At 36.7% G+C, this 115,343-nt stretch carries 107 protein-coding genes, 2 riboswitches and 2 other annotated features (2 of these 111 running past the window's edge); of the genes, 15 read left to right on the plus strand and 92 right to left on the minus strand.

Going from position 1 to position 115,343, the window contains the following annotated elements:
• From hutH to accC, 12 genes are all read right to left on the minus strand, one after another.
• On the minus strand, positions 1–1,045 hold the 5' portion of the coding sequence (gene hutH / locus J0N78_RS04940) for a histidine ammonia-lyase (RefSeq protein ID WP_209121920.1). Its footprint begins 473 nt before the window's first position; the window shows 1,045 of its 1,518 coding nt (coding positions 1–1,045); it begins with the start codon at positions 1,043–1,045; its stop codon lies beyond the left edge, outside the window.
• 173 nt (positions 1,046–1,218) lie between these two features.
• Positions 1,219–1,662, minus strand: coding sequence for a histidine utilization transcription antiterminator HutP (gene hutP, locus J0N78_RS04945; protein WP_209121921.1), 444 nt, complete (start codon positions 1,660–1,662; stop codon positions 1,219–1,221).
• Between the two features lie 256 nt (positions 1,663–1,918).
• Positions 1,919–2,170 (minus strand): biotin/lipoyl attachment domain-containing protein, encoded by a 252-nt coding sequence (locus tag J0N78_RS04950; protein WP_209121922.1) that lies wholly within the window; start codon positions 2,168–2,170, stop codon positions 1,919–1,921.
• Positions 2,171–2,194: 24 nt separating this feature from the next.
• Entirely contained in the window at positions 2,195–3,472 is a 1,278-nt protein-coding gene (locus tag J0N78_RS04955; RefSeq protein ID WP_209122128.1) for a Glu/Leu/Phe/Val family dehydrogenase, read from the minus strand.
• A 473-nt stretch (positions 3,473–3,945) separates the two neighbouring features.
• Positions 3,946–5,445 carry a helix-turn-helix domain-containing protein gene (locus J0N78_RS04960; RefSeq protein WP_209121923.1) on the minus strand — a complete coding sequence of 500 codons (1,500 nt, stop codon included), beginning with the start codon at positions 5,443–5,445 and terminating at the stop codon, positions 3,946–3,948.
• A 260-nt stretch (positions 5,446–5,705) separates the two neighbouring features.
• On the minus strand, positions 5,706–6,833 hold the full coding sequence (gene meaB, locus J0N78_RS04965; RefSeq protein WP_209121924.1) for a methylmalonyl Co-A mutase-associated GTPase MeaB: 1,128 nt from the start codon (positions 6,831–6,833) through the stop codon (positions 5,706–5,708).
• A complete protein-coding gene (scpA, locus tag J0N78_RS04970; RefSeq protein ID WP_209121925.1) occupies positions 6,826–9,018 on the minus strand; it encodes a methylmalonyl-CoA mutase in 2,193 nt (730 codons plus the stop codon). Before scpA ends, meaB begins: the two co-directional genes overlap by 8 nt.
• Positions 9,018–11,135, minus strand: coding sequence for a methylmalonyl-CoA mutase family protein (locus tag J0N78_RS04975; RefSeq protein ID WP_209121926.1), 2,118 nt, complete (start codon positions 11,133–11,135; stop codon positions 9,018–9,020). The genes scpA and J0N78_RS04975 overlap by 1 nt, the downstream gene beginning before the upstream one ends.
• A gap of 284 nt (positions 11,136–11,419) precedes the next feature.
• Positions 11,420–12,970 carry an acyl-CoA carboxylase subunit beta gene (locus J0N78_RS04980; RefSeq protein WP_209121927.1) on the minus strand — a complete coding sequence of 517 codons (1,551 nt, stop codon included), beginning with the start codon at positions 12,968–12,970 and terminating at the stop codon, positions 11,420–11,422.
• 41 nt (positions 12,971–13,011) lie between these two features.
• Positions 13,012–13,512 carry an acetyl-CoA carboxylase biotin carboxyl carrier protein gene (accB, locus tag J0N78_RS04985; RefSeq protein ID WP_209121928.1) on the minus strand — a complete coding sequence of 167 codons (501 nt, stop codon included), beginning with the start codon at positions 13,510–13,512 and terminating at the stop codon, positions 13,012–13,014.
• Positions 13,513–13,524: 12 nt separating this feature from the next.
• Positions 13,525–14,160, minus strand: a complete 636-nt coding sequence (locus tag J0N78_RS04990) for a TetR/AcrR family transcriptional regulator (RefSeq protein WP_209121929.1) — start codon at positions 14,158–14,160, stop codon at positions 13,525–13,527.
• Positions 14,161–14,208: 48 nt separating this feature from the next.
• The gene (gene accC, locus J0N78_RS04995) at positions 14,209–15,549 is read right to left on the minus strand and encodes an acetyl-CoA carboxylase biotin carboxylase subunit (protein ID WP_209121930.1); all 1,341 of its coding nucleotides are present in this window, start codon (positions 15,547–15,549) and stop codon (positions 14,209–14,211) included.
• 614 nt (positions 15,550–16,163) lie between these two features.
• Here accC and J0N78_RS05000 point away from each other — a divergent pair.
• A complete protein-coding gene (locus J0N78_RS05000) occupies positions 16,164–16,340 on the plus strand; it encodes a hypothetical protein (RefSeq protein WP_209121931.1) in 177 nt (58 codons plus the stop codon).
• 114 nt (positions 16,341–16,454) lie between these two features.
• Here J0N78_RS05000 and arsC read toward each other — a convergent pair whose 3' ends face one another.
• The 3 genes from arsC to J0N78_RS05015 are packed head-to-tail and all read right to left on the minus strand — an operon-like array spanning position 16,455 to position 18,619.
• The gene (gene arsC, locus J0N78_RS05005) at positions 16,455–16,874 is read right to left on the minus strand and encodes an arsenate reductase (thioredoxin) (RefSeq protein WP_209121932.1); all 420 of its coding nucleotides are present in this window, start codon (positions 16,872–16,874) and stop codon (positions 16,455–16,457) included.
• Positions 16,875–16,918: 44 nt separating this feature from the next.
• Positions 16,919–18,250, minus strand: a complete 1,332-nt coding sequence (locus J0N78_RS05010) for an arsenic transporter (protein WP_307794902.1) — start codon at positions 18,248–18,250, stop codon at positions 16,919–16,921.
• Positions 18,251–18,265: 15 nt separating this feature from the next.
• Positions 18,266–18,619 (minus strand): ArsR/SmtB family transcription factor, encoded by a 354-nt coding sequence (locus J0N78_RS05015; RefSeq protein WP_209121933.1) that lies wholly within the window; start codon positions 18,617–18,619, stop codon positions 18,266–18,268.
• Between the two features lie 163 nt (positions 18,620–18,782).
• On the opposite strand from J0N78_RS05015, the gene arsD reads away from it, so the two are divergent.
• The 3 genes from arsD (at position 18,783) to J0N78_RS05030 (ending at position 22,272) form a co-directional block, all read left to right on the plus strand.
• Positions 18,783–19,145, plus strand: coding sequence for an arsenite efflux transporter metallochaperone ArsD (arsD, locus tag J0N78_RS05020; RefSeq protein WP_209121934.1), 363 nt, complete (start codon positions 18,783–18,785; stop codon positions 19,143–19,145).
• 26 nt (positions 19,146–19,171) lie between these two features.
• On the plus strand, positions 19,172–20,935 hold the full coding sequence (arsA, locus tag J0N78_RS05025; protein ID WP_209121935.1) for an arsenical pump-driving ATPase: 1,764 nt from the start codon (positions 19,172–19,174) through the stop codon (positions 20,933–20,935).
• Between the two features lie 170 nt (positions 20,936–21,105).
• The gene (locus tag J0N78_RS05030; protein ID WP_209121936.1) at positions 21,106–22,272 is read left to right on the plus strand and encodes an FAD-dependent oxidoreductase; all 1,167 of its coding nucleotides are present in this window, start codon (positions 21,106–21,108) and stop codon (positions 22,270–22,272) included.
• Between the two features lie 94 nt (positions 22,273–22,366).
• Here J0N78_RS05030 and J0N78_RS05035 read toward each other — a convergent pair whose 3' ends face one another.
• Both J0N78_RS05035 and pcp read right to left on the minus strand, forming a co-directional pair.
• Positions 22,367–22,663 (minus strand): IDEAL domain-containing protein, encoded by a 297-nt coding sequence (locus tag J0N78_RS05035; RefSeq protein ID WP_209121937.1) that lies wholly within the window; start codon positions 22,661–22,663, stop codon positions 22,367–22,369.
• Positions 22,664–22,928: 265 nt separating this feature from the next.
• The gene (gene pcp, locus J0N78_RS05040; protein WP_209121938.1) at positions 22,929–23,561 is read right to left on the minus strand and encodes a pyroglutamyl-peptidase I; all 633 of its coding nucleotides are present in this window, start codon (positions 23,559–23,561) and stop codon (positions 22,929–22,931) included.
• Positions 23,562–23,732: 171 nt separating this feature from the next.
• Between pcp and J0N78_RS05045 the strand changes: the two genes are divergently transcribed.
• Together J0N78_RS05045 and J0N78_RS05050 are read left to right on the plus strand one after the other, a co-directional pair.
• Positions 23,733–24,089, plus strand: coding sequence for a YhjD family protein (locus J0N78_RS05045; protein WP_209121939.1), 357 nt, complete (start codon positions 23,733–23,735; stop codon positions 24,087–24,089).
• A 149-nt stretch (positions 24,090–24,238) separates the two neighbouring features.
• Complete coding sequence (locus J0N78_RS05050) at positions 24,239–24,940, plus strand: MgtC/SapB family protein (protein WP_209121940.1); 702 nt, start codon at positions 24,239–24,241, stop codon at positions 24,938–24,940.
• A 75-nt stretch (positions 24,941–25,015) separates the two neighbouring features.
• Here the strand turns inward: J0N78_RS05050 and mgtE are convergent, their stop codons facing one another.
• From mgtE to J0N78_RS05120, 15 genes are all read right to left on the minus strand, one after another.
• Positions 25,016–26,374 (minus strand): magnesium transporter, encoded by a 1,359-nt coding sequence (gene mgtE / locus J0N78_RS05055; protein WP_209121941.1) that lies wholly within the window; start codon positions 26,372–26,374, stop codon positions 25,016–25,018.
• A gap of 14 nt (positions 26,375–26,388) precedes the next feature.
• Positions 26,389–26,514, minus strand: coding sequence for a hypothetical protein (locus J0N78_RS26110; RefSeq protein ID WP_280637177.1), 126 nt, complete (start codon positions 26,512–26,514; stop codon positions 26,389–26,391).
• Positions 26,515–26,654: 140 nt separating this feature from the next.
• Positions 26,655–26,819: riboswitch (M-box (ykoK) riboswitch) on the minus strand.
• Positions 26,820–26,870: 51 nt separating this feature from the next.
• On the minus strand, positions 26,871–28,043 hold the full coding sequence (locus J0N78_RS05060; RefSeq protein WP_307794903.1) for a cation:proton antiporter: 1,173 nt from the start codon (positions 28,041–28,043) through the stop codon (positions 26,871–26,873).
• Between the two features lie 3 nt (positions 28,044–28,046).
• On the minus strand, positions 28,047–28,538 hold the full coding sequence (locus tag J0N78_RS05065) for a cation:proton antiporter regulatory subunit (protein ID WP_209121942.1): 492 nt from the start codon (positions 28,536–28,538) through the stop codon (positions 28,047–28,049).
• 104 nt (positions 28,539–28,642) lie between these two features.
• Entirely contained in the window at positions 28,643–28,900 is a 258-nt protein-coding gene (locus tag J0N78_RS05070) for a ComEA family DNA-binding protein (RefSeq protein WP_209121943.1), read from the minus strand.
• A 121-nt stretch (positions 28,901–29,021) separates the two neighbouring features.
• Positions 29,022–29,384 (minus strand): response regulator, encoded by a 363-nt coding sequence (locus J0N78_RS05075; RefSeq protein ID WP_209121944.1) that lies wholly within the window; start codon positions 29,382–29,384, stop codon positions 29,022–29,024.
• A 43-nt stretch (positions 29,385–29,427) separates the two neighbouring features.
• Positions 29,428–29,871 carry a chemotaxis protein CheW gene (locus J0N78_RS05080; protein WP_209121945.1) on the minus strand — a complete coding sequence of 148 codons (444 nt, stop codon included), beginning with the start codon at positions 29,869–29,871 and terminating at the stop codon, positions 29,428–29,430.
• 25 nt (positions 29,872–29,896) lie between these two features.
• Complete coding sequence (locus J0N78_RS05085; protein WP_209121946.1) at positions 29,897–31,972, minus strand: chemotaxis protein CheA; 2,076 nt, start codon at positions 31,970–31,972, stop codon at positions 29,897–29,899.
• Between the two features lie 611 nt (positions 31,973–32,583).
• Positions 32,584–33,105, minus strand: a complete 522-nt coding sequence (locus J0N78_RS05090) for a FixH family protein (RefSeq protein ID WP_209121947.1) — start codon at positions 33,103–33,105, stop codon at positions 32,584–32,586.
• Between the two features lie 167 nt (positions 33,106–33,272).
• The gene (locus J0N78_RS05095) at positions 33,273–34,658 is read right to left on the minus strand and encodes a sensor histidine kinase (protein WP_209121948.1); all 1,386 of its coding nucleotides are present in this window, start codon (positions 34,656–34,658) and stop codon (positions 33,273–33,275) included.
• Positions 34,655–35,341, minus strand: coding sequence for a response regulator transcription factor (locus tag J0N78_RS05100; protein WP_209121949.1), 687 nt, complete (start codon positions 35,339–35,341; stop codon positions 34,655–34,657). The genes J0N78_RS05095 and J0N78_RS05100 overlap by 4 nt, the downstream gene beginning before the upstream one ends.
• Positions 35,334–36,308, minus strand: a complete 975-nt coding sequence (locus J0N78_RS05105) for a YncE family protein (RefSeq protein ID WP_209121950.1) — start codon at positions 36,306–36,308, stop codon at positions 35,334–35,336. Before J0N78_RS05105 ends, J0N78_RS05100 begins: the two co-directional genes overlap by 8 nt.
• Before the next feature lie 186 nt (positions 36,309–36,494).
• Positions 36,495–36,968 (minus strand): thioredoxin family protein, encoded by a 474-nt coding sequence (locus J0N78_RS05110; RefSeq protein WP_209121951.1) that lies wholly within the window; start codon positions 36,966–36,968, stop codon positions 36,495–36,497.
• Between the two features lie 6 nt (positions 36,969–36,974).
• Entirely contained in the window at positions 36,975–37,403 is a 429-nt protein-coding gene (locus tag J0N78_RS05115) for a disulfide oxidoreductase (protein WP_209121952.1), read from the minus strand.
• A 384-nt stretch (positions 37,404–37,787) separates the two neighbouring features.
• On the minus strand, positions 37,788–39,269 hold the full coding sequence (locus tag J0N78_RS05120) for a methyl-accepting chemotaxis protein (RefSeq protein ID WP_209121953.1): 1,482 nt from the start codon (positions 39,267–39,269) through the stop codon (positions 37,788–37,790).
• A 417-nt stretch (positions 39,270–39,686) separates the two neighbouring features.
• Between J0N78_RS05120 and J0N78_RS05125 the strand changes: the two genes are divergently transcribed.
• Together J0N78_RS05125 and J0N78_RS05130 are read left to right on the plus strand one after the other, a co-directional pair.
• Entirely contained in the window at positions 39,687–41,432 is a 1,746-nt protein-coding gene (locus tag J0N78_RS05125) for a methyl-accepting chemotaxis protein (RefSeq protein ID WP_247747142.1), read from the plus strand.
• 381 nt (positions 41,433–41,813) lie between these two features.
• Positions 41,814–42,506 (plus strand): SDR family NAD(P)-dependent oxidoreductase, encoded by a 693-nt coding sequence (locus J0N78_RS05130; protein WP_209121954.1) that lies wholly within the window; start codon positions 41,814–41,816, stop codon positions 42,504–42,506.
• Positions 42,507–42,561: 55 nt separating this feature from the next.
• Here J0N78_RS05130 and J0N78_RS05135 read toward each other — a convergent pair whose 3' ends face one another.
• The 4 genes from J0N78_RS05135 to pstB (J0N78_RS05150) form a co-directional block, all read right to left on the minus strand.
• A complete protein-coding gene (locus J0N78_RS05135; RefSeq protein ID WP_209121955.1) occupies positions 42,562–42,927 on the minus strand; it encodes a YisL family protein in 366 nt (121 codons plus the stop codon).
• Positions 42,928–43,241: 314 nt separating this feature from the next.
• Positions 43,242–44,867 (minus strand): Na/Pi cotransporter family protein, encoded by a 1,626-nt coding sequence (locus J0N78_RS05140; RefSeq protein WP_209121956.1) that lies wholly within the window; start codon positions 44,865–44,867, stop codon positions 43,242–43,244.
• Positions 44,868–45,104: 237 nt separating this feature from the next.
• Positions 45,105–45,764 (minus strand): phosphate signaling complex protein PhoU, encoded by a 660-nt coding sequence (gene phoU, locus J0N78_RS05145; RefSeq protein ID WP_209121957.1) that lies wholly within the window; start codon positions 45,762–45,764, stop codon positions 45,105–45,107.
• Between the two features lie 20 nt (positions 45,765–45,784).
• Positions 45,785–46,603, minus strand: a complete 819-nt coding sequence (pstB, locus tag J0N78_RS05150; RefSeq protein ID WP_209122132.1) for a phosphate ABC transporter ATP-binding protein PstB — start codon at positions 46,601–46,603, stop codon at positions 45,785–45,787.
• A gap of 227 nt (positions 46,604–46,830) precedes the next feature.
• Here pstB (J0N78_RS05150) and J0N78_RS05155 point away from each other — a divergent pair, with 227 nt between their 5' ends.
• Positions 46,831–47,019, plus strand: coding sequence for a hypothetical protein (locus tag J0N78_RS05155; RefSeq protein ID WP_209121958.1), 189 nt, complete (start codon positions 46,831–46,833; stop codon positions 47,017–47,019).
• Between the two features lie 97 nt (positions 47,020–47,116).
• On the opposite strand, the gene pstB (J0N78_RS05160) is transcribed toward J0N78_RS05155, so the two are convergent.
• From pstB (J0N78_RS05160) to J0N78_RS05215, 12 genes are all read right to left on the minus strand, one after another.
• Positions 47,117–47,953 (minus strand): phosphate ABC transporter ATP-binding protein PstB, encoded by an 837-nt coding sequence (gene pstB / locus J0N78_RS05160; RefSeq protein ID WP_209121959.1) that lies wholly within the window; start codon positions 47,951–47,953, stop codon positions 47,117–47,119.
• A gap of 56 nt (positions 47,954–48,009) precedes the next feature.
• A complete protein-coding gene (gene pstA / locus J0N78_RS05165; RefSeq protein WP_209121960.1) occupies positions 48,010–48,894 on the minus strand; it encodes a phosphate ABC transporter permease PstA in 885 nt (294 codons plus the stop codon).
• Between the two features lie 2 nt (positions 48,895–48,896).
• Complete coding sequence (pstC, locus tag J0N78_RS05170; protein WP_209121961.1) at positions 48,897–49,853, minus strand: phosphate ABC transporter permease subunit PstC; 957 nt, start codon at positions 49,851–49,853, stop codon at positions 48,897–48,899.
• Positions 49,854–49,942: 89 nt separating this feature from the next.
• The gene (locus J0N78_RS05175; RefSeq protein ID WP_209121962.1) at positions 49,943–50,947 is read right to left on the minus strand and encodes a PstS family phosphate ABC transporter substrate-binding protein; all 1,005 of its coding nucleotides are present in this window, start codon (positions 50,945–50,947) and stop codon (positions 49,943–49,945) included.
• Positions 50,948–51,380: 433 nt separating this feature from the next.
• Complete coding sequence (gene phoU, locus J0N78_RS05180) at positions 51,381–52,034, minus strand: phosphate signaling complex protein PhoU (RefSeq protein ID WP_209121963.1); 654 nt, start codon at positions 52,032–52,034, stop codon at positions 51,381–51,383.
• Between the two features lie 220 nt (positions 52,035–52,254).
• Entirely contained in the window at positions 52,255–52,989 is a 735-nt protein-coding gene (locus tag J0N78_RS05185; RefSeq protein WP_209121964.1) for an MBL fold metallo-hydrolase, read from the minus strand.
• A 6-nt stretch (positions 52,990–52,995) separates the two neighbouring features.
• A complete protein-coding gene (gene hepT, locus J0N78_RS05190; RefSeq protein WP_209121965.1) occupies positions 52,996–53,409 on the minus strand; it encodes a type VII toxin-antitoxin system HepT family RNase toxin in 414 nt (137 codons plus the stop codon).
• Positions 53,402–53,791: a type VII toxin-antitoxin system MntA family adenylyltransferase antitoxin gene (gene mntA, locus J0N78_RS05195; RefSeq protein WP_209122133.1), complete on the minus strand. Its 390-nt coding sequence runs from the start codon at positions 53,789–53,791 to the stop codon at positions 53,402–53,404. The genes hepT and mntA overlap by 8 nt, the downstream gene beginning before the upstream one ends.
• Positions 53,792–53,976: 185 nt before the next feature.
• A complete protein-coding gene (gene rpmA, locus J0N78_RS05200; protein WP_209121966.1) occupies positions 53,977–54,261 on the minus strand; it encodes a 50S ribosomal protein L27 in 285 nt (94 codons plus the stop codon).
• A gap of 14 nt (positions 54,262–54,275) precedes the next feature.
• Positions 54,276–54,605, minus strand: a complete 330-nt coding sequence (locus tag J0N78_RS05205; RefSeq protein WP_209121967.1) for a ribosomal-processing cysteine protease Prp — start codon at positions 54,603–54,605, stop codon at positions 54,276–54,278.
• A gap of 11 nt (positions 54,606–54,616) precedes the next feature.
• Positions 54,617–54,922: a 50S ribosomal protein L21 gene (gene rplU / locus J0N78_RS05210; protein WP_075385802.1), complete on the minus strand. Its 306-nt coding sequence runs from the start codon at positions 54,920–54,922 to the stop codon at positions 54,617–54,619.
• A gap of 14 nt (positions 54,923–54,936) precedes the next feature.
• Positions 54,937–55,015 (minus strand) — a sequence feature (ribosomal protein L21 leader region).
• A gap of 55 nt (positions 55,016–55,070) precedes the next feature.
• Complete coding sequence (locus tag J0N78_RS05215; protein WP_247747144.1) at positions 55,071–56,570, minus strand: Rne/Rng family ribonuclease; 1,500 nt, start codon at positions 56,568–56,570, stop codon at positions 55,071–55,073.
• Between the two features lie 286 nt (positions 56,571–56,856).
• Here J0N78_RS05215 and J0N78_RS05220 point away from each other — a divergent pair, with 286 nt between their 5' ends.
• The gene (locus J0N78_RS05220; RefSeq protein ID WP_209121968.1) at positions 56,857–57,231 is read left to right on the plus strand and encodes a response regulator; all 375 of its coding nucleotides are present in this window, start codon (positions 56,857–56,859) and stop codon (positions 57,229–57,231) included.
• Positions 57,232–57,396: 165 nt separating this feature from the next.
• Here J0N78_RS05220 and J0N78_RS05225 read toward each other — a convergent pair whose 3' ends face one another.
• The 24 genes from J0N78_RS05225 to J0N78_RS05340 all read right to left on the minus strand — a co-directional run bounded on the left by J0N78_RS05225 (position 57,397) and on the right by J0N78_RS05340 (position 82,457).
• Positions 57,397–58,239, minus strand: a complete 843-nt coding sequence (locus J0N78_RS05225; protein WP_247747145.1) for a M50 family metallopeptidase — start codon at positions 58,237–58,239, stop codon at positions 57,397–57,399.
• Positions 58,232–59,017, minus strand: coding sequence for a M23 family metallopeptidase (locus J0N78_RS05230; protein WP_209121969.1), 786 nt, complete (start codon positions 59,015–59,017; stop codon positions 58,232–58,234). Before J0N78_RS05230 ends, J0N78_RS05225 begins: the two co-directional genes overlap by 8 nt.
• Positions 59,018–59,292: 275 nt before the next feature.
• Complete coding sequence (gene nasC / locus J0N78_RS05235) at positions 59,293–61,458, minus strand: assimilatory nitrate reductase catalytic subunit NasC (RefSeq protein ID WP_209121970.1); 2,166 nt, start codon at positions 61,456–61,458, stop codon at positions 59,293–59,295.
• 350 nt (positions 61,459–61,808) lie between these two features.
• Positions 61,809–62,606 (minus strand): septum site-determining protein MinD, encoded by a 798-nt coding sequence (gene minD / locus J0N78_RS05240; RefSeq protein ID WP_209121971.1) that lies wholly within the window; start codon positions 62,604–62,606, stop codon positions 61,809–61,811.
• 51 nt (positions 62,607–62,657) lie between these two features.
• Positions 62,658–63,347: a septum site-determining protein MinC gene (gene minC, locus J0N78_RS05245; protein WP_209121972.1), complete on the minus strand. Its 690-nt coding sequence runs from the start codon at positions 63,345–63,347 to the stop codon at positions 62,658–62,660.
• 104 nt (positions 63,348–63,451) lie between these two features.
• Positions 63,452–63,976 (minus strand): rod shape-determining protein MreD, encoded by a 525-nt coding sequence (gene mreD / locus J0N78_RS05250; RefSeq protein WP_209121973.1) that lies wholly within the window; start codon positions 63,974–63,976, stop codon positions 63,452–63,454.
• Positions 63,973–64,842, minus strand: coding sequence for a rod shape-determining protein MreC (gene mreC / locus J0N78_RS05255; RefSeq protein ID WP_209121974.1), 870 nt, complete (start codon positions 64,840–64,842; stop codon positions 63,973–63,975). Before mreC ends, mreD begins: the two co-directional genes overlap by 4 nt.
• A 22-nt stretch (positions 64,843–64,864) precedes the next feature.
• The gene (locus J0N78_RS05260; protein WP_209121975.1) at positions 64,865–65,902 is read right to left on the minus strand and encodes a rod shape-determining protein; all 1,038 of its coding nucleotides are present in this window, start codon (positions 65,900–65,902) and stop codon (positions 64,865–64,867) included.
• Between the two features lie 166 nt (positions 65,903–66,068).
• Positions 66,069–66,746, minus strand: a complete 678-nt coding sequence (radC, locus tag J0N78_RS05265) for a RadC family protein (protein ID WP_374193879.1) — start codon at positions 66,744–66,746, stop codon at positions 66,069–66,071.
• 88 nt (positions 66,747–66,834) lie between these two features.
• On the minus strand, positions 66,835–67,407 hold the full coding sequence (locus tag J0N78_RS05270) for a Maf family protein (RefSeq protein ID WP_209121977.1): 573 nt from the start codon (positions 67,405–67,407) through the stop codon (positions 66,835–66,837).
• A gap of 252 nt (positions 67,408–67,659) precedes the next feature.
• On the minus strand, positions 67,660–68,823 hold the full coding sequence (locus tag J0N78_RS05275) for a hypothetical protein (RefSeq protein WP_209121978.1): 1,164 nt from the start codon (positions 68,821–68,823) through the stop codon (positions 67,660–67,662).
• Between the two features lie 183 nt (positions 68,824–69,006).
• Positions 69,007–70,221 (minus strand): type II secretion system F family protein, encoded by a 1,215-nt coding sequence (locus J0N78_RS05280; RefSeq protein ID WP_209121979.1) that lies wholly within the window; start codon positions 70,219–70,221, stop codon positions 69,007–69,009.
• Positions 70,222–70,247: 26 nt separating this feature from the next.
• Complete coding sequence (locus J0N78_RS05285) at positions 70,248–71,282, minus strand: type IV pilus twitching motility protein PilT (protein WP_209122136.1); 1,035 nt, start codon at positions 71,280–71,282, stop codon at positions 70,248–70,250.
• A 16-nt stretch (positions 71,283–71,298) separates the two neighbouring features.
• Positions 71,299–72,972, minus strand: a complete 1,674-nt coding sequence (locus tag J0N78_RS05290; RefSeq protein ID WP_209121980.1) for a GspE/PulE family protein — start codon at positions 72,970–72,972, stop codon at positions 71,299–71,301.
• A 57-nt stretch (positions 72,973–73,029) separates the two neighbouring features.
• Positions 73,030–73,770 (minus strand): hypothetical protein, encoded by a 741-nt coding sequence (locus J0N78_RS05295; RefSeq protein WP_209121981.1) that lies wholly within the window; start codon positions 73,768–73,770, stop codon positions 73,030–73,032.
• Entirely contained in the window at positions 73,767–74,324 is a 558-nt protein-coding gene (locus J0N78_RS05300; RefSeq protein ID WP_209121982.1) for a hypothetical protein, read from the minus strand. Before J0N78_RS05300 ends, J0N78_RS05295 begins: the two co-directional genes overlap by 4 nt.
• A gap of 39 nt (positions 74,325–74,363) precedes the next feature.
• Positions 74,364–75,485, minus strand: coding sequence for a type IV pilus biogenesis protein PilM (gene pilM / locus J0N78_RS05305; protein WP_209121983.1), 1,122 nt, complete (start codon positions 75,483–75,485; stop codon positions 74,364–74,366).
• Between the two features lie 27 nt (positions 75,486–75,512).
• Positions 75,513–76,658: a hypothetical protein gene (locus J0N78_RS05310; protein WP_209121984.1), complete on the minus strand. Its 1,146-nt coding sequence runs from the start codon at positions 76,656–76,658 to the stop codon at positions 75,513–75,515.
• A 10-nt stretch (positions 76,659–76,668) separates the two neighbouring features.
• A complete protein-coding gene (locus J0N78_RS05315) occupies positions 76,669–77,124 on the minus strand; it encodes a PilW family protein (protein WP_209121985.1) in 456 nt (151 codons plus the stop codon).
• Positions 77,124–77,579, minus strand: a complete 456-nt coding sequence (locus J0N78_RS05320; RefSeq protein WP_209121986.1) for a type IV pilus modification PilV family protein — start codon at positions 77,577–77,579, stop codon at positions 77,124–77,126. Before J0N78_RS05320 ends, J0N78_RS05315 begins: the two co-directional genes overlap by 1 nt.
• 11 nt (positions 77,580–77,590) lie before the next feature.
• Positions 77,591–78,343: a prepilin peptidase gene (locus tag J0N78_RS05325; protein ID WP_209121987.1), complete on the minus strand. Its 753-nt coding sequence runs from the start codon at positions 78,341–78,343 to the stop codon at positions 77,591–77,593.
• A 78-nt stretch (positions 78,344–78,421) separates the two neighbouring features.
• Positions 78,422–78,739: a prepilin-type N-terminal cleavage/methylation domain-containing protein gene (locus J0N78_RS25710; RefSeq protein WP_247747146.1), complete on the minus strand. Its 318-nt coding sequence runs from the start codon at positions 78,737–78,739 to the stop codon at positions 78,422–78,424.
• Between the two features lie 201 nt (positions 78,740–78,940).
• Positions 78,941–79,024, minus strand: a riboswitch (cyclic di-GMP riboswitch).
• 248 nt (positions 79,025–79,272) lie between these two features.
• Positions 79,273–81,009, minus strand: coding sequence for a sensor domain-containing diguanylate cyclase (locus tag J0N78_RS05335; RefSeq protein WP_209121988.1), 1,737 nt, complete (start codon positions 81,007–81,009; stop codon positions 79,273–79,275).
• Between the two features lie 149 nt (positions 81,010–81,158).
• A complete protein-coding gene (locus J0N78_RS05340) occupies positions 81,159–82,457 on the minus strand; it encodes a bifunctional folylpolyglutamate synthase/dihydrofolate synthase (RefSeq protein WP_209121989.1) in 1,299 nt (432 codons plus the stop codon).
• Between the two features lie 106 nt (positions 82,458–82,563).
• On the opposite strand from J0N78_RS05340, the gene J0N78_RS05345 reads away from it, so the two are divergent.
• From J0N78_RS05345 to J0N78_RS05360, 4 genes are read left to right on the plus strand one after another with little or no spacing between them, the layout of a single operon-like run.
• Positions 82,564–84,498 (plus strand): hypothetical protein, encoded by a 1,935-nt coding sequence (locus tag J0N78_RS05345; RefSeq protein ID WP_209121990.1) that lies wholly within the window; start codon positions 82,564–82,566, stop codon positions 84,496–84,498.
• Between the two features lie 16 nt (positions 84,499–84,514).
• Positions 84,515–85,177, plus strand: coding sequence for a hypothetical protein (locus J0N78_RS05350; protein WP_209121991.1), 663 nt, complete (start codon positions 84,515–84,517; stop codon positions 85,175–85,177).
• Positions 85,174–86,073 carry an ATP-grasp domain-containing protein gene (locus J0N78_RS05355; RefSeq protein ID WP_209121992.1) on the plus strand — a complete coding sequence of 300 codons (900 nt, stop codon included), beginning with the start codon at positions 85,174–85,176 and terminating at the stop codon, positions 86,071–86,073. Before J0N78_RS05350 ends, J0N78_RS05355 begins: the two co-directional genes overlap by 4 nt.
• Positions 86,074–86,081: 8 nt before the next feature.
• Positions 86,082–86,942, plus strand: a complete 861-nt coding sequence (locus J0N78_RS05360) for an ATP-grasp domain-containing protein (protein ID WP_209121993.1) — start codon at positions 86,082–86,084, stop codon at positions 86,940–86,942.
• An 87-nt stretch (positions 86,943–87,029) separates the two neighbouring features.
• Here the strand turns inward: J0N78_RS05360 and J0N78_RS05365 are convergent, their stop codons facing one another.
• From J0N78_RS05365 to hemA, 10 genes are all read right to left on the minus strand, one after another.
• Complete coding sequence (locus J0N78_RS05365; protein WP_209121994.1) at positions 87,030–89,672, minus strand: valine--tRNA ligase; 2,643 nt, start codon at positions 89,670–89,672, stop codon at positions 87,030–87,032.
• A gap of 155 nt (positions 89,673–89,827) precedes the next feature.
• Positions 89,828–90,136, minus strand: a binding site (T-box leader).
• Positions 90,137–90,676: 540 nt separating this feature from the next.
• On the minus strand, positions 90,677–91,705 hold the full coding sequence (gene ysxE, locus J0N78_RS05370; RefSeq protein WP_209121995.1) for a spore coat protein YsxE: 1,029 nt from the start codon (positions 91,703–91,705) through the stop codon (positions 90,677–90,679).
• Complete coding sequence (locus tag J0N78_RS05375; RefSeq protein ID WP_209121996.1) at positions 91,702–92,625, minus strand: hypothetical protein; 924 nt, start codon at positions 92,623–92,625, stop codon at positions 91,702–91,704. The genes ysxE and J0N78_RS05375 overlap by 4 nt, the downstream gene beginning before the upstream one ends.
• A gap of 157 nt (positions 92,626–92,782) precedes the next feature.
• Complete coding sequence (gene spoVID, locus J0N78_RS05380; protein ID WP_209121997.1) at positions 92,783–94,045, minus strand: stage VI sporulation protein D; 1,263 nt, start codon at positions 94,043–94,045, stop codon at positions 92,783–92,785.
• Positions 94,046–94,513: 468 nt separating this feature from the next.
• Complete coding sequence (gene hemL / locus J0N78_RS05385; RefSeq protein ID WP_209121998.1) at positions 94,514–95,800, minus strand: glutamate-1-semialdehyde 2,1-aminomutase; 1,287 nt, start codon at positions 95,798–95,800, stop codon at positions 94,514–94,516.
• An 18-nt stretch (positions 95,801–95,818) separates the two neighbouring features.
• The gene (gene hemB / locus J0N78_RS05390) at positions 95,819–96,799 is read right to left on the minus strand and encodes a porphobilinogen synthase (RefSeq protein WP_209121999.1); all 981 of its coding nucleotides are present in this window, start codon (positions 96,797–96,799) and stop codon (positions 95,819–95,821) included.
• Positions 96,792–97,583 (minus strand): uroporphyrinogen-III synthase, encoded by a 792-nt coding sequence (locus J0N78_RS05395; protein ID WP_209122000.1) that lies wholly within the window; start codon positions 97,581–97,583, stop codon positions 96,792–96,794. Before J0N78_RS05395 ends, hemB begins: the two co-directional genes overlap by 8 nt.
• Complete coding sequence (gene hemC / locus J0N78_RS05400) at positions 97,583–98,515, minus strand: hydroxymethylbilane synthase (protein WP_209122001.1); 933 nt, start codon at positions 98,513–98,515, stop codon at positions 97,583–97,585. Before hemC ends, J0N78_RS05395 begins: the two co-directional genes overlap by 1 nt.
• A gap of 47 nt (positions 98,516–98,562) precedes the next feature.
• Positions 98,563–99,369: a cytochrome c biogenesis protein CcsA gene (gene ccsA / locus J0N78_RS05405; RefSeq protein ID WP_209122137.1), complete on the minus strand. Its 807-nt coding sequence runs from the start codon at positions 99,367–99,369 to the stop codon at positions 98,563–98,565.
• Positions 99,370–99,401: 32 nt separating this feature from the next.
• Positions 99,402–100,793, minus strand: a complete 1,392-nt coding sequence (gene hemA, locus J0N78_RS05410; protein WP_209122002.1) for a glutamyl-tRNA reductase — start codon at positions 100,791–100,793, stop codon at positions 99,402–99,404.
• Between the two features lie 258 nt (positions 100,794–101,051).
• Here hemA and J0N78_RS05415 point away from each other — a divergent pair, with 258 nt between their 5' ends.
• Entirely contained in the window at positions 101,052–101,528 is a 477-nt protein-coding gene (locus tag J0N78_RS05415; protein ID WP_209122003.1) for a LiaI-LiaF-like domain-containing protein, read from the plus strand.
• A gap of 331 nt (positions 101,529–101,859) precedes the next feature.
• On the opposite strand, the gene yihA is transcribed toward J0N78_RS05415, so the two are convergent.
• From yihA to J0N78_RS05465, 10 genes are all read right to left on the minus strand, one after another.
• On the minus strand, positions 101,860–102,447 hold the full coding sequence (gene yihA, locus J0N78_RS05420; protein ID WP_209122004.1) for a ribosome biogenesis GTP-binding protein YihA/YsxC: 588 nt from the start codon (positions 102,445–102,447) through the stop codon (positions 101,860–101,862).
• Entirely contained in the window at positions 102,444–104,774 is a 2,331-nt protein-coding gene (lon, locus tag J0N78_RS05425; protein WP_209122005.1) for an endopeptidase La, read from the minus strand. Before lon ends, yihA begins: the two co-directional genes overlap by 4 nt.
• A gap of 308 nt (positions 104,775–105,082) precedes the next feature.
• On the minus strand, positions 105,083–106,756 hold the full coding sequence (gene lonB, locus J0N78_RS05430; RefSeq protein WP_209122006.1) for an ATP-dependent protease LonB: 1,674 nt from the start codon (positions 106,754–106,756) through the stop codon (positions 105,083–105,085).
• A gap of 196 nt (positions 106,757–106,952) precedes the next feature.
• The gene (clpX, locus tag J0N78_RS05435) at positions 106,953–108,218 is read right to left on the minus strand and encodes an ATP-dependent protease ATP-binding subunit ClpX (protein WP_209122007.1); all 1,266 of its coding nucleotides are present in this window, start codon (positions 108,216–108,218) and stop codon (positions 106,953–106,955) included.
• Positions 108,219–108,695: 477 nt separating this feature from the next.
• Positions 108,696–109,991: a trigger factor gene (tig, locus tag J0N78_RS05440; RefSeq protein WP_209122008.1), complete on the minus strand. Its 1,296-nt coding sequence runs from the start codon at positions 109,989–109,991 to the stop codon at positions 108,696–108,698.
• A gap of 111 nt (positions 109,992–110,102) precedes the next feature.
• Entirely contained in the window at positions 110,103–111,146 is a 1,044-nt protein-coding gene (locus tag J0N78_RS05445; RefSeq protein ID WP_209122009.1) for a tetratricopeptide repeat protein, read from the minus strand.
• 442 nt (positions 111,147–111,588) lie between these two features.
• Entirely contained in the window at positions 111,589–112,173 is a 585-nt protein-coding gene (gene leuD, locus J0N78_RS05450) for a 3-isopropylmalate dehydratase small subunit (protein ID WP_209122010.1), read from the minus strand.
• Positions 112,174–112,229: 56 nt separating this feature from the next.
• On the minus strand, positions 112,230–113,642 hold the full coding sequence (gene leuC, locus J0N78_RS05455) for a 3-isopropylmalate dehydratase large subunit (protein WP_209122011.1): 1,413 nt from the start codon (positions 113,640–113,642) through the stop codon (positions 112,230–112,232).
• The gene (gene leuB / locus J0N78_RS05460; protein ID WP_209122012.1) at positions 113,639–114,730 is read right to left on the minus strand and encodes a 3-isopropylmalate dehydrogenase; all 1,092 of its coding nucleotides are present in this window, start codon (positions 114,728–114,730) and stop codon (positions 113,639–113,641) included. The genes leuC and leuB overlap by 4 nt, the downstream gene beginning before the upstream one ends.
• Positions 114,731–114,766: 36 nt before the next feature.
• A protein-coding gene (locus tag J0N78_RS05465) for a 2-isopropylmalate synthase (RefSeq protein WP_209122013.1) crosses the window boundary here: on the minus strand, positions 114,767–115,343 show its 3' end. Its footprint extends 962 nt past the window's final position; 577 of the gene's 1,539 nt are visible here — the last part of the coding sequence; its start codon lies off the right edge, out of view — the gene reads right to left on this strand; it ends in the stop codon at positions 114,767–114,769.

Raw genomic sequence — 115,343 nt, forward strand, 5'->3', positions numbered from 1 at the left:
CGATATTTCCTAGCTCTGCCATCGCAATTTTTAAGAAATCCATAGCAAAGGCAATCGGCTGTCCGTGGAAATTCCCCCCTGAAATCACTTTTTCTCCTTGATTAAAAATTAACGGGTTATCTGTCGCAGCGTTCATTTCAATTTCTAATTTTTCCTTAACATAGTTTAGTGTTTGCCATGTCGCTCCATGCACTTGTGGTATACACCGTAATGAATAGGCATCTTGTACTCTAATTTCACCTTGCTTTGTCGTTAATTGACTGTTAGCTAAATACGAACGCATTCTTGCGGCTACTTCAACCTGTTCTTTATATCCTCGAGCTAAATGAATATCTTCATCAAATGCATCAGTAATCCCCCTTAGCCCTTCCATCGTCATCGATGCTATCACTTCGGATTGAAAAGCCAGCTTTTCCGCTTCAAGGTAAGCAACTACCCCCATCGCAGTCATCGCTTGGGTCCCATTTATTAAAGCTAACCCTTCTTTAGCTGTTAATATAATTGGGAATAGTCCTTCTTTTGTCAGTGCTTCAATGGCTGGGACTCTATTTCCTTTATAAAAAACTTCTCCTTCCCCAATTAATACAAGAGCTAAATGCGATAGCGGAGCTAAATCACCACTTGCTCCTAGAGACCCTTGTTGAGGAATAACGGGATGTATCTCTAGGTTAACTAATTCTAATAATCTCTCAATAATTATCGGTCTTACGCCTGAATAACCTTTTAACAAAGCATTTGCTCTTAGTAACGTCATCGCTCTGGAAACAATTTCTGGAAATGGCTCTCCAACTCCGCAGGCATGAGAACGGATTAAATTTAGCTGAAGCTTTTCAACATCTTCTTTATCAATAAACACATCACTAAACTTTCCAAAACCTGTAGTAATTCCGTAAATCACTTTCTCTTTTTTTACAATCTCCTCAACCGCTTTTCTACTGTCAGCGACCTTCTTTAGACTCTCTTTGGAAGCATTTACTTGTTCTTTTTCGTATAATACTCGCATAACTTCAGAAAACGTAAGTGTATGACCTGTCAGTGTAACCATAATCGTATTCCCCTCTCATCTACTTTAATTAAGTAAAGCGGCAATAGAAAAGGGGGTTATACCAAGAAGTCAGACTGACTTCATTGATATAACCCCCTATTAGACTAATAACTATGGGTTATTTAATATAGGATGTTCAAAAAGTCTGGAATTCCTCTTTTTTGAACATACACTTATATATGATTGATTCCTAAACCAATCGCTTCATGTTCAGAACCCTTTACTGGAGCACCAATCGTACCATATAAAGAAACAGCGATCCATTCCCCCTCATGCTCATTTTCATAAGGGTTCCCACGTAAAACGGAAAAGCTTAATCCAACTGTACGTAACACTGAACCTAATTGGACATGCCCTCTCGTTACACCATGAAGTGCTTCCATAATCGCATGATATAATGCATGGGATTCACGATAGACACTCGATTGAATAATCCCATTCTTCTTTGCTGCAGTTTCTATTGCTGCCACTACTTTATGTTCTTCCATTGAACCAACTTTACCAGTACAAAACTTCCAACCTATCGTTTCTAGCTTAGTGATTTGTTCATTCTTATCATCACTAAGTAACAATAGAATTGCACTCCGACCAATCTGGCGGTCTTTACTCAAGGACATAGTAAACAACTCTTTTCCTTTTCTAAGAACTAACAACTAAAATTATAGTATTTATATTAACTATTAACTATTAACTATTAACTATTAACTAGGATTTAGTGTATGCGTTTTCCTTTAAGGTGTCAATACTGTTCTGATTTTTTTTGTTTTTCAATACTCCATTAGTGGACCTATACTCAGTATATGCAGTGTTTTGATGGAGGATTACAGTTATTGACCATTTACAATCAATTTCTCAAGTGCCATTTTATACATTTTAATCACAACCAGTTGGCAAAAAATCCTCTTGCAATATTGCTAATTCACTTTCAATAGTCACATGATCCCCTTTTTTTACTTTCAAAATTTCAATGTCACCACTTGTATTAACTTGAACTATTTTAGTGGAACCATCCAATGTTTTTATTAAAAATAAAGGCTCCCATTCATAAACATATGAACCTCGATGTACGAAAACTTCTTCTACTACACCATTCCATGAACTTGTAACTTTTCTATATATGTTCATATTCACCATCCTATAAAATCAATGTTATATCCATCCGCGAAAACGAGATGCTTCTGCTATTTTTCGAACACCAATCATATAACCAGCCAAACGCATATTAACGTTTTGCTTAATAGCAGTCGAATATACATTCTCGAAAGCTTCTGTCATTACTTTATGAAGTTTTTCAGACACTTCTTTTTCTGACCAATAGTAACCTAAATTATTTTGAACCCATTCAAAATAAGAAACTGTAACACCTCCTGCACTTGCTAATACATCAGGAACTAGTAATATACCTTTTTGTGTTAATATATTGTTAGCTTCTAATGTTGTTGGACCGTTAGCGGCTTCTACAATTATTTTTGCTTTAATTTGATTTGCATTTTCTTTAGTAATTTGATTTGAGATAGCTGCAGGGACAAGAATATCACATGGGAGCACTAGCAATTCTTTATTTGTTATTGTATTTTTAAAGTGCTTTGTTACAACACCAAAGGAGTCTCTTTTATCTAATAAATAAGGAATGTCCAAGCCATTCTCATCATATAAGGCACCATAAGCATCTGAAATACCCACTATTTTCGCGCCAGAGTCGTATAAGAATTTTGCCAAATAGCTACCTGCATTTCCAAACCCTTGTATAGCTATTTTAGCTCCTTGAATAGTAATTCCTCTCTTTTTAGCTGCTTCTTCAATACATATAACTACGCCCTTAGCTGTTGAACTTTCTCTTCCTTGTGAGCCTCCTAATACAATAGGTTTACCCGTTATAAATCCTGGTGAATCAAACTCACGAATACGACTATATTCATCCATCATCCAAGACATGATTTGTGAATTAGTAAAAACATCAGGTGCTGGGATGTCTTTGGTAGGGCCTACAATTTGACTTATGGCGCGAACATAACCTCTACTTAAACGTTCGAGTTCACGAATTGACATTACTCTTGGGTCACATACAATTCCACCTTTTCCACCACCATATGGAAGGTCCACAATTCCTGCTTTTAAACTCATCCAAATGGATAATGCTTTTACTTCATCTTGCGTTATTTCAGGGTGAAATCGTATACCACCTTTCGTAGGTCCAATGGCATCATTATGTTGTGCACGGTAACCTGTAAATACTTTAATCGAATCGTCGTCCATTCGCACAGGAATCCGAACTGTTAACATTCTGATTGGTTCTTTCAATAATTCAAATACTTCTTTTGGATATCCTAGTTTAGTTAATGCTTCATCAATAATAATTTGAGTAGATTTTAATAAATTTGGTGATTCTATTTCTTTATTTGCAGCATTAATTTTATCTATCACCATTTGGTTTATATTACTTATCTGCATGATTTCACCTCAAGTTATTTAAAGTTTCATTCTTATCTACTCTTCTCAATCTACCTCCACTACAACAACAAATACCCAATTAGTGCTGCAATGAGAAGGGTCAAAACTTTAGCTCCAAGCTTTTAAGGTTCTCAACTATTGCTCTATAAGTATATCGAGCTAGTAAATGAGAAAATAGATAAAAAACTTTCGAAATGTTTAAATAATTTAAGGTAAGAGGTTCCCTTTTAAATTACTTTCAATAAAAACGGATAATTATATAAGGTAGATGATAATTTTTTATTACATTTAATTAAGTAAAGCATCAATAGAAAAGAGGTTATACCAAGAAGTCAAACCGACTTCATTGATATAACCCCCTTAAGACTAATAACTATAATCGCTTCATGTTTAGAACCCTTTACTAGCGCACCACTTGTACTTATAAGAAAACAACAATTCATTCTCACTCATTCATGCTCATTATTTTGTTCATATTTTTCATTCAGACGATACTTTCTTGGGGTTACCCCCGTTTGTTCTTTGAAAATTCTGCTAAAATAATTAGCTTGACTAAATCCCGTTTGTTCAGCAATTTCTTGTATCGATAGAGTTGTCTCTAACAATAGTCGTTTCGCCTCGCGAATTCGGATGCTCGTTAACTGCTGACGAAAGGACACGTTTAGTTTTTTAGCCAGTAGATGACTAAAGTATGTGGGGCTTCTTTCAATATACTCAGCAACTGTTTGCAGACTTAACGTTGAATCATAATAGTTCAATTCCATATACGATAGCGCTTGCTCCACAACATCCAACCGAGATTGTTCTTTTTGTAGTTTTACCCCATCTAAAATATCATAAGTAAATAACAATAACTCCTGGACGATCCGGTAAAGAACAGGATTATTTAATATTGTTGAAAATACTTGGTGATACGATGCTTCAAATCGCTTTTCATTAAGATAATACGTCTGCATATATCGCCGTATTTGTGCTAATATGCTAGTTAGTCGAGTTCGTAATAACCCGGGTTGAGGATAAGGTTCTTCTAAGTGAAGAAACTGCTTATACATCCAAGCTTTAATACCACGTTTATCTGCTTGGTTTAACATTTCAATCCATTCTCGCTGTTCTACTGGGGTTAAAAATGGATCGAAAGGTACCCAATGTAAATCTTTTTTAAACAAGATAATTTGTCGGTAACCTTTAAAAAAAGTTAGTTCCAAAGCTTGCTTTGCTTGCGTATATTTTGTGTGAATCGTTTGTTCTTCATCATTGTCCCCTTCATGAATGACGATCGCGAGTGGCTCATTATATACCTCTTCCCACGATTTTAATATACGATAACCCTCTTTTTGTAAATCACTGCCTTTTTCGAAAACGGTTACGATCAGGTCACTTAAAGGAAATAAAACAGGCTGGTTTCGAAACTTAAACTCAGTTAGAAAACCCCTCAATTCCTTAAGCTGATTCCGATTTTCTGTCTGTAACACCATCAGTTGAAAATCTATCCCTTTTGTTTCATTTTCAAGGAAAAGAGAATGATAAGATAGCTTTGAGACAGAAACTCGCTCCCTATGTTGAAATGGTGGTACAGTCTGTATTTCAGCACTCAGACAATGTTGCAATGTTTTTTTTATTTCATTTGGAGATGTAGGTTTGACCCACAAATCTACTGCTTGAATTTCAATGGCTTGCATGGCTCTGTCAAACGTCGCTTCGGCAGTTATTAAAACCGTTTGCTTCACATAATTCTTAACAGTACTTTTAAATATGCCCCACTTTTCTTTTGGGATCATATCTAATTCCATACAAACAATGTCGGGAACGTTATTTTCAATCAACTGAATAGTTTTATCGAAAGTGTCGGTCAAAAAAACTTCCTCAAAAGGTAGGGAATAAGATGATACTAGCCAGTTAATACCTATTCTTTCATTTTCATCCCTTTCAGCAATCAGTAGTTTTGCCATAATTGAACTCCTCGTTATCTACAACAAATTTTTTATTCATTCCCACTCGTAGCTTATTGACATTAGTATACCATTATCAGTCAATCAGCTCTCTATTTATTCTAAGAGCTGCAAATCAACTTTCCTCATAACATAAAGCTAAAGAGAGCTTATCGATAATAAGTATAAAAAAAGTGCTAAGCCCTTTAGATGACAACACCACAATTCGTTAAGTGATGTTGTCATCATCTAAAAAAGCCTAGACACCTTAATTTCATTTATTAATTATCTTCATCATATATCTTCAATAATGTTTGAACTGCTAGTGTTGGTGATGTTTCACCATTTATAAGTAACTTTTCGATTAATGGAAAGTTTTCTTTTACTTTATCATTTTGATAGAAACGTGTTTTTAATTGGTCCTCAATTAACGTTCGTACCCAGTCTAACATTTGCTGCTTTCGGCGCTCATCAAACACACCTGAAGTTTTGGTATCTTGTTCGTATTGTCTAATAACTTTCCAAATGTTAGGAACACCTTCACCTGTTAAAGCAGAGACTGTATATGCTTTCGTTTCCCAGCCTTTTGTAGCTGGCTGGAGAAAATGTAATAACCGATTGTATTCTGCTCTTGCATTTAATGCAGCTTGCTTATTATGGCCATCGGCTTTATTAATGAAAATCGCATCAGCAATTTCCATAACCCCTTTTTTCATGCCTTGCAGTTCATCACCAGCACCTGTCAGCATAATGACAAGAAAGAAGTCCACCATTGAACGAACGGTTATTTCACTTTGTCCGACTCCAACAGTTTCGACGATCATCACATCGTAGCCCGCAGCTTCACAAATTAGTAAAGTCTCACGGCTTTTTCTAGCTACCCCGCCTAATGTTCCCCCAGCTGGAGATGGTCGAACGTAAGCATTTTTATGCCTTGAGAGATTTTCCATTCTCGTTTTATCACCTAAAATACTCCCTTTGGACAAACTGCTTGATGGATCTACTGCAAGTACCGCCACTTTATGCCCTTGGTCACATAGCATCGTACCAAATGCCTCAATAAGTGTACTTTTCCCCGCACCTGGTACACCCGTAAATCCAATTCGAATTGAATTTCCTGTGTAAGGCATTAATTTTTTTAACACTTCTTGACCGAGTTGAATATGCTTTTGCGAATTACTTTCCACTAACGTAATCGCTTGAGCAATAATCGCACGATTGCCTTCTAGAACCCCAGCAACATAATCATCGACTGAAAGCTGACGGCGACGTGGGAACTTGTTCCCCGTCACCGCCTTTTTTTCATTGCTCATCCCGTCATGTCCACCTTCAGTTCCTTTAAGGTAATGACTGGCATAGCCTTCAGCTTGATCCATTGCCCATTCTGGTCTTGATTTTTTCTTACTCATCGTTATCCTCGTAACCAAGTCTACGATTGACTTCTACTAATACTTTTTCAGCTGCAACAGGGATAACTGTACCAGGACCAAAAATAGCTGCTGCTCCTTTTTCTTTTAAGTAATCGTAATCTTGTGCTGGAATAACCCCACCAATAACGACAGCAATATCGCCACGGCCAAGACGTTCTAATTCAGCAACAACTTGAGGAAGAAGTGTTTTATGACCAGCTGCTAGTGAACTTACCCCTAACACATGAACATCATTTTCAACGGCTTGTAATGCGGCTTCTTCTGGAGTTTGGAAAAGAGGACCGATATCAACATCAAACCCTAAATCAGCAAATGCGGTAGAAATCACTTTTGCTCCACGGTCATGACCGTCTTGCCCCATTTTTGCAATCATAATTCGCGGTCTACGTCCTTCACGCTCTTCAAAAACGTCGGTCATGTCACGAACTACCTTCACTTGTTCTGCATCACCAAACTCTGAACTATACACTCCACTAATCGATCTAATCACCGCCTTATGTCTTCCTGCTACTTTTTCAATCGCATCAGAAATTTCACCTAAGCTAGCACGTACTCGAGCGGCTTCAACAGAAAGCTCAAGTAAGTTTCCATTTCCAGTTTCAGCTGCTTTCGTAATCGCATTTAACGCAGCATCAACTTTAGCTTGGTCACGTTCAGCTCTTAATTTTTCAAGCCTGCGAATCTGCGCTTCTCTAACTGCAGTGTTATCAATATCAAGAATCTCAATCGGATCTTCTTTTTCTAAACGATATTTGTTTACACCAATGATTGATTCTTTTCCAGAGTCGATATGCGCTTGGCGTCTTGCTGCTGCTTCTTCAATCCGCATTTTCGGAAGACCTGTTTCAATCGCTTTTGACATACCACCGAGTTCTTCAATTTCTTCAATATGAGCCCATGCTTTTTGCACGAGTTCTGCGGTTAATGACTCAACGTAATACGAACCACCCCAAGGATCTAGCACATTACAAATGCCTGTTTCATCTTGAAGATAAAGCTGCGTGTTGCGAGCAATTCTCGCTGAGAAATCTGTAGGTAAGGCGATCGCTTCATCTAATGCGTTCGTATGCAATGACTGAGTGTGACCGAGTGCCGCTGCCATTGCCTCAATACATGTACGTGTCACGTTATTAAAAGGATCTTGCTCGGTTAAGCTCCAACCAGAGGTTTGAGAATGTGTTCTGAGAGCTAAAGATTTGTCATTTTTCGGGTTAAACTGTTTCATTAGCTTTGCCCAGATGAGACGACCTGCACGCATTTTCGCAACTTCCATGTAATAGTTCATTCCAATTGCCCAGAAGAACGATAAACGTGGGGCGAATTTATCGATATCAATACCTGCTTTTAAACCGGTCTTAACATACTCTAAGCCATCTGCTAAAGTATAGCCTAATTCGATATCCGCCGTTGCACCCGCTTCTTGCATATGATAACCAGAAATACTAATACTATTAAACTTTGGCATATACTTGGACGTGTACTCAAAAATATCTGCGATGATCTTCATTGACATTTCAGGGCCATAAATATACGTATTACGAACCATATATTCTTTTAAAATATCATTTTGGATCGTGCCTGAAAGAAGCTCTTGCGCTACCCCTTGTTCTTCAGCCGCTACGATATAAAAAGCCATGACTGGAAGAACGGCGCCGTTCATCGTCATCGATACAGACATTTGATCAAGCGGAATACCATCAAATAAAATTTTCATATCTAAGATAGAATCTACAGCAACCCCTGCTTTACCAACGTCCCCTACTACTCTTGGGTGATCAGAATCATAACCACGGTGAGTTGCTAAATCAAATGCGATCGATAACCCCTTTTGTCCTGCCGCTAAATTACGTCTGTAAAAAGCATTACTTTCTTCAGCGGTTGAAAATCCAGCATATTGACGAACTGTCCATGGTCGTGCTTTATACATTGCTGGATATGGCCCACGGAAAAACGGCGCAATCCCTGCTACATAATCAAGATGCTTCATTCCTTCCGTATCTGCTTTCGTATAGAGCGGTTTTACATCGATTTTTTCTGTTGTATGAAACATTAATTCTTCTAATGAAGCTCCAGTCGTTTGCTCAGCTTGCTGACGCCAGTTGTCTAAATTAGAGGAAGGTTTTTCTGCTGTATAAGGAATACTCGTGAAATCCGGCTTCGTCATTATTTAACAACTCCTTTCTCGACTTGAAGCTTCCTTAAAACTTCATAACAGTTAGAACGAATATGAACGAAATCATCAACCCCAGCATTACGATAGTTTGCTTCATCTTCCTCAGCTGGTTTTCCAGCAATCATTACGGTAATCTCTTCGTTTGTTTGTTTGATCGTTTTAATAATTTCTGTGGCTTGCTCTTGGTAGCTTTCGTCTTTCCCACAAATCACAACAACATTTGCTTTTGAATCGATTGCTGCCTGAGCCGCTTCAGAACTCGTCATATACCCATTATTTCGTATTACTTCAAATCCACCAATTTCAAAGAAACCTGCGGTAAAATCTGCACGAGCTTTATGACTAGGAATAGGTCCAAGGTTTGCTAAAAACACTTTCACTGTCTCTCCTTGTTCTTTAGCATACGCTTCATTTGCTTGGCGAAGTTCTTCAAATTTTTCTGCCCCTCTACTACGGACGATTGGTTCTATTGTCAATGTACTTTCAGTTCGCCCTAAACCGCTAGCAAGGTCAGCAACCGAAGCACCGTTCATTGCAAACCGAAGTGCTTGTTCCACAATGTTTGCCTTATTTGTAAACTGAATAGTTGTAGCTGTTAATTTCAATTTCTCAGAGACATATTGTTCAATGTAATTAGAATCATCTTCTGAAACAACTTCAATTGGTTTTTCAGTTGTATTCGCATACATATTCGTACCGACAAAGATATCTTTCCGTTGTTCTATATTTCTCAATCGACTTTCTTTCGTAGCAGCCACTTTTTGTTGCGGTATTCCTGCTTTTAGTGCTGCTATAATTCCACCCTTTGCTTCGACCTGTTGGAACAGTGTCCAAGCTTTCTCCGATAGCTCATTCGTTAATACTTCAATATACCAAGAGCCACCAGCTGGATCGACTGTTTTTCCAATATGAGATTCTTCCTGTAAAATGATCGAAATGTTACGGGCAATTCTTCTAGAAAAAGCGGTTGACTTTTGAATCGGCTCATCAAAAGGGCTTACATGGATGCTATTGGCTCCTCCGACTGCTGCTGCAAATGCCTCAGAAGTGCTTCTTAACATATTCACATAAGGATCATACTTTGTTTTTGTCCATGAGGAAGTTCTAGCATGAATATATAACGTTCCATCACTTTCTTCTCCACCGAAAGCGGTAACAATTTTAGACCACAGAACACGTGCCGCACGAATTTTACTCATTTCCATAAAGTAATCTGCCCCAACTGAGAAAACGAAACGAATCGATTTCGCTGCATCTTTAATAGAAATCCCACGAGACGTTAGCGCCTGCAAATACTCTACTCCTGTAGCTAATGAAAACGCTAATTCTTCAACAGCACTACTTCCCCCATTATGGTAAGGTGTTCCTTCAACAAGGACAGTTTGAAGAGAAGGGGCGTTATCCGTTGACCATTTAACGAGATCAGCCATGCAGTTATAACATTCTTCTAATGAATACTCGATTGTCCCCTTTTCAACCAATTGACCGAGGGGATCCATCCCAATTACACCAGAAAGCTGCGAAGCTTTGATATTATTCTTTTGAAGAGCACCTAACACCATTGTGAATATTGGAACGGCATTAGCTCCTGTGTGAATATGAACAGGAATGCTTGCTAAATTAATGTCTTCAATTGCTGCTTGCATATCTTCTACAGTCGTGACATTTAATCCGGTTTGACCAACTAAGCTTTTGCCCTCTTCAATTCCTATCCCTCTTTTAGTCACCTCATCTAAAACGATATTAAGTCCAGTTTGACCACGAGATAAGTCATGTTTTGCGACAAGGTTAAACTGCTTAGGTGTTGCGACTGCAATCTCTTGACTAATTTCCCATGCTTTTTCTTTCGTAGGAACAGCCCCTGCACCTCTTAAGAATGGACGTTGACCAGGAAGCGAATCAATTAATGATAAACCCTCAGTATCTTTTTGCTGGTACATTGGTTGTAAGGAGATACCTTCATACGTTTTCGTAACTAGTTTTTTTTCAAAAGAAGCACCTTTTAATGACTTTTCCGTTACTTCACGCCATTGTTCGTACGACGGAATCGGAAATTCCCAAAATGGTTCTAACGCTTTTTTATCATCCATAATAGTTGCGGTAAGCACTCATATGAATACTTACCGCTCTCTCCCTTCTTTATAAAATCTTATCAATGATTTACTCCGTCCGACCAAAATCGGCTCTCTCCACTCTTTTTATCTATTTATTAACGAACTTTTACAGGATCCCTCTCCTACCCCATCTTTATCTTGTTTAACTACGCTAAGACTCCTACTCCACGGCTTTAGAGAAAACAATGAAGTTTAGGTAGGAAATAAGCGCTAGTACAACCCGAGGTTCAACTAACACTCAGTGGAAAATGAAGGTATCCACTAAGTGAAGTTTCACTTTATAGCGGGATGTTTCCGTGTTTCTTTTTCGGCAGTGATTTCTTTTTATTTTTCAACATATCTAAAGCACTAGCTAAGCTCTTTCTTGTATCACGAGGATCGATAACGTCATCGACGATGCCGTTAGCTGCTGCAACATATGGATTAGCAAAACGTTCACGGTATTCTTGAATTTTTGCAGCTCTTGTTGCCTCTGGGTTATCACTTTCACGAATTTCTTTTGCGAAAATAATGTTCGCTGCCCCTTCTGGCCCCATGACCGCGATTTCCGCATTTGGCCAAGCAAATACTAAATCTGCACCAATGGCTTTACTGTTTAAGGCAACATACGCACCACCAAAGGCTTTACGAAGGATAACAGTAATCTTCGGAACGGTTGCTTCAGAGTAGGCATATAAAATTTTTGCTCCGTGACGAATGATTCCACCATGTTCTTGTTGTACACCTGGGATAAACCCACTAACATCTTCAAATGTAATGATCGGTATATTAAAGCAATCACAGAAACGAATAAAGCGTGCACATTTATCAGAAGAGTCAATATCAAGCCCACCAGCCATCATTTTAGGATTATTCGCTACAATCCCTACGGTTTCACCGTTAATACGACCAAATCCATTCACAATATTCTTAGCAAATTTCGGCTGCACCTCCATGAACTCACCGTCATCTAGAATTAAGTTAATGACTTTTCGTACATCGTATACTTTCGTTCCATCTACAGGAACCACGTCAAGTAATTCATCAATACGCTCGTCTAATGGCTTTTTCTCATTTGGCTCTACAACTGGAGGTTTTTGCTCATTATTAGGCGGTAAGTAACTAATTAATTTACGTACTTCATTTAATACTTCTTCTTCTGAAGAAGCGGTAAAGTGAGCATTACCACTTACTGAAGAATGGACACGTGCACCACCTAAATCTTCAGCATTAATTTTGGCACCTGTTACACTTTCGATCACTTTTGGACCCGTTATAAACATTTGACTTGTTTTTTCTACCATGAACACAAAGTCTGTGATTGCTGGCGAGTATACGGCTCCTCCAGCACATGGTCCCATAATGACTGAAATTTGTGGAATTACCCCTGAGTAAATCGAGTTACGGTAAAAAATATGACCATAACCGTCCAGCGAAAGCACACCTTCTTGAATACGTGCACCACCTGAGTCATTTAAACCAATGAATGGCGCACCGTTTTCGGCAGCTAAGTCCATGACTTTTGCAATTTTCTGAGCATGCATTTCACCTAATGCCCCACCAAATACAGTGAAATCTTGTGCGAAAAGAAAAATCAGGCGCCCATCCACTTTTCCGTAACCAGTCACAACACCCTCACCAGGTGCTTCAACCATTCCAAATTCAAGACTACGAGTTTCAGTGAAAGGATTGATCTCTACAAACGTTCCTTCATCCACAAGGAGGTCGATGCGCTCACGAGCTGTTAACTTACCTTTGGCGTGTTGAGCATCAATACGATCTTCGCCACCACCAAGCTTGACTTTCTCACGACGATCTTCCATAATTTCAATTTTATCAAACATGTCCATCATCTATTCCTCCATTCTGTTCGGTATATATCTTTTGCAAACTAAGCTTGTTTTACGAGGAATAAAGGTTGACCGTACTCTACTAATTGACCGTTTTCTACTAATACTTCAACAATTTCACCAGTAACCTCTGCTTCTAGCTCATTCATTAATTTCATCGCTTCAACGATACAAACAACACTATCTGTAGTTACACTATCACCAGCTTTTACATATGGGTCTGCATCTGGTGATGGAGCAGCATAAAACGTTCCTACCATTGGTGATACAATCTTATGAAGATTCGCATCATCTACAGCTGGTGTCGCTACTTCTGGTTGTTTTTCTTCCTTCACTGGCGTTTCTGCTACAGGAGCTGGTGCTGGTGCAGCAACTGGCGCTGGAGTTGGTGCTGGTGCAGATTCTAGTGCTGTTACATATTCTGTTGCACTTCCACGTTTAATCGTAACTTCTTGTTTATTTTCTCCTTTAATCGTAAGTTCTGTAATAGATGAGCGATCCACTGCACGGATAAGTTCTTTAAGATCAGTAATTTTTAACATGTAAAACACTCCTTAAGTTTTGGTTTGATTTTTTAGGAAAAAGCGTTGATATTCTTGTTTCTCAAGCGCTTCTTTTGTTAAGATCGAATGCATGACAAAGTCTGCATAAATTGTTGCTATTTCTTCTATTGAATATCGTCCATTCGATTTATACCATTTGTACGTCCAGTTAATCATTCCAAAAATCCCCATTGATGTAATCGGTACGGGTAGTTCTGGACGAAACTCGCCTTGATCAATTCCTTCTTGAACGACTTTAAACATCATTTCTTTATAGCGATCGCGTTTATGTTTAATCGATTGGAAATAATCTGCTGATAAATATAAGCTCTCTTGATAAAAAACAGTAACGTGTGGCCGGTACATATCAAACATCATTACAAACGATCTGACTGTTTCATATAAAATTTCTGCTGGCGTATTGTAGGTTTGATAAGCTTCTTCTGCTTTATCAAGTACATACGTTATAAACGAATCATGGATCGTATAAAGGAGTTCATCCTTTGATTTAAAATTGTGATAGAAACCACCTTTTGATGTACCACTTGCTTTTGCAATTTTATCGACCGTTACTGCATGAAATCCATTTTCCTCAAATAAATGAAGAGCTGCTTCAGTAATTCGCTTTTTAGTCGATCGTTGTGTCATTTTAAAATTCACCTTCTTCTTCCGGACGGTCGACGTGATCCCGAGCTGTTATACTTTGTTCTTCTCTAAAAACTTCGTATTAAAGTTTCCAGAAATGAAATCTGGATGCTCTAATAGACGAAGGTGGAACGGGATTGTCGTTTCAACACCGTCAATAACGAATTCATTCAGTGCTCGTTTCATTCTTGAAATGGCTTCCGCGCGGTCTCTACCATGAACAATTAATTTTGCAATCATTGAATCGTAGAATGGTGTAATCGTATATCCTGGGTATACAGCACTATCGACACGAACACCTAATCCACCTGGAGGTAAGTACATTTCAATCGTTCCTGGTGACGGCATAAAGTTTTTGTCTGGATTTTCGGCATTAATACGGCACTCAATCGACCAACCATCGATTTGAATATCCTCTTGTGTAAATGAAAGCTTTTCACCACTCGCAACTAAAATTTGTTCCTTTATTAAGTCTATCCCTGTTACTAATTCAGATACAGGATGTTCAACTTGGATACGAGTGTTCATTTCCATGAAGTAGAATTTTTTATGTTTGTCTAATAGGAACTCAACTGTTCCAGCACCACAATAGTTAACAGCATGTGCTGCTTTTAACGCAGCTTCACCCATCTTTTGACGAAGCTCTTCATCTAGAGCTGGAGATGGAGCCTCCTCTATTAACTTTTGATGTCGACGCTGAATGGAACAATCTCGTTCTCCTAAATGAACAACATTACCAAAGCTATCACCGATAATTTGGATTTCAACGTGGCGTGGTTCTTCCACAAACTTTTCTAAATAAACACCTGGATTACCGAAAGCGGTTTCAGCTTCTTGCTGAGCCATTGATATTGCCTTTTTCAAATCATCTTCTGTCTGAGCGACACGCATTCCTTTACCGCCACCACCGGCCGTTGCTTTAACCATAACAGGAAAGCCAATGTCTCTCGCTGTAACTAGTGCATCTTCAACATTTTTGATAATTCCGTCAGTCCCGGGAACAATCGGAACACCTGCTGCTTGCATCGTGTCACGAGCTACGGCTTTTGCTCCCATTTTATTGATCGCTTCTGGTGAAGGACCGATAAAAGTAATATTATGTTCTGCACATTTTTCTGCAAAGTCAGCGTTTTCTGCTAGAAAACCATACCCTGGATGTATGGCATCAGTGCCAGTACTTACAGCAACACTCAAAAGGTTAATCATATTTAAATAACTTTTACTAGAAAGGTGCGGCCCAATGCAGTAAGCTTCATCTGCCAAATGGACGTGTAACGCTTCTTTATCTGCTTCAGAAAAAACAGCTACTGTCTCAATTCCTAATTCTCGACAAGCACGAATGACACGGACAGCGATCTCTCCACGATTGGCAATTAATACCTTTTTAAACATTCTCTCACCCTTTTTCCGTTTATGTAGATCTCTAATTCGTAATTAAGACCGACTAGTCAGTCTGTATACCTGAATTTTAAGAAAATTACCGAGTTTTGTCAAGTGTTATTAAATACATATTTTTTATTTTACCTTGAAATAGTATAAGCTATTCCTTCATTTTATGAAAAATGGTGATGACAAGTGTAGATAGAAATAGAAAAAAACTTTCCGAATGGTAGATTTTCTCGGAAAGTTTTCTTGGGTTCAATAAATATTGACCTTATATTTGTTCATCTTTTTGTAATATAGCCAATGTTAACTCAGCATCACTTGTCAATTATCTTTAATAATAAATATTTACTTCAATTTTACAAATGTATTTTCCTGTTTTTTTCATAAAGACCGTCAAAATTGAATAAATTTTAACTGTAAACCCTTTCACCATTTCCTTAAACAGCTAATACATATATATTACATACGTTTAACATCTAACTCTTGTGGTAATAAAATATATAGCCACTATTTTATTGATCACATTTATAGACTATTTCGACATATTATAATAATAATAGATAAAAATATTAGTGAAAAGATCATCAACTAATAAGCTATTAAGGGAAAGGTGATGAGAGATGGGTTATAATCCAATGAAAATGAAGAGGTTGTTAGAAGTCGATAAGTTTCTGCACTGCACCTATCAGGATGTCAAAGAAAAAATAGGTTGTGAAGATACTGCCTTAGAAATGGTATTTGAAACTTATGTGATGAAAGAAAAAATTCTCCAAAATGCTTATGTTCATTTAACGTAAAACATGAGATTAGATATAACGAACTTTATCAAGATCAATATTTTATACGGTATAAAAACAGAGTAAAGAAGCACCCTACTTCATTCAGTTAGGATGCTTCTTGTTTTTTTATATTTATTTTCCTGTTTCTGCAAAATTTTGAATTCGTTCCCCAATTTCATCACGAACTCGTTGGAAAAACGCCCACTTTTCTTCATCTGTTCCTTCCGCTTTCGCTGGATCATCAAAACCCCAGTGAACTCTTTCTTTATTAGGAGGTGTAGCTGGACATACGTCATTGGCATGACCACAAAGAGTAACAATCATATCCGCTTTATTTAAAATTTCTGGATCAATTACATCAGACGTTTGCTCTGAAATATCCACGTCGACTTCTTTCATCGCTTTTATCGCATTAGGATTGACACCATGAGCTTCAATACCAGCTGAATACACATCCCATTTGTCCCCTAAATATTTTTTTCCAAAACCTTCAGCCATCTGGCTTCTGCAAGAGTTTCCTGTGCATAGAAAATAGATAATTGGTTTGCTCATTTTTAAAATCTCCTTTTGCCTCTATTTTAAATTTAATTTATAACTTAACCTATAAAAAATAACCATAGGTACAAGCCTAGTAGTGTGATAAATAATGTAGGTATTGTAATGACAATTCCAACTTTAAAATAATATCCCCAGCTAATTTTCACTCCTTTTGTTGCTAGAACGTGAAGCCATAATAAGGTTGCTAGTGAACCAATTGGAGTAATCTTTGGCCCAAGATCTGAACCTATTACATTTGCATAAATAAGTGCTTCTCTTAATACTCCTGTCGCTTGTGTATCAGCAATCGCTAAAGCATTGATCATTACGGTTGGCATATTATTCATAAACGATGAAAGGATAGCAGCAATAAATCCCATCGACATAGTTGCTGCAAACAAACCTTGATCCGCTGTGGCATCTAATACTTGAGCTAATACATCTGTTAAGCCAACATTTCGCAAGCTATAAACGACGACGTACATTCCAATTGAGAACACAACAATCGTCCACGGTGCCCCTTTCATAACTGAAGTGGTATTTACAGCTGGACTCCTTCTAGCCATTAGTAAGAAGAAAATCGCAATAACACCAGCAATAAATGAAACTGGGAAGTGCTCCACTTCTCCTGAAACAGGATTGGTCCATGAAATAAATTCACTTACAAAGTATCCAACAAGAAGCAGGCCTAATACGAACCATGATAACCTAAACATTTTAATATCTTTAATGGCTTCATGGGGTACCTTCAATTGATCCATGTCATACTGCTTAGGAATATCTTTTCTGAAATAAAAGTATAGGACAATAATGCTTGCTACGAGTGAAAAGATATTCGGTACAATCATACGAGACGCATATTCTACAAAACCAATACCAAAAAAGTCAGCTGAAACAATATTCACAAGGTTACTTACAATTAAAGGTAAGCTGGTGGAGTCAGCTATAAATCCACTAGCCATGATAAATGGTAAGATCATCGCTTCTTTAAAATTCAATGCCCGCACCATCGCTAACACAATTGGTGTTAAAATAAGAGCTGCTCCATCATTGGCAAAAAGTGCAGCAACTAGTGAACCTAGTAAAGCTACATAAACAAACATACGGACGCCATTACCACCTGCAAATCTCGCCATGTGTAGCGCAGACCATTCAAAAAAGCCAATTTCATCAAGTATGAGTGAGATAATAATAATGGCGATAAATGTTAATGTCGCATTCCAAACGATCCCCGTTACGGTCAATACGTCTCCAAAATCAACGACACCGACAAGTAATGCTAACACAGCTCCAATCGAAGCCGACCAGCCAATCGATAACCCTTTTGGTTGCCAAATGACAAGTGTTAGCGTAAGTAAAAAAATCACAGTTGCAAAAATAATAGGTGTCACGTTTTCTTCTCTCCTTTAATCACATTGAATAATTCGTAAACCACACGCTTCCAATTGATCTAATTTTTCTCTTTGTGATGGAACGTGTTTCAATAAGCTTTCGATGATTGAATAATAAAGGTTAGTCTTATCTAATGAATAGAAAATCCATTGTCCTTTTCTTCGTTCTTTTACTAACCCTGCATCCCTTAGTTTGCGTATATGTTGACTAATTGATGGTTGACTCATCTCAAAGATTTCTACCATTTCACAAACACAACATTCACTTTCAAACAAAAGTGCAATCATCGTAAGTCTTGTTTTATCCCCTAGAAGCTTTAATACATTAGCTAGCTTATCAACTTCGATACCTTGAGAAATATTACTCATGAACGGTCCCCCCTTTAAATCACCTACATAGCAATAAAAAAAATGTAAAAAATAAAATATAATTTTTTTTACATTACTTATGATTGTAAATATGATCCACAACCATTATTATATAACTATATACTTATATGTCAATTTAATTATTTGTAAAGGAGATGTAAATATGTCATTAAAAATTGAAATCTTTGATCCTGCACTTTGTTGTTCTACAGGTGTTTGTGGACCGAGTGTCGACCCTGAATTAACTCGAATTGCAAAAGATATTCATACATTACAAAAAAATAATATAGATGCTGTTCGCTATAATTTATCTCAAAACGCTGAGCCTTATGTAACTACTGAGGTAATTAGCCAATTATTGGATGATGAAGGAACTGATGCATTACCAGCAACCTTAGTCAATGGAGAGTTAAAGAAAAAAGGTAGTTACCCTACAAAAACAGAATTATCGGAATGGACAGGATTATCTGTAGAAACGTTCACTTCTAAACAAAAACCATTAAAAATTGATTTAGAAATTAAATAATAAGGTTAATAAAAGGAGTTCTTTTTATGGAACAGTTTCAACCAGTTAAAGCTGTTACTACAAGATATTTATTTTTCACAGGAAAAGGTGGAGTTGGTAAAACAACAACAGCAGCTGCAACAGCTGTTCAACTCGCCCATTCTGGTAAAAAAGTTTTAATTATAAGTACTGATCCTGCTTCGAATTTACAAGATGTATTTGAAATGGAATTATCTCAAGATCCGTCAGAACTCCCCACTTGCCCTGGGCTATTTGCTGCCAACCTTGACCCAGAACAAGCAGCTGCAGCCTATCGCGAAAAAGTAATTGGTCCATACCGCGGGAAGCTTCCTGAAGCAGCAATTCGTAATATGGAAGAGCAACTATCTGGAGCTTGTACGGTAGAAATTGCAGCATTTGATGAGTTTACGAATGTGCTAGCCAATAGCGAGTTAACGAGCTCGTTTGATCATATTATTTTCGATACTGCACCTACAGGACATACTTTACGACTGTTACAGTTGCCAACGGCATGGAGCTCATTTTTAAATGAAAGTACTCATGGAGCTTCGTGCTTAGGACCTTTATCTGGCCTTCAAGAAAAAAAAGAACTTTATCAAACAACAGTCAATGTGCTATCAACTGATGAAAAAACGGCTATTTTCCTCGTCGCTCGTCCAGATTTTTCATCTCTTGAAGAAGCTGCACGTGCTTCAAAAGAACTAGCACATATTGGCATTTGCAATCAACGTCTTATTATCAATGGAGTTTTTCAACCAGCAAACGAGACTGATGAAATTGCCAATGCCTTGAAGCTAAAGCAGCAAAAAGCATTGCAATCATTACCTAGTGATATATCAAAGCAAGCTATATTTTTTATGCCGCTCGTTCCGTATTCTTTAACTGGCATCCATTCTTTAAAACAGCTATTCGCTAAGCAGAAAACGATTGTTTCAGAAGAGATCGGAGAAGAACCTCCTACGTTACCACCATTAAAAGCAATAATTGACGAGCTTGCTATGAAAAAAAAGGGTGTTATTATGACAATGGGGAAAGGTGGAGTCGGTAAAACAACAACAGCAACAGCGATCGCACTTGGACTTGCAGAAAGAGGATTTCTCGTTCATTTAACGACGACAGACCCTGCAGCACACTTACAACTTATACTAAATCAAGCAGAATCATTTGAAAATTTAATAGTTAGTAACATCGATCCGAATGAAGAAGTAGAAAAATACAAGCTTGAAGTATTAAATAAAGTCGCTAATGATTTAGATGAAGAAAGTCTCGCTTATATAAAAGAAGACCTTGAGTCTCCTTGCACAGAAGAAATTGCTGTATTTCGTGCATTTGCAGAAGTTGTAGACCAAGGACAAGAAGCTTTTGTTGTAATCGATACGGCACCAACAGGACACACTTTACTATTACTAGATGCCGCCAAATCGTATCATAACGAAGTCACACGTTCAAGTGGAGACATGCCAAAAGCTGTTCGGTCCTTACTACCACGTTTGAAAAACAGCGAAGAAACGACCGTCGTACTCGTGACACTTCCAGAAGCAACACCAGTCTTTGAAGCTTCAAGGCTTCAAGATGATTTAAGAAGAGCAGAGATTGTTCCAAAGTGGTGGATCATAAATCAATGCTTTTATGGTACAAATACCGTAGATCCTCTTTTACAACAACGGGCTCAATCTGAAGCAAAATGGATCAATAAAGTTGATAAAGACTTATCAGAACAAACCGTATTAATTCCTTGGCAAAAAGAGGAGCTTATTGGATTAGAGCATCTGAAACAATTAATTAAATAATACCTGAGGAGGTGTAATGTTGCTTTGCAATACCTACACCTCTTATTTTTCTTCATTATATATACGACTTTCAACAATCTAACGGTGCTCTTAATATTTCCCTTGATAAGTATGGTCTATTTTTGTATATTAAATAGTAATGATTACGATTGTTTTTCGGAGGTTATATTATGTTCGACTGGCTTATTATTGGTGGCGGGATTCAAGGTTGTACAGCTGCGGTTTATTTTCTCAAACAGAAAAAAGTTTCAATCGATAAATTAGCAATTATCGATCCGAATGAGAAACCTTTATCCATGTGGCTACACTGTACATCTACTATTGATATGCCCTATTTACGTTCTCCCTCTATTCATCACCTAGCCCCTGCCCACTTTGATCTTGAAAAGTTTGCTAAGACAACGAAGGGAAAGAGTTATGCTTCATTTTATAAACCATATGACCGACCAGGATTACAACTTTTTAATACTCACTGTGAGCATTTATTTAAAGAGACTAACTTACAAAACAGTTGGATTCAAGGGCGGGTTTTTCAGTTAAAAAAAGAGCGAGAATATTGGAAAGTCTTTTTAAAGGATGGGCAGCAACTAGAAAGTAACAATGTTTTACTTGCCATCGGATTAAGTGAGCATCCCTACTGGCCGGATTGGGCGCTTACTGCAAAAGAAAATGGTGCTTCTATCTCACATATCTTTGAATGTGAACAAAAGGTACCCGATTCTACAAAATCATTAACTATCATTGGCGGAGGTATAACCGCTGCACATGCAGCTATTAAGTGGAGTCGACTTCTCCCTAGTCGTGTTACACAAATTTCAAGGCACTCACTTCGAGTGCATCAATTTGATTCTGATCCGGGATGGCTTGGCCCTAAACTGATGAGGAATTTCCATGCAGCTTCAAGCTATGAGAAAAGGCGTGAAATGATCCGACTTGCAAGACATAGAGGTTCGTTGCCACTAGACATTAAAGCAAAAGTAAGTAAACAAATCAAAAACGGATCTCTCTATTTTTTACAAGATGAGGTTTCGGAAGTGCAAAGCGATAGCACTAGAAATGAAGTTAAGCTTCAATCTGGACAGAAAATAAGTTCCGACCACATTTTATTGGCAACAGGATTTCATCAATCCCCACCTGGTATTGAATGGCTCAAACCAACGATCGAAGAAAGACATCTTCAATGTGCTACTTGTGGGTATCCTATTTTGTCAACTTCTTTACAATGGGATGATGGATTGTATGCGATCGGTGCGCTTTCAGAACTTGAAATTGGTCCAGTAGCTAGAAATATTTCAGGAGCTCGTCGAGGAATTGAAAGAATTTTAAAGTCGATATAGCTCAAGGTAGCTAGCTTCCATCATTCTCATTTTAAAAATCAAACTATCGATATTAAACCAAAAAAAGCAGAGTGCACATGACACTCTGCTATAATTAATCAACAAATTGTATATTTAATTCATACCCTTTTTCAAATAACGTTTTCCCAGGACGATAACGATCTAACAACTCATTGTAATGTGTCGATAGTACGAAAAACCTTTGTTCATCACTTTCCTCTAATGCATCATCAATCTGCTTACAGATTTCATTCTTTTGATACTCGTATATTGAATATTCAAGCATCGCTTGCGCATAGAGGGAATTCAGAATTTCTTCTGAAGGCTTCTTCTTGTTACGAATCGCGGCTAATTGTTTCATGAGCTTTTTATCAATGGCAAATTTGTTCATAGAAGTTACCTCCTTTTTGTTATTTTACATTAAATTTTCGAATAATTCAAACACTTTTAATGTCTAATTTTAACCAATTTTAGCTAATTTTAAATTGTACTTAGATTTATATTCTTTTTTACCCTATTTTATTCATATTTAAACCTTTCAGTTCAAAAGAGTGAGCCATTCGTTCCATCGTAAAAACACCTCTATCTAATTTATGCATTCCAATTTTGGTTGCATCGTCAATTGATAGAGGTGAATTGTTACTTACCGTATACAATTAATTGGACGATCCACAATCCCGGATGGCTTCAAGCATAATAATTAAGCTTTTCACTTGTTCATCTAAAGACATACTTGGTGTGTTTGGATAAGCTATGACCATATCAGGTGTTGCCGGGAAGTGAATAAATCCAGCTTTTGTATTTAATCGATTTTGATGAATATGATATAAAATTCCATACAATGTATTATTGCAAATATATGTACCTGCTGTATTAGAGATTTGTGCAGGAATCCCTTGTGAACGTAAGCGATCTACCATCAGTCGAATCGGTAACGTCGTAAATAATCCATCTGGGCCATCATCAATAATAGGACGATCCACTGGTTTATCACCTTGGTTATCCCCTTTATCTCCCTCACCTGCTGTATCTTGAACATTAATCCCAATTCGTTCTGGTGTAACCGCAGTTCTTCCAAACGCAAGACCACATGATATAACAACATCTGGCTTTATTTCTTCTACTTTCATAAGAAGCTGATCTACACATTGACCATACACTACAGGTAACCCGATTGTGTCAATTTCTAGCCCTGCCACTTCTTGTTTCTTTACCTCGTTTACAATTTCTAACGTTGGATTTATTTTAAAGTCACCAAACGGCTCAAAGCCTGATAATAGAACTTTCATTACGCTGCCTCCTTCAAACGATGTATAGTTTTATTTTAAAGGTCTCCACACTTGATAGCAATTTTCAAAGCCCCCAGTTTTTAATTTCCAAAATATGCAGTTGTAAAAGAACGCTTGTTTGCATATAATATAAATGCAAACAAATGTTCTTAGGATGGAGTTTGATAGCTTATGATGATAACGAAAGATGAACAAAAAGCCATTCATCATTATGTGCTATTAACAATTGCACGAAAAGCGTTAGAAAAAGATTTAGAGCGATTAAAAACTTTACCATTAAAATTACAACCTTCTTACCTTGACCTAACAACAACTGTACTAGATCAACTTAGTAAAGAGCTTGGCGTGTTCAAGCGGTATATGAAACAAAATGAATTAAAAGTTCAACTAGGGAAAAACGATGGAACCTTTTCCCATTACCATTATTTTTGTCGTGGATACGAAGGGCAAAACCACTACTTAAATGTAAATTTAAAAAATCAAGTAACACAGTATATTACCAATTGTTTTGCTAATGGGGTAAAATAAAAAAGCAACATCGTTTATATGACAAGCTGACACCTATATTTTAGAAAACTCTATCACCGGAAACTCTTTTTAGTAGAGAAAAGAGTGCATAAATTCTTTTATATTTTATATTAATAGTATTAATAGTTATTAACAGTAGAATCCAGGGGGTGAAAACAATACTTTTTGAAGTATTTAAAGATGAAATAATATTAAAATTAGGATTCGCTTCAGTAGCTGGTCTAGTCATTGGTTTAGAGCGAGAATTAAAAGGTAAGCCTTTAGGGTTAAAAACATGCTTAATTGTATCTGTTATATCCTGTTTGTTAACTGTCGTATCATTTGAAGCGGCCTTTTTGTATTCTAAGGAATATTCGCGCCCTATGGACCCAGGACGCATACCCTCTTATATCATAAGCGGAATTGGTTTTTTAGGTGCTGGTGTCATATTAAGGAGAAGTAATGAAGCTATATCAGGATTAACGACCGCTGCACTAGTTTTAGGTTCGGCAGCGTTAGGGATTACGATAGGTGCTGGCTTTTATATAGAAGCGTTAGCAGGTGTAATTTTTATTATTTTGGGAATGAAAGTTATCCCTTATTTTTTTAATAAAATTGGCCCGAAAAAGCTAAATGAAAAAGAAATAAAAGTAAAGTTATATATCGAAAAAGCGACCGATTTAACCACATTAATGAAGGAAATGAAAGAAAAAAAGCTAGGAATTAAACGTGTGAAAGTAACTGAAGAATCTAATGCTATAATTATTACTTGTATTGTAACTGTATATAAAAAAGTTTATACAACAGATACGTATTATAATATTAAGTCCTTACCTGGTGTTAAAAAAGTAGAAGTCGAGAGCTTAGAGTAAAATTTCTATTAAATGAGTCTAAAAAATTGGTGTCAAGCATTTTAAAGGTGCTTGACACCGTTACTTTAAATATTACTATAAATAATTAATAAGAGTCGTTGCTATTGTAAAGTAAATAAGTAAGCCTAAAATATCGTTAACTGTCGTAATAAACGGACCTGAGGCAATCGCAGGGTCAAGCTTTAATTTATTAATAGCTAATGGGACGGTTGCTCCAATTACTGTTGCAATACTTAATGTTAAAAATAGTGAAACTCCAACGATAAACGCAATCATATATCCATAAATAAATGGAACAACGATAATGAGTGTCACTGCACAAATTAGTCCTAACATTAATCCTGTACCAAATTCTTGCTTAACCGTATTCCATAAACCTTTTTTCTCTAATGAGCCAGTTGCTAAAGCACGTACAGTAACTGCCAATGATTGTGTACCTGTATTACCTGCTGAGTCCATAATTAATGGAATAAACACGGCTAATAGAACAATTTCTTGAAGAGTTTCTTCGAATTGGCCAATGACTCCAGCCGTAATTAGTCCAAAAAACATTAATAAAATAATCCACGGTGAACGTTTTTTAGCTGCAGTAAATGCTGTGACATTAACATCAGTTGCTCCTCTTACAGCAGAAATTTCACCTAAATCTTCGGTTGCTTCTTCTTCTAAAACGTCTATTACATCATCGACTGTAACAATACCAATTAACTCCCCAGTACTCGTAACGACAGGTGCTGCAAGAAAATCATATTTCTTAATTAACTTTGCTACTTCTTCTTGATCCATATGAGCTTCGACCGAGACAACACGAGAACTCATAATGTCTTCAATTCTTTCCGAAGTTGGTGCAATAATGAGATCACGTAGCGAAATGACTCCAACTAATTTATCTTTTTCATCAACTACATAGAGGTAATAGATTGTTTCTGCATCTGGACCTTGCTCACGAAGAAGCTCGATTACCTCTGAAGCTGTTTGAGTAGCCTTTAATGAGATATATTCTTTTGTCATAATCGCACCAGCTGTTTCTGGTGGATAGGCTAATAGTTCTTTAACATCATCCGCATCTGCTTTATCCATGGCGCTAAGAATAGCTTTTGCCTTTCCGTCTTTAATTTCTGATAAATAATCAGCTACATCGTCTGCATACATATTATTAAACATCTCTGCAGTGAAATGGTCATCAAGTTCAACTGCAATATTTTTTTGTTCATCAATGTCAAGCTCCTGGAATACTTCAGCAAATTCGGCAGCTGAAAGATAAGCGTATACGAGCTGGCGTTGATCCTTCTCTAAATTTGAAAAAATATCCATTTGATCTGTTGGATGCAGTTCAAGAAACGCCTCTCTAAACTGTTCTTTATCGTTCTCTTTTAATACGAGGAGAATATGATTTACATATTCTTCACGAGTTTGTTCGTTAAGTCTAACCACGGTCGCTTCCTCCCTTAAAGGAGAACTAGTTCACACAACATTTGGAAGTGAAGTGGCGTTCTCCCAATCACTTGTATTATTCCTTTTGTCTCACGTACTAATCTATTCATTCCAGACTCTGGTTCGGGACAACTATCCATTCCACATCACCTCCAAATAACTATGGATTTCAAAAAATGATTACAAAATAAAAACACCTTCTACGAAAGAAGGTGTAAATACAACAACAAAATTACCGTATACTTTTCATTATATAAGCATACTAAAAAAGTGTTCATTAGCATTCCTTCAGTCGTAGAGCTTTAGCACTGTACGGCATAGGCCTTAGACCAGCTACATTAAAAACCACCTTATTTCGATGGTTCCTGTTGACCCATTGGCGTCTTTGGACATTTTTGGGCAGCAGCATATCTCCGTACAGGAGCCTCACCTAACGAGGAACATTATTCAATTACATGATTACCATGGTCGATATTACATGAAGCCTTTCAATCTGTCAACCTGGTAATTTAACTTTCGCCGGTTTTGATTTTGTACCATAAATCTTTTTTGATATCTTTGGTGCTAATTGGAATAAGATAATTCCGATCATTGCTGAAGCTAAAATAAACACACTACTAAATACTTTTATAGCTCCTGTTGCAAAACTCGCAATGATGATCGAGAATTCCCCTCTTTGGGTTAGTGAAAAGCCAGCTCGAAGTGCGACACGATTTGATAACCCGTACCATCTGCCACCATATATCCCGACAATGATTTTAGCAAAAATAGACCAGACGAGAAGAATAAGAAGTAACGGAAGCATCGGAACACCTTCACCAAACTGAATGGTTGTTCCAAAGTAAAGAAAAAATAAAGGGAGTGTTAAATCACGAATTGGAATAATCATTGCCTCTAATTGATGGGTACGGCGAACTTCAGCAATAATTATTCCTGCTAAAAACGCCCCAAGCACTTCTGATAACTCTAAATATAAAGCCAAACCTCCATATGCTAATGCAACACCAATAATAAATAATATAAAAACATCTTTATTCATATGGCGATCAAAAAATGGCCCAAGTTTACTAAATAAAAAATATCCTATTAATATAGCGCCAACTGTAAGCACAAGTACTTTTCCTATCAACAAACCCATCGCCTCAAAAGTTAGTGCTCCACCTGCTGTTAAGCCAACTAATATCGCAACTAAAACAGGGGCGACTAAATCTTCAAATATAAGAAGCCCTAGCATAAATTCTGATTCCGGATTTGCCATGCGTTTTGAACTTTCTAGCAATTTTGCTGTAATGGACGAACTCGTTGCATACAAAACTCCTCCAATAAGCAAAGACATTAGCGGATCAACACCCATTAATAAACATATGATAGTCGTTAACCCAAAGCTTAATACAACGTCGAGTGACCCAGCAGGGGTTACTTTTTTGGCAACTGTAGCCAGCTGTTTAATAGGGAACTCCATACCAAGCATAAAAAATAAAAGAACAATTCCAACTTCCCCTATAAAATGGAGTAGATGAGATTCGTAGAGAATACCGCCTAATGAAATACCAAGCAGTATGTAAATAATGACTTCAGGAATTTTTACTTTAGTGGCTATATAACCAGTAACAAATAAGAGCAGGAGAATAAGACCTGCTCCAAGCATTTCTGGGATTTGAAATTCCACTGATTACAATGCCTCCCCTGCACAGAGACGCTCAAAATCAGCTATTTGATCACTTTTTCCAATAGCCATTAGCGTATCACCTGCTTCTAGTATTTGATTTACTTCAGGACTAGCAATTACCTCCTTTTTTCTAAAAATCCCCACGATCGAGACTCCAGTTCGTTTACGAATCTCAGATTCACCAATCGTCTTTCCTGCCAACGGAGAAGCTGATTTTAAATCAACCCACTCCATTACAATTTGACTTTTAAACAATTTCATTTTATCACTGTCTATCGGTTGAAAAACTGCTCCAAGTAACTGGGCACCAAGCTCTCTCGTCTCGTCAGCAGTTAAATTTACTGAAAAATCAGCTTCATCATCATCTGGGTCAGTAAAGAAATAAAGTTCCCGTTTTCCAGTATGATGAATAACTAATACAATCATATTACCTTCTGCTGTTAGAAAGGACATTTTCTTTCCGATACCTGGTAAGTCAGCCATTTTTACATGCATATAAATCTTCCCTTCACGTAACCAACATTTACTGACATCTATTATACATCATAATATGAACATACCGAATCCGTACGCACAATTTTAAATATTTTAGTAACTAATTACTTTCGTTTATAAAGACTTCTCTTTCTTTGACGAAGTTCCTTCATTTTATTTGATATTCCATTAATTTTTGTAAGCTCATCCATTTTTTTATATGGTCGGTGACCGCGAAGTTGAACCACGCGTCCTTCACCAATATGGACAATTTCAACTAATTCTTCACGTTCTGCTACGTTAATATTTACACAACCGTCGATTTGGCTAATATGGTCTGCGTGGGGATGCGTACCCAAAACAACAAAAAAACCGACTCGCAAGTGTAAGTGCCCCTCATTAATACGCAGAAGTAAAAAGCTATAAACTAGCTTCTTTCTTAGGGTTGAGTCGCCTGACACTTTCCAAATGAGTCAGTTCATTATGTTACTTTAAATTAGTCTGTTATGAATTCGCTACTTTTTGTAGAGCTTCAATAACTCGATCCGCTTGAAATGGTTTTACAATAAAGTCCTTAGCTCCCGATTGAATTGCATCAATTACCATTGCTTGTTGCCCCATTGCTGAACACATAATCACTTTTGCATTTGGATCAATATTTTTGATATCACGTAGTGCTTCAATCCCATCTTTTTCTGGCATTGTAATATCCATTGTTACAATATCAGGACTTAGCTCTTTAAACTTTTCAACCGCCTCTTGACCGTTTGCTGCCTCACCTACTATCTCGAAATCATTTTTTGTTAGTATATCTTTTATCATCATTCTCATAAAAGCAGCATCATCAACAATTAAAACAGAAGCCATGTTAACACCTCACACCTATATTTATCCCTTACGAAAGGAGTTTTTAATTAGCTATCACTTTATCAATATTTAACAATGTAAACAATCGGTTATCTAACTTTACGACCCCTCTTAAATAGTTGGCTTCTACTCCACCAACAACTTCTGGGGTTGGCTCAATTTTTTCTGCCGGTATATCAATGACATCATTTGCGCCATCCACAATAAAGCCAATCTCTATGTCATCTTTAGATATCACGAGGATGCGAGTTGCATCATCTGACTTTTTAGCTTCGATACCAAACCGTTTCCTTAAATCCATTATAGGAGTAATTACTCCACGTAAATTCATAACACCCGTAATAAATGAAAATGTTCTTGGTATACGTGTTACGGGTTGCATTCTCTCAATCGATTGAATATAGTCCACTTCGATTGCATATTCTTCATCTTTTAATTGAAAGACGATTACTTTTAATTCGTTTCCTACTGCACCTTCAACAGACATCAGGGTTTGCCTCCCATCCTTGTAATTACTTTATTAGTGCATTCGTATCAACAATTAATGCTACTTGACCATTTCCTAAAATAGTTGCACCTGAAATGGCAAATACATTTGTTAAATAGTTTCCTAGTGACTTAAGCACAATATCATGTTGACCGATTAAAGAATCAACGACAAGCCCTGCTATTTTTTCACCTTTATGAATAATCACTAGTGAATAAAACTCTTCATCTATCTCTTCTTCAACAGGCACTTCGAATATATCTTTAAGGAAGACGAGAGGGACTACTTTCCCGCGGAAGTCAATAACTTTTTGGTTATGTGCACTATATACTTCCTTTTTATTAACAATAGCTGTCTCCACGATTGAAGAAAGCGGAATTGCATATTTCTCGTCACTAACTTCCACTAACATCACATCAATAATTGAAAGTGTAAGCGGTAGCTGAATTGAAAATACAGATCCCTCCCCTAAAGTGGAATCAACAGTAACTACTCCACCTAATGATTCAAATGTCGACCTGACAACATCTAAGCCTACACCTCGCCCTGAGATATCTGTTACCTTGTCAGCTGTACTGAAGCCAGCTCTGAACAATAGGCCATAAATTTGTTGATCTGTCATTTTACTAACTTCTTCTTCTGTCACGACACCGTTGCCAAGTGCTTTATTTAACACTTTATCACGATTAATTCCTGCCCCATCATCTTCTATTTCTATAAACACATTATTTCCACTATGGTAGGCTTTTAGGACAACCGTTCCTTCCTCTGGTTTTCCTAATTCACGTCGTCTTTCTGGCGTTTCAATTCCATGGTCGATTGAGTTACGAATTAAGTGAACAAGCGGATCACCGATTTCATCGATAATCGTTCGATCAAGTTCTGTTTCTGCTCCAATGATCTGTAGATTGACTTTTTTATTTAAATCTTTAGATAAACTGCGAACCATACGCGGAAAACGATTAAACACTTGTTCAACAGGCATCATTCTCATATTTAAAATGATTTCTTGTAAATCACCAGAAATACGCGACATTCTTTCTACCGTTTCATTAAGTTCATTGTTTTTCAAGTCGCTAGCAATTTGCTCGAGACGACCACGGTCAATCACAAGTTCTTCGAATAAGTTCATTAACACATCGAGACGTTCGATGTTTACACGGATCGTTTTATTGGCTTCCGTTGCTGACTTTTTCCCATTAGCCTTTGTGTTATTGTCTTGTGTAACAGATTCTTGCACCTTTTGCACAGACTCTAGTTGATCTTTTTCTACCTCTACTTCTGCTTCACCTGTTTCTCTTTCTGATGAAGCTTTCTTTAATTCTTCAATATTTAATTGATGAACTTGTACATCTGCAATTTCTGAAACTTTATTTACACGTTTAATAATCTCGTCAGCTTCGATTTTTGAAATAAACGTTACGACAAATTCTAAATCAAATTTCTCTTCTTCTAAATCTTCTGCACTTGGGTTCGATTGAATAATCTCACCGACTTGTTCAAGCACTTCAAAAACCATAAAGACACGGGCAGCCTTTAACATAGTGCGCTCATCTAGAGAAATTTTCACTTGATAGGAATAGTACCCCTGCTCTTGTGACTGCATTAGTACTGTCAGTTCAAATTGATCGTACGATACATCAAAAGAAGCTGCATTTGATGCTTCTACAATCACTGGGGCTTCAGCTTCTTCTACGGTTGCAGCTACTTGTGCAGGTACTCCACCTTTTTCAATTTGCTCGAGCAACTCTGTAACTTTTGAAACATCTCGTTTCCCTGTACCTTTTGATGCAATATCATTCACCATAGCTTCTAAGTCATCCACTGCTGCAAATACAACATCTAAAACAGCAGTAGACGCTTCAAGCTTTTGATTTCGTATTAAATCTAGTACATTTTCCATACTATGTGTTAAATGAGCTAAGTCTTCATAGCCCATGGTAGCTGCCATACCTTTTAATGTATGAGCAGAACGAAAAATTTCCCCAACAATCGCTAAATTACTAGGTTCATTTTCCAATAATAATAGGTTGTCATTTAATGACTGTAAGTGTTCTTGACTCTCATCAATAAACACATCTAAGTATTCTGAAGTACTCAAGACCCTCTTCACCTCAACATTTAAGTCTAACAATATTTTATTTTCTATTAAATTCAAAATTCTACTATCCAAAAAATAATATAAAAATATGATAATTAAACAACTAAATCATATCATAATTCCTAGTAAATAAGTAATGTCTTCCAGAGCCTATTTAACCATATAATAAACTAATCTTAACTAAGAATATAGTCGAATTAACAAATTTCATAAAAATAGTGCTAAGAATTGCCGAATTTACGCGATACTTGCAATAGGTTTAACCTGAGTTTTCTATGAAATAGCGTCCCTGATGTCCGCAAAAGCTTTACAATCCTATTTTTCATTAGGCTCTTTTCTCAAAGATTGTTGCTTTTAGCTTTTGGACCGTAAGCCAAGCGGATGCTTGGCTCTTCACGCATAGCGTGAAGGTTTTGAAAATAAAACAGCCTTTCATTAACAATAATAATAAAAGCCCAAATCAATATTTGATTCAAGCTTCTAATTGATACGTTATTCTTTGTGTTTCTGCATGACAACAGAACTCTTTAGAATTATCTTTCTAAGATTTTTGAGGTGAACTATGTGATTAGAAATGAAGCAAAGAACACTTGGATGTTTTAACAAAACTTTTAATGATTATGCTGATGGTCATCACCATCTTCATGTTCGTGAAAACCTTCCATTTTCGTTGTAACAGTGTCAGGCTGAGCAGTGATCGCTTCTACATCAACATCACCTACAACAATCATCTCTTTTTCCATCCGATGCATACTACATGCGGTTACATGATAATACGCATAATATACACCCTCTTCCTGGAATGGCCATTCTAATGTGTATACTCCATTTCCTTCATTTTCTGTTTCAACTTTATGATGATAATCTGGATTAGCATGCTCCCAAATTTCAATTTTTACGTCCTCAGCATCCTCAACAGCAAAACCTTCATGTGTAACATGTGCAGTAAATTGGATACTTTGTCCACTTTCTGGATGTTCAGGTTCAAAAGAAAAGTCAACTTCGATAGGTACAAGTGTATTTTCACAAGGACCAGTTGTTACCTCAGATTGTCCTTCACCTTCTGTTTGTCCACAAGCTGTCATCAGTCCTAGTAACAAAACCGAGCTGATTATACTTAATTTCTTTTTCATATCGAAAAACTCCCTTTAATAATAATGATTTCATTAACAATACTCTAGCTGAAAACCTTCTAATCAAAACGTAACGCTCATTTGTGATAAAACAATGAAGTCTCTTAAACAAATTTTTGAACATACCAAGTTCAACATAGCACCTTCTAAATTTGGAGGGATACTATTTAAGACAAATAAAGAGGGATAAAGATAGTAACAGTCGTACCACCCCCCTCTTCAGATTCAATGGTAAGTCTACCACCATGAAGCTTCACTATTTGTTGGACGATGGCCAAACCTAAGCCTGTTCCGCCGTCTTTACGAGTACGCCCTTTATTTACTCGATAAAAACGTTCGGTAATTTTGCCAATATCTTCTTTCGGAATACCTATTCCTTTATCATTAATCGTTATTACTGCTTCATTATTTTTTGCATAAAGACGAACACCGATCATTCCATATTCTTTACTATATCGAATCGCATTACTGAGAACATTTGAAATAACTTGTGCTAGACGGTCTTCGTCACCTTCAACAATAATTTCTTCATCTAGTTCTTTCCTTATGGTTAGCTTTTTATCATTTGCATTCCACTCAAATTTCTGAATAACATCATCAATAAGTTGTGCAAATGGAAACGGAACTTTTGTGATCGGATACGTGTCACCTTCAAGCTGAGCTAAGTCCAATAAATCATCGACAAGCCTACTAATATATGCCGTCTCTTTTTTCATTGTTTGTACATATTTTTCTTGAGTAATCATGTCTTCTTCAAATGCTTCTGTATAGCCTTGCATATAGCTAATTGGTGTACGTAGTTCATGCGATACATTGGATAGGAATTCTCTTCGCTTCATCTCAACTTCTTCAAGTGAAAAGGACATTCGATTAAATGATGTAGCTAACTGGCCTAGTTCGTCATTACGTATAATTTTCAGCCGTTCAGAAAAATCGCCCTCTGCCATTTGATTTGTCACTTCCGTTATTTTCTCGATTGGATGAATAAAATAGCTTGTAATTTTACGAGTAACAAAACTAACTATGATAATTATGAAAGCAACTAGACCAATAAGTATATTTCTTATTGGTTCAAATGGTTCATCGATAGCGACTAACGGCATATATAAAAACAATACGGCTTCAAGTCCATTCATCTTCATTATCGGAGTAACGACGGCCAATATATCTTGTTCGAACCGAGGGTGTTCACGGATAAATACGAGCGTTTCCCCTTCTAGTAGAACTTGTCGTTCATCAAACGTTATTAAAGTTTCTTCAATCTCCACCTCAAATGGAAGGCCCCCGCTTAATAGCATAGGGTCTGCTGTATAAATGACGTTAATATCTAATATATTATCAAGCCAATGAACTTTTTCTATGAACTCTACCTGTGAAAGTTGATCATATTGAGAAGCGATAGCCTGTCCATGAGATTGCAGGAAGTCGATTTGTTTTTCAACATAAAATTTTTCATATAAAAAGTATGTCAAAACAATAATCACGATTACCGTTAACGAAATAAGTAATATAAAAGATATCCAAACCCGTTGCTTTAAAGTACTTCCCTTCATTCATTGTCACCTTCAAACTTATATCCTACACCCCAGACGGTTTGAATCCAGTTGCCATACTCCCCTAATTTGATGCGCAGTGTCTTAATATGGGTATCGACAGTACGAAACGTACCTTTCTCATAATCTATTCCCCATACATAATCATGAATTTGCTCTCGACTAAACACTTGTCTTTCATGCTGAACAAGATATAAAAGCAAGTCATATTCCTTTCTCGTCAATGTCACATAGCGTCCGTTAACACGAACAGCCCTTCCTTCTAGATCGATTTCAAATGTCCTGTAGCGAATCGTCGAGAATTTTCCTTTTGCTAATTCCCCCCGACGGAGCTGTGCTTCAATTCGAGCGACGAGCTCCTTTGGACTAAACGGCTTTACAACATAGTCATCTGCACCAATTTTTAATCCTTGTACACGATCCATCTCCCCACCTTTAGCTGTTAGCATAATAATTGGAACCGTCCACTTTTTTCTTATTTTCTCACATGCTGTAATCCCATCTAACCTAGGCATCATGACATCTAAAACGATGAGGTCGATAATTTCTCGTTGTAAAATAGAAAATACTTCACTACCATCATAGGCTTGTAATACACGAAATCCTTCTTTTAAAAGATAAGACGAAACTAGGTCCACTAACTCCTTCTCGTCATCAACTACTAAAATTGTTTTTTTACTCATTTTCTAACTCTCCTATGGCAATCCCAAAAGGTCCAGCAGTTAATTCAATTTCGGTTTCCACCTTATAAGTATCCCGATCAATCACCGATAATTTATTCCCATCTAAACTTGTAACAAATAGATGACGCTCTGACGCACTCATATAATGTGGATTATCACCAACCCTAACAGATTGCTTAACTTGATAATTGTTACGGTCAATCACATACAACTCATTTGAACCATGACATAGCACATAAAATTCATCTCCTATCGAGTCCGCATAAAAGTAAACAGGCATTAAACCTACTTGAATTTCTTTTACTTTTTTACCTGTTAGAGGGTCGTATGCCTTAATACTCTCGCTCCATTTTGTAAAGTGACCATGCCCGGCTATCCAAATATATTGACCGTCAAAATGTATATCAGTCGGCATTTCCACGACAGGAAATGTTAATTTCACTTCAAAAGTAGTCCTATCAATAACAGTAACTGTAGAGGGCCCCCCACTAATAACATAAATATATTTTCCATCATCGTCTAGAGTTGCTTGAAGTGGATTTTTCCCTACATCAATTGAAGTGACCTTTTCTTTCTTTTTCAAATGATAAACATGTAATTGATTGTTTTTCGCATCAGTTAATATTAAATGCTGTTCCCGCTTATCAAAGTTCATACTTGTTATTCCTTGTCCAAATTCAAAAAGTGTTTCGATGCTACCTGACCGTAGATCAAGTAATAATAATTCTTCTTCTAATTTTCCAGCAAGAATCACTTGATTTGGTGCTACCATTTCTAATGAATGTATCTCAAATGGAAAAGCCTCAGAATATACAACATCTAACGTAGTAAGATCAATAAAGCTTAGCTTCTTTTCTTTCAAATGAGAAATCAACATTAGTGGTTCATTATCAGGAAGTGATAAATGAAGTGGTTGACATCCTGCTAACAAGAATATGAATACAAATATAATCAAATTTTTTTTCATATCATCACCTATGCTAGTTCATTATTGGCTCTCTTAAAAATACTATACAATTGTGATGGGTTTGTGAAATAATCTTAAATCATTGGCACATTAATTAAGGAAGTTTATCAATCCACGATTTATTGCTGCGAATGGTAAAAAGAGAGGCTAACATTAATAAGTCAGCCTCTCTTTGATCTTCATCTTTTAGTCTAGAGCTTTTATTTGCTCAAACCAAAGGTTATATTGTTCTTCAGGATATAATCCTTCTACTCTTGTCAGTTCCTGACCATCCTGGTAATGAACGATTGTTGGAGTCGATTGGATATTATAATCGGCCCAGCCTTCATTAAATTCTAGAAGGTTGTACAATTTTAAATCTATTCCCATTTTTGCGGTCATTGGGACAATTATAGGTGATGTTTCAACACAAGCAGGACATGTCGGTTGATAAAAATAGACGGTCAAACTCTCACCATTTTCTAAAGATGTTTTAAGCTCTTCAGGTAAAATAATATTTTGATAATTGGGGTTGTCTAATTGTTTGACTGTTTCCGGATGAAGTTTAGACTTCCCAAATGGGTTCCCTTCAACCTTTTTACTCATTGATACATTATTAACGATCGCTAATGCTGCAAATAGCCCTACAACGATCACTAAAAAAATAATAATTTTTTTCATCAGTTTCTATCTCCCTTGATTTGTTTTTAATAGAACTACACTTATTACAAAAATCAATGTAAAGCCAACTAAAGCCAAAAATGGAATCGTAATAAACCCTAACCAATTAATATACTGCCCCGCACACGGAACAAGTCCACATGAATCTAATTCAGTCATGCCTGGCACTTTTTGCAGTAAATAATGATAGAAAGCTATTAAAATTCCGATACCTGAAAATACAGCAGAATAAAGAGCTTGTTTAAAATCTCTTTTTAAAACTCCTATCCCTAAAATAATCACAATAGGATACATGAAAATACGCTGATACCAACAAAGTTCACACGGAATATAGCCCATCACTTCTGAAAAAAACAAACTACCAACCGTTGCTAATAGCGAAACACTCCATGCAGCAAAAAGTAAATTTTCTTTTTGTTTGTTTTGAATGCTCATCTTTCACCCTCATTAACTTTATTAATGCTATCTCGCTAATCCTAATAGTACAGAAAAAACGACGACACAGCAATCGAATACCAAACTATAATAAAAGGATATTATGAATAAATTATGAAGCCAGAACCTTTAGTTTTTAAATTTATATCCTTTTATCCCGTTTAACGGATTAAGTGTCCACCAAAATTTATAACAAATGAAATCTCATATCGTGCTATCAGATGTCTAAGTGGACCAAGACCTAAGAAAAGCACATTGGATGTTGAACCAATGCGCTTTTTTATGTAAATGTAATTGTTATTTTTAACTAAAATGACAGGGAATTTAGCGGTAATTTCAATTTTTCTCCTTTTTAACTGAACGAGATACCCATCATCCTGTCTCTCACTTATTTACAAGCCCATTGAGTTCTCTCGTTAAACTTTCTAATTCTTTAAAACTAGCGATGATTTCTACTATGTATTTATGCTGCTCTTCGACGTTCGCAAACACTTCTTCAACCATCGCACTCGATTCTTGAGTTACATTCTTTACTTCAGATAATTCTCCTTTAATTTTATTAGATGCATTTTCAAGTATTAAAACCATGTCATCGAGTTTTTGACTGAATGAAACAACAGCTTGTGTATTTCGTAAGATTTCATTAAAGCTTACTTCGGTTTCTTTTGTCACTTTAATACTTTCACCAACAACACTTTCTCCTTTTTGAACCTCTTCTGTCACCTCTTCAGTTTTTCTTTTAATGTCTTGTAGAATACTTTCAATTTCTTTTGTTGAACGTTGCGAATCTTCAGCTAATCGTTTAACTTCATTTGCAACGACGACAAAACCTCTTCCATGCTCCCCTGCCCTAGCTGCCTCAATTGATGCATTAAGGGCTAGTAAGTTCGTTTGATTAGAAATATCACTAATTGTCGTTAAGATCGAACTGATCTTTTGACTCTGTTCATTTAATTCTTTCATCACAGTAGCTGCAGCCGTGATCACGGATTGAACATTGTCCATTGTTTTACTTAACTCTTTGACTCTGTCATGACCACTGTTTGTATGTGTCAGTGTTTCAGTGGCTACCTGTTTAACAGATTGTGAAAATGTCGAAACATTAAGAACAGCTTTATTTTTGTCACTCATTGATTCGTTAATTTCACTAACAGTTGAAGCTTGTGTTTCTACACCTTTAGCTACTTCCGAAAATGTTGACGTTAAGTCTGTTGAAACCATCTGAGTTGCTTCAATATTCGATTTCACTTGTTGGCTAAACTCCGTAATCACCTTAACAGAATTAGATACCTTTTCAAGTAACTGATCTACTTTTTCCTTTCCAACAAGTGCTTCCTTTCCTTTTGTTTCAACTGCTTTTTGCATTTTCTCTCCAATCCGTGCTTGTGCGATTAGAACAGCAGTGATAATAATTACAAATACATTTAAAGATACAAGGATCCCACTATCTAGTCCAGCAAACATCGAGTCACGCAAAGAGAAAAAAAAGTAATTTGTTAGTACTAAACCGACAGCACCTGACACGGCAATCGAACGATAATTATGATATAACGTAATAAAAATAAGACTTACATAAATCATTAAATAATTTGAAAGCTTTGGTGAAGTAATCCCCATAACGAATGTTAAAATACCAAAATTAATAGCGATAATAAATTGTAAATGAAAAGGCAACCACTTTTGGTAAGCGATTACATGTATTAATAAAGTTAGACAGAGTCCTGTAATAGCATACGCAATAATTCCGTTTATTGGTACATTACTAATAAAATTACTTGCAAGACCTAATAAAAATGATCCCCACATTAAATTCGCAACTAACTTATTTCTTGAAATATAGGTCTCTCGTTTACTTTCAAATGACATAAGAACTCCCCTTTCTAGTATATAACGAACTTTTAATGAATGAATAATCACTCATTTAAATAGTTTTATATACAAATTTATTTTCGAAAATATATTAATATCATTTTACAAAAATTATGAAAACTATACAACAACTAATTTCCTATTCCAATTTATATAAGAGGTAGCTCCTTTACTCTCAGCATGAAAATATTTCTATGTTTCATCATAAAAATTGGCTCTTTTCTCAAAGATTGTTGCTTTTAGCTTTTGGACCGTAAGCCAAGTGGATGCTTGGCTCTTCACGCATAGCGTGAAGGTTTTGAAAATGTCTGAATTTATATATCGTTAATTTAAAATTTACAATCCCTTAACAATTATCATTTATAATTGAAAAATATCATGTCAAAATTTGTTGGTTTTTTGGAGGTTACATAATTGCAAAACAAAATTATTAGACGAAAGAAAATAGTAGGTAATAATAAGAAAGTTAAAGGGATCGGGTTTTTAAACCGATTTTTTCAAAATTTCAGTTTACAAAACCGCTTATTAGTCCTTTTTGTTTCATTATTAGTTTTATCTATTAATATAGTCGGTTTTAGTTCTTATTTAAAAGCAAAAGAAATGACTGTAAACTCAATCGAAAATCGGTTAATTCGTGAAACAGATTTAATCGGGCACATTGCAGAAAATCTAAAGTTTCTATATGTAAGTGATGATCAATATTTTAGGCAACAACTCGAATTAAATATAAGAGACCAACAAGAACAACTGAATAAAGATGGTATCTTTCCTGACTTTTTCTATATAGCAAATAATAATGAAGTCACCCCTTTTAAGGTTAGTAATGAGAAACAGCTTTCCTTTTCTGATGAAATGATTGGACAAATTACTGAAAATGAAAAAGGTGTAGTTCATTACACTATAAACGGAGAAAAGTTTACTATTTCTTATCAAGATATGAAAGAAATCGATGGGATATATATGCTAGTTGTCCCTACAGCTTCTTATATGGCTCAAGTTAATAAGATGGCTCACTTTACACTAGCGGTCATTATTTCTAGTATAGTAATCTCTACTATTCTTATTATGTTATTTGTAAGAACGTTAACTAAACCACTATCCCTATTAAGAAACACAATGAAAGAAGTTCGAGAAGGGAAATTAAGCACCCCTGAAAACATTAAAACAACTTTACCAGAAATTAATTCATTACATAAAAGTTACGTTGCAATGATAGCTTATATGCGTGAAATGCTTAATGAACTAGAGGACACCACGTCTTCATTAGAAAATCGAGGAAATGAGTTAAAACATTCTTCCGACCATGCTCTTACATATAGTCATCAGCTCATAGAAGCTATTAATGTTGTAAAGTTAGGTGCAGAACAAACGGCAATAAGCTCAGAAAGTAGTGCTAACAACTTTAAGTCGATGAGATTTAAAATTGAAGAAATGATACACAAAATGGATATCGTTTTTAAAAGCTCAGAGGATATGAATTTATCAGCAAAACGTGGAGAGAAAAATATTACAGATTTAATTGAAACTATTCAAACATTTGAAAATGACTTTGACCATATGACCAAAACAATCCAGGGAATAAAGGATTATTCCTCTTCTATTTCAAAAGTAGTCGGATTAATAAAAGGGATTGCAGAACAGACAAAGCTATTGGCACTTAATGCAACTATTGAAGCTGCCAGAGCTGGAGAAGCAGGAAAAGGATTTGCAGTAGTCGCAAACGAAGTACGCAAGCTTGCCGAGCAATCTACTAATGCAACTGAAGAGATTACACAATCCATCACCAATATGGAAAAAGTAACGCTCGACGGAATGAAAGAATTCGAACAAATGCTGTCAAAAGTAAATACGAATTTAAAAGGCGCTCATGTTTCTAAAGTTTCATTTGATGAATTAATGTTAGAAATTAAAGATGTAAGCAATAATTTCTATGTACTCCAAAGTGAGCTAAAGGACTTAGAAAAACTATTGCCGAATTTAGAACAATCTGCAGTTAGCTTTTCGTCTGTATCTCAGGAAACCTTAGCTAGTGCAGAGGAAATGCTTGCTACAAGTGAACATCAAATCCACCAGATGGAGAATACACATCAAATCGGCTTAAAGCTAACTGGGTTATCGAAATCACTTTATACGCTGACTAAGCGATTCAAAGTAAAGTAAATCAAAATCAAATCTTAGCTATTTATAGTATCTTTTGAGTAGAAGTTTTACCTTTATAAAAAAAGCTGACTTGAACCAGTATTCTAATGAATGGTTTCAAGTCAGTCTTTTTCTTTAAATCAAATTAAAAATATTAACGTACATGTCTGTACCGCTCTATTTTCTCTTATAATTGTTTTTCACGCTTTTGACGATTGTAAATCCGTAAATGTTAATTAGTTGTAAAATTTCTAACGAATCAATGTTGATTATTCAAAATAGATTGACAATTAAACTCTTACACATTAAACTAAGTAAACATATATGAATTGAAGAATACAACGATTTGAAGCGTTGCCCCGCATTAATAATCGTACAAGATAGATTAAGGGAGGAATGAAAATGAGTCAGTTGCAAAACAAAGTAATAATGATTACTGGAGCAAGTACTGGATTAGGTCGTGAGACAGCAATCCAAGCAGCGCAAGCAGGGGCTAACGTCGCGATTTGTTGCCGACATTTAAATCGTATTCAAGAGGTGGAGCAGTTATTATCAGACTATGCCCCGCAAGTTTTAGCGGTTCAAGCTGATGTATCTATCGAAGACGACGTACATCGCTTCGTCCAAGAAACGATTGCCCGATTTGGTAAAATTGATGTTTTAATTAACAACGCAGCTGTTTTTGAAAACTACACGATTGCTGATTCATCACTTGAGTCTTGGCAGAACCATTTTGATAACAATGTGAGAAGTGCATTTTTAATGTCACGTGAATGTATTCCTTTTATGAGAAAGCAAAAAAAAGGGAGAATTATTTCTTTGACAACTGGACTAGCTAGACAAGGAGCTAGTGGATTCGGAGCGTATAGTGCAAGTAAAGCTGCACTAGAAACATTAACATTTACTGTTGAAGAGGAAGAGTATCAAAATGGGATTTCTGCAATTGCATTTAACCCTGGAGTAATGAAAACAGGAATTCAAGCACTTGGTGAAGACCCAAAAAACATCGCACCAATTCTTTTAGATGCAGCATGTCAATCAGAACTTGGTCATGGAAAAATTGTAACAGCAGATGAATGGAAGCTGAAGTTGTAAACAATAAATTACACCAAAAATTAGAAGCAGACTTTACTAAGTCTGCTTCTTTTACTTAAAAGGTTAATACTTTAAAACCAATAAGAACAACTAACATTAATGTAGCAATTAGCATTATCCAATAATAAGCTTGTTGTTTACCATCAAGAACTCCTTTTTTCGTACGCACTAATAATATTTCCATGAAGTAAATTAACGATATCGCTAAAACTCCTTTAAGTACGTATGTAAACGCAAAATTCCATTGGATTAATAAGCCGATTCCAGAGACAACCATTATCACATAGAAAAGACGTAAAACCATATGAACGATCTTTGCACCTTTTTCTTTATTTCCTTTAAGTAAGAAATATGCAATAAAAAATAATAGTACTGTAATCGCCCATGAACTTGAGTGAGTATGTAGTAATCCTGTATACATTTTATCCTCCTACAGTTACATAAAATTTGAACCTCTACTATTATAATATAATAGCGGTAAAGAAACCAAAGAAATAGTCCTTACAGGTAATGAAGGAATTTGTATCTTGTTCAATCGAATTGAAAGCTGCCAAAAATCGGTCTACATTTTCCCCCATAATTACAACTCCTGTTCTCTTTACCTATTTACTTCGATAATCTCGTTGTAAGCTCCTTTCGAAAAAGAAAAAACGCTGATTAGAAACTACTAAAAAACAATTTATTCTAATGTAAGAAGAGACTGACAAAAATAGATGTCAGCCTCCATGAATGGATCTACTCTTCTTCACCAATAACTGCTTCAGCAATATTAACAGCATGGTCTCCAATTCGTTCTAAATTACTTACTATATCAACATATACGATTCCTGATTGTCCAGTACATCTACCTTCATTTAAACGGATGATGTGCTTTTTACGGAGGTCTCGCTCCATCTTATCAATACGATCTTCTTTTTCAAGAACCGCTTTAGCTTCTTCTATATCATTTAATTCTAAAGCTTTAATCGATTGTCTAAGAGTCGAAAGTGTTAAATCAAACATTTCGTCCAAATCTGTAATGGCAGTATCTGAAAATTTCACTTTGTTTGCTATTTGATAGTCGATTAGTTCCATAATGTTTTCCATATGATCCCCAATTCGCTCTATATCTCGAACGGTATCCATTAAAGTTGAATGCAGTTTAGAATCATGCACAGATAACGAATGAGCTGATAATTGAACTAAGTAGTCGGTTATTTTTCTGTCTAAGTTATTTATCGCATCTTCAAATTGTGGAACAATTTCTCCATGCTTCTTTTTATGAGTTTTTAGATAAAGACCGGTCTCTTCAAGTCCTTTTTCAGCTAGTTCAGCCATTCTTAACACTTCTTTTTGTCCTTGCCCTAATGCGATAGCTGGAGACTGTCTTATAAAAGCTTCATCTAAATGAACAGCTTTATATTCAACAGCAGAATCTTTTCCTGGGATGAGCTTAACAACGATCCATGCGAGCACTGCAATAAAAGGCAATTGAATAAGAGTATTAGATACATTAAATATTCCGTGAGCAAAAGCGATCGTCATTTCAGGGTTAAGATTTAATGTTTCTTGTAACATTGAAATCAATAATGTAAAAGGCTTCAATAAAATTAATACTAGTATTGTACCAATAACATTAAAAATAACATGAGTTGCTGCAGCTCTTTTCGCAGCAATAGATGCACCAATAGCGGCAAATACCGCAGTAATCGTTGTTCCTATATTATCACCAAAGAGAACAGGTAATGCTGCGTCTAATGTCAGTGACCCTTGTGCAAAAAGAGTTTGCAGTAAACCGATTGATGCCGAAGAACTTTGAACAGCAACTGTAAACGCGGTACCAATAACTACTCCTAAAAGAGGATTATCACTCATACTTACTGTTAAGTCCGTAAAAGCTTGTAATTCTCTAAGAGGCTTCATTCCATCTCCCATTAACTTTAAGCCATAAAATAGTGCACCAAATCCAAAGATAACTTGTCCATAATTATTTACTTTACGATTTTTAACAAAGAATATTAGGAATGCCCCTATAGCAATAATGGGTAATGCATAATCAGTTATTTTAATACCAATAATGAAAGCAGTAACGGTTGTACCAATATTAGCACCTAAAATTACACCAATCGCTTGCTGTAATGTCATAAACCCAGCATTAACTAAGCCGATCGTTAAAACAGTAGTACCAGAACTGGTTTGTAACAATATCGTTACAAATATACCAGCAATTACTCCCATAATTGGATTCGTCGTAAAACGATCTAATAAATCTCTTAATCCATCCCCTGCTATTTTCTGAAGGCCATCACCCATCGATTTAATACCAAATAAAAAAATACCTAGACCACCGAAAAATACAAATAGTATTGTTTGTAAATCCAATTGAATATCATCCCTTCAAAATAATATATCCCCTTCGACAAAACTCTACAACAATCCCCTTAACAATAATAAGGAATTATTTATTTATTGTAAACAAAAGATTTTGTCCTTTTAAAATTTCCTATAAAAACACTTAATTAATTATTTTCCTAAAAAAAGAAAAAAAGGCTGTCGAGAACACGTTCTCAACAACCTGAATAAATTTATATTGATAATTTAGGTGTACATCTTTTTATATTAATCGTTTAAATCGTAACGTTTTCCTTTAATTAAATAAATAATATGTTCCGATATATTCGTACAATGATCAGCAGTTCTTTCTAAATAACGACAGACAAACGCAAGTTGTGTAATTTGTCCAATTGAATCGGGATTTTTACTCATCAATATTAATAACTCTTGAACCGTTTTCCCATACATCTTATCAACCTGGTCATCAATTTCGGCCAAATCTGTTGCTAACGTAATATCTTCCTTATAATAAGCCTGTAATGAACTTGATAGCATACCTTGAGTAAGTCTTGCCATTTCAGGAATATCAACAAGAGGCTTAATAAAAGGCTTATCTCCTACTCTAATGGTTGATTTAGCAATGTTTACCGCATAATCAGCAATTCTTTCTACATCATTGGATATCTTTAAAGCTACAATTATCCTTCTTAAATCCGATGCCACTGGTGACTGCTTTGCAATCATTAAGATACCTTTGTCATTAATTTCTTCTTCTAGTTGATTAATTTTATAATCTTTATCTATGACTTCAAGTGCCAAATCAGTATTTTGTTCTTTTAAAGCAATAATCGATTTATTTAAAGCATCTTCTGCCAACTTACCCATTTTCAAAAGTAGATCTTTTAATTCTTTTAATTCAGTATCAAAATTTGCTCGAATAGCCACTTAAATTACCCCTTCCCTTATTACCCAAAACGACCGGTTATATAATCTTCTGTACGTTTATCTTTTGGAGTTGAAAACAAATCATTTGTATTTGTATACTCGACCAACTCCCCATTTAAAAAAAATGCAGTCTTATCAGATATACGCGCTGCTTGTTGCATATTGTGTGTAACGATTGAAATACTAAAATCATTTTTTAATTCCTGCACGAGCTCTTCTACTTTTAAAGTTGAAATAGGATCTAATGCAGATGTAGGTTCATCCATTAAAATAACATCAGGTTCAATCGCTAAACATCGAGCAATACAAATTCTTTGCTGCTGCCCACCAGAAAGGCCGTAAGCATTTTCATGTAGGCGATCCTTTACTTCTTCCCATATTGCAGCCCCGAGTAAACTTTTTTCAACAATTTCATCTAAAAGTTTCTTTTCTCTTATGCCGTGTATTCGAGGGCCGTAAACAATGTTTTCGTAAATGGACTTAGGAAATGGATTTGGCTTCTGGAAAACCATCCCCACTTTTGTTCTCAAATTTTCTACACGAAATTTAGGGTCAAAAATACTTCGATCTCTGTATAGTATATCACCTGCTATTCTAACGGTTGGAACCATTTCCACCATCCGATTCATGGTTTTAATGAATGTTGATTTCCCACAACCCGAAGGACCTATGATAGCAGTAACGTTTTTTTCGGGAATAGTAAAATTAATATTTTTTAAGGCATGATCGTGACCATACCATAAGTTTAGGTTTTTAATATCAAAAACATGATTTTCTTCCTGTCGCTTCTCAACTTTTTTATTTCCTTCTTTATCATCTGATACTGCAGTTGTCAAAATCAAACACCCCTTAAATGTGATGTCATAATAAAATCTCTTTAGTAACCGAAAATTAATCAGGGTACACTACCAAAAATATATTCTCTTTTAATATTCCAAAACAATATAAAAATAAACGATCATATGAATTATGTTTTAAATTAGTTGGTTATAGTTAATTAGAATAAATATTAAAATTTGTGAAATAATAAATATGGTAAAACCTTTAAAAAAGGAGTTAAAAATTAATGAAAAATAAAAAGAGTTATGAAGAAAATTCCACTTCAACAACTGAAGCCAATCAAAAAATTCAAGAGAAATTTTATTCAGACGAAACTGACGATATCACTCATTTAGGTTTTTTTATTAATAGTGTAGATCATGACAAAAGACGGGAAGAACAAAGTTTCTTAAATGACGAATCTCAAAAAAACTAAATTTCTAATAAATATATGAACACACCTTCCAGGTAAAATGAAAGGTGTGTTTATGCTATGACTATCATCCCTTCGCCATAGCGAATTACTGAATTTATTACCCAAAGCGCCCAGTAATATAGTCCTCTGTCCTCTTATCAGAAGGGTTTGAGAATATTTTATCCGTATGGTCATATTCTACTACTTCTCCATTTAAAAAGAACGCTGTTTTATCTGAGATACGTGCAGCTTGTTGCATGTTATGGGTTACGATAATAATGGAGTACTCCTTTTTTAATTCATGGATTAACTCCTCTACCTTTAATGTTGATTTAGGGTCTAAAGCTGAAGTCGGCTCATCCATTAAAATTACATCAGGCTCAATAGCTAAACAACGGGCAATACATAGACGTTGTTGCTGTCCTCCAGACAATCCATATGCATTTTCACTAAGACGGTCTTTTACTTCATCCCAAATCGCAGCTCCACGAAGACTGCGTTCAACAATTTCATCAAGTACTTTTTTATTTCGAATTCCATGAATTCTTGGTCCATATGCAACATTGTCATAAATAGATTTTGGAAACGGATTCGGCTTCTGAAACACCATACCAACACGCGTTCTTAAATCTTCTACTTTAAAAGACTTATCCAAAATGTTTTGACCACGGTAAGTTATATCTCCAGATATACGTACGATCGGAACTAATTGAACCATTCGGTTTAATGTTTTTATATAAGTTGATTTTCCACATCCTGAAGGACCAATAATTGCAGTAACCTCTTTTTCATATACAGAAAGATTTATATTCTTTAATGCATGATCCTTTCCATACCAAAGATTCAAATCCTTTGTATCATAAACGACCTGTTTATTAACTTGTAAGTTTTCTGAAGAACTTTCTTGTGAAGTTAAATCAACATTCTTTTTTTCCTTTAAAGATAACAGTCCCATTGTTTTACCCCCTAAATAGATCAGTTTAAATGCCCTTTAGATTACCCCTAAATAGATCAATATCTTCTTTGAAATTTATTTCTTATAATCACAGCGATTGAATTCAAGAAAAATAAAACTAATAACAAAACAACAATCGTCGCTGCAGCTAAATTCGCATATTCGGCTACAAGCGCAGAATCAATTGTCCAATAATAAATTTGCATCGGTAAGACTGTAAATTTATCCATAATATTTCCTGGAAAAGGAATTAACAAAGCTGGAATTCCTATGACAATAAGTGGTGCCGTTTCTCCAATCGCACGGGAAAGCGACAAAATTGCTCCAGTGAGTATACCTGGCAAAGCAGCAGGTAAAACAATATTTTTTATCGTCTGCCACTTTGTAGCTCCCATTCCATAAGATGCTTCACTTAAATAACTTGGTACCGCACGTATCGCTTCTTGACTCGCAACAACAACGATCGGCAGAACTAACAATGACATTGTTAATCCCCCAGCTAATACAACATTTCCAAGATCTAGAGCTCTAACAAAAACAGTAAGACCTAATATACCAAATACAATCGATGGAACACCAGCTAAATTGGAAATATTTGCTTGAATAATTGTTTGGAGTCGCCCTTTTTTGGCATAACACTCTAAATAAATAGCAGTCCCAACACCTAAGAACATTGTTACAGGTGCAACAACTAACATTAACCATAGTGTTCCAAGTACAGCGCCCATAATTCCAGCTTTATCAGCATTAGTGGATAATTTACCAGTAATAAAATTCAAATCAATCCATGAAATCCCTTGAGATAGCACTCTAAATATCAATACAGCTAAAACGACTAATCCAAATGCTGTCGAAAGAAAGAATAGCATTTTTGCAAAGTTATTCGTAACTAGCCGTGTATTCATTTTCTTTTGCACTTGGGTAACATCAACATATTTCATAATTAATATTCCTCCCTAAATCTACGAGAGATATATCTGGCAATCAAATTCATAATAAATGTAAATATAAATAAAGTCATGGCTACAGCATATAAACTGTAATATATAGTAGAACCAGCAGGCGCATCCCCGCCAGTTACTTCAACAATATATGCAGTCATCGTTTGCATAGATTGTGTAATGTCAAAGGTAAAGTTCTTTGAACTTCCACTAGCAATTGTTACAATCATTGTCTCACCAATTGCTCGCGAGATCCCAAGAACAAATGAAGCAATGATACCAGAAATGGCAGCAGGAATTACTACTTTCCCTGTAACCTCAAGTCTAGTCGACCCTAAGGCTAAAGCTCCTTCTCTCATTGCATTAGGTACAGAGCTCATCGCATCTTCTGATAATGATGCTACCATTGGAATAATCATGATTCCCATAACAATACCTGGGCTTAGGATATTCGTAGGTTCAAGACCAGGTATAAATTCTCTTAATATTGGCGTTACAAATGTAAATGCAAAAAATCCATAAACAATAGTCGGTATTCCCGCTAAAATCTCTAATAAAGGCTTTAATGTTCTTCTAACCTTATCTGATGCATATTCACTTAAATAAATTGCTGTCATTAAACCAATTGGAATTGCAACAAACATTGCAATAACAGATGAAATAATCGTTCCTGTTAATAATGGCAAAACACCAAACTGTGGGTTTTGACTTAATGGCTTTAGTACGGTTCCGGTAAAAAATTCTACGAAAGGAACTCGTTTAAAAAATTCAACAGTTTCAGTCAATAATGTAAAAACTATTCCTATTGTTGTAAGTATTGATATGATTGCAATTAATAAGAGAAAATTGGGCATGACCTTTTCTGTGATATTAGCTAAGTTCCTTGTATTTTTATTTTTCTCTATTATTTCTCTTACACTAACAGCTTTCCCCTTTTTTTCAGCGCTGTTTGTTTCCATTTTATGGAGCACCCCTTCCAGCCCTATAGCTTTTACATGGTAATAAGATGAGAACTGACAACAGCTCTCATCTTATCCACTTTATAATTTTATTTTAATCCTTCTAAAAACTCAACATATTCTTGAACTTCTGCTTCTGGAATTGGTGCAAATCCAGTTGGTCCAGCAAATTCATTAATATTATTTACAACGAATTTGGCATAATCTAATACTTGCGGCTTTTCTTTTGCCATATTAACATTTAAATATGTGAAAACTGGACGAGTGAATGGAGCGTAGTCACCATCTTCTGCAATTGTATCAAGTGAAGGTTCAACTGGTCCGTTACCAAAATCAACTTTTACAGCATTTAGTTTATCTTGATTATTCACAAAATAACCAAAACCAAAGAATGCAATACCATTTACATCTTCTGATACTAAATTAACAAGCGTAGAATATTCTTGTTGAAGATTAATTCCTTCGACTAAATCTTGCTCTTCAAGAATGTTCTCATAGAAGAATTCATATGTTCCATGGTTTTCGTTTGGTCCATATGTGCTAATTTCTACATCTGGGAAGTCTGGGTTAATGTCTGACCATTTTTTAATCCCACCGTCAGCACGGAAGATATTGATTACATCTTCTTGTGTAAGTTCAGTTGCCCAATCATTTTCTGGGTTAATAACGAAAGTTAAACCATCTAAAGCTACTTTGAATTCCTTTACCTCAATTCCAAGTTCTTCTGCAGCTGCTGCTTCTTCTTCTTTTATCGCACGTGAAGCATCATTAAAATCAGTACCGTCTTCTACTAAAAACTTTTTGAAACCAGCACTTGATCCAGCGCGACTTACTTCAACTGATACGTTTTGTTGCTCGTTAGTCATATATTCTTCTGCTAATGCAGCCATTAAAGGATAAACTGTACCAGAACCATCAATTACAACACTACCTTCTAACTCTGCTGCTTCTTCAGTATTTTCTTCATTCTCTGCAGGAGCTTCAGCACCTGTATTTTCTTCTGGAGTAGGTTCCTCTGTACCAGCTCCACATGCTGCAACAACAACCATAAGTGCAGCCATTACTAGAAACATGAAATACTTTTTCAAACTCATTGAATTGTCCTCCCTTTTCTCTAGGAAAAATTTATTGGTAAAGGTCTCTCTCCTCCACATTTCAAAGTATAGTGGCCCAATATTAAGCTTGTTTAGTTATAATGTAAAGGTTTTGTAAAGTTGTCGAAAAAAAGTATATTTTGTTATCTTATCAACCATAAAATTTAAGTTTAGCTCACCCCTATTTTCTATTTCTTTTACCTCTCTAAATCATCAATTAGAATTGCTCAAAAAGATGGTGAATATCATTTTTCTTATTTTGTATTATTGTTAACGTTAATATGTACAAGCAACAAAAAAAGGATCAGGATATATTATTGTACCTTCCTGATCCTACCTTTTATTTTAATTGGTGTTTAAATTCTTAAAGGAACAAATAAAAGTTTTCACTCTTTTTACAAGCCGTGATTATCTAAAATTTTTTGGTTTTCGTCTAATTTAAGTCAAAATATTGACCATTGACTTCATAAACAATGCATTCTGCAAGGTTTGTTGCATAATCAGCTATTCTTTCGATATATCTACCAATAAATGCAAGATTTGTTATTATTTTGACTCTTTTGTTACTGGTTTCTATTTTAAATAATTTTTGAATAAATTCACCATACATTTGATCGACTTGATCATCAAGTGAAGCAATCTTTTGTGCTTTTAAGACATCGCTATGATAATAAGCAGCTAATGCACTTGACAACATTTCGGTTGCTTTCTTTGAAATTTCTAGCAATTGTTTACGGTATATATCCAATTCAGATGGTTCAACACGTTTACCAATTTTCGCTATGTCTACAGCTAAATCACCAATTCTCTCTAGGTCACTAGAGATTTTTAGAGCCACGATTAATTTTCGTAAATCTGAGGCTACGGGTTGTTGTTTAGCGATAAGTAACGTAACCGTTTCATTAATCCTTAACTCAAATTGATTAATTTTACGATCATTTTTAATAACTGCATTCATTTCATTATGATCATTATCTCTAAAAGCATCTAGGGATTGTTGAAGTGCCATTTCAACAACTTGACCCATCTCTAAAATTTTAGCCTTTATTTGTTTGAGTTCTATCTCAAAACTTTCTCGTGCTGACATTTACCTCACTTCACTTTCTTATCCATAATGCCCAGTAAGATCTGTTCGTTTTTCAAAGATAGTTATCTTATATCTATTTTATCTTATTCTAGCAAACGACTTCTTAAGAATAAAGGTATCTTTTAAAAAAGTGCTCATATTACTTTTACAGATTTATCACACTATTCTACTTAATCTGATTTACATTTTGTAAAATAGAGCATTCCATGGTTATCGTTGCTTATTTTTCGAAAGTCCATCCTGTTTTTGCAAGTTCAGTTTGACCATCGTAATATGACATGACTTGTTTGGTAAGCTCGTTATGATCACCAAAATGAGGCAAATGAGTAAGTAGTAGCTGTTTCGCATTTGCGTTTTTCGCCAGGATGCCCACATCTCTGCTATTCATATGCCCAGCGGCTGTAGGGTCTTGATGTTCATAAAAAGTACATTCCGCAATGAGCAGGTCGGAATCAAGTGCAAATTGATGCAACTCTTGGAAATAACTTGTATCCGCTGTATACACAATCGTCGTGTTTCCATCTGTAATCTTCATCGCAAAACATGGTTCAGGATGCTTCGTCTGTAAAAATGATATTGAAAAAGGACCGACATTTAATACTTTCGCTGGATTGTATGGAATCGCTGTAACATGAGGTTCATACGAAAGTAAATTGTATTTTTCTTTATTATGTAAATGACCATAAGCAATTAATTTCTTCTCCTCACCTTTCCATGCATTATGGACTAAACGTGCATATTGAAGTACTCCAATATCAGAAAAATGGTCATGATGATAATGAGACACGATTAAAGCATCCAGCTGATCAAGGGGACAATACTTTTGTAAATGACTCACTACCCCACTTCCACAATCAATCAATAAACGAAACCCATCTTTTTCGAGTAAATACCCGCTCGAAGCTTCTCCTGCTTCAGGGTATCCATGCCAATAACCAACTACAGTAAACTTCATCCTACTTCACTCTCCTTTAGTTACTAGAACTGCTTGTGTATATTTTAGAAAATCAGTTAGATGATTTTTAAGGATACTTTCCAAAATATCTAAATTTAGTTTTTGATAATCATGAACAGCAATGTTTCTAAAGCCGACCATTGCTTTCATTTTGTCTGCTAATATTTTATCAATTATTTTCTGTTCATACAGAACATCAAAAGCGTCTCTACTCGTTTGGGGAATACCGAGCTTTTTCATTGCTATCAAATGCATCGCTAAGTCAATGGATGCTTCACATGCTCTTTGCAGATTAAGAATAATAGAATCTTGCTTAGTGTAATTTTTCAGATTCTCATTATTGTTGTCATACTCTTCATCGATCCTATTTAAGCACCGTTCAATAACGTTGATTTTATTTATCATTACATCATCATTCATACACTTTTCCACTCTCTTTAATTTGATCTAAAATCGGCTTTCGTTCTTCATTTAACTTTGCATACATTTTTAATGTTAACATTTCAAATTCTTTTCGGTTTTTTTCGTTCGAGCAATAAATAATCTTTCCAAAGCCCACTATCTGAGCTTGAAATACAGTAGATGCTTGTTTGATATCAATTAAATCTACTTCTTTTTTAACAAGATCAGCTAAATGTTGAGCGAGCATAAAGTTCTCATAACTTGTTAATGAACTGTTTGAGAAATAAGCAATATCAACGTCACTATCCTCTGTCATTGTTCCTTTAGCGTACGAACCAAATAGATAAATGAAAGCAGGTTTAAGACGAAGAACGAGTTCATCTACAATAATCTTTTCCATTTCCGCTAAAGACTTCAATTGATTGCTCACCTCTCATACTTCTATATTCATCATGTATAATTAATTCGTTCTCTATACATAAATTTCCTGCTTTTTCATGGTGCCTAGCACCTTTAGTGGACTAAAGATGCCAGGCACCATAAAAAAGCTCCTAAACTCATATGAGTTTAGGAGCTTTGGCAGCATTATTGAGCTGCTGGGTATACACTTACTTGTTTGCGATCACGTCCAACGCGCTCGAATTTTACAACGCCGTCTACTTTCGCAAATAACGTGTCATCTCCACCTTTACCTACGTTTACACCTGGGTAAATGCGAGTTCCACGTTGACGTACTAGGATAGAACCACCTGTAACTTGCTGTCCGTCAGCACGTTTTGTACCTAGACGTTTAGAGATAGAGTCACGACCGTTCTTAGTACTACCTACCCCTTTTTTACTTGCAAAAAATTGAAGGTTCATTTTTAACATTGAATTCACCTCCCCTAATTTTGGATTGTAATATGCTTACCGTACTCTGCTTCAATGGAGCGTAAAGCGACGACCATTCCTTCTAGTAGAAGTTGTACTTTCTCATAGGTTTGTACATCTAGTCCATCTGGAACTGTACAGCGGAGAAAGCCACCGTCTCCTTCTAAGTCAATATGGGGTTCCACTTGACATAGCTCTGCGATTGCATTGATCGCTCCAAATGATACTGCAGAAGCACCAGCACAAACAATGTCATGACCATAAGGACCAGCGCCAGCATGACCACTCATTGTAAAAGAATGTATGTGTCGTTTTTCATTACGTTCTACTTGAACTGTAATCATCGTTTACCCTATTAAGCGTTGATTTTTTCAATAACAACTTTAGTATAAGGTTGACGATGACCTTGCTTACGACGATAGTTTTTCTTCGCTTTGTATTTATAAACAGTGATCTTCTTAGCACGACCGTGTTTTTCAACCTTAGCCGTTACTGATGCACCTTCAACAAATGGAGCTCCAACTTTAACATCGTCACCACCGACAAATAGTACTTTATCGAAAGTCACTTGCTCATCAGCTGTATTTAGCTTCTCGATGTAAACCTCTTGACCTTCTTGTACTTTAATTTGCTTTCCGCCTGTTTCAATAATTGCGTACATGTACTTGCACCTCCTCGATTTCTAAGACTCGCCAATTGCAGGTAGCTACAGTCGTAGCTTTGTCAAACCTGTTCTGTGCGGTTGTAGCTTTTTGGGTGCGATCCAAATAACTAACAAATGATATAATACCATAAATTTAAAATAAAAGTCAATGTTCTTTCGTTAAGCGCTCAAGCTTATTCTTCGCCTCTTGCAAGCTTCCCATAAAAGGAATTTCATATTGTTGTTCTGTCATTTCTCGATTTTCAAATAAAAGAATTTTAAAATGCAATGCTTCCTCTAACCGCTTTAAATGCTCGTCCTTTTTTCCTCGTAATACTTCCGCAATATGAGGTGGTAATTCTAATACTAAAGCTTCGTGATCCATACCTCGATATTCCCATAGTAATCGCTCAACATGAAACGCTTGAGCTTCATTAGAAAGTACTGAACCTTTTCCTTTACAAGTCGGACATATTTTTGAGAGGCTATCTTGCAAGTTTTGTCTGATTTTCTTTCGTGTCATCTCAACAAGTCCCAATCCAGTCAAACCAAGGACATTCGTCTTCGTTCGGTCTTTTTCCAATGCCCCTTTAAAATAACTTAATACATGCAGTTGGTCCTTTTCGTCTTTCATATCGATAAAGTCGATAATGATAATCCCAGATATATCTCTCAGCCTGAGCTGCCTTGCAATTTCTTTTGCTGCCTCAATATTCGTCTTTTTAATTGTATCTTGCAAATCATTTTTTCCAATGAATTTTCCTGTATTAACGTCAATAACGGTTAACGCTTCTGTTTGATCAATCATGAGATATGCCCCATTTCTTAACCAAACTTGACGTTTTAATGATTTTTCTAGCTCTTTATCAATGGCATACGCCGAAAATATATTTTCCTTCCCTTGATAAAAGTGGAGTTTATCCTTCCTTTCAGGTCCTAAAAGGTCAACAAGCCTTTTGTAATCACGAAAATTATCAATATAAATTTCTGTCACAAGGTCTAATGAAAAATCACGGATAATCCGCTCAATCAAGCCTGTATCTTGGTGAATGAGTGCTGGTGGCTTTTCATCTTTCTTTTCTTTCCACGTTTCATCCCAGAAGCCACGTAATATTCGAATATCTTCTTCAATTTCTTGTCGAGTTGCTCCTTCACAAACCGTACGGATAATTAACCCTTCTTCATTTTCAATAAGCTCTTCACCCATCATCCGCAATCTTTCTCTTTCGTCTTCGGAGCGAATTTTTCTGGAAACTCCAATATAATTTCCAGTCGGCATATAGACGACAAATTTTCCCGGAAAGGAAACAACACCCGAAAGTCTCGGTCCTTTTGTTCCAAAGCCTTCCTTTGTTACTTGAACGAGGAGTTCTTCTCCTTTTTTTACTAACTCGCTAATATTCTTTTTCTTCTTTTCTTCGTCTTTTAATGAAAGCTTCTGAAAGGAAAGTAAGTCATCACGGTATAAAAATGCATTTTTATCACGACCAATGTCTATAAAAGCCGCTTGCATTCCAGGTAAAACATTTACAACTCGACCTTTATATACATTACCCACAATACGCTTTTCAACTGAACGTTCAATTAGTAATTCAACAACTTTATCTTCTTCCACAATCGCTGCTCGTCGTTCTCTTGTTGCCATATTAAAGTAAATACGATACAACTACCATCACCAACTTCGATTTATATCCTTTTATTGTACTGTATCAGATTGATAAAGTGAAACTTATTAGTGAAAATGATCCACCTCTTTCTTATTTTTACTAACTCAAAACGAAGGGTTTATGGTAAGTTATTCATGAAAATACACAAAGTAGCATAATTCCTCTTTATTCATTTTTGATTGTAAATTTTTCGATAAAAAAATTGCTATAATTTTTACAAAGAGTTAATATTGATAAAAGAGAGATAAAAGTTATATACAATTTTTTCAAATCATAGGAGGAATTATGGGTAGGAAACCGTTTATTTATTTGGTGGAGGATGAACCGGCTCATGCGATGTTAATTACCTTTCATATTGAAAAGCTTGGATATGAAGTGATTCATTATGATAATAGTCCTGACTTTCTTAAAGCCTTGCCATCGGACCTAAAGTTCCTAATTGTCAGTGATCAACTAGCTGATATGAATGCTATCAAGCTATGTGAAGTGGTTCGTGAAAAGCTCAATAAGTCTATTCGTATCATTGTTACTACTACAGGAGTTTCCAATCTACAGCCTTGTGAATGCAGTTCCTTTATTTCTTTTTTACAAAAGCCATTTTCAATTACAGACTTAAAAGAAAAATTAAACCTTACATTCAAACAACATTCTCTTACATAACACCAAATGTAGCTGAGATATGTCAAATTAAGCATAAAAACGCTTGGTCCAAGCGTTTTTATCTTATTCAAAATAAACTTCCCTTTTAATACGTTGAAATCGGTATTTCACTCTGTTGTTAATTTTTTATATTCCATACTTTTTACTATGTTATTCATTAAAAATCTATGAGCTAAAGACTTCCTCTAATTTACGATCCATCGCTTTTTGATGAAAGTATGCTTCTAATAACATTTTCTCGGAAATACAATGTGTTTGATTAATTGTAATTGTATGTTGGCAACCGCGGCGAAACAATTCTAACACCTGACGTATTTTCATATTCGGTTGGACCCTAATGGAATATCGTTTTGAATGTGGTTTATCTAAATAAAGACGGTCTAGTAAAAAACGAATAAAAACATAATGCCGTTGCTTCCACTCTAAATAATTAGACACACACAAAAATAATAAAACTACCCAAAGATTTAAATGGAACGGAAACAACTGATAGCTAACCATTCCCACAATTGCAATTCCAATAATTGATAACAACAGCGTTAATTTCTGTCCTCGCTTATAAGGTAGCCGATATGTACAGGCTAGATGAAGAATTCGTCCCCCATCTAATGGCCATATCGGTAATAAATTAAATCCTAATATCATGACATTATGCCATACAAACAATTGATGCTCAGCTACTGACCATATGGGGGTCTGAACAAGAAGAAAAGATGCACCAATCATCCATAGGTGCTGCAGCGGCCCAGAAACGATGACAATTAATTCTTCTCGAAATGGACGATTGGCACTCTCATTCATTTCAGCTACTCCTCCGAATGGAAGCAGCTCAATTTTTTCAATCCTCCAATTAAACCACTTAGCAGCAACGACATGACCCATTTCATGTATAAAAACGATTGTAAATACCATAATAACTTCCCGAAAATAGCCTGTAATAATACCAATTCCAAGCACAAGCCAAAATAGAGGGTTAATCTTCATTTTTGAAAGAAGAGAATTATTCAAAGCTAATCACATCATTTGGGTCAATGTAGTCTTCGCCTTCTTTAATGGATAAGTAATAGATGCCCTTACCTACTTCTTCACTTACAGAAACTTTACCGACCGGTTTCCCTGCTTCAATATGATCATACAGCTTTACATCGACTTCCTTGAGCATTCCGTACCATGATTGCCCACCATCATAATGCTGTATCGCAACTGTAAGACCTAATCTTTCTTCATCACCGACAAAAATAACTAAACCGGATTTCACTGCTTCAACATTAGCATCGATTTCAGTTTCTACTAATATGCCAGTTCCATTTTCTTGAAAATTTTCACGGATTTGTCCTGTAGCTGGAACGGCATAGGCTACTGGTGGTGTATCTTCTGTATCTTCAAGTGCGACGTCCATTGACATTGGTAAAAGAGCTAACGGCCTGCCAAATTGCTTTTCATACCAATTTGCCACCGTAGCAAATTGAAATTCTTGCTCATAGGATTGTTTAACAACTTGTTTCGCCCCTTCAAGCTGTGCTAGGCTACTATTAAACATAATGGCAATGACTAAAAATACGACGACAGCGAAGAGAGAGCGCATGAGAAACCAGTCTTTCTGTTGCCATTGATCATTAGGACTTTCTTTCTTTTCCTGAAAGATGTAGAAATCCGGCTCATCTCTCGATTCATCATGCCGATCTAATAATAGGGGAGCTGATCGTTCTTTTCTTGCACCTTTTCCTTGAGCCTCTCTTCTTCTTGACTCAATTTGTTTTCTAATCTTATCAATTCGTTTTGACATCGCACACCCCATCCTTTTCCCCACAAATTCTTAGTCTCGTCCCACTTTTTTACTCTATCCTATGACTTGTCCGTTCGATATATGCCATAAATCATTAGCTTGAGGAAAGAATCTTGGTAAAAGATAGCTTGCTAACAATGCCGGAAATCAACGGTTTTTGTTACAATTTAATTTTATAGAAGTTCCTGCGTTTGAAGTTCCGAAAAAACTAAAAAGACACACGTAATGTGTGCCTTTTCCACTTACCTTTCTGAGAAACGTTTCCTTTTAGCTAATTAAATAACTACGGTTTGCTTTTGCTGCTTTACTTTCGTTAACTTGATCTGGCTAATGTTGACCGCACTTACTTTAAATTCCGGCATACGACAAACAGGATCTAAAACCGGATTCGTTACACGATTAATACATTGAGAGTCTCCCCAATGAAATGGAGCAAAAATTGTATCTTTACGGATCCCTTCTGTTAGTTTACTTTTGACAATTACCGAACCTCGCTTGGACTCAATTCGAACCATTACATCATTTTCAATATTATATTGTTCTGCTGTTTCCGGATGGATTTCGACGTAAGGCTCTTTCGATCGTTCAAGTAACTCTTGACTTCTTCTTGTTTGCACCCCTGTTAAATAATGTTCCATTATCCTCCCTGTTGTCAAAACAAGTGGAAATTTCTTCGTAGCCTTCTCACTTCGAATAAGTTCATGACTAAGATTAAACGTAGCAAAACCATCTGAGGTATGAAACGCATTTTCAAACAATCGGAGCGTTCCTGGGTGCCCTTCAACAGGACAAGGCCACAAAACACCACCATCTTTTACACGATCATACGTAATTCCATAGTAATCAGCGGTACCACCTTTACTTGCCTTACGTAATTCATTAAATATTTCCTCTACACTTTCATATGAGAAATATTGTTCTTTGCCTAATGATTTTGCTATATCACAAATAATTTCCCAATCATGCTTCACTTCTTTCGGAGCTTTTCGTTCAGCATGTCGGTATACCACTCTACCTTCTAGGTTTGTCATCGTTCCTTCATCTTCTAAATAAGAAGTCGTTGGTAAAATTAAATCTGCCATTTGAGCTGTTTCTGAAATAAACATATCGACAACGACCAAGAAATCTAACTTTTCCAATGCTTTTTCTACAAAAATAGCATTCGGACTTGAGACAACTGGATTGGAGCCCATTAAAAATAAAGCTTTAATTTCTTCTTGATCTATCTTCTCGATTAATTCGTAAGCAGAAACACCTTTTCGAGGCAATTCAGCCTCATCTACTCCCCAAACATTTGCAATATATTTGCGATCCGCTTCGTTTTCAATCGAACGATACCCTGGAAGTTGATCAGCTTTTTGCCCGTGTTCCCTACCCCCTTGGCCATTTCCTTGGCCTGTAATCGCACCGTATCCACAAGCATGTTTGCCAATCTTGCCAGTTGCTAATACTAGGTTTAAAAAGTGACGAACAGTCTGATAGCCATTGGCATGTTGCTCAACTCCTCTAGCGGTAAAGACCATCCCCGTTTCAGCTTTCCCATATTGTCTAGCTGCATCAAGAATTTCCTCTTTTGGGATCCCACATTGTTTGGCAATAGTAGTTAAGGACACTTCATTTAATTGTTCTTTTATTAAATCGAACCCTTTTGTTCGATCAGCGATAAATGCTTCATCACAATAATTTTCATCGACTAAAACCTTAAGTAAACCAATGGCTAGGTTGGCGTCTGTTCCTGGTTTTACCTTAATATGCATATCTGCAAACTTCGTCGTAGCCGTTTCCCGTGGATCGATCGCAATTATATAAGCACCATTCTTTTTTGCTTTACGAAAATAGGGCATAATCGTTGGTTGGCATTCTGCAATGTTCGTCCCAGCTAAGATAATACATTTAGCATCTGCTATTTCTGATAATTGATTCGTTATCCCACGGTCAATTCCAAATGTAGCATTTTGAGCCGATGCAGCAGCACTCATACAGAAACGACCATTATAATCAATATATTTCGTCTGCAAACCAACTCTAGCAAATTTCCCTAATAAATAAGCTTCTTCATTTGTTAAAGAGCCACCACCATAAACACCAATCGAGTCATTTCCAAACTCACTTTGTAATTGTGAGAATTGTTCAGCTATCATTTCTAAAGCCAATTCCCAAGAAATTCTTACCCATTCCCCATCTATTTTAAAAAGCGGATATTTCACTCTTTCACCATTGATAGCATGTTGATGAGCTTGTAGGCCTTTAATACAAAGTCTTCCTTCTGAAGTCGGATCTTGTTTATTCGGTTTTACTTTAAATCGTTTTCGTTTGATTACGTGTTCTTCTATCAGCTCCATTGAACATTGCATGCTGCAATAGGGACAACGTCCTTTCATGATTTGTTCAGAGCTTTGCTTTAGTTGCTTTTCTCTAAAATATTGGATCAAATCGCTCATTTACTCCACACCCTCTTAATCCCTAATATAGGTTGATCAAACACTTATATAGAAATTTTTACTTCAAAAGTAATTAAAAGTAAGAAAAACATCTTTTGTCTTCATTTAGGCTTTATTTTCAATTAATATTATTTTGCCATAAAAGAATTACACTGTGTTCTCTAATGAGAGAAGATCTAACAAGGGTTTCTCTTATTCATGTGGTGGAAATTCTCTTATATCCATTGAATAAAGACGTTTATCATCTTCTTGTGCTAGACATCATCTGAAAAGTTATACTTTTTATCTTCAACAAAAAAAAAAACAGAATGGCCAGCAAAACCATTCCGTTTTTTCAACTAATAATTCATTTATGATCTTATTCCGAAGAATTTTTTCACTTTTGTAAAAACACCTTTATCCTCTCCTAGTGCCATAAGAGGAACTGTTTCACCTAATATGCGTCTTGCAATATTTCGATAAGCAATTGATGCTTTGCTTCCAGGATGAAGAGCGACTGGCTCTCCTTTATTAGAATGCTTTATGACATTTTCATCATCCACAACTATACCTAGTAATTCAATTGCTAGAATATTAACAATTTCATCAACGTCAAGCATTTCACCACTTTTCATCATATGATTACGAATTCGGTTAACGATAAGTAGTGGTGGTTCGACATTCTCTTTTTCTAGCAAACCAATAATTCGGTCAGCATCACGAACTGCAGATAATTCAGGGGTTGTAACAACAATAGCTTTGTCTGCTCCAGCAACCGCATTTTTAAAACCTTGTTCAATACCCGCTGGACAGTCGATGAGCACGTAATCATAATCACGCTTTAATTCCTCGACGATCGTTTTCATCTGATCTGGTGTTATTGAAGATTTATCTTTTGTTTGAGCTGCTGGCAGTAAATATAAACATTCAAACCGCTTGTCTTTTATAAGGGCTTGCTGTAAGCGACAACGTCCTTCTGCTACATCAACAAGATCATATATAATTCGGTTTTCAAGTCCCATGACAACGTCAAGATTACGAAGTCCGATATCTGTATCGATTAAGCACACTCTTTTACCTGAAAGGGCTAGGGCTGTTCCGATGTTAGCGGAAGTTGTCGTTTTCCCGACGCCCCCTTTTCCAGAAGTAATTACGATAGCCTCTCCCACACATATTTCCCCTTTCTTCCTCTATGTCCTATTCCAATACGGTTTATCCGTTTACGAAAACACTTTTTCAGGTGCTCGATTTAAACTTGGACGCAACCAAGGTAATTGTTGTATTCGTTCTAAAACGATCGTATTATCTTTAGCAGTTATGTATGCGCATTCCATCTGCCTGTCTACTTGTTCGTTTCGATTGGGCTCTTGTCTGAGGTGATCACTAATTTTAAGCTGGGAGGGTGCCATAACTGAAGCGGCAATGACTGCATCTTTATCACCTTCACTGCCAGCATGAGCAATTCCACGCAATGCTCCCATTACAAAAATATTTCCAGTAGCAACAACAGTTCCACCTGGATTCACATCACCAATCAGTAACAAATCACCATTTACTTTAAATACTTGTCCAGAACGAACAATTTTTGAAACCATGACCATTTGCTTTTCTTCTGCTATACGCTCAGCTTCTTCTTTACTTATAACATTTGTTTCAATTTGGTCAATGATTAGATTTTTATCTTTACAAACGACATCGTGGAGTTCTTTTTCTTGGTCTTCAGTCAAATACCGATTTCCAGTAGCAACATGTACTTTTACTGCTGGCCCGCCAGATTTCTCATAATGCTTCGATGACAACTTTTCTTTTAGCTCTTCTAACAAGCTTTCAAAGCTACAATTATCATCTAGTAAAAATGTTAAACCGTCTTTCGTTCCTTTTATTGTAACGTGGTGTTTCTTTTGTAACATTTATAGTTCACCTCAGAGTAGGTTAAATCCATTTACACCATTACTGTTATTTCTACAAAAAGACTTAAATCTCCTCTTTTTTACTTAGAGAAAAATGAAATTATCTAGTGCTTTTGAAATTCTTCCATTTGTTTTAAATAAAGAAGATACTTACGTAAAGGATACAATAAGATCAATGAAAAAAGAAAGTTTAAACCTAGTGTAGATAATAAACGTCGACTAAAAAACTCTTCGTGCATCATCTCAGTGATGTTAAGCATCAAGTTAATCCCATATGTGAAATATTCAACAATAAAAACAGCCACCATAGTAACTAATACGACGAGGGTATAGCTTCTTCTCACATACAGGTGTGACACCGACAGTAAATATGCTATTAATGCTAGACAAAACATATAAACACCTAGCAATTCTGTATATACAACATCATAAAGGATTCCAAAAATTAATCCATATATAATCGCATGAGTCCGCCCTAAAAAAATACCGATAATAACCATTGCAACGATAACAAACCGAGGAATGTATAGCAAGTCACTTCCATATTGCTCTGGTGCAAACACTTGAAAAAGTGACCCTTCAATCACAAAAATTAACAACATCACTAAAGGAAGAAGGATTCGATTCACAGGCCATCTCCCTCCGCTAGATCAGGCTCTAAAGTTGTACTAGAGCGTTCAATAACCATAACATAATCAAGCCCATAAAAATCAGCTGCTGGTTGTATATAAGCATTCTTTGTCAAACCGTATTCATCTGGCACGATATCTACTATTTCGCCAATAATTAATCCTCTTGGATATACCCCACCCAAACCTGATGTTGTAACCATTTGGTCAATTTCAACCTCGGCATCAATGTCAAGCTTTTTCAATAAGAGTAGTCCAGTTTCTTGATCAAAACCTTCAATAAATCCATAAACAGGTTCCTCTGCTTGAACCATCGCTGAAACCCGATTCGTTCGATCGTTATCTGTTAATAATTGAACTTTTGCTGAGAACTGACCGACTTGTTGAACTTTACCAATTAATCCCCCAGACGTAATTACGGCCATATTTCTTTCAATCCCATGTTCAGAGCCTCGGTTGATTCCGATAAATTCACTCCACCGATCCGGGTTACGATGAATAACCGTTGCTGTTCGCATTCGATAATCACTTAACGTTTCTTCGATTTCTAGCGTTGCTTTTAATGTATCATTTTCTGCCTTTAACATGTTACGTTCAACAGAAACTTGCGCGTACTCTTCTAATCTTGCTTTTAGCACTTTATTTTCGGAATAAAGTCCTTGTAATTCATTGAGATTCTCAAAGAAACCCGCTGCTAAATGAGCGGGTTTGGAAACGAGGGTTTGAACCCATCCAACAGTGTCCTTCATAAATTGCTCTGGCCAAGTTAGTCGGTCACGGTCACTCATGGAATATCCAATTAACGCAACAAGTACAATAATGCTCACCATTAAGACAATGAGCCGCTTATTTGAAAAAAATGTCATTGCCTACACCTACTTACAATTACTATTTACGACCCGAACGAACCGTAATCCCTGCCTTCGAGCGGAATAAATGAAGATTTTCTAAAGCACGACCTGTACCAAGCGCAACACAATCAAGAGGATCTTCTGCCACAATAACTGGCATATTCGTTTCGTCACTAAGTACACGGTCTAAGTTACGCAGAAGCGCACCTCCACCCGTTAGCACGATACCACGATCCATAATGTCAGCTGCTAATTCAGGTGGCGACTTTTCTAACGTATTTTTCACAGCATCAACAATCGAAACAACGGTATCATTTAATGCATCTGAAATTTCTACAGCTGTTACTGTAATCGTCTTCGGTAAGCCTGTTACAAGATCACGACCACGAATGTCCATATCTTCCACACCCTCTGGAGACCCTGCAGAACCGATTTCTAGCTTTAATGCTTCTGCTGTTCGCTCACCGATCATTAAATTATACGTCTTTTTAATGTATTGAATGATTGCATCATCCATTTCATCCCCAGCAACCCGGATCGACTGACTTGTTACGATACCACCTAAAGAAATAATCGCAACTTCTGTCGTTCCACCACCGATATCAACGACCATGCTCCCCGTCGGCTCCCATACTGGTAAATCTGCACCAATTGCTGCTGCAAATGGCTCCTCAATCGTGTATGCTTCACGAGCACCTGCTTGTTTTGTCGCATCTTCTACTGCGCGTTTTTCAACAGCCGTAATACCAGATGGTACACAAACCATGACATTTGGTTTTCTTGTAAAAATCGAACGCTGCCTAAGAGCTTGTCGAATAAAATGTTTAAGCATTGTTGCAGTCGTATCGAAATCGGCAATAACACCGTCTTTCATAGGACGAACGGCAACGATATTCCCTGGAGTACGTCCGATCATATTTTTTGCGTCATTACCTACTGCTTCAATCGAACCTGTATCTGTTCGCAAGGCAACTACCGATGGTTCACGAACAATAACGCCTTTACCCTTTACATATACGAGAGTATTAGCTGTACCTAAATCAATTCCTAAATCTTTTGAAAAACCACCAAACATCTATGTATCTCCCTTCATGAAACCCAAAACTCATAAAGTTTATTATACTTAATATCCTTGCAAATGAATAGTCCTCAAAGTACCCATGCGATAATTTTACATGTTTATTTTTTAAAGTGAAATAATGAATTACAAAAAATATAAGTAAGAGAAAAAGGAGCCCCGTCTAAGAAGTTAGATAGCCCTTCTCCTTTAAACTTATATACGTTCGATCACCGATTATGACATGGTCTAACAGCTCAATGCCAAGAATTTTCCCACACTCACCTAATCGCTTCGTCACTTCTATATCTTCTCTACTTGGAGTTGGATCGCCACTAGGATGATTATGTAGACATATAAAGGAAGCAGCCGATCGACGCAGTGCTTCTTTGAACACTTCCCTTGGGTGCACGATGCTTGCATTTAAACTACCGATAAAAATCGTTTCCCGGTGAAGGACGTGGTTTTTGGTGTTCAGATATAAACATACGAAATGCTCTTGAGTTAATGAGCGCATGTCTTCCATTACGTACCGAGACACATCTTCTGGTGATCGTATCACATACCGTTCTTCAAGTTTTAGGCTGCTGATTCTCCTACCTAGCTCAAGGACAGCACAAACTTCTACCGCTTTCGCTTCACCAATCCCCTTTATTTCCTGTAACTCTTCGACAGTCGCTTCTTTTAGCATCGTTAAACCATCAAACTTCTGTAAAACACGGTGTGCCAACTGTAAAACCGACTCTTCCTTTGAACCCGTTCGTAAAATAATAGCAAGAAGTTCTTGGTTCGACAAAAACTTAGCCCCCTCAGCAAGGAGCCTTTCACGGGGACGTTCATGATACGGTACATCACGAATCAGAAAGGACTGCTTGGTCAAATTAACATCCTCACCTTTCTAGCGTTTGCTATTTTTCTTCATTTCATCCAATTGATTCGGGATTTTCAAACTATAAATTGGGGGTAATTCCGAAGTGGTTCAGCTCTCTTACTGTCATTGATAGTGGTAATCCGACAACAGAAAAATAATCACCTTCGATATGTGCCACTAGTGTTGCACCAAAACCTTGGATACCATAAGCCCCTGCCTTATCAAATGGTTCATTCGTATCCAAATACCGCTCGATTTCTTCATTTGTTAGTTCCCAAAATTGCACACGGGTTTCAACAAAAAACGTTTTTTTTAGTCGATCACTTAAGATAGATACACCTGTTAGGACAGAATGCTTCTTTCCAGATAATGCACGAAGCATACCTCTAGCATGTTCACGGTCATTTGGTTTCCCGAGTACTTGACCAGCTAATACGACAATCGTGTCAGCACCTAACACAACCGCATCTTTATTCACTTCAAATACGGCAGCTGCCTTTTGTAAAGCTAATGATTGAACTAAATCTTCTGGGGATAATGCAGGATCGATGGTCTCATCAACATCACTTGTTTGTGCGGTAAACGATATTTTTGCTTGCTCTAATAACTCTTTTCTGCGCGGGGAACCTGAGGCTAAAATAAATGGTTTCATGAAGGGCACATCCTTTACAATATTCATTATAGGTAGTTCAAATAAGATAATATTTTCTATCTTCTGAACTCATACTTATGTATGTCTATTGTACAAGGATTAGTTAAATCATACCAAATGATACTGTTAAATTTAAAGATATATTATCAAAACTTAACAGTATCTAAACAATTGTTTTTTGCTCCCTCACTCACTTACCCTTCTATCAATTAAAAAGAACTCACCTAAAGATGAGTCCTTCGTCACCACGAGTTATTTTAGAGCATGGATTAACGCTTCATACGATAGTAGTGCTTCTAACAAATGTTGTTGAATGCCCCAAAGTCTGATTTCCTGTTGTTTACCTTTATACCCTTCGATTTCTGATGCTGCTTTCGCCATACTTGAAATAAATTGTTTAGCATGTCCTTGTGCACCTTCTGGTAGCTCAGCAATGATAGTCGTTCCTTGCTTATTCCATTCCTGATAGTGCCCTAAAAACTTTTCAATATTTTCTAAAGCCACACTTTGTCCCGCCAGACCAGCAACCGAAAAGCGAGCTAATTCGTTAAACATTGCCCCTCCTTGAGTGAAATACTGTTTAACTGCTTCACTATCGACTGAATGAAGAGACCCATTAACAGCAAATGGCTTAACGTACGTTTCTTGACCCTGTTGTTGATACAATTGACTAATACGGCCCGCTTCATCTTTTTGGAGACCAAGTCCAATAAACATATACATAGGATCACTATCTGTTTTTAATACGGCAGCTTGTCCTCTTTGCTTAATTAAGGAGACGATTTCATTTCCTTTTTCACTAGTTGAAAAAGCACCACCTTGAACGATTTCTACGGATAGATCTGGTAAAGTTATTTCTCCCGCTTGTCCATTTGTAGCAGTCTCTATCACTTCACTTTGTGGCATAAGAGAAGCGGTATTTCCATCTGCTTCTCCCGTAAAAGCAGTCAAGACCATGAACCCAAACCCTACACCGACGATTATCGCTGATACACCAGCTAAAATGAGTGAAATAGGCAATCCAGATAGTGATTTTTTCAAACGCTCTGCCGTCTTTTTTTTTCGTTTGACTGGAGGTAGCTTCGGACTCCACTCTCTATTCCCATCATCCCAATAAGGTTCCTTCCGTATCTCTCTTTCTTCTTTCAACTTATTAAAATCAATAATATTGTTAGCAAAATAATCATGCTGGCCTAATGAAGTACCTTCCAGCGCTTGATGAATAGGTGGTACTTGTGAATTTTTTAACTCTTGTTCCTCTTTTGGCTCTTTTAACTTAGTATGTTCTGTTTCTTCTGTTTTTTCTCTTATTACTTGTAAGTCCTTTTCTTTTCTCACTTTCTCTATCTCATGAAACGAATGTTCTTTTCCGTTCAACTTCACCGAAATTCGCGGCTTATCTTGCTCCACCATCACTCGCTCCTCTCCTACTTCTGATTTACTTAATTCTATTCTATTAATACAAATTAGTAGATAGAACTAAAAGTAAAAATTTAATAGAGAAATTGGAAATCGAAAGAACACACATTGCCAAAAAAGTCTACAGTTTTCCCCCTATAAAAAAGAACAAGACATAAATGTAGGTCTTGTTCAACGTCATTAGCCGAGGTTATTATAAATTGAAAACATCGGTAAAATAGCTGCAAGAACGATCGTACCAACAATGACCCCAAGTATAACAATCATTAAAGGCTCGATAATGGCACTCATCCGCGAAGCCATTTGTTCAACATCCTCTTCATAAAAATCAGCAATCTTAACTAGCATCGTATCTAATTGTCCTGTTTCTTCACCGACTTTAATCATATGACTTACAATATTCGGAAAAACCCAACTTCTTGCTAACGGTTCTGATAAACTTTCCCCAGCCCGTAGTGATTCCTTTGATTCCTCAAGAACTTTAGCAACAACATCATTATTTGCTATTTCAGAGCTCATCGTCAAAGTCTGTAAAACAGGGACAGAGCTGGAGAACAAAGAAGCCATCGTTCGTGTTACACGAGCGATAATTGTTTTTTGAATCAGAACACCAAATACTGGTGTTCTTAATTTTACATAATCTAGCATAAAATGGCCTTTTGGATTTTTGTAGACTGCAATAAATACGAGAATAATCAATACGACAAATAACAATGCTAAATACCATTGATAAATAAGAAAATCAGAAACACTCATAACAATTTGAGTGGGAACAGGTATCTCCCCTCCCATGCTTGTCAAATTGTTTAAAAGACTCGGCAAAACATACGTTAATAAAATGATTACTACGACAACGGCAATAACCGATACCGCAATCGGGTACATCATTGCTGATTTCACTTTCTCTTTTACTCGATGTTCTTTTTCATAAAATATTGCTAATCGTTCCAACACATTTTCTAAATCTCCACTCATTTCTCCAGCACGTACCATATTAACGAAAACCTTATCAAAAATTTTTGGAAACGCTGAACATACTTCTGAAAACGGAATACCAGAGCGAAGACCATAATAAACATCCTCAAGCATTTTTCGAAACGTTTTAGAAGAAACTTGCTCAGATAATAATCGAATCGATTCTGTTATTGGTGTTCCTGCTTTTAGGAGTGTTGCTAGCTGACGACAGAAAATAACGAAATCTCGGTTTTTAACAGGCTTGCCAAATACGATGTTTAATTCTTTATTAAGAATACTTTCCTTACGTTCTGAAAGCTCTGCTATATAAAGACCTCGGCCCTTTAATTCTTTCACAGCTGCATCATGATTGGCTGCATTTAGTTTTCCCTTCACTTCTTTTCCCGTTTGTGAGTCGATTGCTTTATAAAGAAAGAGCATGTTTTTCTCCCTTTTTAACACTATTTTTACTCATGTTTATCCCATCCTGGCACAAACTCATCGGCAACAGAACGAGTGACAAGCCCTTGTTTAACAAGATCCATAACCGCCATATTAATCGTTTGCATTCCACTATTTCTACTCGTTTCTAATATCGTTAAAATTTGGTGTATCTTATCAGAGCGAATTAAGTTGGCAATTGCAGGATTACTGACTAAAATTTCTAATGCGGCTGTACGACCTAGTTCATCAGCTGTTGGCAGAAGTCGTTGAGAAATGACGCCTAATAAAGTACTCGCTAATTGCATGCGAATTTGTTGGTGCTGTTCTCCTGGAAACATATCAATAATACGGTGAACCGTTTGTGATGCTGTTGTCGTATGAAGTGTACCGAGAACGAGATGGCCTGTTTCAGCTGCAGTAATTGCCGTTTGGATTGTATCTAAATCACGCATCTCACCAACAAGTATTACGTCTGGGTCTTGGCGAAGAGCGGCACGTAAACCGATAGAAAACGACTGACTGTCTTGTCCGATTTCTCTCTGATTAACAATACTTTTCTTGTGATGGTGTAGGTATTCGATTGGGTCTTCTAATGTTAAAATGTGCTTACTCATATTGTCATTAATATGATCAATGATTGCAGCAAGTGTTGTTGATTTACCACTTCCTGTTGGACCAGTTACTAGTAGTAGGCCTTGGGTCTGTCTCGCAAAATATTTAACGACATCTGGTAGATTTAATTCCCCGATTGTTGGAATTTTACTATTAATCACACGGCAGACAATACCAATTGCTCCCATTTGCTTAAAAAGATTAACTCGAAAACGACACGCATCTTCAAGTGCGTAGGAAAAATCCAATTCTCCATATTGTTCAAAGGACTCAAATTGATGAGGTTCCGTAATTTGCCTGGCTAGATCTCGCGTCATTTCTTTTGTTAGTAATTGTGAGCCCACTTTTTTTAGCTTACCGTTAATTCGAACAATTGGAGTTGTGTTAACCGTAATGTGTAAGTCTGAAGCCCCGTTCTGAAAGGCAAAATATAAAAGTTTGTTCATATCCACAACTGATCACCTACTCTCCAATGGTTACTCTATAAACTTCATCCAATGTTGTAAGTCCTTTAGCTGCTTTTTCTAATCCATCTTCAAATATCGCTATAAATCCTTTTTGTTCCACGTATTGACGGTACTCGGCATCTGATGCTTTTTTTGTAATCATTTCACGTAGGTAATCATCGATAAGCAATGTTTCATGAATGGCAAGCCGACCTTTATACCCCGTACTACTACAATTTGCACAGCCTTTTCCTTTTACTAATTTATTTGTTTCAATTCCTCTTGAAGCAAATAAATGTCTTTCTTCAGCTGTTAACTCGTAAGCCGTCGCACATGAAGGACAAACCCTACGAACGAGCCGTTGTGCAACGACACCCGAAAGTGCTGAAGAGACGAGGAAGGATTCTATTCCCATATCGATCAAACGACTTACTGCACTAACTGCATCGTTTGTATGCAAAGTCGTTAAGACTAAATGTCCTGTCATTGCCGATCGCAATGCAATTTCAGCTGTTTCTGAATCGCGAACTTCCCCGACCATGATGATATCGGGATCTTGTCTAAGAAAAGAGCGAAGTACAGTAGCAAACGTCATCCCGATATTGGAGTTCACTTGGACTTGGTTGATCCCCTTTAATTGATACTCAACTGGGTCTTCAACCGTAATAATGTTGACATCTTCTGAATTTAAGTTAGATAATGCTGAATACAACGTTGTTGACTTTCCGCTTCCAGTTGGTCCTGTGACGAGAATAATTCCGTAGGCTTGGTTAATCATTTTCCGGAAATTCGCTTCGTTCGTTTCTGAAAAACCTAAACGATCAATTCCTAATAACACATTCCCTGTATCTAAAAGACGCATAACAATTTTTTCTCCGTAAATCGTTGGTAAACACGAGACACGCAATTCAATTTTGCGAAGCTCGATATCCATCTTAAAGCGTCCATCTTGTGGTAAGCGTTTTTCGGCAATGTTTAACTCTGATAAAATTTTCACCCTCGTAACGAGGACATTATGCATGTTTTTCGGAATCGTGCGCTCTGGGCGAAGAACTCCATCAACCCGAAAACGAATAACCGTTTCTGTATCTAATGGATCGATGTGAATATCACTAGCACCAACTTGTACTGCTTGATAAATTAACTGATTAATCATTTTTGCAACCGGTGATTCGTCCGATTGCTGAGCTTCTAATAGTAACTCGTCATCATCATTCGTATTAATATCTCGTAACATTTGGTCTATTGATTTTTGCATCCCGTAGTAACGATTAATCGCTAAACGAAGCTCTTCTTTTTTTGCAATGGCAGGTTCAATTTCAAACCCCGTACTTAAACGAATGTCATCAATCGCAAAATAATCGAGAGGGTCCGCCATCGCAATCATTAACCGATCTCCGGTTCTTTTAATAGGGAGAAGTTGATAGCGTCGGGCTAATTCTTCATTAATAATCCCAATTATTTTCGGGTCTATTTTTTGTTTATATAAGTTAATATGAGGTATCCCTAACTGAAACTCCAATACCTCGATTATTTGTTGTTCATCGACAAAGTTCATTTGAACGAGCTGGTCACCTAAACGATTTTTCGTCGACTTCTGTTCATGAAGTGCTTCCCTTAATTGCTCTTCTGTAATGACCCCTGCTTCAACAAGCAAGTCTCCTAATCGTCTCCGTTTTTGTAAAGCCATGATCCTAGCTCCTTTTCTATATAACTAGCTATAATCGTTGAGAAGTCAAGTAATTCGCTAATGTTTCTCACTTGGATTGGTTTCAAAAGGTGATTGTGTATCACTACTACCTTCTACATCATGATTAAGCTTGCTTGGTTCAAAATCATAGTCTAATTTAAATTTTTCACCTGATTTTATAAACTTAGAAAAGTCCTCACAGTAAAAAGCACGAATAGTTACAGACCCTTGTAATCTTTCTGTCTCCTGACCTAACGAATAATGATAGGTTTGGACATGTATAGCTCTCTTAAGCTTTACAATCTCCTCTACAAAAGAATGAACATCCTCTTCTTTTCCGTTTATATTAATATTCATTTCCACATAAGAAACCAGCGCATGCATATCGGTAATTTGAGCTTCAAGCAAGTGATATAAATCATCTGTTAAAATATGCTTCCACGATTGCTCTTGACCTTCATTTGGATGGATACTGAATGAGATACTATCCATTACCGCTCCGGTTTCTAGCTCGGTTCTTTCTAAATCTGCAATAATTTGTTCAACATTTGGGCGCATCGGCACACGATCGAGTAATGTTTTTTTCTCAATTGGAGTTAACGCTTGCTGTATTAGCTTATCGTTCTCTGTTTGATAATGAGCAATATTAGCATGAATTCGTTCTAATTCTTTTTGATGACTACGTTCTTCTGCCTGTAAAGGACGGACTAGAAATAAATAAACAGCAACTAATGCTAAAAATAAGATAAGAGGTCCATATAAAAGCAATTTTTTGTTCATATTCAACCATTCACTCATGAGCCCTCACCTACTAACGTATTAAGCTTTAAGGCAAATTGAGCTTGATACAGGAAATCTTGTCCAGATGTCGAGATTGATCGTACTTCTGCGCTTGCAACCCAATCTATATTTAATAGCCGATTTAAATAAACCGCCGCATCTCCTTTCGAATAGAACGTAATTTGCATCGAAAGATCACCATTATTTATATACGAATAGTTCGTAACCACTGCTTTTTCTGGTAACAGCATATACACTCTTTTTTTTAAATCCATCGTATCTTTATAAATGTTATCTAAAAATACATTCATCGTTTTGTATTGATCGACATAGTTATATTCCGTTAGTCCAGTTGTTCTCGATAGAAACTCTTGTTGAACCGTGTGAAGTACCTCTGTCTGTGTTGCGACTTGCTCTTCTAACGATTGAACGGAGCTCTTTGTATCGAAATACGTATACGTCAGAAAACTTACGGTAGCAATGACTGTGAAAACCCCTGCTACAGGAATAATAGGAATACGCCCTTCTTTTGCTTTCGCACGTTGAGGTAACAAATCAATGCTAATGTTCACGGTTATCGCTCCAATCCTTATGCAACGGTAAAGTTAATACTATTTCTTTTTCTTCTTTTTCTTTTCCTTGCCTCTCATTGCTAGTCCAATAGCAACACTACAACTATTCAGTAAATGGTGCTGCATAAACCCGCCATCAATAATCGAGCTATAGTCGATTTGTACTATTTCATTTGGAAGCCGCTCAACGAACATGGGAAAAATAAGAGACGTACTTTCTCCCGTAACAATAATTCGATCAAATTCACTATCACGTTCTCCTAAAGAATACCGATAAAAGTTCTGTGCCTTTTGGATTTCATTTAGTAGGTCATCAAGGTATGTAGCTTCATTAAACCTTGATGTTACTTCATTTGTAGCCGCAACTTCTTGAATAGTAAAATTATCGTTATCAAAGTTGAGAACATCCTCCGCTGTATTTAAATTACCATCATATTCATGTCGATTAATTTCCATCGTACGAGAGAAAACAATGAGTTCATTTTTAAAAATATGAATATCTACAGATTCCTTTGAAACATCGACAATCATTTCTGTTCCTTTTAACCAATTTGGATGAGTATAGAGTAATAATCGTTGCAGAGCAATCGCCCTTAATTCTGCTGTTAACGGTTTTAATCCTGCTTCTACACAACTTTCAAGGAGACCTTCTGAGATATGACGCGACGTTGCAAAGAACAAAAGCTCACTTCGTGGTCCTTGAAGCTCTATTTCAACACTTTCCGTTAAATCTTCAAGAGAGAAATCATCTTCACTTGCAGCTACCTTTTTGACTGTTTGGATAGATCCAATTTTCACAAAATCATAAATAGGGTCTTCAAATGGAAGGTGAATCGTTTCTCCAATTTGAAATTGTAGCAATTTCGCTAACTCAGGTTCACCTACATCAGGAAGCGAGCTAATTTTTCGGATTAATGAATGCTGCGTCGGAATTGCTAAATGAGCATGTTTTGAGATATTCTTATGCTGTTGTAGAATGGTCCGAAGCGACGTAACTAACAAATCCGGTTTATGAACTCGTCCACCTGCAATCACCGTATCCGCCAATGTCGTTTCATAGATTTCTTGCAGAATGGGTACTTCGTTGTCCAATTTTATCGTCGCAACCGTCACTTTTCTCTCACGAAAATCGATGCCTGAGTAATTATGGTTGAAAAACATGAATTCACCTCAGAGTAATAGATATCATTATTTTCTATTTGTTTCCATATTCGTAATCGCGGGATCTATTTTACTTCCCCAATTATAATCATCACTTGTAATAGGTGGGGTTTCATGAGGTAGACTAGGAATGTACTCACCTGCACCACCATCATCTTTAAATCCTCCATTGTCATCTATCGATAAAGTAGCAGCATTGCCTTTAAGAGTAAATACTTCAGCTATAATTCCACCACCTAAATGATATGTGCATTGTCCACTAATTTCGACCTCTAATGCTATCAATACACCACTAATCGTAACATTACCATTACCACAACCAGTTATGTTAACCTTATTCGCATACGTTAAGTACCCTTCAGGTATGGCTATGGTAACCGCATTTCCACTCGCATTTATTTCGTCATAATACCTTACTTTATTAATATCATGAATAGGGACCCCGTTCCAGTTATCAATCGCTTGTAATGGATCTAATCCATAATAATTAATAAAATTTTGAATCGTTGATCCCGTTGAAGAAATAATATTTTTCCAAGCTGTTTGATTTCGGTGTACATCTTCACTATTAATATATATAATCCTGTCACCGGGATTACCTGGAAACACAGGAGGTTGAGGCGATCCCACATGTCCTGGTGGAGGCGGCGGTATTTGGATGAATTCATCTTGGTCAGGAACTCTTACGGTCAATTCTAGTGACCTTTCAAATTGGCCATCTGGGAATAGTGCCACTAAGTTATAATAATATTGATTAAATCCCTCAATATTATTAGGTTCATACGTAATTATTACTTGAATTTTTTGACCTGCAATTTCATAGGTTACGTCTAGTGGCTGTCCTGTTTCAATATAATAATACGGACCACTTTTTATAATTGGAATTTCATTTCCTTCTTCATCTAATACTGGGTACAAAATATTTTCACCATCATGATACATTAGTACACCATCTTCTATCGTAAATGCCGCCATTTCATGTAACAGTAAATCTAAAGCAGCTTCTAGCTTATAAAATTCCACCTGCTCTTCTATTGCCTTCACATTATTTTTCTTGCCATAAAAAGTCGTGTTTAACAATCCTGCTCCTACGATTGAAACAAAGACGATGATAAATAATGTTAATAATAGTGCTGCACCCTTCTCATTTTTTAAGGCAAAATTAACATTCACTCCTATCACCTCATTTTAAATAACGTGAATGTGCATCATAATAAACCGTCGTTTGTACTTGAAATGACCGATCTCGACTTTTCAATAATAATGTTACATTATATTTTTTCGGATTTTCGATCGGTTCTGGTGTAACTGTAAAAAATTCAACATGACGAGTTAGTTCATGGTCACCATCTTTTAAATAGACCACATTCGACAAATCATCATACCGAATAAAAAGATCATTGCCTTTACTTAATTCCCAGCTCCCTGAAGAAAAGTAAAATTCAGCCCCGTCTCTCATTTTTTCACTCATATATTGAGTAATAAATCTCGCTTCATGCTGTAATTCATTGTCAATAGTCGTTTCATGATGGACTTTTAAGGTGCTATTTACTAATAAAAAAACGGGTACAGAAATCACAGTCATAATGGTTATCGTTACAAGCAACTCTACTAAAGTTATCCCACGTTGGTTTCTCATTACTGCTTTTTCACCACCGTTACGAACTCTACTTCCTTGGGATTAGGTTTCGTTGATTCCACAATCACTTTTATTTCGTAAAAGCTTTTTTCCAATTCTTTGTTCCGTACTAAATCACTAGTTACGTTAGTTATATTACTGAATACAAGCTTATATAAAATATCTGTATCTGTTAATATTGGTTCCATCCTATTATTTGGATCAATTTCTGAACAGCCTAATTCCGTCGTACAAGTTCCGTAAATCGTTACACCTTCTAGACCTTCAGGGTAAGTAATGATTCTCGCTTCTTCAATCACTTCTTGGGCATAATATATAATTTGCGTTTCCTTTCCTTGAGAAACGGTATTCGTAAAAGCATCTGTCATCAAGGTGAGAAAAGGAATAACTATAATTCCTAAAAGGACAATGGTTACGAGTAACTCTATTAATGTAACTCCTTTTTGATTTTTCATAATCTCACACCTTACCATAATAAACTCATATACCAATTCCATATCTTCTGACCGAATAAATAGGCAGCTACTGTTCCAATAAAGATAAACGGTCCAAAAGCAATCGGTTGTTTTCGCTTAACGATGCCGCACACCAATAGAAATCCACCGATAACCGCACCGACAAATGATGCTAACACAAGACTCATAACGGTCATCTGTGGCCCTAATGCGACACCAATTGCTGCATAGAGCTTTACATCACCACCACCCATACCGCCTCTACTGACGATAGCAACGAGTAGTAACAATGCAAAACCAACAACACCACCAAGTAAATAGTACCAGAAAGGCTCTGTTCCAATAAATAGGCGAGTAATGATTAATAATCCAAGCATTGGAAACGTAACCACATCTAAAATGAGTTGCTTCCGAATGTCTGTTAATATAGAAATAACGAGTAAAATAGTTAGAATAAGTGCTGGAATTAACTCGTGTTGTAACCCTACAAATTTATAAACGACAAAAATGGATGTAGCTGTTAACAGCTCACCAAACAGATACAATGGAGTAATCTTGGATTGACAATAACGACATTTCCCTTTTAAAAACAAATAACTAAATACAGGGACTAAATCAAACACCGATAATTTGTGCTTACAATGAGGACAATGAGAAGGAGGGAAGGCTATAGATTGTTGATTTAATAAACGGATCGCTACGACGTTGAAGAAGCTGCCGAATAGTAGTCCGAGTAGTATGATGTAAATGTCGAATAGAAGCAATATAATCTCCCCATTCTCATATTAATTTCATAAAAAGCTGCCACTATCAAAATGTAGCGACAGCTAATATTAATTTTATTACTTGCTTATTTGACAACTTACATCTTCTCTAGTGTCTCCTGTACAAGTAATTCCATCTGGAAGCTCTACATAATCTTCGTCTACCAGATCATCTACGCCAGTTACAGTTATTCCGTCAAGTTCAGCTCTTTGCCAAGCATCCTTAACAATTGCTACAGTTTGTGCTACAGAATTTGTTTCTGCATCATTGACATTGCTAGAAATCATCGGAATTGCTATCGCTGCGATAATCCCTAAAATCACAATAACTACAAGTAACTCAATGAGTGTTAAACCGCGTTGATTTTTAAGACGTTTTTGAATAAGTGCTTTCATGGAAAGTCTCCCCTTTTCCTCATCGTTTTTTGAAAAAATATCTTCAGAGCTACATCAGCTCTCAAAGCCTCTCAACAGTTTATTAGATTTCATCTAAACGTGGGTGTATGCTGCATTTCACTATTTTTCAACTTTTTTTGTCAAAAAGCGACATTTTCAAAGCAAAAAAAAACTTTTACTCGACCACCTCCATAGATTGTCGTATGTAAAAGTCGGTTGCACCACTAGCTCCGTACGACTTAGGTGCCCACATACAAGTCGTAATTCATTGCCCCTTTTATTTTCAAACTTGAACGTTACTTTATTTATTTTAATGACCTTGAATCTATTATAACAAGACATGATACTTAGGTCATTACTATTACGGAATTCCCTTTTATTTACTAGTCTGTTTGTTGTAGCCTATAGTATAATTATAACAAAAAGCACCTATATTTTATTAAGAATTTAAAAAGTTTTTGTTAAAATCACATCTAAAGTCACAATTCTATAAAAAATGCACGGATATCAATAGACTAATCTGTTATTTCTGTTTATCTTGTTAACGTATCCTCTAAAGCTACTACTTTTTTATTCAATTCGTTTCCATCTCCATACACTGCTACTCGATTCCTACCTTTCTGTTTTGCTCCTGTATACATGGCGCGGTCTGCTTGTCTCACAAGTGAAACGGGGTTTGATTCTCCATCGTCACTTGTTGCCACACCTATACTTGCAGTAAGGTGGATTGAAATCTTCTCTCCTTCGTTGAGATCGTTATGGATTCGGAATAAGTTGTCTGCGATTTGTATACGTAGTGTTTCTGCTTTCATATAAGCAACCAGATCGTTTGTGTCTTTTAATAAGATGACAAATTCTTCGCCACCATAGCGTGCAACAATACCTTCTTCGCCTATATTGTCTTCCATTAATCTCGCCATTTGGCAGAGTACATCGTTTCCTGCTTGATGACCGTACGTGTCGTTAACAGGTTTAAAATGATCAATATCAAGTAGGATCACCGAGAGCTTTTCTTTCTGAATGATGCTTCGTTCATATTCTTCAATTAATGTTCTTTCAAACGAGCGATAATTGTAGAGGTCGGTTAACGGACAACGCTCACTTTCTTTTTTTGTTGTCTCGTAATGACGGGCGTTATCGATCGCCACACCAAGGAAATTAGCAAGAATTTCGATTAAGGTTACATCTTGTTTATTATAGGAATTTTTCTCATCAACGGCAATCGTAATTATACCTTTTAATTCACGGTGTTGAATAATCGGAACAATCATGACTGAATGGGCACCTTTTAGCCATAGTCGCTCTGGGGCTGGCCATTGGCTACGGTTTTGAAAGACGATTACTTTTTTCTTACGATAAACCTTTTCAGTTACTGAATCGACTGTTTTTCCGATTGAAAATATATTATTTGGCTTCTCTTGATAGCCTTCAAGTAGTTTTAGCTTTCCTTCTTCAACAGTATATACATAAATATAATTACTTTGAAATAATGCTTTTATTTTATCAATAAACAAGTGAGCTGTTTCTTTTACTTCCCACGTACTACTTAACTCGATGCCAAGTTCGTTAACTTTCTTGAGTTGTTCATTCATCTGTTCACTTCGTCGGTAGACTTTTAGCATGATAGAAATTCCGATAAATGCAATAGCTATCATTCCAGATGCAGTAAAGCCAATTTCTCGATAAAGCATAACTAGAATTATACTCATTGGCAATACGAGGGCTGCTGTTGCAAGCTCCCAGATCGTCCCTTTATCAATAAATTTCGTTTTGACTTTCACGAGTTGATTTCGAATGAGATAGATTAAGACATGATTTACAAATAAAAAAGTACAAACGTAAGCAGCTAATGGCATAAATAGTTCTAAAGCTACCGGTAGCGGAAGAGCGACCATAAAGAAATATATTCCTGCTGAAGAAAGCGATGTAATGAAAAACATAATTGAATTCAGAGGCAGTCGATACAAGCTCTCTCGATTAATTTTCATAATAACAAGTGAAACGAGAAGAGCAAACTGTGTAACCATCATTTCTATGAGAAGACCATATAAAAGAAAGCTAGCTAGTGAAAGCCATTGGAATAAGACAAACGAATAGCCTTTATAATGGATAGGAAACAATGCAGCAATGCCTGCTAAAATGAACAGAGAAAGTAAGTCCATTTCATTTCCAGCAATTTGAGGGAAAGCATATTGTTTAAATGCGGCAAAAAAGAAAACTGTAAATATAATCCAAATGACCCACAATGAAACTTTTACCGATTTCGTCAAAGCACTCTCCCTCCACTATAATCATTACTTTTCTCTGAAATTTCATTCTCTAATTATTATATTACTACAATAGTGAGAAAATTCCTACTTTAAAGGCCGTAAAAATGTAATTAATAGTTATATTTTACTATAAATTTACTTTTTTACATTTATTCAATTTGCAAGACATAAGCTCTTACTTGTGCGATAAAATAAAGGGAACCTGTTATTAAGAATAAATCGTCTTCACTTAAGGCTGAGAGTTTATTTTTGATTTCACTCCTCCAGTCACCCGTTAATTTTTTATTTGTAAAACTAGACTGTTCATATAAATCAATTGCTCGTGCCGCTCTCGAAAAGTCAAAACTAGTAAAACTAATTTCATGAACGACATCATATAAAGGCGTGAGCATTGACTCTATCTCTTTTTCCTTTGTTGCAGCAAACAATACTGAAATCTTTTTTTCTGTAAATTGTTTTTGTAAAATATTTGCTAATGCTTTGATCCCTTCATTGTTATGAGCTCCGTCTATATAAACAAGTGGACTTTCGCTTAGCTTTTCAAAGCGCCCAATCCAAGCTGCGTGCTTCAGTGCTTGACGGATCTCTTCCTCAGTGATGATAAGTGCTTGGTACGTTTTTAAGTAGTCAATAACCATTAAAGCAAGTGACGCATTTTTCAGTTGATGTTCTCCAAGCATCGAAATTTCTAGGTTCCCTAATTTACAAAATGGGGATATGAAGGAAAACATCTGTAGGCCAGCTTCAGTCGATTTACATGTTTCAATTGAAAAGTTTTCCTTATAAGCATACAGTTTTGCTTTATTTTGTTCTGTTTTTTTTTCAAATAGCGCTAGCAGCCTCTCATCTTCTTCCGTTGTTATGAGCGGCACCCCAGGTTTAATGATTCCAGCTTTTTCTAAAGCAATCTCTTCTTTCGTCTTACCTAGTAGTTGTGTATGGTCCATGCCAATATTAGTGATGACCGTCAATAATGGCAAAGAAACGTTGGTAGCATCTAGCCGTCCTCCCATACCTGTTTCCACGAGGACGAAATCAACTGGTTGAACGTTTGCAAAATAGTAAAACATCATAGCTGTCAAACATTCAAATTCGGTAAGTACTACTTGTTCGCGCTTTTCAAACCTCTTTCGGAAAGGGGTTAACTGCTGAAAAACGCCGGTGAACTCGTCTTTGGTAATCGGTTGCTTATTCTTTGAAATTTGCTCTTCATAACTTAATACCGCTGGCGTTGTAAACGTACCTACTTGATAATTTGCCCCCATTAACATTTCTCTGATGAAGTTTAAAGTTGAACCTTTACCGTTTGTACCAGCGATATGTATTATTTTTAATTTATGATGCGGGTTCCCGATTTCAGTTAAAAACCCTTTCATATTTTCTAAACCTAGCTGAATGACATTTCGACTTTGTATAAATTGAACAATTTCTTCAAATGACTGTTCCATATTAAATCTCTCTCCTATTTTTACATGATCAATTGTTTGGTAAAATTATGATAATGTTACTATAACGAAAACAGAGAATCGGAACAACTACAAAGGGAGTCAGTTTATGTTAGAAAAAAGAACTTTTCCAGCAGTTAACGATGAAGTGATAGCTAGTGCATTGACTATTCACTCTCGATATGAGAATAAATTAATGGATCATAACTATCAGGGCTCACGCTTTGCGCTTCAACCACTTTCATATAAAAAAGGGAGCGGTAAGGTGTTAATTTATGCTCCTTATGCTGTTGACCATACTGTTAATGAGGTGGTCCAGAACAGTTATTTAATCGGAAGTGTTGTTCACGCCATTACGAACTGTCATTTTTATTTTCGGAAACGGGCGAGTAAAAACCACTCAGAGAAATGGTTGAATAATCATGTTAACCAGCTAGTCGAAACCGAACAGCTACAAACAATCATTGAAATCGGAAAGCCTTTAGAACCTGCACAACAACGATTGGCGATTACAATTAAGGGAAATCAATCTAGTAATCTGTCTATCTATCAGAAATTAATTCGATCCATTTGGGAGCAAAATGACTTTGACCTTCACACAGAAATTCACAATACAGAACTTGTCAACGTGCAAAAGTTTATGAAAATCACTGTCCATCTCCCAAACAGCTTCAATCAAGATACAAACGATAATGGGTCGGTACATAAACTATTGACTGCATTCATAGCAATGACTTTCGCCTGTCAACAAAGTGATGTTTTTTCAAATAAACCGATGAAGACAGTGAAATTGTCTACTAATACTCGTCTGACCGGAATTTTCCCACATAACCGTGTTGATCTTCATCCAAAACTAATAGAGGTACTTGGGGTAGTAGAAAATGAATATATTAGTCTTTGGAATCCTAAAAACGGGAGGTCTAGACGTTGTATTGTGAAAGCGAACAGTCGATTTACCCAGTTGCATAACATTCAAATTGGTCTTTCTACGAAACAAAAATTAGAGATTACGAACGGCGAAGCGAACACTCTACTTATTCAAAAATACCCATGTACTTCTTTTCGTAAAATAGGACTTATGAATGTTAATTCAATTAAAGAAGGGAACATTATCGTCTCAAAAGACATCTACGACTCTTTCGATCATCATTGTTCGATGTTTGAATTGGTCAATACCGTTACAGGTGCTTCATTTGATATCCAGCGATCGAATATCACATCCAATCCAAACCTCGATGATGGAACGGTACGCTTGAACTTTCTCCAAAGACAATTTATAGATTATGAACTACCACCTGATATTTTATCGGATTATTATTACGAACGTTTCTATAACGATTCAAAAGCGGATGACAAAATTCATTACGTATTAAAGCATTACGAAAACGGTAATGCGGTTCCTTTCTTTCCGTATATTGAGAGACAAGCTTTAATAGCTGCATTACAACAAGTCGGGTACACAGATGCTAAGCTATATCCTTTGTATGATTACTCGGTAAAAAGGGAGAAACATTCTTTGATTAAAAGAACGAAGAACTGGATCGCAGAAAAAATGATTCGGCAAGCAACGTTGCAGTTAAAAGTAATCCGCCCTTATTCAACAGATGAAGCTAGCAATATCGTCAGGATGTCATCTCATTCGTTAAAACTATTAGGGCTAGAAGAAACAGATACGATCGTATTAAAAAATCGAGCGACAGAAGTAAAAGTTCGTGTGCTAGCAATGGATTCGGTTGATTTAGCTCGTGAAACGAATATCATTCCGTCTGAAAGTTCATTGAATATATCAATTGGTATACCTGCACCGATCCGTAGTGAACTCGGATTAAAAAACGTCGGTAAGGTCATTGAAGTACAGCGATGTTTACCCTACTTATTTCGTAAGAATTTAAACTTACAATTTTTCTCGATTATTGCAGCTGTATTAACTACGATGTCCACTGGACTTTCCATCGGTTATATGATAATGATACTATGTATTTTAATCCCTATATCTATTTACATTTCATTTTCGAAAGTAAGAGAGAGTATCTCAAATGAATAATATTGGAGAATACAACATGCAAAAACCAACAATAAAGGATATATTGACCCTTAATGAACGTTTTTATCATCAAGATATGAGTAGCGATAACCATTTCTTATTTTTACCAGGGAATGGGCACACTCTCATATCCGCACCACATAGTGTTCCTCAGTTACGAGAAGGTAAAGAAAAAAGAGCCGAATATTTGACGGGTGTCCTCACCCACTTTCTCCACGAAAGAACAGGCTGTTACGGAGCATATAAGACGAAAAACAATCAAGATGATGCAAACTATGATAAAGTAAACCCATATAAAGACATGCTTGTGGAAAAGGTAAAACACCATCACATTCAATATGTGTTGGACTTACATATTATGTCCGATCAGCGCCCCCATTCGATCGATATTGGTACGGGACGTGGTCGAAATATTCAGCAACAGCTGGAATTAAGTGAAAGAATCCAAGCGATTTTTCTCAACCATCAATTCGAAAATGTACTAATTGACCACATCTTTACGGCTGGATTTGCCCATACTGTATCTTCTACAGTTTCAAGAGAGTGCGGTATCATAGCATTTCAACTAGAAATCAATTGGCGTTTCTTACAATCAGAAACGGATGCAACTGACTTTAATCGTATTTTAGATGCACTTACAGAAATCGTTCACTATTTAAATGAAAGAGGAGCGGCATGAAAAAACTAACAGGTTGGATTATTTATAATGGAAGCTTGAAAGCAGAAAAATTTTTGGATTATGCCAAATGGGTACAAGCAGCTGCACATAGAAAAGGTATCGAAACGATCCTTATAAAAAACAGTGAATTAGTGGTTACGATTGAAAGTGGCCAATCCATAATTAAAGGGCCTTACGAAGGGAAATATCCTGATTTTGTCATTTTTGCTGATAAAGATATTAGGCTTGCACAGCAGCTTGAAACACTACAAATCCCACTATTTAACTCGGCACAATCGATTGAAAATTGTGATGATAAAACACTCATGTATCAAGTGTTAGCAGATAACCAGTTACCGATCCCGAAAACGATTATAGCACCAATGCGTTTTTTTTCAGTAGAAGCAGTCGATGCTATGTATTACAAACAGATTGCAGATGAGCTCGGTTATCCATTTGTTATGAAAGAGGCATTTGGATCGTTTGGACAACAAGTATATTTAATCGACTCATTTGACACTTTTTTTGAGAAAGTAATAAAAGTAGGCACGACCCCATTTGTCATTCAAGAATTAATTCATACGAGTTATGGGAAAGACATTCGATTAAACGTTGTCGGTGATCGCGTTGTTGCCGCAATGCTTAGGGAATCAACAGCTGATTTTCGAGCCAATGTTAGTGCAGGAGCTACGATGAAGCCTTATGAGCCGACACCTGAAGAGGTTCAGTTAGCAGTCACATGCTCTAAAGTGGTTGGAACCGACTTTGCTGGCGTCGATTTATTATTCGGTGAAAATGGACAACGTTATGTGTGTGAAGTGAACTCCAACGCGCATATTCGTAATATTTTTGAATGTACTGGCATTAATGTTGCTGATTCAATGATCAATTATATTGTAGAAATACTTAAAAGGTGAGTGTGTACATGAATGGGTGGTTAATTTACCCCAAAAACGAAGCAATTAGAAATAAAGCGTATATTAACTGGATACAAGCAGAAGGCAAAAAACTAAACCTTTCGATTAAGCTATTATTACGGGAGTATTTTCAGATCGGAATTACCGAATCGGAATTATCAGTGATGTATGAAAATAAAAAAGTTACTCTCCCTGATTTTGCAATCGCTCGTATCATGGATCCTTTTTTTAGTAAACAACTTGAAAGTTTAGGCATTCGAGTATTTAATTCAGCCATTGTCTCTGAGATTTGTAACCATAAAGCAAAAACCCATCAATACATAGCATCGGCTTCTATTCCGACAGTTGATACGGTTTTTTTAAACGATTTTTCAGGCGAGTTGTCTATGATCCCATTTCCTTTCCCTTTTATCATTAAAGATGCAAAAGGACGCGGTGGTAAACAAGTTTTTTTCATTTCAGATAAAGAAGAGTATTTTCAAAACGTGAATACATTTATAGCCAGGGATGTCATTGTCCAACGTCCAGCTGGAACGATAGGAAAGGATTTACGTGTATTTGTAATTGGAAAAGAAATCATTGCAGCCGTGTTACGAAGCTCGACGACTGATTTTAAAGCGAACTTCACACTCGGAGGTTCGGCACAATTGTATCCATTATCTGAAGTTGAACAAGCAATGATTTATAAAATCATTCATTTGTTTGACTTTGATTTTGTCGGAATCGATTTTTTATTCGATGAGGTAGGAAATCTTTTATTTAATGAAATTGAAGATGTTGTTGGCAGCCGTACATTAAGCTCTACGTCTGACATTAATATTGTGGAGCTGTATTTACAGCATATTAAAGCAAAATTAAATAAAGGCTGATTCTTTAGGTCAAACCACTAGATCGAAGTACTTCTAATTGAAACACGTTGATCTAGAGCTGAACCTAATTAGAATCAGCCTTTTCGATTACCCTTTTAGCTCAGCAATTCTCGCTTGGACTGCTTCGCGCTTTTCGATATAATCTTTTTCTTTCGCTTTTTCTTCTTCGATGACTTTTTCAGGTGCTTTCGCAATAAAGCCTTGATTACTTAATTTCTTCTGAACACGCTCGACTTCTTTATCTAACTTTTCAAGTTCTTTTTCTAAGCGAGCAATTTCCGCATCAAGGTCTAGTAAGCCTGCTAAAGGTAAGAATAATTCTACTCCAGTTAACACATTAGACATTGACTTTTCAGGTGTTGGTAAGTCTGTTCCAAGCTTTAACTCACTTGGGTTACAGAACTTTTCGATGTACTGAAGACCACGGTTTAATTGACCAAGAACTTGTTCATCTTTTGCTTTAATGTGTAGTTCAATTTGCTTACTCATTGGTACATTCAGTTCAGAACGTGTGTTACGTACAGAACGAATAATATCTTTTAATAAGTTAAAATCTACTACAGCATTGGCAAATATTAAGTCGCCTTGTTTTTCAGGCCAAGCAGCAACCGTTATCGATTCGCCTTTATGCGGCAAATGTTGCCATATTTCCTCGGTAATAAACGGCATTAACGGGTGCAATAAACGAAGCGTTTGATCTAAAACATATGCTAGTACGGAACGAGTAGTTTGCTTCGCTTCTTCATTCTCCCCATACAACGGCAGCTTAGCCATTTCAATGTACCAGTCACAGAAATCGTCCCAAATGAAATTATAAAGAACGCGGCCTACTTCACCGAATTCATACGCTTCGGTTAATCGGGTAACAGACTCAATGGTTTCTTGAAGTCGAGTTAAGATCCATTGATCGGCAATTGATTTTTCTCCCGATAGATCGATTTCTTCATATTTCAAGCCGTTCATATTCATTAATGCAAACCGAGAAGCGTTCCAAATTTTATTCGCAAAGTTCCACGTCGATTCAACCTTTTCCCAATAGAAACGTAAATCGTTTCCTGGGGAACTTCCTGTTGCTAGGAAAAAGCGAAGTGCATCTGCACCATATTTGTCGATTACGTCCATCGGATCAACGCCGTTTCCTAGTGATTTACTCATCTTACGCCCTTGCGAATCGCGGACCAAACCGTGAATAAGAACATCTTTAAACGGACGCTTATCTGTAAATTCAAGACCTTGGAAGATCATTCTTGCAACCCAGAAATAGATGATATCATAACCTGTTACAAGTACATCTGTTGAATAATAACGTTTGAAATCGGCGCTTTCAATATTTGGCCAGCCCATCGTTGAAAATGGCCATAATGCTGATGAGAACCATGTATCTAATACATCATTGTCTTGCTCCCAGTTTTCAATATCTTTCGGTGCTTCATGAGCAACAAACACTTCACCAGTTTGTTTATGGTACCATGCTGGAATGCGATGCCCCCACCATAACTGGCGTGAAATACACCAATCACGAATGTTCTCGATCCAATGGAGATAAGTTTTTTCAAAACGTTCTGGAACAAAGTTCACTTTGCCATCGGACTTTTGTAATTCAATAGCTGCTTTTGCTAGTGGCTCCATTTTGACAAACCATTGTGTAGAAAGATAAGGTTCAACGACAGCCCCACTACGCTCTGAATGACCAACAGAATGAGTATGCTCCTCAATCTTAAAGAGAACGCCCATGTCTTGTAAATCTTTAACGATTTGTTTACGGCATTCGAAGCGATCCATCCCTTGATACTTATCTGCATTTTCATTCATTTTTCCGTCTTCTGACATCACTAAAACGCGTTCTAAATTATGACGGTTGCCAATTTCAAAGTCATTTGGGTCATGAGCAGGTGTAATTTTAACCGCACCTGAACCAAATTCCATGTCGACATAGTCATCGCCAACAATTTCAATTTCGCGCCCAACGATAGGGAGCTTTACTTTTTTACCGATTAAGTGCTTGTACCGATCATCTTCGGGATGAACAGCAACTGCAGTATCTCCTAGCATCGTTTCAGGTCGAGTCGTCGCCACTTCAATATATCCACTCCCATCAACGAGTGGATATTTCATATGATAAAACGCACCTTGCACATCTTTATAAATAACTTCGATATCAGATAAAGCGGTTTTCGTTTGCGGATCCCAGTTAATAATGTATTCCCCGCGATAAATTAACCCTTTTTCGTAAAGACGAACGAAGACTTCACGAACCGCTTTTGACAATCCTTCATCTAACGTAAAACGCTCACGTGAATAATCGAGCGCTAATCCAAGCTTTGCCCATTGCTCACGTATGTGTGAGGCATACTCTTCTTTCCACTCCCACGATTTTTCAAGAAATTTCTCTCGCCCTAAATCATAGCGGCTAAGTCCTTCCTCACGTAGCTTTCCTTCAACTTTTGCTTGAGTCGCAATCCCAGCGTGATCCATTCCTGGCAGCCATAATGCATCATAACCTTGCATTCGCTTTGTACGAATTAAAATATCTTGTAAAGTTGTATCCCATGCATGACCTAAGTGGAGCTTACCCGTTACGTTTGGTGGTGGAATCACAATCGTATAAGGCTTCTTCCCTTCTTTACCAGTTGCTTCAAAAAACTTTCCATTGACCCAAAACGGGTACCACTTCGCTTCTGTATCCTGTGGACTATACTTTGTTGGCATTGTCATTTCTTGATTTCCCATCACTTGACCTCCTTATGTATTGAAAAGAACTCGACTTATTGCTAAGTCCAGATATCACTGAGACCTTTGTTTTTTTTGAAAATTATAGATTAAAGAGGATATAAATATTGATAACTAAACAAAGGCAACTACAAACATCAAAAAACCCCCTCCACCCAAAGGACGAAGAGAGTTGTATTCGCGGTACCACCTTTGTTTGCAAGCTAAAAAAAGCTTACACACTTCATTCAGATAACGGTCCTACCGACTCTATCTACTAATAGCTGAATAAAAAAATTACGCATCCATATTTACAATAAATTGATTGTAAACAATATTTGGGCAACCGTAAAATTTATATTCAGACAAGTTCAAAAGAGCTGCTCGAGGGTGACGTTCAATTCATACATCCTGAAAAATCTCACAGCTACTGATTTTTCTCTCTGAAGGGTTTTGAATTTACTCTTCCCTGTCTAAGCATTTATGTATAAGGCAGTTCAAAAGTTTGTTTTTTTGTCCTCCTTTTGAACATGAAATTATTGTTAGTCTGCATATTATTCTACCTTTTCCGGTAGTTTTTCGTCAATAAAAGCATCGCCTTTTTTTTCATTTTTTATGCATGACCACATTCGATTTCACATTAAACTCGCCTATGCATATTGTAAGTATATAGACTATTTGAGGAAGGAGCATCGCCATGTCAAAGCGATACAAGCGGTTTCGTCCCCCTCTTTGGTTATTTAAGCTACGGTTGATTATTATTCAAATACTTTTTCCATTATTATGCTTTCAGTTTATTCGAACGCTTATTTTACCAACGACATTTGACGTCATTTTATTAACTTTGTTTGCAATTTTATATGGTCTACTTTTTTTCCGCATCATTTAAAATAGACTTTATCCATAATAGGGACTGCCCCTAATCAAAGTGACCGGCACCTCAGCCATGATATAAAGATTCTTCGCTTTCATACTCTTTATATTATATAGGCGAGGAGCGCGAACACTTTTAGGACAGCCTCTTATTATTGCTCGAATTGAGCGGTTTGCTCTTCTTTTTTTAGTATATAACCTTTTAACCTTTGTACTTTTCTCATCATATGAAAACGCTTTTCTAACCGTTGAACATGATAAAGCTCTGGCTTCTCTTGCCTTTGTTGTAAATACAGATGGAGGGAGAATAATATTGGCTCTGGAAAGCATAAGTATCCAAATAGTAACTCCTTCTCCTCATCTAGTAATGATATGTTTCTGTCATATGTTCCGAACCAACGAACCATCTCCTCTTCATTCCATAAATTATATACAAATGATTGTCGGCAAAATAAGGCGAGGTCGCGGGCAGGTGTGTCCATTGATGCTCGTTCAAAATTAAATAAAATAGGGTCGCCATTTTTGTTAAATAATGTATGCTTTCGCGACGCTTTCCCATGACATAAAACAGTACGATACGTTCCTTTTTCAACACATATATCGTACCAATTTTTCAAATGTCGTTTTGCATCTTCGACCATTAATAACATCTGATGAACATGAGTTAAATACGTTAGCTGGAATGGAGATATATAACTTCGCCCTTCTGCCTCATCAGCAAATCGTTCTAGCTCTAATCTCCGCATGTCCCAACGTTGTAATAAAGCTTGATGCGCTTCTTCGATGGTGTCCTTCGAATATTCATCCGTTTTTGCAGTCAGACGATGAATAACACCAAGTTGATCGATTATTTTTTCTTCCCTAGATATTTGATCTTGATACGGTGCATCATCAATCCAAGGCATTAAATAATAAGATCTATCTTCTGTCGATAAAATATATTCACCGTATTTCGTCGGTAAGATCGGAATTAGTTGGTGATAACCGAGTCGGTCTAATTTGCGCATGACTTGGACGAATAGCTCACCTTGCTGTCGGTTCATATGAGCTTCTTTCAACGCAAACATGCCTCGGTTTGTTTTAACCTGTTTTACTTTTCCCAAATGTTCAATATGCTCTGGATATAAATCATAATGGAATAGGATTGGAGCATAACGATCTATGATAGATCGATCGGTCATGTTGCCACCTTCTTTCTATCTTCATTTAGCCACTTGATTAAGCTAAGAACGAGTTGACGTCGTTCATTCCATTCTTTTTGAAAGGTTGAAAAATGCACATCGACCTCCTCGGTTTCTTCACATTGTTGAAATCGTTCCATCGAATCTGCTAACTCCCATGGCAACCATGCCTCTGCAAGCAAATCGGTTCCGTAATTTTGCCTAAGCTGGATTTGTTCATCTATGCCGTTTAATAGTTTTAATAAAGACTCTTCTCCGTTTTCACCTGCCCACTGCTGTAAAAAGCTTGTGAAACTAATAAAGCCGCATTCTGGTGCATCTGAGGTACCTTGCCAGACAAATAGGTCAAAGATTTTTTTGGCTTGGGTTAAAGACGAGATCTTGTCCATTATAGGAAGTCTTTTATTTTTATTTGATTTTGTTAATTCTAGCGACTTATGCTTTCTCCGCATCGCTTCTTGAATACAGGATTGTAAAATCATTCGTTTTTTTTCATTAAGAACTGATGTAGTATTCACCCAAATTTTCCATTGTGATATCGAAGGAAAATCTCGTTTGCCTGCCACTTGTATGTCGTCCTTTTTTTGCTCACCAAATTCAATCATCCGAGCGATAATACACGCCCACTTCTGTTCATAGTCTTTCGTAGGAAATAGATCTTCTAATTCGTCATGAACTGTCAACCATCCATCTTCTATTTTTATTGCTTTATTTTCATCTTTTGTTTGGAGCATTCGATCTGTTAATTGGTAAGGAACTTGGCTACATTTATCCCGCCACTCTTGATGCCAGTTTAATAAATTCTCATCGTTCCAAAGCCGATACCTTTTTCTACCCTGGTTTGTATTGATAATTCCATCATCTAGCTTTGAAATAATTTCAAATGGATAGTTTTCTTGAATTAACGGGAGAATGTCCATACTTTTTTTCTCCTTTTTTTAAAGATAGAGGGTCACTCAACAGTGTCTGCATTCTTCACACAAGCGTTTAAAGGCGGAATTCATTTATGTTCACCTTATCGCGCGGCGTGGAGCTGGCACATAACTACTGAGTCACCCTCCTCAACAATCGTTTATATTAGCGTTTGGACCCTACTGGGATATACAAGATTTGACCTTCTTCTACTCGCTCTTCATTTAAGCGATTCACTCGAATAATTTGACTTGTTGATAATTCATATCGCTCAGCAATCGTATCTAATGACTCATTTTCTTGAATGATGCACATTTTTAATTTCGAGAACTGCTCTTCTCCATCCGCTAGCATCTTTGTTAAATATAATGCATTTTCATCTTGTCTTGATTTAGGTTCTTTTACAGATTCAACTGATTGCTCCAATTGCTCATCTTCTACTGTTTCTGCTTCAACTTCAATATCTGCAGGAGGACGTTCACTTAACTTTTTTAACGGAGCAAAATTAATTTTCGTTTCATCTTCCTGTTCTTCCACTGCTTCTACGTTTTCTTCTTCACTAAATTCTGATTCACTATTAGTTACCTGTTCAGACGATCGTGAGTGAGTCGGAACAAAGTTTGTAATTGGACTCGGTTCCTTTGGTTCTATCACTTCTGGTCTAGCTTCAATATTGGATTCCCGCGCTTGACTTGGTACAGTATGCTCTTGGTTATAAGTTTGCTCATCACTTTCAATTTCATATTTAGGTGTTTCTGAATAGTTAGTATATCCATTTCGTCTTTCATAGCCTGATTCATACTCTGAAGTGAATGGAACGACATTTTTTGCTTCTTCTTCAGGTTTTTCCCTATCTACCTGATAATTTGGTGTTGCTTGCTTTTTTGCCTCAAATGAAAACGCCGGAAATGGTTGAAAAGATGGCGGCCGCTCCATTTGTGGAAAGGACTCGGGTAGTGTTGGTTCTGTTGGAAAATCTGGTCGTTTTACTTCTTCTTGCTGAGTACTCATTCCACTTATCGCTACATCTGCTGTAAGCTGTAAACAACTTTTTTCTGGTAAGTCGTAGTCAAATGACTCTACCTGTACGTAAACATCATCAATGTTTTGAATTCGACTTAGTGGAATCGTGACATCAATTGGGAAAAAATGCTTAATTTCACCGATGTTTTGATCATTTAAAGTAACTTCCTCAAATGAACGAAAAGCAACTTCTTCCTCTTTTGTGTCTTCAGTTTCATTTTGCACAGGGCGGTATTCTCCATAAAGACGGAGGCCACCTTTAATTACAACGTGGTCATTCTTCTCTTCAATGCGGATTTCGGGATCTAGTGACATGGATAAAATCTCTGCGACTTCTTGCCCTTTATTTAACCACACCGATTCCTCAATGGAAAATGACAGTTTAGATGGATGATCTTGTGTCAATGGACGTTCCTCCTTGTTTCAAAAAGTTTACCCCCAGTTACGTTCATGCTCTGTACATTAAACTGTATGACAAGACCTTCCTTGTTATGAAAAAAATTTTTTTATTATTGATAAAAAGATGAATATCGTTAGTGGAAGCAGGTTGATGAATTAGTAATAGCTGCCGTGTGACAGTCTCTAGTAGTGTTTGTTAAAATGTGGTCTCATTTGGTGGATAGAGTTTTGAATAAGAGTTAGACTGATATATTTGAAATTAGATGAGATATATTTTGAGTTAGATGAGATATATTCTGAATTAGGTACGATATATTCCGAATTAGATTGATATTTTCAGAGTTAGCTGCATCTTTATTTAGCCTTTACGTACAATACGCATGGATCACACTGAAAAAAGCAAAAGCTCAGTTCTAAATCTGAGCTTTTGCTTAATAATTGGACTTTTACTCTCGATATAAGCGACTGTATGAACTATTTTAATTTAGAGAAAGCGATTTCTGCTGCTGCAATTGTATCATCGATGTCTTTTTCCGTATGCTTTGTCGATAAGAACATTCCTTCAAACTGTGAAGGCGGTAAAGATATACCTTGATTAAGCATTTCCTTAAAATAAGCAGCAAAAAAATCTAGGTTCGATGTTGAAGCTGTCGCAAAATTCTTCACAGGCTGATCCGTAAAGAAAAATCCAACCATCGATCCTGCCTGACTTGTAGTATGAGGGATCTCATGCTTAGTTGCTGCTGCTGAGAGCCCTTCTGCAAGTCGTTTACCGAGACGGTTAAACTCATTATAATGTTCAGGCTTCAGTTGCGATAATGTTTCATATCCAGCCGTCATTGCCAGTGGATTTCCTGATAACGTTCCAGCTTGGTAAATTGGGCCTGCTGGAGCAATTTGTTCCATAATTTCACGACGTCCACCATAAGCACCAACTGGTAAGCCGCCACCAATTACTTTTCCTAAGCACGTTAAATCCGGAGTTATCCCAAACTCACCTTGTGCACAGTTATACCCAACACGGAAGCCTGTCATAACTTCATCAAATATAAGTAAGCTTCCATGGTCGTGTGTAATTTCACGAACAGCCTCTAAAAATCCAGGCTCTGGTGGAACCACACCCATGTTTCCAGCGACAGGCTCTAAAATTACACCCGCAATATCATCACCAAATTTTTCAAAGGCTAATTTCAAGCTTTCTAGATCATTATAAGGAACCGTTAACGTATTTTGAGCTACTGCTTCTGGAACTCCAGGGCTATCAGGTAACCCAAGCGTTGCAACTCCAGAACCTGCTTTAATTAATAAAGAATCACCATGTCCGTGATAACAACCTTCAAACTTAACGATTTTATTTCTTCCTGTATACCCTCGAGCTAGACGTAACGCACTCATTGTTGCTTCTGTTCCAGAGTTGACCATACGTACGACTTCGATTGAAGGCACTCGTTCAATAACAAGCTGTGCAAGTTTAGTTTCGAGCTCACTTGGTGCACCAAAGCTCGTTCCTTTTTCAACTGATTTTTTAAGTGCTTCAACGACTTGATCATCAGCATGACCTAAAATGAGCGGTCCCCACGATAATACATAATCGATATACTCATTGTCATCGATATCGTATATGCGGGCTCCTTCTCCTCGTTCCATAAACACAGGATCCATCTTTACTGACTTAAATGCACGAACAGGACTGTTTACTCCACCTGGCATTAGTGGTTTTGCTTCTGAAAACGCTGCTTGTGACTTTTCATAGGTCCTCAATTGCTTCACCTCTATCGTTTATTTTTCATTTAACCAACGTACAACATCTTTTGCAAAGTACGTTAAAATTAAGTCTGCACCTGCACGCTTCATGCTCGTTAACGTTTCGAGTACAATGCTCTTCTCATCGATCCAGCCATTTTGTGCAGCTGCTTTTATCATCGAATACTCGCCACTCACGTTGTATGCAACGATAGGAAATCCTGAAAAATCTTTTACTTCGCGAATGATATCTAAATAGGATAGAGCTGGTTTCACAATGAGAAAATCAGCTCCTTCATTCATATCTGATTCTGCCTCACGCAGTGCTTCAAGTCGATTTGCCGGGTCCATTTGATACGTTTTGCGATCTCCAAACTTTGGTGAAGAATGCGCCGCATCACGGAATGGACCATAATAGCTAGAAGCATATTTAACTGCATAGGACATAATCGGCACATCATGATATCCAGCTTCATCTAAGCCGTGGCGTATTGCTGCAACGAAACCGTCCATCATATTTGAAGGTGCAATAATATCAGCTCCTGCTTCAGCTTGAGAAACGGCTGTTTTAGCAAGTAAATCTAATGTTGGATCATTTAAAATTTTCCCTTCTTCAATCACACCACAATGGCCATGGTCCGTAAACTGACAAAGACATGTATCTGCAATAACAGTTAGATCAGGATGTACTTCTTTAATTTGTCGAATCGCTTTTTGAACAATACCGTGGTCATGGTACGCGGATGACCCGACATCATCTTTCTCATTCGGTACACCGAATACGATAATTGCTGGGATTCCTAAATCGACGACTTCATTGACTTCATCATTTAGAAGATCAAGTGATAAATGAAAAACACCAGGCATCGATGGAACTTCATTACGGACCTGTTTCCCTTCAACAACAAATATTGGATAGATTAAATCTTCAGTATGTAAATGTGTTTCTCGAACCATGGATCTAACTGAAGCAGAACTACGTAATCTACGGTGGCGACGGAAAAATAATTCAGACATGTTTTTGCCTCCTAATATGTTCAATAATTTCTTGGATCATTCCTTCTGTTGTATATTCCCCAGCTACAAGAAGTGGATGCAATTTTGCATGTTGCGCTGCTTGAGCAGTAATCGGGCCAATACAAACAAAAGTGAGGTTGTGCTTCAATGGAATTGAATGTTTGTATAAGATATTAACAAAATGATTGACAGACGATGGACTAGTAAATGTAAAATAGTCGAGCTTTTGTTCAGTGAGCACCTGCAATAGCTTCTCTTCAGCTTCCTCATTTTCAATCGTTTCATAGACTGTGATTTCGTCAACGGAAAATCCGTTTCTTTTTAGACCTTCATAGATTACATCGCGTGATAAATTACCTTTTACGATTAATACTCGGCTTGTTTTATGTAAGTTGGCTTGTAATTCTTGTAATAAATCTTCAGCGACGAAATTTTTAGGAAGTAGATTAGCTTCTATACCATAGTCTTGAAGGACTGCGGATGTTTTTCTTCCAACAACAGCTATTTTTTTTGATTCTAAAATAGATAGCATGTTCGTCTCTTGAACATCCTTTAGAAAAAAGTGGACACCATTTGCACTCGTTAGAATGATCCAATCATATGTATGTAATTGCGTCAATTTGTCTAAAATTTTACGCTTATCTTTTGCTGCTTGAAACGCAAGGAGCGGAACAGCTACAGCCGTTCCTCCCAGTGCTTCTATTCGTTGAATCAAAGAGCGAGACTGTTCCTGAGCTCTCGTTATTCCGATCGTAACCCCTGCAAGAGGAAGCTCCGCTGTCATTATTGATCAAGCTCTTTCTTCACTTTAGTTAAAATGTCTTTTGCTCCCTTATCCAGTAACTTTTGAGCGGCTAACTCTCCAAGATCTTGAGGATGAGTTCCTATCAATGTTTCATGAAGGATCGTTTTACCATCAGGGGAGCCGACTAATGCGGTAATTTTTACATTATTATTTTCTTCAAGCGTAGCATAAGCAGCAATTGGTACCTGACACCCTCCTTCAATTTTATGAAGGAAAGCTCGCTCTGCTGCTACCGTACGTGCTGTTACTTCGTCATTTAGATGTTGCAAGAGATCAATAACTTCTTGATCGTCTGCGCGGCATTCAATTCCTAATGCTCCTTGACCAACAGCAGGGATACAAATTTCAGGCTCTAAATATTCAGTGACAACATCATCCGACCATCCCATACGCTTTAGCCCTGCAGCAGCTAAAATAATGGCATCGAAGTTTTCTTCTTTTAATTTACGAAGTCTTGTATCGATATTCCCACGGATCCACTGAACTTCTAAATCTGGGCGATGAGCTAAAATTTGTGCTGACCGACGTAAACTACTCGTTCCAACAATCGCACCTGCAGGAAGTTCATCTAGTTTAACATGATCGTTTGAAATAAATGCATCACGTGGATCGACGCGCTTTGTTACTGCAGCTAATGTAAAGCCTTCTGGCAACTCCGAAGGTACATCTTTCATACTATGAACAGCGACATCTATTTCTTTATCGCTCATCGCTTGTTCAATTTCTTTAACAAATAACCCTTTCCCGCCCACTTTTGACAATGTAACATCTAAAATTTGGTCACCTTTTGTGACGATCTTTTTCACTTCAAATTCATAAGGAAGCTTAGTCTTTTTCAATTGCTCGATCACCCAATTCGTTTGGGTTAAAGCAAGTTGACTTTTTCTTGAGCCGATCACTATTTTTCTCATTCGTTTCCTCCAATTGTGTTCGTTTTCCTACACACATTATACTGAATTTAATACCATAGATGAAAGTTTGAAAAACTACTTGATAAGAAATAGTTAATTAATACAAGTAAAAAGGTCGCGATATTCGTTAGTGCCATTAAATAACCCTTTGCATTTTTTACAGCCCGTTGATATAAGTAATATCCATACATGGCAAGAACGATAAGTGAGCTAATGACTTTTGCATCAAGCCAAGGAAGTTGCCCTAACTGTATCGACGCCCATATAAAGCCAAGAATAATTCCAAGAAGCAGTAAGGGAAAAGCAAATAGAGCGCTAATATAAGAGAGTTTATCTAGCTTTACTAAGTTACCAAATCGGATAAGACGCTTTCCCCAAAGTTTTCGCTTTAACATTTGGTGTTGTATGACATACATTAGCGCAAAAACAAAAGACAATGTAAAAGCGGCATATGAAAGTAAAATGAGTATGACGTGTATGATCAATAGCTCAGATATTAATAGTTGGGAAAGTTCTGCTGGAATATCGCCGGTCGGTGTAAACACACTCAAAGACATTAAAATAAAACCGACTACATTCGTAAAAAGGACGAGAAAGTCTACTCGAAAGCGCCAATTAATGATTAGTGATAACGTAACGAGAAGCCAAGCATAAAAAAATAGCCCTTCAAATGTTGTAAGAACTGGAAAGCGATTAACTTCTAGCGTTCGTAAAATAAAAAAAGAGGTTTGTAAAACCCAGACAATAGAAAGCAACCAGAAGGCCATTTGGTTGACCTTCCGGTTGTTTTGTATGAAATCAAAGAAGTATCCTAAGACACTCAAACTATATAAAATAACCGTTAAAAGATACATCCAATTTAAACTGATCAAACGAAGACTCCTCCTTAGGAGCGTACAGCAACACCTTTTACATTTGTATATTGTGCAACTTCAGTTTTCTTCTTATCCCACTGAAGTTCAGCCATTTCAATACGCAGCTTTTCTTCTTCCTTTATTTTTTGCTCCGCTAATTCTTCTTCAAGTGCAAAAATCTTCATAAATAATTCAAGCGAACGTGTCGCATCTTCTTCACCAGCTAGTTCTTTCACTCTAGTAATTGGCTCTTTTAGTAATTGATTGATGATACTTTTTGTATGCTTACTTAACACTTTTTTATCACGTTCTGTTAAATCTGGAAGTTTTCGAACAAGGCTGTCCATTGTTTCAGCTTGAATGGCTAATGCTTTTGTTCGCAATGCAGAAATTAACGGAACAACACCTAATGTGTTTAACCAATTATTAAACGCAACAATTTCTTCTTCAATCATAAGTTCAATCTTTTCAGCTTCTTTTTTACGCTCTGCTAAATTGGACTGTACAATCCCTTCTAGGTCATCGATATCATATAAGTAGATATCATCAAAATCAGCCAAGGCTGGATCTAGATCACGAGGTACAGCGATATCGACCATAAATAATGGGCGGCCTTTTCGTTTTTTCAGCGCATGTTTCGCAACACTTGGTGTAATCACATAGTCTTTTGCTCCAGTAGAACTAATTAAAATATCAGCATCAATAAGGGCGTCTACTAACTGTTCCATCGGACGAGATGTTCCTAAGAAACGTTCTGCTAACTCTGCAGCCTTCGCTTCTGTGCGGTTAATAACCGTGATCTGACTTGCCCCGTTTGCATGTAAATGCTTGGCCGTTAGTTCACTCATTTTCCCTGCGCCAAGGATTAGCACGTGTTTGTTTTTAAAATCACCAAAAATATTTTTACCTAATTCAACTGCCGCATAGCTAACAGAAACTGCATTATTTCCGATCTCAGTCTCAGAATGAGCACGTTTTGCAAGTGTCACTGCTTGTTTGAATAAGTGGTTAAAAATCGTTCCTGTTGCGCCATTTTCTTGTGCTAATAAAAAGCTGTCTTTGATTTGCCCAAGAATTTGAGTTTCCCCTAAAATCATAGAATCCAATCCACAGGTTACTCGTAAAAGATGTTCTATAGCATGCTCATCTTCACGTATATCTAAATAGCTAGTGAATTCTTCACGCGCTAGATTAAACCACTCAGATAAAAAGACTTTCGTAAAGTGACGACCTGTATGCAATTGATCCGAAACAACATAAATTTCAGTTCGGTTACAGGTTGACACAATCGTACATTCTAAAATACTTTTCATGTTACGTAACTGATGAAGCGCCTGTGGAAGTTCTCCTGCTGGAAACGCAAACCGTTCACGAATTTCTACAGGGGCTGTTTTATAATTTAATCCGACAACTAAAATATGCATGGTAACACTTCACCCCCACTACGTCCTATCTATAAATTATCGGGAATTCTCTCTCTTTTCCGACATACATTGTCCTTATTATAACATGCTTTTTTTTACTACACCAAAAAAAATTGTGAACAGATGATGAAAGCGTATGATATTATGATGGTATTGTCTTGATTACTTGGTAGAAGTTTATGGTTATAGTAAAAAGTTGTAAATTTATTTCTAGCATATCCAAACACAATAGAATATATGAAAGGAGTCGGTGATTTTATGAAAAAACAAGGAATTTTTCCTGGCATTCTTTTTATCGGTGTCGGTTTGTACTTTCTTCTTCAGCAGTTCGACTTCCCATTTACAAAGCAGTTATTAACTTGGCCTTCTATTCTCTTAATAATTGGCATCGCTTTTCTTTTTCAATCGTATTTAGGACATGATTCGGGAACAATTTTTCCTGGCTTTCTACTCGTCGGTTTAGGGGTTCACTTTCATGCGATGGTGTTGTTTTCTTTTTGGCCGCATCACTGGGCGATGTTTACTTTAATTGTCGGTGTTGCATTTTTGCTTTTATATTTACGGACGAAAAGAGACGGTCTTGTTCCTGCTATTATTCTTCTTACTATTTCAGGCTTCGGTTTTTTTCCCTCCGATGTTATGGATTGGTTCATGTCCTTTTTCGATTTTTTTGAAGGGTTTTGGCCACTCTTATTAATCGCGATTGGTTTGTTTCTTATTTTCCGTAGAAAGTAACCCAGTATTGGTGGTTACGATGATTTTGTATAGGTCGATGAAATGGGAGTTAGAGTGTTTTAACTTGGCTTATTATATATTTTTTTGTAGTTCAAGCGGTTAATCTGGAATAAGGCTGTTATATTGTGAGTTAGACCGATATATTGTCAGTTAGAACTGATATATCTAGAATTAGACCGATATATTGTCAGTTAGAACTGATATATCTAGAATTAGACCGATATATCTTAAGTTAATCTTTAAAAGATGGCTGCTAAGTTGTAATTGATTCATAAAAGCACAAGGATTTCTAAAAATCCTTGTGCTTTTCGTCTATTACTGCTATTTATCGTTAATTTTTCATATAACCTAAGATTGTATTCCATGTTTCTTCTTTTCCTTGGGCTGTTTCCGAGGAAAAGACGATTAGTGGATCGTTATCGTCTTTATTTAGAACTTCTCGGATAATTTTACAGTGTTTATCCCATTTTCCTTTTGGAATTTTATCAGCTTTAGTTGCAATTAGGATCACCGGGATTTCAAAATGCTTCAACCATTCATACATTGTTCGGTCATCCTTTGAAGGCTCGTGGCGAATATCAATAATTTGGATGACAGCTTTTAGTTGCTCACGACTTTGGATGTAAGTTTCAATCATTTTGCCCCAAGCTTCACGGTCCTTTTTAGATACTTTTGCAAATCCATATCCCGGAACATCCACAAAGTACAATATTTCATTAATCATATAAAAATTGAGTGTTTGCGTTTTCCCTGGTCGTTGAGACGTTCTCGCCAGTTTTTTTCGATTTAACATTTTATTAATAAATGACGATTTTCCGACATTTGAACGTCCAGCTAAGGCAAACTCAGGTAGGTCTGTAGTTGGATATTGTTCAGGTTTAACGGCTACTGTGCCTAATTCTGCTTTAGTTACTTTCATTTTTGTTTTTTCTCTCCCAACGCAACTTTGAGAACTTCATCTAAATGTGATACTGCAATAAAATTAAGATCTTCACGCACACTTTGTGGGATGTCCTCTAAATCCTTTTCATTATCTTTCGGTATGATGATCGTTTTTAATCCGGCTCTATGGGCACTCATTGACTTTTCTTTGAGTCCACCAATTGGTAATACACGACCACGTAGGGTAATTTCCCCTGTCATACCGACCTCTTTTTTAACTACTCTTCCAGTTAGAGCTGAAACGAGAGCTGTTGCCATCGTAATTCCAGCTGATGGTCCATCTTTCGGTGTTGCTCCTTCTGGAACATGGATATGAATATCATTCTTCTCATGGAAGCTAGGATCTACTTCTAACTCTGTTGAGCGTGAGCGAATATAGCTAAATGCTGCTTGTGCCGATTCTTTCATAACGTCACCAAGTTTCCCAGTTAGGATTAAACTTCCTTTGCCTGGTACTACGGATACTTCAATCGAAAGAGTGTCGCCACCAGCAGTTGTATACGCAAGGCCTGTAGCTGCCCCTACTTGATCTTCGACTTCCGCCATTCCATATCTAAACCTCGGTTTTCCGAGCATTTCTTCAACTGTCTTACCTGTCACAACGACTCGCTTCTTATCACCTGAAACTAACACTTTAGCAGCTTTTCGGCATAAGGTCGCCATTTGGCGTTCAAGATTACGGACTCCAGCTTCTCTTGTATAATATCGAATGACTTTTAAGATCGCTTCATCTTTTACCTGAAGCTTACCTTTTGTTAGTCCGTGCTCTTTCACTTGCTTTGGTAATAAATATTCTTTGGCAATATGTTGTTTTTCTATCTCGGTATAGCCAGGAATTGAAATAATTTCCATACGATCAAGTAATGGTCCTGGAATCGTACCGATATTGTTTGCTGTCGTTACAAACATCACTTTCGAAAGGTTATACGGTTCTTCGACAAAGTGATCACTAAATGAATTATTTTGTTCAGGATCTAATACTTCTAATAATGCAGCTGAAGGATCTCCCCGAAAGTCCGATGCCATCTTGTCAATTTCATCTAATAGGAATACAGGATTAATTGAACCCGCTTTTTTCATTCCTTGAATCACTCGACCAGGCATAGCCCCAACATACGTACGACGGTGTCCACGAATTTCTGCCTCATCACGAACGCCACCTAGTGAAATCCGAACAAATTCCCTGTTTAGTGAACGGGCTATAGATCTTGCTAAAGAGGTTTTACCGACTCCTGGAGGGCCAGCTAAACAAAGGATTGGTCCTTTCAATTCCTTCGTTAATTGCTGTACCGCTAAATATTCAAGCACACGTTCTTTTACTTTTTCAAGTCCGTAATGATCCTCATTTAAAATGGTTTCTGCATGCTTAATATCTAATAAATCTTCAGTTTCCCTTGTCCATGGTAGATTTAATAGCCAGTCGATATAATTACGAATGACTGAACTTTCTGCAGATGATGCAGGCATTTTTTCATATCGATCTAACTCTTTTAATGCTTTAGCTTCAATATTTTCTGGCATATTGGCTTCAATGATTTTTTCGCGTAACGAAGCGACTTCTCCTGAACGACCTTCTTTATCGCCTAACTCTTTTTGGATAGCTTTCATTTGCTCACGAAGATAATATTCCTTCTGAGTCTTTTCCATAGATTTCTTTACACGTTGACCGATCTTTTTCTCGAGACCTAACACTTCTTTCTCATTATTTAAAATTTCAATGATTTTTGTTAAACGTCCTTTGACAGACGTCATCTCAAGTAACTCTTGTTTTTCTGCAATTTTCAATGGTAAATGTGACGCAATAACATCTGAAAGTCTTTCTGGTTCTGTAATATCTGTAACTGATGCTAACGTTTCATTTGAGATTTTCTTCGACAGTTTAATATATTGTTCAAACTGATTAAGCGTATTTCGCATCAATGCTTTTTCCTCAAGATGATTTTCCATATATTCCTCATCAAGAAGGGTGATTTCAACTTCAAACATTTCATCATTTTCAGTAAAGCGTTCAATTTTTGCGCGGTGAAGTCCTTCAACGAGTACACGGATTGTACCGTTTGGAAGTTTCAACATTTGCTTTACTTTAGCCAATGTACCGATCGGATAAATCTCATCCTCACCTGGTTCATCTATTGATATTTCTTTTTGAGTTGAAAGTAAAATTTCGTGATCTTCTAACATTACTTTTTCTAACGCATTGACGGATTTTTCTCTTCCAACGTCTAAATGTAGGACCATTGTTGGAAATACAAGTAGTCCTCGTAACGGTAAAAGTGGAATTATTCTATTATTTTTTTCAACCATTAAATAGCACCTCCGACCACCATAGTTTATCGATCCCAAACCTATGGAGATGTTCACAATGAACGATAGGATTAGTTCTTAATTACTAAAAAATATGTAGAAATGTTTACCAAGATTTCTTTATACAATTCTATCCTATTGCCTTATCTTTGTCTAATCTTAGTTCATGTGGATCTATGTACAAATGAAGGAGCGGCTGATGACTTATTTGCTTCTTTAAACTTCACCCTAACAAAAGTCATCTCTTTACCTCATTAAAGGTGCCTGACACCTTCCTCCATTAAAGGAGTCAGACACCTTTTATTCTGTTAGACTGAAGCAGCTGGAGAGGCAATAGCCCCGCTTGCAGGAATGACTTCTTCTTCTGTATTTTCCTGTAGTAGTGCTATATCAAATACTTCTTCAATCGTGGAAACAGGAAGGATATTGACTTCTCCTAATTCCTTTAAAATAGCTTGCTCATTATCTTTTGGTATAATCACGATTTCAGCGCCTGCTTGGATAGCCGCTTCTACTTTTGCAACAACGCCACCAATTGGTTTCACTGTTCCGTGAATGCCAAGCTCACCGGTTAACGCTACTTTGTTATTAATTTTTATTTCTTTAATTGCTGAATATATACCTGTTGCAATGGCTATACCTGCAGAAGGTCCATCAACTGGTGTCCCCCCTGGAAAATTCACATGGATGTCATAATCATTTGTAGGAATTCCCATCTTTCTTAGTACCGTAACAACATTTTCAACAGAGCCTTTAGCCATACTCTTTCGACGAATGGATCTTGCTTGGCTTCCAGTACTCTCCTCTTCAGCTATTCCAGTTACGTTAATCGTGCCTTTACCTTTAGATACGGAAATAACATTTACTTCGATTTCCATTAACGCCCCGAGGTTAGGACCAAATACTGCTAAACCATTAACGATACCCACTTGTGGCTCTGGGTAAATTTTGCGTTCTGGTCGAGGAGATAATTGACTTGATTGAATGACCCATTCAACATCTGCAAGCGTGATTAATCTTCTATCTTCGCCGGTAGCAATACCTGCTGAGATTTGAATAACATTTACAGCTTCACGTCCATTTGTCGCATAACCACCAATTTTTTCAAGCACACCTTCTTCTACTTCATAGCCAATTTTATTAACAGCTTTTTTGGCAATTGTTACAATCTCTTCTTGAGTTAATGCTCTAAAATAAACTTCTAGACACCGCGAGCGCAATGCTGGTGGAAGCTCTTGCGGATTTCTTGTTGTTGCGCCAATTAATCGAAAGTCCGCGGGAAGTCCTTTTTGGAAAATTTCATGAATATGTCTTGGAATATTTTGATTGTCTTCATTATAATAAGCGCTTTCTAAAAATACTTTACGGTCTTCTAGTACTTTTAATAATTTATTTAATTGGATTGGATGTAGTTCTCCTATTTCGTCAATGAATAACACACCACCATGAGCTTTTGTAACCGCCCCTTGTTTAGGTTGCGGAATCCCCGCTTGCCCCATTGCACCGGCTCCTTGATAGATTGGATCGTGAACTGAACCTATTAAAGGATCCGCAATTCCTCGCTCATCAAACCTTGCAGTCGTACCGTCTAATTCTACGAACACAGCATCTTGTTTAAAAGGTGTTTTTTCATTTTTCTTTGCTTCTTCTAAAACGAGGCGGGCTGCAGCGGTTTTCCCGACCCCTGGAGGCCCATAAACGATTACATGCTGAGGATTGGGACCACATAGAGCAGCTCTTAATGCTCGGATACCTTCTTTTTGCCCTACAATTTCATCAAAATTTCCAGGACGAACTCGTTCTGACAAAGGTTCACTTAATGTTATTGATTTCAGTTTTCTTAAATGCTCCATTTCTTTACGAGACTCTTTATCCACTGATGTTTTTTGATTGCGTTGACTTTTTAATAAATTCCAAAAGTAGAGGCCAATAATCATTCCGAAAACTAATTGTATTAACAGTGCTATTCCTGTCCAATTCATCTGAGTACCCCCCTGTTTTATGTATGCCATTTTCTTTTAGTATGCCTGATGAGTGTAGGGGTAAACACAAAAAAACTTGCCTATTTCTGTTAATACAGTGTCAGGCACCATTAACACTGTACTCCGTAAAAGGTGCCTGACACCGGGATAAATCAAAAGAAGCTGACGTAAAAATGCCAGCTTCTGCTCTTTCTCTTTATGCACTTTCTTTAGGAACTTCGATTTCATTTCCGTCTTTTGTAAGGAGTTTTGGCATTTGATTGTCTTCTACGGCTTCTTTCGTAATGACACATTTTGCAATATCTTCTCGTGATGGCAAATCGAACATGACATCAAGCATAATTCCTTCAATAATCGAACGAAGACCGCGAGCACCTGTTTTTCTTTCAATTGCTTTTTTTGCAATTGCACTCAACGCTTCTTCTGTGAATTCAAGTTCTACTTCATCCATCTCTAACAATTTTTGATATTGTTTAACTAATGCGTTTTTCGGCTTTGTTAAAATTTCAATAAGCGCTCCTTCATCTAAAGGCTCTAAACTTGAGATAACCGGCAACCGACCAATAAACTCTGGAATTAAGCCAAAACGTAATAAGTCTTCTGGAAGAACTTTGGTCAAATATTCACCTGGTTTTAAGTCCTCCTGTTTCGTGTCTGAGCCAAAACCAATCACTTTTTTACCTAAGCGTCGTTTAATAATTTGTTCAATGCCATCAAATGCTCCACCACAAATAAATAAAATATTTGTCGTATCAATTTGAATGAATTCTTGATGCGGATGCTTTCTTCCACCTTGTGGAGGCACACTAGCTGTCGTTCCTTCAAGAATTTTGAGTAATGCTTGTTGAACACCTTCACCAGAAACATCACGAGTAATGGATGGGTTTTCTGATTTACGTGCTACTTTATCAATCTCATCAATATAAATTATTCCTTTTTCTGCTTTCTCCACGTCATAATCTGCTGCTTGAATTAACTTCAAAAGAATGTTCTCAACATCTTCCCCTACGTAACCTGCCTCAGTTAATGAAGTTGCATCTGCGATTGCAAAAGGAACATTTAAAATTCGCGCTAACGTTTGTGCAAGCAACGTTTTACCACTACCTGTAGGGCCAATTAGCGCAATATTACTTTTGGCTAATTCAACTTCTTCTGTTGATTTGCCGAGTGAATTAATACGTTTGTAATGATTATATACAGCTACAGAAAGAGATTTTTTCGCATGATCTTGACCAATGACATAGTCATCTAAAATTTCACGGATTTCATGAGGCTTAGGAACTTCTTGAAACTCAACTTCTTCTTCTGTCCCTAATTCTTCTTCTACGATCTCCGTACATAATTCGATACATTCATCACATATATATACGCCTGGTCCTGCGACTAGTTTACGAACTTGATCTTGTGTTTTTCCACAAAAAGAACATTTCAACTGTCCTTTTTCATCATTAAATTTAAACATCGTATCACCCCTTACAGAATTGTACCACTTAGAAGCCCTTTCCCATTTATTAGCTCACCGATAACAATCGTCAATAGCCAACGAATGAATAAGATTGTTCAATCTAAAAAGGTCATCAAATAAGTGTAATTTTTATAGAAATTCTCTATTTACCCCAATTATGTATAGCATTGTAACACAAAATGATAAGTAAGCGTTAATAGTAAAGCTTATGTATTGAACGAAAAGAAGTTGCCTTACAAATTGATGTTGATTGAAATTTCTATGCTATTAGTACATTCAAGATTGATGATGAAAAATCCTCTTTCTTAGTATTACCGTTTTAAAAATATGTATAGCCATTAGTTGATGTAGGAGACGTTTCTATTCATCTTGTTCAACTAAGACAAAAATCATACTTCGTTTCATTGTATTTTTATAAGGCTGTAGATATGTAAAACAAGGCACGAAACTTCGCGCCTTGTTTGATCATCTTTATTATGCTACAATTTTGCTGTTTTCAACTAGCAACTCAACTGCTTTTTGCACTTTTAAGTCTTCCTTAATTGCGTTAGTACCACCTTGAGCGGCAAGAAGAGACTTAATTTCTTCTACAGAACGCTTGTACATCTCAGCCATTTTTTCAAGCTCTTTTTCAACATCTTCTTCTGAAACTTCGATGTTTTCCGCTTGAGCAATTGCCTCTAATGTTAAGTTCACTTTTACTCGTTTCTCAGCATCTGCTTTGAACTGTTCTCGCATACCAGCTTCATCAGTTCCTGTAAATTGAGCATACATTTCAAGGTTCATTCCTTGCATTTGCAGGCGTTGTCCAAACTCTTGAAGCATACGATCAGTTTCTGTTTCAATCATCGCAGCTGGAATATCAACTGTTGCGTTTTCTGCTGCTTTTTCAACAACACTATCACGCTTTTGGTTCTCAGCTTGTTGCGCTTTATCTTTTTCCAGTTTTTCTTTGATGTTTTTCTTTAAATCTTCAAGTGTTTCCACTTCTTCATCTACATCTTTAGCAAACTCATCATTTAGCTCTGGAAGTTCTTTACGCTTAATTTCATGAACTGTTACTTTGAAAGTAGCAGCCTTTCCAGCTAAATCCTTTGAATGGTATTCTTCTGGAAATGACACTTCTACGTCTTTCTCTTCACCAGACTTTAACCCAATCAACTGTTCTTCAAATCCTGGAATAAATTGATTAGAACCAATTTCTAATGGATAATTATCGCCTTTTCCACCTTCGAATGCTTCTCCATCTATAAATCCTTCAAAATCAATAACCGCTGTATCACCTTCACCAACAGTACCATCTTCAACAACAACAAGCTCTGCTTGACGCTCTTGTAGTTGCTTTAATTCTGCCTCTACATCTTCGTCTGTAACTGTTGCATCAACAGCTTCTACCTCTAAGCCTTTGTAGTCACCAAGTTGTACTTCAGGCTTAACTACCACTTTAGCTGTAAAGATAAGGTTTGAGCCTTTTTCCATTTGCTCAATATCAATGTCAGGACGATCTACTGGTTCAATTCCAGTTTCTTGTACTGCACCCATATATGCTTCAGGCAATAAAATATCTAATGCATCTTGGTATAATGATTCTACACCAAAACGTTGTTCGAATAACGAACGAGGAATTTTCCCTTTACGGAAACCAGGAACGTTTACTTTTTTACTTACTTTTTTAAATGCTTCGTTTAAAGCGACATCTACTTTTTCAGCGTCAACTTCTACAGTTAAGACACCGTTGTTACCTTCTAGTTTTTCCCATTTAGCAGTCATTAATTATTTCCCTCCAACTTCAAATAACATTCATTCCGACTATTATATATACTTGACAACCATTCTATTATAACATAATAGTAACGCATTTCAAGAAAAGTTCAATGGCGATTACAACTCAATCCCTTGAAATACCTGCTCTTCAACGGCCACGAGCTCATTAGCGGCCATAACTAACTCATTTACATTTACATTATATTGATCAGAAATTTCTTTTTCATCAAACTCCGAACCTAAACTTTCCATAACTACTAAATGGACAGCACCTGCCCATATGTATTCATCTTTTGGATTTGGAGAAAAAGGTACGAGCGCAAATAAATATTGCCACCATAGCTGTAGAACCATTTCTTTTAAGCTCGGATTTTCTTGTTCTAAATGGTATGTAATAATAGTAGCTACTTTTTGACCAAATGGGTTTTCAAACAAATCATTCAACTCTTGTGGATTTATGTATTCGACTTGACCTAATTTACGAATTTCAACTTGTCCTTCTACATTTTTATCTTTCAAATTTTGAAGTATAAAGGTTTTAAGAACAAGATCTTTTTCTTCATCTTTAAGATATTCTATGTACTTTTCAAAGACAAGAGGATGATTATGTTTTTTTAATTTTTGAATGGCAGCCCATTGTATTTTTACATTTGAATCATCTAATTGGTTTAATAGATCAATTGGTGGCTCGTCATCAGCTTCTTTCAGTTTAATCATCGTATCGTCTACAATGTGATCATCCTCACTCATTTGTCGACTAAAATGCAGCAATTGATAAAACGTTTCAGCCTGGCTTGAAGGGACTTTTCCTTCTGCTAAAACGGCTTCTAACATCGTGACAACCTCTTCATAACAGGCTAGTTGAACTAATAGTGATACGTGAACTTGTAACACATCAAAATATTCGCCAATTCCTTCCTGTAGCATTCGTTTACTTTCAGCAACAGCTTCGTCAAGCTGGCCTAATTCAATATATGTAAGAACTACTCCATAGCGAGCTTGATGGTGGTTTGGATCGTGTTTTAATGCTTGTTGAAAATCATCTAGTGCATCTTGTAGACGTTTTTCCTTTAAAGCAGCCATTCCTTTCTCAACTAGTTTTTCAACCACTCCAGGAAATGGAATCACATTTTTTTCTTTATTTTTCGTTTCATCATTCATATGAACGCTCCACTCTTGGAAAATTGATCATTTACTAATAAGTCTAACAGTTCATAGGGTGAAATACAAACCTTCTCTAGTAGATAATGGTTTAAAATCCAGGTTTCACCTTAACCTTAACTCTAATGAAATTCAGATTTTAGAAGAATATCGTATATCTATACAACACATTGGAAGCGGTTACATAAATATGCGTTTTAAATCCATTTTAGGATCCTTATTAGTATTGGTATTAGCATTTATTTTTCCTTTAATCTGATTTTTTTATCCAATCTATTACTCTTTCGTTCGATATCGCTAAGAATAATAATAGATAGAGGATGACTCAGCCAGCGTGCTCCCCAATCTTTTCAAAACATAGTTGCTGATGAGTTTGACCAGCAGCTTATATTTTATCATGAAGTGCATTTCACTTTGATTTGAGTCATCCTCTACTCATCAATTATGCATTTGCTTTTTCGTATTCTGTAATTTTATCTTCATAACGTAGCGTTAATCCAATTTCATCCCATCCATTTAAAAGCATTTCTTTCCAATAAGGATCGATGTCAAAGGAAGCTTCAAAACCATCGGCATCTGTTATTTTTTGCTCTTTTAAATTCACGGTAAGTTCATAAACATCTTTATTCGCCTTTTCAATTAATTCATAAACTTGATTTTCATCTAGACGAATAGGTAAAATGCCATTCTTAAAACAGTTATTATAAAAAATATCTGCAAAGCTTGGTGCGATGATGACTTTAAATCCGTAATCTTGTAATGCCCACGGTGCATGTTCACGAGACGAACCACAGCCAAAATTATGAGCAGCTACTAAAATCGTTGACTCTTGATTATGAAGCTGATTTAATTCAAAGTCCGGATTGTCCGTTCCATCAGCATTATAGCGCCAGTCGAAAAATAAAAATTTTCCAAAACCAGTACGTTCAATACGTTTTAAAAACTGCTTAGGAATGATTTGGTCTGTATCGACATTGACTCGGTTCATTCCAGCTGCTTTTCCTGTATGAACTACGATTGGTTCCATAAATTCCACCTCATTTACATTGATAAGTATTTATCCAACTACTAACTGAAATCCTATTAAACTGGAGATTTTTCTAGTGTTCTTACATCGACAAATTTCCCATTAATGGCTGCTGCAGCTGCCATTGCTGGACTGACAAGATGAGTTCTTGCTCCCTTACCTTGGCGTCCTTCAAAGTTACGGTTAGAAGTTGAAGCACAACGCTCACCTTCAGGAACGAAATCAGGATTCATACTTAAACACATACTACATCCAGATTCACGCCACTCGAAACCAGCCTCGATAAAGATTTTATCTAATCCTTCTTCTTCTGCTCGTTGTTTAATTTTTTGTGATCCAGGTACGACAATTGCACGAACACCTTCTGCTACTTTTCTTCCTTTTGCAACTGCAGCAGCAGCGCGAAGATCACTCATTCTTGAGTTCGTACATGAGCCGATAAAAACATGTTGAATAGCAACTTCTGACATTTTTGTTCCTGGCTCTAGTCCCATATACTCAAGCGCTTGTTCAATTGCTTTTTTCTCAGATGTTGCATTTACATCTTCTGGACTTGGGATCGGTTGATGAATACCAATTCCTTGCGCAGGGTTAGTTCCCCATGTAACCATCGGTTGAATTTCTTCTGCATCAATAACAACTGATTTGTCATAAACTGCACCTTCATCTGTTGCCAATGCTTCCCATTTTTCAACTACCTTTTCGAACTCTTCACCTTGTGGAACATACTCACGACCTTTTAAATAGTCATATGTTACTTGGTCAGGGCTAATCAGTCCTGCTTTTGCACCAGCTTCAATCGACATGTTACAGATCGTCATACGCTCTTCCATCGTCATTCCGTGGATCGCATCACCTGTATATTCCATAACATAACCTGTCCCGAAATCAACGCCAAACTTAGCGATTATTGCCAAAATAACATCTTTCGCCGTAATTCCTTGAGATAGACGTCCATTGACACGAACTTCCATCGTTTTTGGTTTACTTTGCCATAATGTTTGTGTTGCTAACACGTGTTCAACTTCACTTGTACCGATACCAAACGCTAGTGCACCGAAGGCTCCGTGAGTTGCTGTATGACTATCACCACAAACGATCGTTTTCCCAGGTTGAGTTAAACCAAGTTCTGGTCCAATTACATGAACGATCCCATTATCAGGACTATCGATTCCAGCGACCGTAATACCAAACTCATTACAATTGTTTTCTAACGTTTCCATTTGTTTTTTTGCAATTGGATCTGTTACGTTGAGACGATCAACTGTAGGCACATTGTGATCCATCGTTGCAAACGTTAAATCTGGACGCCGAACTTTGCGACCATTGATACGAAGTCCTTCAAACGCTTGCGGTGAAGTAACTTCATGAACCATATGCAAATCAATATATAATAGATTTGGTTTACCCGGCTCGTTTAAAACGGTATGGTTTTCCCAAATCTTTTCAATAATTGTTTTTGGTGTCATTCTCCTCTTCCTTCCCCTTTAATCAGTTCAATCACTTTTGCTGTCATTTCTGTAGTTGAAAGAATCTCCTCACCTGCTCTAGCAATGTCTCCTGTACGATAGCCTGCTTCGAGTACATCATTTATTGCTTGATCGATTGCATTCGCCTCTTCAATCATGCCAAATGAGTATTTTAGCATCATTGCAACTGATGCAATCGTAGCAAGTGGATTTGCTTTATTTTGACCTGCAATGTCAGGTGCAGAACCATGAATCGGTTCATATAATCCTGGTCCACCACTTCCAATACTGGCTGAAGGTAGCATACCAAGCGAACCTGTTAGCATCGAAGCTTCATCACTTAAAATATCGCCAAACATATTTTCTGTCACGATGACATCAAATTGCTTTGGATTACGGATCAATTGCATCGCCGCATTATCTACGAGCATATGATCAAGTTCAACATCTGGATAATCTTTGCCTACTTCAATAGCAACTTCACGCCAAACCCGACTAGATTCTAGTACGTTCGCTTTATCTACTGATGTTAATTTTTTATTTCGCACTCTTGCTAATTCAAAACCTTGCTTCATGATACGTTCGATTTCACTACGTTTGTAAGCTAGTGTATCGACGACAACAAGATCTTCGCCTTCTTCACGGCGTTCACGTGGCTCCCCGAAATATAAACCACCTGTCAATTCGCGAACAATCATTAAGTCTACCCCATCGATGACTTCTCTTTTTAATGTTGAAGAGTCCGCTAAACTATCGTGGGCTGTAACAGGGCGTAAATTGGCAAAAAGATCTAACTCTTTACGAATACCAAGTAACCCTTTTTCAGGCCTCATATGACCAGGAAGTGTATCCCATTTCGGTCCACCGACTGCACCGAGTAGAACTCCGTCACTTGCTTTGCAAGTATCAATTGTCTCCTGTGGAAGTGGAGTATTACAATCATCGATAGCATTACCACCGATTTTAGCGTACGTATATTCAAATTTATGGTTATATTTTTCAGCAATCACATCTAAAACTTGGATAGCCCCTTGGATCACCTCAGGGCCAATTCCGTCACCAGGTAAAACTGTAATCTTTTTATTCAAGTTACTCATCTCCCACTCATTAACCCATTGACAACTTTATTGCTGTACTGGATCTAGTTCTCGTGACTTTCGATTTAACACACGATTGACAGCGTTGATATAAGCTCTTGCAGATGCCTCGAGTACGTCGTGTGCAGTTCCACGCCCGCTCGTCTCTATACCATCAAAGCGAACTTTAACATACACTTCTGCTAATGCATCTCTACCACCAGTAATCGATTGAATTCGATAATCTAATAGCTGTATTGGTGAAGAAATAATTCGTTCAAGTGTGTTGTAAATCGCTTCAACACTTCCTGAACCTGTCGCAGCTTCTTGAACGACTTCTCCATCAGGCATTTTCATTGTGATCGTTGCTGTAGGGATATTCGCTGTTCCGTAATTCACCTGTAAACTATCAACTTCATAGTATTGAACAGCCTCACCTATTTTCTCTTCTGTCATAAGAGCAAAAATATCATCTTCTGTGATTTCTTTCTTCTTATCTGCAAGTTCCTTAAATGCTTTAAAGACTTTATTAATTTGCTCGTCAGTAGCTGTATAACCAAGCTCTCTAATTTTGTCTTTAAATGCATGACGACCTGAGTGTTTTCCAAGTACCATACGATTAGAA

Source organism: Alkalihalobacillus sp. BA299, from assembly GCF_017745675.1.
Classification (GTDB): Bacteria; Bacillota; Bacilli; order Bacillales; family Bacillaceae_F; genus Alkalihalobacterium.

Excerpts from the sequence above, each read along its gene's own strand:
- hutP (WP_209121921.1), bottom strand. The coding sequence starts at position 1,662 with ATGTCCTTGAGTAAAGACCGCCAGATTGGTCGGAGTGCAATTCTATTG.
- J0N78_RS04950 (WP_209121922.1), bottom strand. The coding sequence starts at position 2,170 with ATGAACATATATAGAAAAGTTACAAGTTCATGGAATGGTGTAGTAGAA.
- J0N78_RS04955 (WP_209122128.1), bottom strand. The coding sequence starts at position 3,472 with ATGGTGATAGATAAAATTAATGCTGCAAATAAAGAAATAGAATCACCA.
- J0N78_RS04960 (WP_209121923.1), bottom strand. The coding sequence starts at position 5,445 with ATGGCAAAACTACTGATTGCTGAAAGGGATGAAAATGAAAGAATAGGT.
- meaB (WP_209121924.1), bottom strand. The coding sequence starts at position 6,833 with ATGAGTAAGAAAAAATCAAGACCAGAATGGGCAATGGATCAAGCTGAA.
- scpA (WP_209121925.1), bottom strand. The coding sequence starts at position 9,018 with ATGACGAAGCCGGATTTCACGAGTATTCCTTATACAGCAGAAAAACCT.
- J0N78_RS04980 (WP_209121927.1), bottom strand. The coding sequence starts at position 12,970 with ATGGACATGTTTGATAAAATTGAAATTATGGAAGATCGTCGTGAGAAA.
- accB (WP_209121928.1), bottom strand. The coding sequence starts at position 13,512 with ATGTTAAAAATTACTGATCTTAAAGAACTTATCCGTGCAGTGGATCGC.
- J0N78_RS04990 (WP_209121929.1), bottom strand. The coding sequence starts at position 14,160 with ATGACACAACGATCGACTAAAAAGCGAATTACTGAAGCAGCTCTTCAT.
- accC (WP_209121930.1), bottom strand. The coding sequence starts at position 15,549 with ATGTTTAAAAAGGTATTAATTGCCAATCGTGGAGAGATCGCTGTCCGT.
- J0N78_RS05000 (WP_209121931.1), top strand. The coding sequence starts at position 16,164 with ATGGGTTATAATCCAATGAAAATGAAGAGGTTGTTAGAAGTCGATAAG.
- arsC (WP_209121932.1), bottom strand. The coding sequence starts at position 16,874 with ATGAGCAAACCAATTATCTATTTTCTATGCACAGGAAACTCTTGCAGA.
- J0N78_RS05015 (WP_209121933.1), bottom strand. The coding sequence starts at position 18,619 with ATGAGTAATATTTCTCAAGGTATCGAAGTTGATAAGCTAGCTAATGTA.
- arsD (WP_209121934.1), top strand. The coding sequence starts at position 18,783 with ATGTCATTAAAAATTGAAATCTTTGATCCTGCACTTTGTTGTTCTACA.
- arsA (WP_209121935.1), top strand. The coding sequence starts at position 19,172 with ATGGAACAGTTTCAACCAGTTAAAGCTGTTACTACAAGATATTTATTT.
- J0N78_RS05030 (WP_209121936.1), top strand. The coding sequence starts at position 21,106 with ATGTTCGACTGGCTTATTATTGGTGGCGGGATTCAAGGTTGTACAGCT.
- J0N78_RS05035 (WP_209121937.1), bottom strand. The coding sequence starts at position 22,663 with ATGAACAAATTTGCCATTGATAAAAAGCTCATGAAACAATTAGCCGCG.
- pcp (WP_209121938.1), bottom strand. The coding sequence starts at position 23,561 with ATGAAAGTTCTATTATCAGGCTTTGAGCCGTTTGGTGACTTTAAAATA.
- J0N78_RS05045 (WP_209121939.1), top strand. The coding sequence starts at position 23,733 with ATGATGATAACGAAAGATGAACAAAAAGCCATTCATCATTATGTGCTA.
- J0N78_RS26110 (WP_280637177.1), bottom strand. The coding sequence starts at position 26,514 with ATGGATAGTTGTCCCGAACCAGAGTCTGGAATGAATAGATTAGTACGT.
- J0N78_RS05065 (WP_209121942.1), bottom strand. The coding sequence starts at position 28,538 with ATGCATGTAAAAATGGCTGACTTACCAGGTATCGGAAAGAAAATGTCC.
- J0N78_RS05075 (WP_209121944.1), bottom strand. The coding sequence starts at position 29,384 with ATGGCTTCTGTTTTAATTGTTGATGATGCTGCTTTTATGAGAATGATG.
- J0N78_RS05080 (WP_209121945.1), bottom strand. The coding sequence starts at position 29,871 with ATGTCTGTTGAAGGTGCAGTAGGAAACGAATTAAAAGTAATCGTCTTT.
- J0N78_RS05090 (WP_209121947.1), bottom strand. The coding sequence starts at position 33,105 with ATGAAAAAGAAATTAAGTATAATCAGCTCGGTTTTGTTACTAGGACTG.
- J0N78_RS05095 (WP_209121948.1), bottom strand. The coding sequence starts at position 34,658 with ATGAAGGGAAGTACTTTAAAGCAACGGGTTTGGATATCTTTTATATTA.
- J0N78_RS05100 (WP_209121949.1), bottom strand. The coding sequence starts at position 35,341 with ATGAGTAAAAAAACAATTTTAGTAGTTGATGACGAGAAGGAGTTAGTG.
- J0N78_RS05105 (WP_209121950.1), bottom strand. The coding sequence starts at position 36,308 with ATGAAAAAAAATTTGATTATATTTGTATTCATATTCTTGTTAGCAGGA.
- J0N78_RS05110 (WP_209121951.1), bottom strand. The coding sequence starts at position 36,968 with ATGAAAAAAATTATTATTTTTTTAGTGATCGTTGTAGGGCTATTTGCA.
- J0N78_RS05115 (WP_209121952.1), bottom strand. The coding sequence starts at position 37,403 with ATGAGCATTCAAAACAAACAAAAAGAAAATTTACTTTTTGCTGCATGG.
- J0N78_RS05120 (WP_209121953.1), bottom strand. The coding sequence starts at position 39,269 with ATGTCATTTGAAAGTAAACGAGAGACCTATATTTCAAGAAATAAGTTA.
- J0N78_RS05130 (WP_209121954.1), top strand. The coding sequence starts at position 41,814 with ATGAGTCAGTTGCAAAACAAAGTAATAATGATTACTGGAGCAAGTACT.
- J0N78_RS05135 (WP_209121955.1), bottom strand. The coding sequence starts at position 42,927 with ATGTATACAGGATTACTACATACTCACTCAAGTTCATGGGCGATTACA.
- J0N78_RS05155 (WP_209121958.1), top strand. The coding sequence starts at position 46,831 with ATGAAAAATAAAAAGAGTTATGAAGAAAATTCCACTTCAACAACTGAA.
- pstB (WP_209121959.1), bottom strand. The coding sequence starts at position 47,953 with ATGGGACTGTTATCTTTAAAGGAAAAAAAGAATGTTGATTTAACTTCA.
- pstA (WP_209121960.1), bottom strand. The coding sequence starts at position 48,894 with ATGAAATATGTTGATGTTACCCAAGTGCAAAAGAAAATGAATACACGG.
- pstC (WP_209121961.1), bottom strand. The coding sequence starts at position 49,853 with ATGGAAACAAACAGCGCTGAAAAAAAGGGGAAAGCTGTTAGTGTAAGA.
- J0N78_RS05175 (WP_209121962.1), bottom strand. The coding sequence starts at position 50,947 with ATGAGTTTGAAAAAGTATTTCATGTTTCTAGTAATGGCTGCACTTATG.
- phoU (WP_209121963.1), bottom strand. The coding sequence starts at position 52,034 with ATGTCAGCACGAGAAAGTTTTGAGATAGAACTCAAACAAATAAAGGCT.
- J0N78_RS05185 (WP_209121964.1), bottom strand. The coding sequence starts at position 52,989 with ATGAAGTTTACTGTAGTTGGTTATTGGCATGGATACCCTGAAGCAGGA.
- hepT (WP_209121965.1), bottom strand. The coding sequence starts at position 53,409 with ATGAATGATGATGTAATGATAAATAAAATCAACGTTATTGAACGGTGC.
- mntA (WP_209122133.1), bottom strand. The coding sequence starts at position 53,791 with ATGGAAAAGATTATTGTAGATGAACTCGTTCTTCGTCTTAAACCTGCT.
- rpmA (WP_209121966.1), bottom strand. The coding sequence starts at position 54,261 with ATGTTAAAAATGAACCTTCAATTTTTTGCAAGTAAAAAAGGGGTAGGT.
- J0N78_RS05205 (WP_209121967.1), bottom strand. The coding sequence starts at position 54,605 with ATGATTACAGTTCAAGTAGAACGTAATGAAAAACGACACATACATTCT.
- rplU (WP_075385802.1), bottom strand. The coding sequence starts at position 54,922 with ATGTACGCAATTATTGAAACAGGCGGAAAGCAAATTAAAGTACAAGAA.
- J0N78_RS05220 (WP_209121968.1), top strand. The coding sequence starts at position 56,857 with ATGGGTAGGAAACCGTTTATTTATTTGGTGGAGGATGAACCGGCTCAT.
- J0N78_RS05230 (WP_209121969.1), bottom strand. The coding sequence starts at position 59,017 with ATGTCAAAACGAATTGATAAGATTAGAAAACAAATTGAGTCAAGAAGA.
- nasC (WP_209121970.1), bottom strand. The coding sequence starts at position 61,458 with ATGAGCGATTTGATCCAATATTTTAGAGAAAAGCAACTAAAGCAAAGC.
- minC (WP_209121972.1), bottom strand. The coding sequence starts at position 63,347 with ATGTTACAAAAGAAACACCACGTTACAATAAAAGGAACGAAAGACGGT.
- mreC (WP_209121974.1), bottom strand. The coding sequence starts at position 64,842 with ATGACATTTTTTTCAAATAAGCGGCTCATTGTCTTAATGGTGAGCATT.
- J0N78_RS05260 (WP_209121975.1), bottom strand. The coding sequence starts at position 65,902 with ATGTTTGGTGGTTTTTCAAAAGATTTAGGAATTGATTTAGGTACAGCT.
- J0N78_RS05270 (WP_209121977.1), bottom strand. The coding sequence starts at position 67,407 with ATGAAACCATTTATTTTAGCCTCAGGTTCCCCGCGCAGAAAAGAGTTA.
- J0N78_RS05280 (WP_209121979.1), bottom strand. The coding sequence starts at position 70,221 with ATGCTCTTTCTTTATAAAGCAATCGACTCACAAACGGGAAAAGAAGTG.
- J0N78_RS05285 (WP_209122136.1), bottom strand. The coding sequence starts at position 71,282 with ATGAACAAACTTTTATATTTTGCCTTTCAGAACGGGGCTTCAGACTTA.
- J0N78_RS05290 (WP_209121980.1), bottom strand. The coding sequence starts at position 72,972 with ATGGCTTTACAAAAACGGAGACGATTAGGAGACTTGCTTGTTGAAGCA.
- J0N78_RS05295 (WP_209121981.1), bottom strand. The coding sequence starts at position 73,770 with ATGAGTGAATGGTTGAATATGAACAAAAAATTGCTTTTATATGGACCT.
- pilM (WP_209121983.1), bottom strand. The coding sequence starts at position 75,485 with ATGTTTTTCAACCATAATTACTCAGGCATCGATTTTCGTGAGAGAAAA.
- J0N78_RS05315 (WP_209121985.1), bottom strand. The coding sequence starts at position 77,124 with ATGAGAAACCAACGTGGGATAACTTTAGTAGAGTTGCTTGTAACGATA.
- J0N78_RS05320 (WP_209121986.1), bottom strand. The coding sequence starts at position 77,579 with ATGAAAAATCAAAAAGGAGTTACATTAATAGAGTTACTCGTAACCATT.
- J0N78_RS25710 (WP_247747146.1), bottom strand. The coding sequence starts at position 78,739 with ATGAAAGCACTTATTCAAAAACGTCTTAAAAATCAACGCGGTTTAACA.
- J0N78_RS05340 (WP_209121989.1), bottom strand. The coding sequence starts at position 82,457 with ATGGAACAGTCATTTGAAGAAATTGTTCAATTTATACAAAGTCGAAAT.
- J0N78_RS05345 (WP_209121990.1), top strand. The coding sequence starts at position 82,564 with ATGTTAGAAAAAAGAACTTTTCCAGCAGTTAACGATGAAGTGATAGCT.
- J0N78_RS05350 (WP_209121991.1), top strand. The coding sequence starts at position 84,515 with ATGCAAAAACCAACAATAAAGGATATATTGACCCTTAATGAACGTTTT.
- J0N78_RS05355 (WP_209121992.1), top strand. The coding sequence starts at position 85,174 with ATGAAAAAACTAACAGGTTGGATTATTTATAATGGAAGCTTGAAAGCA.
- J0N78_RS05360 (WP_209121993.1), top strand. The coding sequence starts at position 86,082 with ATGAATGGGTGGTTAATTTACCCCAAAAACGAAGCAATTAGAAATAAA.
- J0N78_RS05365 (WP_209121994.1), bottom strand. The coding sequence starts at position 89,672 with ATGGGAAATCAAGAAATGACAATGCCAACAAAGTATAGTCCACAGGAT.
- ysxE (WP_209121995.1), bottom strand. The coding sequence starts at position 91,705 with ATGACCGATCGATCTATCATAGATCGTTATGCTCCAATCCTATTCCAT.
- J0N78_RS05375 (WP_209121996.1), bottom strand. The coding sequence starts at position 92,625 with ATGGACATTCTCCCGTTAATTCAAGAAAACTATCCATTTGAAATTATT.
- hemB (WP_209121999.1), bottom strand. The coding sequence starts at position 96,799 with ATGTCTGAATTATTTTTCCGTCGCCACCGTAGATTACGTAGTTCTGCT.
- J0N78_RS05395 (WP_209122000.1), bottom strand. The coding sequence starts at position 97,583 with ATGACAGCGGAGCTTCCTCTTGCAGGGGTTACGATCGGAATAACGAGA.
- hemC (WP_209122001.1), bottom strand. The coding sequence starts at position 98,515 with ATGAGAAAAATAGTGATCGGCTCAAGAAAAAGTCAACTTGCTTTAACC.
- ccsA (WP_209122137.1), bottom strand. The coding sequence starts at position 99,369 with ATGTATCTTTTAACGGTTATTTTATATAGTTTGAGTGTCTTAGGATAC.
- hemA (WP_209122002.1), bottom strand. The coding sequence starts at position 100,793 with ATGCATATTTTAGTTGTCGGATTAAATTATAAAACAGCCCCTGTAGAA.
- J0N78_RS05415 (WP_209122003.1), top strand. The coding sequence starts at position 101,052 with ATGAAAAAACAAGGAATTTTTCCTGGCATTCTTTTTATCGGTGTCGGT.
- yihA (WP_209122004.1), bottom strand. The coding sequence starts at position 102,447 with ATGAAAGTAACTAAAGCAGAATTAGGCACAGTAGCCGTTAAACCTGAA.
- lon (WP_209122005.1), bottom strand. The coding sequence starts at position 104,774 with ATGGTTGAAAAAAATAATAGAATAATTCCACTTTTACCGTTACGAGGA.
- lonB (WP_209122006.1), bottom strand. The coding sequence starts at position 106,756 with ATGAATTGGACAGGAATAGCACTGTTAATACAATTAGTTTTCGGAATG.
- clpX (WP_209122007.1), bottom strand. The coding sequence starts at position 108,218 with ATGTTTAAATTTAATGATGAAAAAGGACAGTTGAAATGTTCTTTTTGT.
- tig (WP_209122008.1), bottom strand. The coding sequence starts at position 109,991 with ATGACTGCTAAATGGGAAAAACTAGAAGGTAACAACGGTGTCTTAACT.
- J0N78_RS05445 (WP_209122009.1), bottom strand. The coding sequence starts at position 111,146 with ATGAATGATGAAACGAAAAATAAAGAAAAAAATGTGATTCCATTTCCT.
- leuD (WP_209122010.1), bottom strand. The coding sequence starts at position 112,173 with ATGGAACCAATCGTAGTTCATACAGGAAAAGCAGCTGGAATGAACCGA.
- leuC (WP_209122011.1), bottom strand. The coding sequence starts at position 113,642 with ATGACACCAAAAACAATTATTGAAAAGATTTGGGAAAACCATACCGTT.